Source organism: Phycicoccus sp. Soil802, assembly GCF_001429605.1.
In the GTDB taxonomy this organism is placed as follows: domain Bacteria; phylum Actinomycetota; class Actinomycetes; order Actinomycetales; family Dermatophilaceae; genus Pedococcus.
Genome location: NZ_LMSS01000003.1, coordinates 223,477 through 333,730 on the forward strand (window position 1 = coordinate 223,477; position 110,254 = coordinate 333,730).

Below are 110,254 nucleotides of genomic sequence, written 5' to 3' on the forward strand. Positions count from 1 at the left end.
ACGCCGACCTCAAGGGACGCCTCGCCGCGCACGGACGACGGCCCGAGGACCTGCTGATCCTCCCCGGGATCAGCCCGGTGATCGGCCGCACCGAGGACGAGGCGAAGGCCAAGGAGGCCGAGCTCAACGCCCTGATCAACCCGGCCTACGGGCTGGCGCAGCTGTCGGCCATGCTCGACCACGAGCTGACCGACGCAGATCTCGACGGGCCGTTGCCCCCGGTCGCCGCCGGCACCGAGGGCAACCAGAGCCGCAAGCAGCTGGTCCTCGACCTCTCCGCCCGCGAGGGCCTCACGGTGCGCCAGCTGATCGAGCGGCTGGCGGGTGGACGCGGGCACCGGGTGTTCGCGGGCACCGCCACCCAGGTGGCCGACCAGATCCAGGAGTGGTTCGAGCAGGGCGCCGCCGACGGCTTCAACGTGATGCCCCCGACCCTGCCCGGCGGGCTCGACGACTTCGTCGACCTCGTGGTGCCCGAGCTGCAGCGGCGCGGGTTGTTCCGCACCGAGTACACGGGCCAGACCCTGCGCGACCACTACGGGCTGGCCCGCCCGGCCAACCCCAACACCCAGCACCACCCCTCGCACGCCGACACGAAGGAGAACGCCGCATGACCGCCATCGCCACCGACCGGGACGTCCGCAAGCTCACGGGGCGCATCGGCGCCGAGATCATCGGGGTCGACCCCGCTGCCGAGCTGGATGCCGAGACGGTCGAGTTCCTCAACCAGGCCCTGCTCGAGCACAAGGCGCTCGTCTTCCGGGGTGTGCCGCTCACGGACGAGCAGCAGGAGCGGTTCGCCGCGCGGTTCGGTGAGCTCACCACTGCCCATCCCACGGTCGCGTCCGCTCCCGGCGCCCCGCGCGTGCTGCCGGTCGACAGCGAGAAGGGCGTCGCCAACCACTGGCACACCGACGTCACCTTCGTGCAGGCCCCACCGAAGGCCACGACCCTGTCGAGCAAGGTCGTGCCGCCGCACGGAGGCGAGACGCTCATCGCCAACACCGGTGCCGCCTACCGCGACCTGCCGGAGCCGCTCCGGCTGCTGGCGGACTCGCTCTGGGCGATCCACACCAACGACTACGACTACGCCCAGCCCGAGGAGTCCCTCGACGAGCAGACCAGGCAGAACCGGGAGGAGTTCACCTCGCTCGCCTTCCGCACCGCCCACCCCGTGGTGCGCGTCCACCCGGAGTCGGGGGAGAAGGGTCTCTACCTGGGCGGCTTCGCCCAGCGGCTGGTCGGGTTGTCGGTGTCCGAGAGCCGGGACCTGATCCGGTTGTTCCAGTCCTACGTGAGCCGACCTGAGAACGTCGTCCGAGTGGCGTGGGAGCCCGACCAGCTGGTCATCTTCGACAACCGGATCACCCAGCACTACGCGATCGACAACTACGACCGCCTGCCGCGGCAGCTCCACCGGGTGACCGTGGCCGGTGACGTGCCGGTCGGCCTGACCGGGGAGCGCAGCCGCGTGATCGAGGGCGATGCCTCGCACTACACCGGCTGACTTCCGGGGACGCGGGGCTGAGCCCGGACCCGCACCGAACCAGTGAGATGCCGAAGGGCCCGCACTCTCGTGCGGGCCCTTCGTGTGGGGCGACCCCGACCGGGCTCGAACCGGCGACCTCCGCCGTGACAGGGCGGCGCGCTAACCAACTGCGCTACGGGGCCTTGGTGGTGCTGGTGATGCGTATCCCCAACGGGATTCGAACCCGTGCTACCGCCGTGAAAGGGCGGGGTCCTAGGCCGCTAGACGATGGGGACCAGTTCAACGGCCCCCCGCCGTTTAGCGCCAGGCGCGGATCCGTCGAGGACTCGCGAAAGCATAAGGGCAGACCGCCCGGATAACCAAAACGGGTCCGTGGGCGCCGCGGGCCGTGCGGCCGCGCCCCGCCTGCCCCGCGACCCGAGGGTATGCCGCGTGGCCGGTCAGGCGCGCGCCTCGCGCAGGGCGGCGCGGACCAGGTCGACGGCCGCTGACTCGCTGAGCCCGGCTCGCTTGGCCCGGATGGCGTACTCGGCGGCGCTGCGGTTGAGGGCGACGTCGAGCGGCTGGGAGCCCGCCGCCACGACCGTCCCGGCCCGTCGCCGCGTGGTCACCAGCCCTTCCGCCTCCAGCTCCTTGTAGGCGCGGGCCACGGTGTTGACCGCCAGCCCGAGGTCTGCGGCCAGGGCTCGCACGGTGGGCAGCCGATCGCCCTCGGCCAGGCTCCCGCGGCCGATCAGGCCGGCGAGCTGGGCCCGCACCTGCTCATAGGGGGGCTCGGCGGCCTGGAGGTCGATGGTGACCAGCAGCTCGCTCACGCGCGCGCCCCGGCCCAGTCCAGCAAACGGTCCGCGTCCCACGTGGTGACGATCCGGTCGGGGTCGATGCCCAGGGCCTCGGCGCGCTCGCAGCCGTAGGCCTTCATCTCCAGCTGTCCGGGCGCGTGCGCGTCGGAGTCGATCGCGAACAGGCACCCGAGGTCCATCGCGAGCCGGATGAGGTCGTCCGGAGGGTCACGCCGCTCCGGACGGCTGTTGATCTCCACCGCGGTGCCGTGCTCGGCGCAGGCCTCGAAGACCGCTCGCGCATCGAAGTCGGACTGGGGCCGCGTGCCACGAGACCCCTCGACGAGCCGGCCGGTGCAGTGGCCCAGGACGTTGACGCGGGGATTGGACACCGCCGTGACCATCCGCTTGGTCATCGGGGCCCGGTTCATCTTCAGCTTGGAGTGCACGCTGGCGGTGACCAGGTCGAGCTTGCCCAGCATGGTGTCGGTCTGGTCGAGCGCGCCGTCGTCGAGGATGTCGACCTCGATCCCCTTGAGCAGCCGGAACTGGCCGCCGAGCGAGGCGTTGATCGCCTCGACGATGCCGAGCTGCTTGGTGAGCCGCTCGGCGGTGAGGCCGTTCGCGACGCGGAGCTGGGGCGAGTGGTCGGTGAGCACCAGCCACTCGTGGCCCAGCTCCACCGCCGTCAGCACCATCTCGTCGATCGGGCTCCCGCCGTCCGACCAGTTGGAGTGCGAGTGGCAGTCGCCCTTGATGCTGGCGAGCAGCTCGACGCCGCCCTTGGCGAGCGGCTTCGCCTTGCCCTGCAACGTCTCCAGGTATGCCGGGAGCTCACCGTCCAGGGCTTCGCTCACCACTGCGGCGGTCGACTTGCCGATGCCGGCCAGGTCCTGCAGGGTCCCCGCCTCGTGCCGGCTGCGGAGCTCCTCCTCGGGTGTCTCGCGGACCGTGACGACGGCCTTGCGGAAGGCCTCCACGCGGTAGGTGCCGGCTCGCTCGCGTTCGAGCAGGAAGGCGATGCGCCTCAGGGCCTCGTCGGGCTCGACGGGGGCGGTGAGGGGTTCGACGGCGGCGACCACGCGGTCGAGTCTAGGTAGTTCCCCGACAGGGCGGCGGTGGGCCGCCGGCAGGGCTCACGACTGGTCGCGCGGACCGTTGGACCGGTCGTTGCGCCGGTCGTACAACCGCTCCACCCCTGCGTAGGCGAGCCAGCCGACGGCTAGGGCGATGATGAAGGCGATCCACGAGCTGAGGTCGGGCAGCACCGCCTCGACCACCTCGCGCACGATCACGATCGCGCAGACGGCGACGATGATCGGGGCGAAGGCGGCGATGCCGGTGGGGCGGTTGCCCGGGGTGGGACTCATGTGGCCAGTCTGCCCCACGCGGCGGTAGTCGTGGGGCACGCGACTCGTCAGAGCAGGTAGCGGATGACCTCGTCGCCGTCGCGCACCACGACGGACGACCCGTCGAGGTGGAGCAGGGCGAGGGAGTGGTCGGACACCACTTGGGCGCGGACGTTGCCGGACCGGTCGTCGACCAGCTGCAGCATCGTGACCTGCCGGCCCCACCGAAACGGGTTGGTGTGCAACGACTTCCGGGAGGTCGTCGCGGTCAGGCCATCCCCTCGGGCGACGACCGTGCCGCTGCTGCGTGGCGTGGGGCTCGCAGGCCTCCCTGTCGCGAGGTCGAGGCGGGCGGTCGTGGACGGCCAGGTGACGGTCACGACGGCCGGGTCGGTGGGGTCGGCGGAGAGTCGCGGAGTCTCGGCCGCCGGGCAGCTCGGCAGCACGCGGGTCCACGCTGGGTCCGCGCTGGCGTAGGCGGCGACGACGCACTTCCCGTCCTGGACCACCTCGGTCACAACCGGTCCGTCGGGGAGGGCCACGAACGACCGCCCGGGCTGCAGGGCGGCCCGACCGCTCGCCGGGTCGGTCACCAGCACGCCACCGCCTGCGCTGGTCGCGTCCACCCGGGGGAGGGGGCCGGCCGGCAGCGGGTCGCGTCGCTCCACCCCTTTGGAAGACCAGCTCTCGTTGCCCCTTGGGTCGAGCCCGACGAGTCGGCAGGGGCCTTTCCTGGGGCAGGCGAGGACGACCGTGCTGCCGCCGCCGGCTGCGACGGGGGAAGCCGTCTCACCGGCAGCCGCCCGCCACGTCCACCGAGTCGTGGCATCGAGGCCGGCCGAGTCGACCTGTCCTGGGCTCGCGATGACGAGTCGGTCGTCCGCCACGTAGGCCACGCCGCCGCGGACCGAGCCCAGCGTGACCGTCTTGCCGCTGCGCAGGTCGAGCGCGGTGTGGTCGTCACTGACCACCGCACGCCCGGCGACCACCGGACCGTCGACGGCCTTGGCCGACCAGTCGCCCGCCACCCCGGTGGTCCTCGGTGAGAGGAGCTGGAGCAGCAACCCGAGCAGGAGGAGGGCGCCGAGCGCACCGCCCATCGCGACGAGCCGCCATCGCTCGCGCAACAGCTGCTTCACGAGTCCCGGGAGGTGCGGGCAGCGTTGCCCCGAGGGCGGATCCGCACGGCTGGGATCGGGGGAGCCGGCAGGTGCTGGACGTCACCGGCATACCCCTCCACCTCGCCGAACCGCGCGGAGTGGGCCATCCACTCGTCGCGCGCAGCGACGATGTCCTCGTGGCTGCGGCCCACGAAGTTCCACCATATGACGATCTCCTCGTCGAACGGCGGACCGCCGAGGAGCAGCACACGCGCCGGTGCCCCGGTGGTGTTGGTGAGCTGGAGCACTGGGGTGTCGGTGGGCAGGTAGGCCATGGAGCTGCGCGGGGTGGCCGTGCCGTTGACGGTGAGCCCTTCGTTGTCGGCCAGCACCCCGTGCTCGTATGCCGCGTCGAGACCGAGCTCGACGGTCGCGCCGGCGTCGACGGTCACCTCCGCACCGAGCAGTGGGGTGAACGTCTCGACCGGGGAGGTCTGTCCGGCGAGGCTGCCGAGGAAGACGCTGAGGATGGCGCCGTCGACGCGGGTCGGGGTCGGCTCGTGGTGCTGGAAGTCCTTGGGGGCATTGCGATGTGCCTCGGGCAGGGCGACCCAGAGCTGCGCGCCGTGCAGGATGGTCGTGCCCGGCGTCGACACCTCGGAGTGCGCGATGCCGTAGCCACCGGTCATGAGGTTCACGGCGCCGGGCCGCACCAGGGCGTGCGAGCCGAGGCTGTCGCGGTGCTCGATCTCGCCCGTGAAGAGCCAGCTCACGGTCTGGAGCCCGGTGTGCGGGTGGGGTGGCACGTCCATGCCACCGGTCGCCCCCACGTCGTCGGGGCCGTAGTGGTCGGCGAAGCACCAGGCGCCGATGAGGGAGCGCTGCCGCTGGGGGATGGTGCGCCGGACCGTCATCGCGCGGGGCCCGCCGAGGGGCACGTCGCGGGGCTCGAGGATCTCCACTCCGTCAGCGGGTGGCGTGGTGGGGCAGACGGTCTCCTGCGGTTGCGTCTCGACGTTGCTCACGAAGCCAGTGTCGCACCGCGGGTGTGGTTGTCTGGGGGAGCATCGAGCCAGCCCCACGAGCCGCGGAGCACACCCCCATGAGCAGTGACGACGCGGAGTCCGGCGTCCTGGAGTCGACGCAGTGGGAGCGAGTCGAGGGCACGTGGCTGCGGATCCGCAGGTTCGCGCCTCAGGCCGTGACAGTGCCGAGGCCTTCGCAGCGGACGCCCGGTGACTCGAGGCCGATCCGACCCGGTCTGGCTGTGCTGGTCCCCGGGCTGGGGCTGCCGCGCTACCTGCTGCCCCTGGCCCGCCACCTGGCCACCCAGGGTCTGGAGACCGCGCTGCTCGACACCCTGGCCTGGCGCGGTCACGGTGGTCGGCGCGCCCGAAGAGCGGTCCCGACCATCGCCGGGCTTTCCGAGCTCACCGCTGTCTGGCTCTCGCGTCAGGAGGACCGGCCGATCGTCGTGGTCGGCCACTCCACCGGTTCGCAGGTGGCGCTGGAGGCCGTGCTGAGGGTCCAGCGGACCCGTCCCGACCTTGCGCTCGTGATGGGCGGCCCGACCTTCACCCCCGACCAGCGCAGGCTGCGCTGGCTCGTCCCCGCCGCCCTCACGGCATACCTCAAGGACCCGCCCAAGGAGCTCGTGGTGCTGAAGGACGTCGCCCGGGTCCGCACCGACCTCGCGCGCATCGTGCAGTCGGGACGACGCCACCCGACCGACCGGCGGGTGGGCCTGCTCACCGTGCCCCTCATCGTGACGGCCGGTGAGGCCGACAGCTTCGCGCCACGCGACTGGCTCGACCTGCTCGCAGGCCTGGCCGGTGGCTGGAGCCGGGCGGTCGTGCTGCCGGGATCGCACAACAACCCCTTCACCTACCCAGCGGAGTTCGGGGCCCTCGTGGTCGAGTCCCTGGCCCGAGCCGGCCGACTTGGTTAGGTAAGCCAACCCTAATATAGTCACCCGCGTGTCCCTCGCGTTCGCCTCCCACCACGCCACTCGCGGCGTCGACTCGGTGCGAGCCCGCGTCGGCTTCGTCGAGCGGCTCGAGGAGTGGGGCGACCGGGCTGCGGTGTACGCCCCGACGGGCGACCTCACCTACGTCGGTCTGGCAGCCGCCGTGCGGGACGCGGCCGAGCAGCTCCCCGCCACCCGCCAGCTGGTCCTCATGGCGGCCGAGAACAGTGTCGACTGGCTGGTCACCTACCTGGCCGCCCTGAGCCGTGGGCACGTGGTGCTGCTCGTCCCCGGCGACCGGCCTGACCACGTGGCCGGGCTGGTCCAGCGCTACCGCCCGGGGAGCGTGGTGCAGCGGACCGGTTCGGCCTGGACGGTCACGGCCCAGGACGACGCGCCCGAGCACGACCTGCACCCCGACCTGGCGCTGCTGCTCACGACCTCCGGGTCGACGGGGTCGCCCAAGCTGGTGCGGCTGTCGCACGACAACCTCGACAGCAACGCGACCTCGATCGTCCAGGCGCTCTCGCTCACCGACCGCGACCGCGCGATGGCCAGTCTGCCGGTCCACTACAGCTACGGGCTCTCGGTGGTCCACAGCCACCTCGCGTGCGGGGCCAGCCTCGTCGTCAGCGACTTCTCCGTGGTCGACCCCTGCTACTGGGACCTGGTCCGACGGTCGGGGGCCACGGGGTTGTCGGGCGTCCCGCACACCTACGAGCTCCTCGAGCGCGTCGGGCTGGCCGAGCTGGACCTGCCCGGGCTGCGCACCCTGACCCAGGCGGGGGGCGCGCTCCCCGTCGCGACGGCGGCTCGGTTCCGGGCGCTGGCGGCCGAGCGGGGCTGGCGGTTCTCGACGATGTACGGGCAGACCGAGGCCACGGCGCGGATGGCCGTGCTGTCTCCCGCGCTCGCGACGACCCATCCCGACGCGGTCGGGGTCGCCGTGCCCGGCGGGGCCTTCCGGGTCGAGCCCCTCGCCCAGGCCGCCACCCAGGCGGCTGCGCCGGGCGTGGGCGAGCTGGTCTACACCGGCCCCAACGTCATGCTCGGCTACGCGACCTCGCCGGCCGACCTGGCCCGTGGTCGTGAGGTGCACGAGCTGCGCACCGGAGACCTCGGGACGGTGGACGACGCCGGCGTGGTTCGGGTCGTCGGTCGCCGCAGCCGCGTCGCGAAGGTGCTCGGGCTGCGGCTGGACCTCGACCACCTCGAGCGCGACCTCGGTGACGACAGCGCCCCGGTGCGCTGCGTCGACCTCGACGGTCGGCTGGGCCTGGTGACGCCACGTCCCGGCCACGCGGAGTCGCTGCTCGCCGTGACGGCGCAGCGGCACGGACTCCCGCGGACCGCAGTGGTGGTCCTCGACGGGTGCGAGATCCCGGTCCTCTCCACCGGCAAGCCCGACTACCCCGCGATGCGCAGCCGGCTCGCCGACGTCGCCGACGTGGTCGACACCGGTGGCACGGACCGGTGCGCCCTGGTCGTCGCCCTCTACCGTCACCTCCTGGGTCGGCCGGACGCGAGCGCCCGGACCAGCTTCGTCGACCTCGGGGGTGACTCACTCTCCTACGTGGAGGTGTCCGTGCGACTGGAGGAAGTCCTCGGGACGCTCCCTGCGCACTGGCAGCGGCTCACCCCGGCCGAGCTGGTGGACCCGATGACGACCCAGCCGACCTTCGACCGGCGACCCCGCTGGCGACGGCTGGAGACCAACGTCGTCATCCGGGCTCTCGCGGTCATCCTCATCCTCGCCAACCACACGAAGCTCGCCGAGCTGCCCGGAGGAGCGCACACGCTGCTCGTCATCGCGGGCTACAACCTCGCCCGCTTCCAGCTGACCGGCCGACCGCGCCGGGAGCGGGCGACGAGGATCGTCCAGGGCGTCGTGCGCATCTGGGCTCCCAGCGCTCTCTGGATCGGGCTCGTGGCGCTCTTCGTCGGCACCTACGACTGGCGCAACGTCCTCATGCTCAACCAGGTGCTGGGGGACTGGGCCCGATGGGGGCCGCACTGGCACTTCTGGTTCATCGAGGCCCTCGTGGCGCTGCTCCTCGGGTCTGCCCTGCTCTGTCTCGTGCCCGGCTTCGATCGTCTGGAGCGCCGCCACCCCTTCGCGGTGCCGATGGCCCTGGTGGGGCTCGGCCTGCTGACGAGGTATGCCGTGGTGATCCCTGACGCGGGCCCCTACCGGGGTGCCAACGCGCTGGTGCTCCTGTGGCTGTTCGCCACCGGCTGGGCGGTCAGCCGGGCCACGACGACGTGGCAGCGCCTCCTCGTCTCGGCCGTCCCGGTGCTGACGCTGCCGGGATTCTGGCCGACCATGCCCGGCCGGGCGGCGACGATCATCGCCGGCGTGCTCGTGCTGATCTGGGTGCCGACGCTCCCGGTGCCGGCCCGAGCCGTCGGTGCGGTGTCGGCCGTGGCGTCGGCGTCGCTGTTCGTCTACCTGACGCACTTCGTCGTCTACCCGCACGTGATGCCCGTGAACTCCGGCCTCGCCGTCGTGGCCTCGCTCGTCGTGGGGCTGGCCTACTGGAAGGCCTGGGGCTGGACCTCGACCGTGGCGAGCCGCGTGGCTGCTTCGGCCTGGGCCCGCCTGCGCGCAGGCCGCTGGTCGCGCCGACCAGCGGCGGTCGGGTCCGAGGTTCAGCCCGGGCTCGGCACCGTCCCGGCCTGACCGTCGACGAAGGCGCGCACGGGTCCGACCACGTCCACGGACACCGGCGTGCCGGCAGCCCAGGCCTCCAACCCGTTGACCCGGGCCGTGAGCCGCAGTCCCGGATGGCCGTCGGAGTCGACGAGGTCGAGGGTGACCAGCGCGTCGTGGCCGAAGTAGGTCGTCGACACGACCTCCGCCCGACGGCCGCCCGGCGCCTTGACCAGTCGGAGCTGCTCGGGCCGGACGAGGACGTCGACCGACCCCTCTGGCGCGCGGCCGTCGAGCGCGAGCTCCCCGAGCGCGCACTCCACCCGGTCGCCGCGCACGATCCCGCTCACGAACTGCGCCTCGCCGAGGAACTCCGCCGAACGGCGGTCGGCCGGCGCGCCATACACCTGCACGGGACTCCCGACCTGCGAGAGGCGACCTTCGTGCATGATCGCCACCTGGTCGGCGAAGGACAGCGCCTCGGCCTGGTCGTGCGTGACCAGGACGACGGTGACCCCTTCGTGGTGCAGGGCCTCGGCCACTGCCTCGCGGGTGGCGGCGCGCAGGCCGGTGTCGAGGGAGGAGAACGGCTCGTCGAGGACGACCAGCCGCGGTCGCGGGGCGAGGGCGCGGGCGATGGCCACCCGCTGCTGCTGGCCACCGGAGAGCTGGTCGGGACGCCGTCCCATCAGACCGGGGTCGAGCCCGAGGAGGCCGAGCAGCTCGGCGACCCGATCGGTGTCCTTCCGCTCGGCCCGGGGAAGCCCGAACGCCACGTTCGCCGCGATCGAGAGGTGCGGGAAGAGGTTGCCCTCCTGGGCCACGTAGCCGATCCGCCTGCGCTCGGGCGGCGTCCACGCCCCGTCGCCGGCCACGGTCTCGTCGTCGAGGACGACGGACCCGGCGGTGGGCGGCTGGAACCCGGTGACCACGCGCAGCAGGGTGGTCTTGCCGCAGCCGGACGGCCCGAGGATCGCGGTCGTCGACCCCGAGGGGACGACCAGGTCGATGCCGTGCAGGACCTCCGTGCGCCCATAGGTGGCACGCACGCCGCGCACGAGAAGCGTGGTCACAGGTCAGGCTCCTCATCGGAACGGTGGAGCAGCAGGTAGGTCACGGGTGTCGACACGAGGATCAGTGCCGCGGCATACGGCGCGGCGCCTGCGTAGTCGATGCTCTCACTGGCGCTCCAGAACGCCGTCGCGAGGGTGCGCACACCGGTCGGCGCGAGGATCAGCGTCGCCGTCAGCTCGGTCGAGACCGCGATGAACACCATCGCGAAGCCGGCCAGCGCGCCCGGCAGCGTGAGGGGGAGCAGGACCCGGGCGAAGGTGCGGACCGGGCCGGCGCCCAGGGCGCGCGCCGCCTGGGTGAGCTCCTCCGGGGCGTGCGCCATGGAGGCGCGGATGCTCACCATCGCGCGCGGGATGAAGAGGATCGCGTATGCCGCGACGAGCACGATGCTGGTCTGGTAGACCGGTCGCGCGTACCGGATCGTCAAGGTGACCAGCGCGAGGGCGACCACGACCCCGGGGAGTGACGACGCGACATACGTGGCCCGCTCGGTGAGGATGCTCAGCCAGGACCTGCGCCGGCTGATCAGCCAGGCGACGGGGAACGCCGCCACGACCGTGAGCAGGCCCGCCACGAGCGCCAACCCGATAGTGCTGCCGACCGTCACGAGCCAGGTCCGCCCATCGAAGGTGGGGTCCCCGGCTGCGAGCCACCGGGCCAGGCTCGCGACGGGGACGCCGAGGGCCGCCGCCGTGAGGCCGCCCATCAGGGCCAGCGCCGGGGCCTTCCAGCGCCCCAGGGCCGCACGCACCGGGCGCCGGGCGGCGCCGCGGCCGACCCGGGCCTGGCGGCTCGTGCCGCGCAGGAGCTGGTCGGCCGTGAGCAGCCCGAGGCAGAGGCCCATCAGGACCAGGGCGAGCAGGCTCCCGGCGCTGTCGCTGAAGGCGACCTGGAACTGCTCGAGGATGGCCGTGGTGAAGGTCGGGAAGCGCAGCATCGCCAGCACCCCGAACTCGGCGAGCAGGTGCAGCGACACCAGGAGCATCCCGCCGAGCGTGGCGTGGCGCAGCTGGGGCAGGACAGCGCGCAGGAAGGCACGCCAGGGCCCGAGCCCCAGCGACCGGGCGGTCTCCTCCACGGTCGGGTCGAGGCTGCGCAGCGCTGCCGACACCGGCAGGAAGACGAAGGGGAAGTAGGACAACGTCGTCACCAGGACGGCGCCGCGCAGGCCCTCGAGGTCGGGTCGGACGGTGACCCAGGCGTAGCTGTTGACGAAGGCCGGGACGGCGAGCGGGCACACCATGAGCACCCGCCAGACCCGGGCGCCCGGCAGCGCGGTCCGCTCGACGAGCCACGCGGTGCTGAGGCCGAGGAGGGTCGTGGCCGTCACGGTCAGCACGACCAGGGCGGTCGTGTTGCGCAGGAGCTCGGCCACCCGCGGACGCCACAGCAGGGTGCGCGCGGCGTCCCACCCGACGTCGATGCTCGCGGCCACGACCACCCCGAGCGGCAGCAGGCACAGCACTGCGACCGCGAGGCTCGTGACCACGACCGGGACGGGGGAGCGTGTCCCCCCGACGGAGCGGGCCACCTAGAGGATGCCCGCCTTCGTCATGAGCTCGATGACCTTGGGTCCGTTGAGCGTGGACGGGTCGAGGTCGGGCGCCTGCAAGGAGGGCAGCGGCTCGAGGGCCGGGTCGGACGCGACGCCGTTGCCGACGGCATACTCCTTGGCGTCACTGGTGGCCAGCATCTTCTGGCCCTCGGCGCTGGTCACGAAGGCCAGGAACTTCTGGGCGTTGGCGGCGTGCTTGCTCGCCTTGAGGACCGCGCCGCCCGACAGGCTCACGAAGGCGCCCGGGTCCTGGTGGCGGAAGTAGAGCAGCTTGGTGTTCTTGCTGCCGGCCTTGGTGAGGGCCTGGTCGCGGTACCAGTAGTAGTGGTACATGATCCCGACGGGGACCTGGCCGGCGTTCACGGCCTTCATCACGGCGATGTTGTTCTGGTAGATCTTGCCGCCGTCCTTGAGGCCCTTGAGCCAGGCCGCTGCCTTGGCCTCGCCCTCGGTCGCGACGATCGCGGAGACGATGGCCTGGAAGTCGGCGCCACCGGCCGCGGCGCCCCACTTGCCGCTCCACTTGGGGTCCTGCAGGTCCATGATCGACTTCGGCAGCTCGGCCTCGGTGATCTTGCTGGGGTTGTAGACCAGCACCGTGGAGCGGGCCGCGATGCCGATCCACTGCTTGCTGCTCGGGGCGTAGGCCTTGCCGACCTGAGCCTCGGTCGCGGGGTCGACGGTCGCCAGCAGCCCGGCGTCCTGCACGGTCGTCATCGCCGGGGAGTTCTCGGTGAGGAAGACGTCGGCGGGCGACTTGGCGCCCTCCTGGACGATCTGGTTGCCCATCGAGGAGTCGTTGCCGTAGCGGATCTGGACGTCGATCCCGGTGTCCGCCTTGAACTTCTCGGCCCAGGCCTGGGTGAGGTTCTCGTGCTGCGCGCTGTAGATGGTCAGCTTGTCGGGGTCGAGGTTCTTGCCGGCTTCGAGGGTGCCGTCGCCGCAGGCCGTGAGGGCCACCAGGCTCACCACGCCGAGTGCAGCGAGGATGGATCGTCGAAGGGCCACGCGAGTTCTCCTGGGGTCGTCCGGCGACGCGTCCAGCGTCGCCAAGGGAAGCCTTACCTAACCAAAGGCTACAGCCTCCCGGCTGCTCGCCGAGACCCCCCGCTTTCACGAGGTATGCCGCGTGGCTCGCTTCCGTGTTTGTCCGTGGGGAGCGGGTGCGACCGGGCACACTGGTGCCCGTGGGGTCGTGTTGGGAGTCCGGGCGGCCGGAGTGGCTGTTCGTCAGCACGCTGATGGGGTTCGGCCTCGGGGTGGCTCTTGGAATGCTGGCCTGGATCGCATGGGCGCCGCCACAACGCCGCCCCACTCCGAGTCGACGCGAGAGGACCATCAGGAGGGTGTGGAGCGGTGCCCTGCTGGGCTGGGGCGTCTTCGCCTTCTTCGCCGGTACCCAACGGACCTTGACCGACGTCCTCGCCGCGGGCGCGGGCGGGCTGGTCATCGTGGCGATCGCACTGGTCGTCCACCGCGCGCAACGGGCTGCGCTCGATGGAGTGCCGATGCCTGCCGGCCTGGCCACGGCCTACCTGTTCGTGCGGTGGTCGACCACGTCCTTCGCGGTCCTGGCCCTCGGTATCGGCACTTGGTCGATCGTGGCTTCCATCGCGCTGGGTCACTCCTGCGCCGGCACCTGATCGGGCAAGAATCGGGAGGCGCCCGGGCTTCCTGACTGGGCAGGATGGCGGTCATGTTCGCCGACCTCTGGCCGACCTTCGGCCTGACCCTGTCCACCGCGCGGCTGGTGCTCAGGCTCCCCACTGACTCCGAGCTGGAAGCCCTGGCCCGGGTGGCTGCCGATGGCGTCCATGGCGAGGACGAGCGGCCGTTCCTGACCCCGTGGGCGGAGGGCAGCCCCGAGGAGCGGGCCCGCTCCGTGCTCGGCTCGCACTGGTCGGCGCTCGCGTCGTGGACGCCCGACTCCTGGCGTCTCGGTCTGGGCGTGTTCCTCCACACTGGGGAAGCGATCGGTGTCGCTTCCCTGCGCGCCGCAGACTTCCGCGTCAACCGCGAGGTCACCACGTCGAGCTGGCTGGGTCTCGGCTGGCAGGGCCAGGGCTATGGCACCGAGGCTCGCACTGCCCTCCTGACGTTGGCCTTCGACCACCTCGGCGCCACGGATGCCACGACCGAGGTGTTCCAGGACAACCACAAGTCACAGGGTGTGTCCCGCAAGCTGGGTTATCTACCTGACGGCATCTCGCGCGATCGTCGCGGTGAGGATGTGGTCGTCTCCGATCGCCTGCGCCTGACGTCCGAGCTGTGGGGGGCGAACGCCGACAAGGGCGAGGTCGAGGTCTCCGGTGTGGATGAGGCCCTGCCGATGTTCCTCGGAGACCCGCGGAGCGGCGATCCTGCGGTCCCGACGTGAGCGGACGGTGGAGCGTCGCGTCGGCGGCTCGAGGGCGAGGTGGCCCGGTCAGTCGCGTCGGGTCGAAGCCAGCGTGAGTTGTCGCCTGTGGTGGTCGTAGTGCTGGGTGGGGTAGTGGTAGACGTCGCGAAGGGTCATGACTTCCTTGAAGTACGGGTCCCAGCCGAGCGGGAAGTGCATGCCCTGGTCGAGCGAGGCTGGCGACTGTCGGCGGAGCGATTTCTGCAGACCAGTGATGACGCTGTCCATGAGTCGCTCCATGCCGCTGTAGCCCAGGACGCGTGCGCCGCCGAGGGAGCCGAGGTAGTTGACGACGTGGAAGGGCCGCGTGCCGGCGTTCAGCAGCGTCGCGAACCGTCTTGAGGCGCCATCAGGCAGGCGCGCGAAGGCGAGGACGAGGAGGCGCAGGTTTCGCACGAGCAGGTAGCCGAAGAGCATGTGGAAGAGCAGCTGCTCGTTGGTCCACTTGGTGCCATCACTCGGCTGTCGAAGCTCGGCGATCGTGGCTGTGTCGACAAGGTCTCGAAAGTCGGCGCGTACCCGGTCCAGCTCCGAGCAGATCTCCTCGGGGTCCACGGCAGCCTCCAGGTCGTCGAGTCGTCCTGAAGCAACGGTAGGCCGCGGGCGGCCCCGCGCTCTGAGCGAGCAATGAGTATCTGACGAGTGTGCCGCGATCCATGGGGTGTGTCCGCTGGGGCGGGAGTCAGATGCTTTCAGGAGGGCTGGCGACCTGCCGTGGCGAACAGGGTGTTCATCGCCGACAGCGCCTCGGGCTTCGCCTTGTAGTAGACCCAGGTGCCGCGCTTCTCCCGGTCGAGCAGGCCGGCTTGGTGCAGCACCTTGAGGTGGTGGCTGATCGTCGGCTGCGAGAGGTCGAACGCGTCGTTGAGGTCGCAGACGCACGCCTCACCGCCCTGGTGGGACAGGATCATCGACATCAGCCGCAGGCGCACCGGGTCGGCGATGGCCTTGAGCAGCCCGGAGACCTGTTCGGCCTGGTCGGCCGTCATGGGCTCGCGCGCCAGCGGCGCGCAGCAGGCCAGCGCGCGGTCGGACTGGATCACTGGCAGCTCGATCACGGAAATAGACACGCGTCTATATTGACACAGGCCGATATACGGTGGCAAGGTGACGACACATAGACACTCATCTATTCATTGGAGCACCCCATGTCTCGCGTTCAACTGGCCCTCCGCGTTGCCGACCTCGACGCCTCGATCGAGTTCTACTCACGTCTGTTCGACGCCACCCCGGCCAAGCGCCGCCCCGGCTACGCGAACTTCGCGATCGCCGAGCCGCCGCTCAAGTTGGTCCTGCTGGAGGGCCAGCCCGGTGAGGACACCCGGATGGACCACCTCGGCGTCGAGGTCGAGTCCACCGACCTGGTTGCCTCCGCGACCAACCGTCTCGCCGACGCCGGGCTCGCCACCCGGATCGAGGACAACACCACCTGTTGCTACGCCGTCCAGGACAAGGTCTGGGTGACCGGACCGGGCAGCGAACCGTGGGAGGTCTACACCGTCAAGGACGACGCACGTCCCGACCTGGAGGGCAAGACCAGCCTCGCCCTGTCGGAGGTGTCCGGCGACGGGACCTGCTGCGCGACCGACGCGGCCGACGACATGTCCACCACCCAGTCCAAGGAGAAGCAGCCCGCTGCGGCGTGCTGCTGAAAGGAGAACCGTCATGCACCCCTACCTGTCCGGCCTGATGGCCGAAGCGCACCGCGAAGACCTGCTCCGCGAGGCGGACCAGCACCGGCTCGTCACGCAGGCCAGCGCGGCCCGTCCCCGCCGTGGACTGGCTCAGTGGCAGGCTGCCCTGGCTCAGGCGGGCGAGAAGGTCCGTCTGCCGGCCACCCCCCGGCCATCAGACGCGGCAGGTTGCGTGCCGCAGCCCGTCTGCTGCCCTGCCTGACCCGCCCAAACGGAAGAGGCCCGAACCATGCAGGGTGGTTCGGGCCTCCGTCCCGACTGGGGTCGTCGGTGACCTCACGGCCGTCACCGCTGGTGGGCCCCGTGGGACTCGAACCCACAACCTACGGAGTGCCCGTCAGTCGTGCGGCCGTGAGGACTTTGTGCCGGTTCTCGTGCTTGATGGCTACCGCGTGGTTGTGGTTGTTCCGAGCGCGAAGACAGTCCTCGTGTCCTGCTCGTAGGTGGGCGGAGAGTGGAGCGCAGGGTCGGGGGCACGGCGAGAGGTGGTATTCGGGGAACCGGCGTTGTTCGGAGTTGGGTCGATCTATCCGATCTGCCCCGTCTCGGTCGGCTGCGACAGCTACCGTTCCTGTCGATGGTTCGATCGGAAGGTGGGGGATGGGTTCTTACAGCACGCTTGTCATGGCGTTCAGGTTTCGCGCTGATACACCGCCGGCTGTGTTGGGGGCATTTTCTGCGCTAGAGCGCCCGATCGGAGCGGGCGCCCCCTGGTATCCCGCGCCGAATCTGCCCAGTCCAAACGTTGAGCCGGTTGAGGAGTGGGAGCCGGACTATGAAGAGGCAGGATGGGAAGAGCCGGATCCGCTGGCGGACGAGCCTTGGCGGCACGAGTGGGCGCCGCACTTCGGTGGATTGCTGGACCCCGACTGGTCACCAAGCGCCTCCCTTGAATGGCGCGGCGCGTGGCACTTCGAGTGTCGTTCGATGTTCAAAGCGTCACCTGATGTTGTGGATAGGTCCTTGGCTTGGCTTGGTCCCTACATCGATCCGGGCCACCAGGTGAATCGGCCGATTCTCCTGGGCTACGTTGAGTACGAATACGCGGCGCGCCCGTGGCTGCTCTGGTGGAGTGACGGCGAGGTGTCGTTGGAGAACCTCAACGCGGACGGCGAATGGTAGGTCTCAGTCGCCCAGCAAGGGGAGCGCCCGGGGTAGACCCTGGGCGCTCGTGCTTTGGTCACAGGGGCGGGGTCCCCATCGCGGGGCCCCGCGCCTCGCGGCGGAGCCGCGCTTGAGCCAGTAAGGAAAGTCCTCACGACCCAGCTGCCGCGTCCTGTCCTGTCTCGGGTGATGCTTGACAGTCGAGTGTCAGCTGATGCTTGACGTCGGCCGGAGGCGGCGCGTGCGTCAGGCGTCGAAGCGGCGGCGGGCGGCCTCGATGTGACCGAAGTACTGGTGGGTCCAGCCGCACATTCCGTCGACCGTTGCGCGCAGGGCTTGACCCGGCTCTGTGAGGGTGTACTCGACCCGCGGTGGGACGGTGGGGTACACGGTGCGCTCGACCAAGCCGTTGCGCTCCAACATGCGCAGGTTCTGGGTGAGCATCTTGTGGCTGATGCCCTCGATCTCCTTCCGCAGCTCGCTGAAGCGCAGGGTGCGATGACCCAGAGTCTCGACGATGAGGAACGCCCACTTGTTGGCGACGTCGGAGAAGATCTCCCGCGCCAATGAACCCGCGCGTGCCAGGTCTGCATCCTCGGGCGCGCCTGTGAACTGCTTGGTCTCCATCAGGTTCTCCAGTCACTGAAAAGTGCGTTCTTCCACGTCAGCGTTCACTCTCTTACAGTTCCTGAGTAACTACAAGAGAGCGAGCGTCTGGGTCGACGCGGACACGAGTTCAACCAGCGCTCAGGAAGAGGAGACAGGAAGCATGGCCATCACCTTTGCAAACCCCAGCGGATTGCCCGAGATCGACGTCTACCGGCAGGTGGCGATCGCATCCGGCTCGAAGTTGGTCTTCATCGCCGGGCAGGTCGCGTGGGACACCGAGGGAGTCACGATCGGCGAAGGCGACCTCGCCGCTCAGGTCGAGCAGAGCTATCTCAACATCGGCACTGCCCTGGCCGAGGCCGGCGGCTCCTTCGACGACGTGGCGAAACTGACCTTCTACGTCGTCGACTGGACCCCCGACAAGATGCCCCCGCTCCTGGAAGGGATCTCCCGGGCAGCAGCGAAGCTGGGGGTCACCCCGACCCCACCAACCACGCTGATCGGTGTTGCGGCACTCGACGCCCCTGACCATCTGGTCGAGGTCGAAGCGACCGCAGTCCTCGACTGAACAGGTGCGCTCTTCGCCCCTGAGCGCCGCAATGGCCAACTACGGCACTCAGTCATAGTCACTGACCCACGCTCCTAGCCGGGTCAAAAGTCAGGTGACACACGACTGTCAAGCATCAGCTAAGTCCAGGCGGACCATCCACCTGGGCGACGGCGACAGCCGCGTCGTGCCGCGCATCACTGACTGGCGGTCCGCGAAGTCCCCACCTCGACGCTGACGGACTTCCATGGAACCGGTGCGGCGACTAACCAGACGGTGTGGACCATCGATCTGGACGGCGCAGGGAAGGCGGCAGAACCGTGGCTTCGTCTCCCCAAGCTTGATCCAGCTGAGATTGGTCTAGGTTGCGGCCCATTTGGAACTCTGTTGAAAGCCGCTCTAGACAAGTAGAGGTGTTGTGATGGCGATTCAGCAGAGGATGCGGGTCCGGTTCGAGGACGTCTTCCCGGAGGGTGTCGGGATGCGCGGGTCGGTCACGGCTGTGGAGGACTTCGACCTGATCCAAGCTGCGAAGGCCGAGGGTCGGGAACCCGGTGACGTGCGGGTCCGGGACAAGGAGTCCGGTCTGCGGGTGTGGGAAGTCCGGGTCGTCGACTACGACGAGGAAGCCCCGAAGAACCAGGGCGAGGTGACGGTGAAGATCGCCGCCGACGTCCAGCCGGTGCCCCCGTCGAAGGTGGAGGGCCAGAAGCTGCGGCCGGGTGGAGTTCGAGAACCTGACGGTCACGGCGTGGATCGACGACCGGGGAAGGCGGCCCAAGATCGGCTGGTCGCTGCGGGCGGACGGGATGCACGCACCTGGTGCCAATCCGAACGGGTCGACGGCTGCCAAGGTGCAAGGGTCGGCTGAGCAGGGCGCGGCGTGATGCGCCCCGTGGAGGCAGTGGCCTGGGCGGACGCGTTCGACGCCGACGTGAAGGACCTCCCCGCTGTCCTGACCCACGAGGTCGCCCGCGTCGACGGGGTCCGCACCGAACTGGTCAAGCTGGTCCGGGAGTTCGTCAACGCCCCGGACGACGAGGTCAGGCGCGGCGTCTACCGGGCGTACTCAGCGCTGGGTGCGGCTTAGTCCCGGGTGATGGCTGTGGCCTCGGACGCTCGCCGGTCGGCCTAGGCGGGGGTTTGTGATGAGCGCGCCGAGAGGTCCGATGTTCGGCAGCGACGAACCGATACCGACGGTCATCGAGGCGGTCGTCCGGCTCGTGTTGCTGGTGGTGCGGTCGGTGTTCCGGCTGGGCCGCTTTGCGATCCGTCGCCCCCGGGTCGCCTCCGCGGCGGTCTCGCTGGTGGCGCTGGACCGGTGGTCGGCAGGGCCGTCCGAGACGTCCGGGCCGGGACGGATTTCGACTGGGTGAAGCCGCACTCCTATTGCTAGACCGTGGCGACTCTGCTCGACGGAAGTGGAGCCACGGCCCGCCTCATCGCGACCAGCTGGGGCACTCCCGGGTGTCGATGACGCAGGACGTCTACCTCGGCAGGCCTGCTGTCGACCCGAGCGTCGCCCTGGCCTTGGAGGGCTTCGATCCGGACGCCGAGCGCGCTCCTGACACGGAAAAGGGCTCGTGAGCGTGTCCTGCTCGGTGTCCTTCTCCGGACCCTCTGAGGGGCCAAGAGCGCCCTTCAAGGCCCTGAACTGGACGTTTGTGGGCCCCGTGGGACTCGAACCCACAACCTACGGATTAAAAGTCCGCAGCTCTAACCATTGAGCTAGAGGCCCCGGCCGGCCACGCGGCATACCTACCGCTGTGCCGAACCGGCCACAGACTAACGGCTGGGCAGGCGGGCCACCCACGGCGATCGGAACCCGCCCGCGACCCGAGCCGTTGGCCCGACATGAGCACCCTCACCTGTCCCAAGTGTGGTTCCGACATGCGCAGCTACGAACGCAACCAGGTCCACGTCGACCAGTGCACGGGTTGTGGCGGCCTGTTCCTCGACCGCGGGGAGCTCGAGGCGCTCGTGGCCGCCGAGAACGCCTGGCACCAACAGCCCGCCGCCGCGGCCCCGCCCGAGCAGCAGCAGCCGCCCGTCCCGCAACCCCCGCAGCAGCAGGGTGCGTGGCAGCAGCCGCCGGCCCAGAGCTACCAGGCGCCGTACCGCGCGACGTCCAAGGCGCCGTACGGCGGGCAGCACGGCTACGGCCAGCGTCGCAAGAAGTCGTTCCTCAGCGAGCTGTTCGACTGAGCCCGTCGACCGCGGCGGTGATCCCAGCCGCCGTCGGCCCCACCTGAGAGACTGGGCGCGATGAAAAACGAGCCCAGCGGTCGTCCCGGTCCGCGCCGCCCCGCGTTCTTCAGCCCCACGGCCATGGAGGCGCAGGGCGGCACGGTCCCCGACCCCGCGCAGGTGACCGAGATCGCCCACGAGACCGCGGCCGTCCTCGTCGGCACCGGCCGCGCCACCGACGACCCCGCCCTGACGGCGCGGTTGGTCGCGCTGGTCGACGAGCTCGGCCTGTCGACCGTGGCGGAGCTGTGGGCCGACCGCCCCGCCCGCAGCCTCCCCGGGGCCCTGTGGCGCCTCTATGCCCTGCGTGAGTGGGTGCAGCGCAGCCCGGAGGAGGCGAGCGCCGACTACGCGGCGGGCATCCGGTTCACCGACGTCAACCACGCCGTGGCGGGGGTGGCCGAGCCGCCCGGGCCGGCCGAGCTGCGCGAGCTGACCGACTCGATCCTGCGGGGGGTGTTCGCCGGCGACTTCGCGGTGGCGCTGCAACGCGCCGCGGCGTTCTGTCGCGTCGTCGCGGCCGGTCGCGCCGACCGGGCGCACACGACTGAGGTCCAGGACCCGGAGGCGGCGAGCGCCCAGACCCGCCGGGCGGCCTCGATGCTCTCCACGGCCGAGGACCTCGAGGTCGGCGCCCGCCTCTGGCACGCCGGAGAACTCATCTGAACGGCCCCTTGCCGGCAAGCAAACCCGCCTCTCGGGGAACAACATCCGGGCCACCCGGGTTACAGTCGGACGTGCGTCGGGCCGCGGTAGCCCCGGGTCCCAAATCAAGCCGCTACGAGCGGCCACGTGCCGTGAGGCGCTCCCGGCCCGACGCGCACACTGTTCACCTCGGTGCCACCTCGGTATGCCGCCCGCTCGCCCTCCGCGGCGACGTTCCGGACGGCTTCGCGAAGGCCTCCCGAGGGGTGGTGACGGGCCTTTGCGTGCCGGCTCCGAGGCATACCCACGACTGCGCGTGGAGGCACGTTGGGGTCGTGGGGTCAGCCGAACCCGCGCCGCAGATTTCGGTGCGCTTGGCAACCATCAATCGGCATAGCCGGTCTGGACTAGTCATGATGAGTGGTCGCATGACCCAGATGGGTGGTTCCCGGGCATGGCGGGTCAAGAGATAGCAAACTGGATGCCACGTTTCGCCGGCACTCCGTTAGCGTTTGACCTATGACCACCGACCCGCGCGCCGGTGCAGACCTCACCGATGATGCGCTGCAGAACGAGATCGAGCTGGTGGGCGATCTCGTCGTAGCCGCGTCCGCCAGCGAGCGACCGCTCACCGAGGACGAGATCGACGAGGCCCTCGGGATCGAACGCGGGCACCAGAAGTCCCCTGAGGACGCGCAGGGTGTCGCGCACCCGCACCGCGCCGGGAAGCGGCTGAACGCCTGAGCCGGTCTCCCTGACCGAGGGGCGGACCGGCCGAGTTGCGCTTTGACGCGTTCTTCCCCGTAGCATCGTCCACGGCCATCCCCCCTTTGCGTGACCGGAGAGAACCGTGGGCTTTCGCCTCACCCCCCAGGAGAACAGTTTTTACGACCTGTTCGCCAAGTCCGCCTCCTACCTCGTGCTCGGCTCCCGTGAGCTGACCACGCTGCTCGGAGTCGACCCGTCGGAGCGTGAAGCCGTCGCCACGCGGATGCGCGAGATCGAGCACGACGCCGACGAGGCGACGCACGAGATCATCCGCAAGGTGAACAGCTCGTTCATCACCCCGTTCGACCGCGAGGACATCCACGGGCTGGCGTCCACGCTCGACGACTGCATGGACATGATGGATGCCGCGGTCGACCTGATCGTGCTCTACCGCATCGGTGACCTCCCGGCCGGCGTGTCCGACCAGGTCGAGGTGCTGTCGCGGATGTCCGAGCTCACCGCCGACGCGATGCCGCGACTGCGGTCGATGAAGGACCTGTCCGGCTACTGGATCGAGATCAACCGCCTCGAGAACCAGGCCGACCAGATCTACCGTCGCCTGCTGGCCGGGCTGTTCAACGGCGACTTCGGTGCAGACACCCTCACGATCATGAAGCTCAAGGAGGTCGTCGAGGAGCTCGAGGCCGCCGCTGACGCGTTCGAGAAGGTGGCCCACAAGGTCGAGAGCATCGCGGTCAAGGAGTCCTGAGCCTCCCCATGGACTGGCTTCCGGTAGGAATCGTCATCGCCCTGGCGATGGGCTTCAACTACACCAACGGTTTTCACGACGCGGCCAACGCGATCGCGACCTCGGTCTCGACCCGCGCCCTGACGCCGCGGGTGGCCCTCCTCATGGCCGCGGTGGCCAACCTGGTCGGTGGCGTCACGGTCTACTTCTTCGGCAAGGTCGCTGCGACGATCGGCAAGGGCATCATCGAGGCGCCTTCGGGCAACGAAGGACTCGTCATCTGCGCCGCCGCCCTGATCGGGGCCACCGGCTGGAACCTGCTGACCTGGTGGTTCGGCCTGCCGTCGTCGTCGTCGCACGCCCTCATCGGCGGTCTCGGTGGCGCGGCCCTGGCTGCCGGCGCGCACGTGAAGTGGGCCGGCATCCTCGAGAAGGTCGTCATCCCGATGATCCTCTCGCCCATCGTCGGGCTGGCCCTCGGCTTCCTCGTGATGACCTCGATCCTGTGGATCTTCCGCCGCTCCCAGCCCGGCAGGGTCACGCGTGGCTTCCGCTACGCCCAGACCGTCTCCGCTGCGGCGATGGCCTTCGGCCACGGTTTCCAGGACGCCGCGAAGACGGCCGGCGTCGTCGTCCTCGCCCTGACCGTCGGCGGCCACTACAACGGCGAACGCGTGCCGTTGTGGGTGCTGGTCATGAGCGCCGTCGTGATCTCCCTCGGCACGTATGCCGGTGGGTGGCGGATCATGCGTACCCTCGGCCGCCGCATCATCCACCTCGACCCGCCGCAGGGTTTCGCGGCGGAGACGAGTGCTGCGGCGATCCTCTACGTCGCGGGCATGGCGTTCGGCGCCCCGATCTCGACCACCCACACGATCACCTCGGCGATCATGGGGGTGGGTGCGACCAAGCGGCTGTCCGCCGTGCGGTGGGGCGTGGCCGGCAACATCGTCGGAGCCTGGGTGCTGACCTTCCCCGGCGCCGGCCTGGTCGCCGCCGCCAGCTGCCTGATCATCAACATCTTCGTCTGACCCCCACTCCCACCCCGCCCCGCACTTCTGGCCACTGGTGTCGGGTGTGGGGCGCGATCTCGGGCCGTGGTGCCGCATGGGTGGCCCGAAGTCGGGGGGCTCCTGCACGTCTGGCCACTGGTGTCGGGTGTGGGGCGCGATCTCGGGCCGTGGTGCCGCATGGGTGGCCCGAAGTCGGGGGGCTCCTGCACGTCTGGCCACTGATGCCGGGTGTGGGGCGCGATCTCGAGCCGTGGTGCCGCATGGGTGGCCCGAAGTCGCTTGGGGGTAGCCACGCCAATGTGGGTGAGGCTGTCCACAGGGGTGGGCTCGCGGCATACACGATCCACAGGCGATGGCGCACGCGTCGCCCGGTGCAGCGTGAGTGGCCACGATCTCGACCATGCGAACCACGGACGCCCGTCGCTGGATCGACCTACCGCAACCATTCCTGTGGCAGGAGGCCAGAGAAGCCGGGCTCAGTCACGCGGCACTGTCAGGTGCGGTGCGACGTCGCGAGGTGATCAAGATCGCCCCTTCGGTGTATGCCGTCCGCGAACCGTGGCTCCTGCTCGATCCGACTGAGCTTCACGTTGCCTTGGCGCGCGCAGCACAGGCCTCGATCCCCGAGTCCGTGGTGAGCCATGTCAGTGCTGCCATCGCCCTGGGTCTCCCCAAGCCGCAAGGCCCCGTGGGCAAGGTGAGTCTCACGGCGCGTGAGTCATCACGGACCAGCTATCCCGATGACTGGCGTCGGGTGCTGCAGGCCAAACTCCCCGCGGACCACGTGTCCACGGCTCACGGAGTACTGCTGACCACTCCCGCCAGGACAGTGGTGGACTCGTTCCGGCAGAGTCGCTTTCGCGATGCCCTTGCCATCGCCGATGCCGCCCTGCGGGACGGGTTGGTCCAGTCGGAGGAGCTGCGGGAGATGCGGGCATTCCAAACGCGGTGGCCTGGCATCCGGCTGGCGGAGGAGGGACTGGGCCTGGTCGATGGTCGGCGGGAGAGCTGGCTCGAGTCGGCTTCGGTGGCCGTGGCACATCGGCGCGGCTACTCGGTACCGGAGAGCCAGATCCGCATCCACGACCTGGAAGGCGCGTTCGTGGGACGCGTCGACCACCTGTGGCGAGGAGCCGGGGTGATCGGGGAGGCCGACGGCCTCGGCAAGTACCGCGGAGACCTGGCCGATGAAGAGGCCACAGCCGAGCAGATTTCAGAGGTCGTCCTGGCCGAGCGTGATCGCGAGCGTGGCCTTGAATCCTTGGGCTTTGCCGTCGCCCGGTGGGGGACCGCTGACTTGCGCGACTACGGCGAGGGGCTCTGCCGGGCGTTGAGCGCTGCGCGCCGTCGTGCTCGTCCGCAGTCGATCAGGTGTCTCTGGCGCAGCAACGACGACGAACCCCTGCAGCCGTGGAGCTGGCCTCCGGCCGAGTCGTCCGCGGCCTTCCCGGCTGCCTGACTGACCCCCCGCACTTCTGGCCGATGGTGTGGCTCCGAGACCCGGAAATCCAGGGCCGGTGTCGCATGGGTGGCCGGAACTCGGGACACCCCCGCACTTCTGGCCGCTGGTGTGGCTCCGCGGCCCGGAAATCCAGGGCCGGTGCCGCATGGGTGGCCAGAAGTCGGGACAGGCGGGGGAGCAGGGGCGGGTCAGCCGAAGCGGCCGCTGATGTAGTCCTCGGTGGCCTTCACGCCCGGGTTGTTGAAGATCTTCTGGGTGTGGTCGACCTCGACCAGCTTGCCCGGCTTGCCGGTGGCCGCGAGGTTGAAGAAGGCCGTCTGGTCGGAGACGCGGGCCGCCTGCTGCATGTTGTGCGTGACGATCACGATCGTGTACTTGCTCTTCAGCTCGGAGATCAGGTCCTCGATGGCGAGCGTCGAGATCGGGTCGAGGGCCGAGCACGGCTCGTCCATCAGCAGCACCTGCGGCTCCACCGCGATGGCCCGCGCGATGCAGAGTCGCTGCTGCTGACCACCCGACAGGCCGGCGCCGGGCTTGCTGAGCCGGTCCTTGACCTCGTTCCAGAGGTTGGCGCCGTTGAGCGACTTCTCCACGACCTCGTCGAGCTTCTTCTTGCCCTTCACGCCGTTGAGCCGCAGGCCCGCCGCCACGTTGTCGTAGATCGACATCGTCGGGAACGGGTTGGGCCGCTGGAACACCATGCCGACGGTCCGCCGCACGGCCACCGGGTCGACGTTCGAGGCGTAGAGGTCCTGGTCGTCGAGCATGACCTTGCCCTCGACGCGGCCGCCGGGGATCACCTCGTGCATCCGGTTGAGGGTGCGCAGGAACGTCGACTTGCCGCAGCCGGACGGACCGATGAACGCGGTCACCGAGCGCGGTTCCACCGTCATCGTCACGCCTTCGACGGCCTTGAACGCGCCGTAGTAGACGTTCAGGTCACTGACGTCGATTCGCTTGGCCATGGTGTGCTTTCGTCCTTCGGGATGGGTATGCCGTGCGGGCCGGCATCGGGTGGAGCGGAGTCTGGGGGCGGAGGCAGGGGGGTGGAGCTACTTCGTCACGGAGCCGAACCGGGCGATGACCCGGCCGGCGAGGTTGAGGATCAGGACCAGGAGGATGAGGGTCAGGGCCGCGGCCCAGACCCGGTCGACGGCCGGCTGCAGGCTCTCGGTGCGGTCCTGGTTGATCATCGTGGGCAGGGTGGCCATGTAGCCACCGAACAGGTCGGTGGCGATCGACTTGGTGTACGGGCCGAGGATCAGCAGCGGCGCGGTCTCGCCCATCACGCGGGCCAGGCCGAGCAGGACCCCGGTGATGATGCCGGAGAAGGCGGTCGGGAGGACGACCCGGACGATGGTCTTCCACTTCGGGACGCCGAGTGCGTAGGAGGCCTCGCGCAGCTCGTTGGGGACGAGCTTGAGCATCTCCTCGGTGGACCGCACGATGACCGGGATCATCAGCAGGACCAACGCCAGGCAGACCGCGAAGCCGACCCGCTGGAACCCGAAGGTCGTGACCCACACCGCGTAGACGAACAGGCCGGCCACGATCGACGGGACACCGGTGAGGATGTCGACCATGAACGAGACCGCCTTCGCGAACTTCCCACGGCCGTACTCGACGAGGTAGATCGCGGTCATCACGCCGATCGGCACGGAGATCACCGAGGTGGTGACGCCCTGGATCAGGGTGCCCTGGATGGCGTGGACGGCGCCGCCTCCCTCGCGTCGGGAGGTGATGCCCTTCTGCGAGTTGGTCCACCACTGCGAGTCGAGCACGAGCCCGACGCCCTTGGACAGCACGGTCCACAGGATCCACACCAGCGGGATCAGGGCGATGAGGAAGGCCACCCACATGACCACGCGGGCCAGCTGGTCCCGGAACGCGCGCCCACGGGCGGGGTGTCCCAGCGCCGGGGGTGCGGCGCGCTCGGGAGCCTTGGCCACGGTGTCGGTGCTCATTCGGTGAAGGCCTTCCTGCGCTCGATGACGATGCGGGCGATCGCGTTGACGATGAAGGTCAGGACGAACAGCACCAGGCCCGCGGCGATGAAGGCCCCGGTCTTGGCGGGGGAGTCGAACTCGCCGGCGTTGTTGGCGATCCGCGAGGCGAAGGTCTCGCCACCGTTGAGCAGCGACCAGGTCCACTTCGAGCCCTGCGGGAGGGTCGAGACGATGATGGTGACGGCGATGGTCTCGCCGAGCGCGCGGCCGAGGGCCAGCATCGCGGCGGAGATCACGCCGGGGCGCCCGAAGGGCAGCACCGCGGTGCGGATCATCTCCCACTTCGTGGCGCCGAGGGCGAGCGCGCCCTCCATGTGGGTCACCGGGGTCTGCGCGAAGACCTCACGCGACAGCGCCGTGACGATCGGCAGGATCATGATGGAGAGCACGACGCCGATGAGCAGGATCGTGCCGCTGGTGCCCGTGCGCGAGAAGAGCGGGATCCACCCGAGGTGGTCGGACAGCCAGATCTGGAACGGGTCGAACCACGGGGTGAAGGTCTTCAGGCCCCAGAGGCCGTAGACGATCGACGGCACGGCCGCGAGCAGGTCGATGATGCTGGCCGCCGGGCGCGAGAGCCACCGCGGCGAGTACTGCGTGATGAACAGCGCGACCGCCACCCCGACCGGGACCGCGATCAGCATCGCGATGGTGGAGGCGGCGACGGTCGTCCAGAGCAGCTCGACGATGCCGAACCGCAGGTTGTCGCTGTCGCTGACCGACCACTCGCGCGAGGTCAGGAAGTTGACCTTGTCGTCGGCGATCGCGGGGATGGCCTGCCACAGCAGGAAGACACCGACCAGCGTGACGAGGCCGATGACCAGCGCGCCGGACCCCTTGGCCGCAGCGGCGAAGGCCTTGTCGCCCAGGCGACCGGTGCCTGCGTTGTCACCACTGAGGGGGCCTCGCCCGTCCGGGCCGGGCAGCTCGTCGGCGACGGAGACTCCGGTCACTGATGCCACGGGATGTGCCTCACGATCGGGGGTGCAGGAGGGTGGGAGCAGGGAGTGGGGGAGCAGGTATGCCGCGGGGCTGGGAGCCAGCCCCGCGGCATACCGGTGAACCTAGGTCAGGACAGGGCCTTGATGGCAGCCTCGACCTTGGTCTGGATCTCGGTCGGGAGCGGCGCGTAGCCGATGTCCTCGAGGCCCTTCTGGGTCTCGGCCGAGGCGAAGTGGGTGAGGAACGCCTTGGTCAGGGCCGCCTTCTTGGCGTCCTTGCCCTTGGAGCAGACGATCTCGTAGGTGACCAGGAGGATCGGGTAGGCACCGGCCTCCTTGGTGGCGTAGTCCAGCTTCAGGCGCAGGTCGTTGCCCTCGCCGTCAGCCTTGGCAGCCAGGACGGCCTTGCCGACCGACTCGGCGGTCAGCTCGACCGCGCCGCCACCGTTGTCGATCTGGGCGATGCCCAGCTGGTTGTCCTTGGCGTAGGACCACTCGGCGTAGGTGATGCCACCCTCGGTGGTCTTCACCGCACCGGCGACACCGTCGGACTTCTGCTTGCCCTCGCCCTTGCCGGTCCAGGCCTTGCCCGGCTCGGCGGTCCACTTGTCGGGAGCAGCAGCCTTGAGGTACTTGGTGAAGTTCTCGGTCGTGCCGGACTCGTCGGAGCGGAAGAAGACCTTGATCGGCTCGGACGGCAGGGTCACACCGGAGTTCAGGGCGGCGATCGCCTTGTCGTTCCAGGTGGTCACCTTGCCGTTGAAGATGTCGGCGGCGACCGCAGGGGTGAGGACGAGCTTGTCCACGCCCTTGACGTTGTAGGCGACGGCGATCGGGCCGGTCACCATCGGGAGGTTCCACGCGGGCGAGCCGCAGTAGGCGGCCGCGTCGTCAGCCTCGATCTTGCCGTCCTTCTCGGTGGTCTTGAGCGCCGAGTCGGAGCCGGCGAAGTCGACCTGGCCGGCGATGAACTGCTTGATGCCGGCGCCCGAACCAGTCGGGTTGTAGTTGATCGTGGTGCCCTCACAGGCGTCCTGGAACGACGCGATGGCCTCTTCGATGGCGTTCTTCTGAGCGGAGGAGCCCTCGGCGTTCAGCGTGCCGCCGCCCTCGGGGCAGTCGGACGCGCCGGCGGAGGCGCTCGAGCTGGACGAGCTGCCGTCGGAGCCGGTGTTGTTGTCGGAGCCGCACGCGGTGAGCGCGAGGGAGCCGACCAGGGCCACGCTGGCCAGGAGGCCGATGCGCTGGATCTTCACGGTGTCAAAACCTCTCCACAGGGGATCAGGGGTGGAAATCAGGGGCGGGCATTCGTACCCGACGCCCCGAAGGTAGGCAGGGAGAGTGACGCAGTGGCCCGTGCAGGGTGAACGCGCGGTGAACACCAGTCAGACATTCGACGTCGCCGCACCGACCCCCCGGGATGCAGGGGGTGAACGACTGGTCAGTGAGCGGTCAGGAGGGGGGCAGGTGGCGCTCGACGGCGACCAGCCTGGCCTGTGCGCCGCTGCCCGCGAGGTGGGCCACGAGGACCTCGCCCTTGCCCATCTTGTCGCGGGCGGCGGCCCGCAGTGCGGCGCCCGCGAGGTCGGCCTCGGGCTCGTCGGGGTCGACCAGCGCGAGCAGCGCCATCAGCAGCTCCGGCAGCACCGGGCCATGGCTGCAGATGGCCGCCGGGGTGCCTCTCTCGACCAACCGCCCGAGGTGGTGTGCGGCGCGAGCCGGCTGCGCGGCATACCCCTCCTCACTCAGGCCGTCCTTGGTCCGCAGGGCCGCGCCGAGGTGCGCCGCGTAGGGGCGCAGGGTGTCGGCGCAGCGCAGCGACGGTGAGCTCACCAGCCGCCGGATGCCGTATGCCGCGAGCAAGGGCGCGATGTCCGCGGCCCGGGCGCGGCCGACGTCGTCGAGGGGGCGCTTCTGGTCGTCAGCGGCCCACGACCCGCGCCCCACGGCATGGGCATGGCGCACCAGGGCGAGTGGCCAGGTGGTCAGCGTGCCGGCGTTGTCGGCGCGCACGATGGCGCGGAGCTGGTCGCGGTCCCGCGCGTAGTCGAGGCGGTCCGAGGCGGCGATGACGTCGAGCCAGCGGACCTCGTCGATCTCGTTCTCCAACGGCCCGGCCGGGCTGGTCGCCTCGGCGGCCCAGTAGCGGACCTCCTTGGTGGCCGGCTGCCCCGCGCCGTCGAGCACGGTGTACTCCGACCCCGGCAGCGGCCGGCCCAGGCCGACGGCGAGCGCCGTCTCCTCGCGGGTCTCCCGGACCGCTGCGACCGGCCAGTCCTCGCCGGGGTCGAGCTTGCCCTTGGCCCACGACCAGTCGTCGTACTTGGGACGGTGGACCAGCGCGACCTCGAGCTGGCCCCGTCGCCGACGCCACGGGACGGTGCCCGCGGCAGGGATGGGCGCGGTCAACGCCGGCGGGCCTTGCGACGGCGCTTGGCGTGCATCTCGATCATCGCGCTCTGCAGGTCGGTGAGCGGCTCGCCGTCCTCGTCCAGGTACACGCGGGTCCAGCGGCCGTCACCGGTCAGTCGCCAGTGGGCGTAGTCGTTGCTCATCCCCCGGGCGAGCAGGGACTGCAGGTCGGCGACGTGCTTCGGGTCGGCGATCCGCACCAGCGCCTCGACGCGGCGGTCGAGGTTGCGGTGCATCATGTCGGCGCTCCCGATGTAGACCTCGGGCTCGCCACCGCCACCGAAGAGGAACACGCGGGAGTGCTCGAGGAACCGCCCCAGCACCGAGTGGACCTCGATGTTGTCGGACAGCCCCTTCACACCCGGGCGCAGGGCGCAGATGCCGCGGACCCAGATGTCCACGTGCACCCCGGCCTGCGAGGCGCGGTAGAGGGCGTCGATGAGCTGCTCGTCGACGATCGAGTTCACCTTGAGCTGGACGAGTCCACCGCGCCCGGCCTCGACGTGCTCGACCTCCCCCTCGATCCGCTCGAGCAGACCGGAGCGCACGGACCGGGGCGCGACGAGCAGACGCTTGAACTTCTGGCGCGGGGCGAAGCCGGAGAGCTGGTTGAACAACCGCGCGAGGTCGTCGCCCACCTGGGGGTCGGAGGTCAGCAGTCCGAAGTCCTCGTAGAGGCGGGCCGTCTTGCCGTTGTAGTTGCCGGTGCCGATGTGGCAGTAGCGCCGCAGGCTGCCGTCCTGCTCCTGGCGGACCACCATGCAGAGCTTGGCGTGGGTCTTGAGGCCGACGATGCCGTAGACGACGTGGACCCCAGCATGCTCCAGCTTGCGGGCCCAGGAGATGTTGTTCTTCTCGTCGAAGCGCGCCTTGATCTCGACGATCGCCAGCACCTGCTTGCCCGACTCGGCGGCGTCGATGAGGGCGTCGATGATGGGGGAGTCGCCGCTCGTGCGGTAGAGGGTCTGCTTGATCGCCAGCACGTTGGGGTCGGCCGCAGCCTGCTCGATGAACGCCTGCACCGACGTCGAGAACGAGTCGTAGGGGTGCTGCAGCAACACGTCCTTGTCGCGGACGATCGGCAGGATCTCGGAGGGCTTGGAGCTCTCCGCGGGTGCGAGGTCGGGGTGCATCTGCCCGCGGAACGGCGCGTACCTCAGGTCTGAGCGCTCGAGGTCGGCGACGAGGTTGAGGCCGCGCAGGTCGAGCGGAGCGGGGAGCCGGTAGACCTCGCTGTCGTTGACACCGAGCTCGCGCACCAGCATGTCGAGCACGTGGTCGTCGATGGTCTCGTCGACCTCGAGGCGCACTGGCGGGCCGAACCGGCGGCGGGTCAGCTCCTTCTCCAGGGCGGTAAGGAGGTTCTCGGCGTCGTCCTCCTCGACCTCGAGGTCCTCGTTGCGGGTGACCCGGAAGGTGAAGTGCTCCTGCACCTCCATGCCGGGGAAGAGCATGTCGAGGTGGGCGGCGATGACGTCCTCGAGCGGCACGAACCGGGTGTTGAACAGGTCGGAGGTCGACGGCTCGCCGCTCTCGGGCTCGATGTGCAGCAGGCGCGGCAGCAGCGGTGGCACCTTGACGCGGGCGAAGTGCTCCTTGCCGGTCTTGGGGTTGACCAGCACCACGGCGAGGTTGAGCGACAGGCCGGAGATGTAGGGGAACGGGTGCGCCGGGTCGACGGCCAACGGGGTCAGCACCGGGAAGACCCGCTCGGCGAAGAGCTCGGAGTGCAGGGCGCGCTCGGCGTCACTCAGCTCGTCCCAGCGGACGATGGAGATCCCCTCGTCCTCCAGCGCGGGCTGCACCCGGTCCTTGTAGACCGCCGTCTGCATGGCCTGCAGCTCGTGGGCGACGAGCGAGATCTGCTCGAGCACCTCGCGCGGCTCCAGCCCGGAGGCCGACCGGACCGCGAGACCGGTCGCGATGCGACGCTTGAGACCTGCGACGCGGACCATGAAGAACTCGTCGAGGTTCGACGTGAAGATCGCGAGGAACCGGGCCCGCTCCAATAGCGGCACCGTGTCATCGGCGGCGAGCTGGAGCACCCGCTCGTTGAACTGCAGCCACGAGATCTCGCGGTCGAGGAACCGGTCGGCCGGGAGGCCGCTGTCGTCCTGGCCACCCGCCGCGTGGACGATCCGCATGAAGCGCCCGTTCGAGGCCCGCGGCTGCGCGCTCGCGATCGAGATCTCGTGGCCGGCGTCGTCGCCGTCGAAGATCTCGCCCTCGTCCGTGGGGTGGGTCGTCACAGTCATGCCGTCATCCTGACAGTGCTGGGTTAACAGATGGTGCTCGGTGAACCTGGGTGGATCAAACAGCCAGCGCGTACATCACGTCCACCATGATGCTGCGGAAACCCAGCCCCGTGTAGGTGCGTATCGCCGCCTGGTTGTCGCCGTCGACGTAGAGCACCACCTCGGCCAGCCCCAGCCCGGCCAGGTGGGCCAGCCCGAGGGCCGTCACCGGCCGCCCCAACCCACGCCCTTGGTATGCCGGGTGCACCCCGACCACGTACACCTCACCGGCCGTCTTGGTCGGGTCCACGGACGAGCGCTGCTCGGGGTCGACCTTGGTCCAGTGGAAGGCCGCGACGTGCGGCGCAGGTATCCCTCCAATGGGAGAGATACCGGCAGCGTCGAGGACCGTCGCGTCCGCCTCCACGAGGATGAAGCCGGCCGCGTCGAACCACGGCTGCGCCATCCGCTCCTCGAGGTCGGCCAGCGTCAGCCGGCCCTGCTCCGGGTGGTGGGCGAAGGCGGCCGCGTTGGTCGCCAGCCAGGCCTGCTCGTCCCGACCGGGCTCGAAGGCGCGCGCGTGAAAGCCCTCGGGCAGTGCGGACGCGGCCGGTGCGAGGTCGGCCGCTCCGAGGGGGCGGGCCATCTTGTGCAGCTCGCGCACCGCCGCCAGCCCGGCGCTCGCCGCCAGGGCCTGCGCAGCGGGCAGGCGGCCATGCGCCCAGAGCCGGGCCCCGGGAGCGGCCTCGAACACGGCGTCGAGGAGGGCGCGTCCGGTGCCCTGCCGCCGGGCGGCCGGGTCGACGACGAGCTCGGCCGAGGCGTCGGGTCCGGTGGGGCCGTCCAGCTGGGCGTACCCGGTGAGCCGCTCCGCGGCATACCCGAGGAGGTGGCGGACCCGACCGCTCGGTGCATCGAGGGAGAGGAGCGGCTGCTCGGACAGCGGGCTGACCCCGTCGGCGGCGGTCGCCGCGGCCTGGATCTCGCGGACGCGGGCGACCTCGGCGGACGTCAGGGTGTCGGCGAGGCGGACGGGAGATAACGGCACGAAAAGCATTGGACCATGCATCTTCCCTCCGGGCCGATCCGCGTTTAGCCTGCACGGGTCCGGCTACCGCCGGTATCTCCTCCCGCACAAGGACGCATCCATGACCTTTTCCCGCACTCGGCGCATCTCCAGCGTCGTGGCGGTGGCCGCCCTGGCAGCCACCGGCGCAGCGTTCACCGGTGGCAGCTCACAGGCCGCCTCCAACGGACCGCTGATCGACATCCAGCTCCTGTCGTTCAACGACTTCCACGGCAACCTCGAGCCCCCGTCCGGCTCGAGTGGTCGCATCATCACCTCGGACACCTACACCGAGACGTCGACGACCAACCCGAACACTGGTGTCGTCACCTACACCGCGACGCCGCAGACGGTCAACGCCGGTGGCGTGGAGTACCTCGCCGGGCACCTGAAGGCCCTGCGTGCGGGTCACCCCTACACCGCGACCGTCGCCGCCGGTGACATCGTCGGTGCGTCCCCGCTGCTGTCGGCCGCCTTCCACGACGAGCCCAGCATCGAGGCGATGAACAGCCTCGGCCTCGACGTCACGGCCGTGGGCAACCACGAGTTCGACGAGGGCTACAAGGAGCTCCAGCGACTGGCCGACGGCGGGTGCCTGCCCGACGGCAACGGTGCCGCGAACCAGGACTCCTGCCCCGGTGGCAAGACCTTCACGGGGGCGAACTTCCCGATCCTGGCCGCCAACGTGAAGTACAAGGCGACCGGCCAGACGATCCTCCCCGCCACCTGGGTCAAGAACTTCAAGGGCGCCAAGATCGGCTTCATCGGCATGACGCTCAAGGACACCCCGAACATCGTGACCGCGTCGGGCATCGAGGGCCTGGAGTTCACCGACGAGGTGCAGACCGCGAACGCGCTCGTGCCCCAGCTCGAGGCCGAGGGCGTGAAGGCCATCGTCGTCCTCATCCACCAGGGCGGGGTGCCGGCTCGCACCGCCAGCACCGCCCACCTCAGCGGGCTCGAGAACAAGTACGACTCCGCCTGCCCGACGGGCACCAGCACCGGCCTGAACGTCCCGGCCAGCCCGATCATCCCGATCGCGCAGCAGCTTTCGCCGCAGATCGACGTGATCGTCAGCGGGCACACGCACACCCCCTACGTGTGCAGCATCCCCGACCCGGCCGGTCAGCCGCGCCTGGTCACCTCGGCCTCGTCCTTCGGGCGGCTGGTCACCGAGACCGACCTGACCTTCGACCGGCGCACCCAGGACATCGTGCGCAGCTCGGTCGCGGGCAGCAACGTCATCGTGACCCGTGACGCGCAGTTCAAGGACGCGGCGCAGACCAAGATCATCACCGACTACAAGCAGCTCATCGCGCCGGTCGCCAGCCGGGTCCTGGGCACCATCAGCGGCGACATCACCACGGCCGCCAACGCCGGTGGCGAGTCCAAGCTCGGCGACCTCATCGCCGACGCCCAGCTCGCCGACCCGTCGGTCGTGACCAACGGCGACGTCCCGACGATCGCGTTCATGAACCCGGGCGGCATCCGCACCAACCTGACCTATGCCAACTCCCCGTGGGGCGAGGCACCCGGTGCGGTCACCTACGAGGAGGCGTTCTCGGTCCAGCCGTTCAACAACTACCTCGTCTCGATGACGCTGACCGGCGCGCAGATCAAGGAGATCCTGCTCGAGCAGTGGAACGGTGGCGCCAAGTCGTCGCCGAACACCATTGCCCGGCCGGTCATCCTCCAGGTGTCCAAGGGCTTCGCCTACAGCTACAGCGACGCCACCGGCAGCCGGGTCCTCGGCCCGGTCACGCTGAACGGCACCGCGATCAGCGACACGGCGACCTACCGGATCGTGACGAACAACTTCGTCGCAGACGGTGGCGACGGCCTCCCCGGCTTCCGGGACGGCACCGGCCGGTTCTTCGGTGGGCTCGACATCGACGCCTTCGCGAACTACCTGCAGGCGAACTCGCCGTACAGCCCGGTGGCCGAGACCCGGATCACCAAGAACTGATCGTTCTGATCCGGTAGCCACACGGCATACACCGCAACAGAAGGCGCCCCTCCCGGAAACGGGAGGGGCGCCTTCTGTTGCTGGACAACGACTTTCGGTGTGACTTCAGGCGTCGGCGCCGACCTCGTCGGCGCGGGCTTCCTCGGCCGGGACGAAGCGGTAGCCGACGTTGCGCACGGTGCCGATCAGCACCTCGTGCTCGGAGCCGAGCTTGGCCCGCAGCCGGCGCACGTGCACGTCGACGGTGCGGGTGCCGCCGTAGTAGTCGTAGCCCCAGACCTCCTGGAGGAGCTGGGCGCGGCTGAACACGCGGCCCGGGTGCTGGGCGAGGTACTTGAGGAGCTCGAACTCCTTGTAGGTCAGGTCGAGCAGCCGGCCCCGGACCCGCGCCGAGTAGGTGGCCTCGTCGATGGTGACCTCGCCCGAGGTGATCTGGACGTCCTCGGGCTCCTGGTTGTCCTGGAGCCGACCGGCGGCCAGCCGCAACCGGGCCTCGACCTCGGCCGGGCCGGCGGACTCGAGCAGCACCTCGTCGACGCCCCACTCGGCGGTGATGCCGGCCAGCCCACCCTCGGTGAGGATGGCGATCAGCGGCACCGACATGCCCGTGGCGCGCAGGACGCGACACAGCGAGCGGGCCACTGCGAGGTCGCGCCGGGCGTCGAGCAGCACCGCGTCACACGGTGGAGCGTCGACCAGCGCGGTCGGCTCGGCGGGGATGATCCGCACCTGGTGGGTCAGCAGGCCCAGTGCTGGCAGCACCTCGGCGCTCGGCGCCAAGGCGTTGGTCAGCAGCAGCAGACGGGCCATGCCTTGAAAGGATACGGCTGTGGGGCCCCTGCGGGGGGTGTGGACACATGGTGAGACCCTTGTCTCAAAGGTGGGGCCCCACCGTCGGAGCCGTCCCGGGAGAGGAGCGTGGGTATGCCGCGTGCGAACGACAGCGCCGTGGTCACGGTCCGTTACTGGGCCGGTGCCCGGGCCGCAGCAGGCGTGGAGTCCGACGTCGTCCGCGGCTGCCGGACCGTCGCGGACGCCATGGCCGTGGTCGACGGCTTGCACCCCGGTCTGTCGGCGGTGACCGCGGTCAGCACCCTGCTCCTCGACGGGCGCGCGACGCACCGCGACCACGACCTCCCGGACGGGTCGGTGCTGGAGGTCCTGCCTCCCTTCGCCGGGGGGTGATGCGAGGATGCCCCTTGTGTCCGACGTCCCCGAGCAGGCTCCCAGCCCTGCCGTCCCGCTGACCCGGAGAGAGCGCCGAGCCCACGCGCAGACCGTGAAGCCGGCCCTCCCGCGCCGCGCCCTGGTGGCGCGTCCGCTGTCGATCGCGGCGACCATCGCCTTCGCGGCACTGGTGGCGCTGACCGGCTACGCCAGCCCCCAGTTCGTCGCCCTGGCCGTCGCCCTCGCCGGGTTCGTGCTGGCCTGGGGATGGCCGCTGCTGCTCAGCCTGCCCAGCCCGCGCGGGACCACCGCCGTGCTCGCGATCGGCACCGTCCTGATGACCGGCACGGCCCTGGCGACCCGGGAGGACCCCTACCTCGAGTGGATGCCTGCTGCGCTCGCGGTGAGCGTGATCGTGGGGTTCCTCCACCAGCTGATGCGCCGTGACGGGCGGCCGCGTCTCACCGAGTCCGTCGCCGCCGTGACCTCCGGACTGGCGATCATCTCGGCCGGCACCGCCCTCGCCCCGATCCCGCACGTCCTGCAGGGTGAGCACGCCCTCGCCGCCACGATGGCCGGGCTGGGCGTCGGCGCCCTGGCCGACCCCTGCGTCTCGATCCCCCGGCTGCGGCAGTGGGCGCTGTTCATCGCCATGCTGGTGGGGGGAGGGGCGGCCGTCGTCGTCGCGGTGCTCGCCGGTGACCTGCTGACCGGTCCGGCGGCCCTGCTCGGCCTGCTCGCGGCGGCGATCTCCCACGCGGCTCGACGGGTGCTGGCCCCCCTGCCCGCGACCGCGATGCCGAGAGCCCAGCTGGCTGCGGCGGCCGCGTCGTCGCTCCTGATCGGCGTGGTGGCCTACGCCGTGGTGTCCTCCCCCTGGTTCACCCCCTGATCCACGCCTGACCCACGCCTGACCCACCCCGTCACCGCCCGACCTCACCGCGCACTTCTGGCCACCGGTGTCGCTGCGGGGGCCCGATGGGGGGCGCCGGTGCCGCATGGGTGGCCCGAAGTCGGGGAGGGGGGTCAGTAGACGAGGGCCTGGGCGCCCTCGGCGGTGACTTCCTCCACGAAGGCCGCGGCCCCGCGGATCACCACCCCGTCCACGAGATCAGCCCCGGTGAGGTCCCGACGGGCGGCGCACTGCCCGCACACCGTCACCGTCCCACCGGCGAGGACCGCGTCGCGCAGGTCGGCCAGATCGGCGGCGTGGGCGAGCTCGACCTCCTCGGCCCGGCCCGGCACCCCCATCCAGGCGGCCTCACCCGTGAGCCACAGGCTGACCCGCACCCCGCTCGCCACGGCGGTCGCCGCAACGGTGAAGGCCTGGTTGAGTCGTTCGAGCGACTCGGTGCCGCAGGTGACCTTGACGACGAGCGCGCGGGAGGCAGTCATGTGGCACAGGCTACGATCTGGCGGGTGCACACGTTCTACATCTCCCTCCTCGCCCTGACCGCCGTGGTGATCACCTGGTTCGCGGGATTCGTCGTCTACCGCCTGGTCAAGACGCCCCGCTGATGCAGTTCACCCTCGACCCCGACCTTCCCCGCGAGCTCGCCCCCCTGGCCTGGCTGATCGGCCGCTGGGAGGGCGCCGGCGTGGTCGGCTACCCCACCATCGAGTCGGCCAACTTCGGCCAGGAGCTGGTGGTGTCCCACGACGGTCGGCCGTTCCTCGAGTGGCACAGCCGCACCTGGCTGCTCGACGACGCCGGCGAGAAGGTGCGCCCCCTGGCGACCGAGCTGGGTTTCTGGCGACCGTTCGAGGACGGCGAGGTCGAGCTGCTGCTGACCCACCCGACCGGGATCGTGGAGCTCTACTACGGCAAGGCCGAGCCGGCCAAGATCGAGCTGCGCACCGATGGCGTCCTGCGCAGCCCGCACGCCAAGGAGTACAACGCCGCGAGCCGTCTCTACGGCCTGGTCAACTCGAACCTCATGTGGGCCATGGACATGGCCGCCGTCGGCCAGCCCCTGCAGAGCCACCTCTCGGCCGAGCTCAAGCGCGTCGGCTAGGTCCGGCCCATGGCGCCGACCCTGGGGCGGGTCCTGACGGTCTGCACCGGCAACATCTGCCGCTCGCCGTTCCTCGAGCGCGCGCTCCAGTCCGAGCTGGACCGCTCGTGGGGTCGTGGCGCGATCGAGGTCGCCAGCGGTGGCACGGGGGCCCTGGCGGGCCATCCCATGGAGCCCCAGGCCCGGGCGCTCCTGGAAGCGCAGGGGTATGCCGCGGACGGCTTCGTCGCGCGCGACCTCACCACCGCGATGGTCGCCGACGCGGACCTCGTGCTCACCGCCACCCGCGCCCACCGCGGCAAGGTGATGACCCTGCACCCCAAGGCGGTCCGCTACACCTTCACCTTCCGGGAGTTCGCCCACCTCGTGGCCGGGCTGACCGACGAGGAGTTGCGGAGCGATGGGGACCGGGGAGCCGAGGGAGGCGACCAGGCCCGGGACCACGTGGCGCGGGTGGTGACGCTGGCCGCCGGGCAGCGTGGGATGGGTGCTCCGCTCGCCGACGCCGATGCCGACGTGGTCGACCCCTACCGCCGACCCATCCAGGTCTTCGAGGAGATGACGGGGCAGATCATGGCCGCGCTGCCCGCCGTCGTGCGGGCGCTCGCCAGGCCCTGAACCGCCAGGCCCTGGACCGCCAGGCCCTGAACCCCAGGCCCGAACCCGAACTACGGCGTGTGCGTCTTGTCCTTGTAGGTGTCCATGGCGTCGTTCTGCAGCGCCTCGCCGAGCGTCTTCATCCCCGCGTCGTCCACGACGTCGATCGACGCGCCCCCCGGCGACGTGCCGAACCCGCTGAACGGGGCGGTCACGAAGGCGATGTCCTTGCCACGCAGGTTGCGCATCGAGATCGCCTCGCTGCGCATGTCGGCCACGCTGAACCCGTTGTCGACGGTGAGGTTGGAGGTGCCGGCGTCGACGAACTGCGCCAGCTTCACGGGGTTGGTCAGCACGTCCTTGCTCAGCGACTTGAGCATCAGCGCCTTGATGAAGGCCTGCTGCCGCCGGCCCCGGGAGATGTCGCCCTCGCTGAGCTGCTTGCGCTCCCGGACGAAGGCCAGGGCGGCCGCACCGTCCATCTGGTTGTACCCCTTGTGGAAGGAGTACCCGCGGCTGTTGCTGGCCTCCTCGGCGTAGACGTTCACGCCGCCGACCGCGTCGGTCATGTTCTTGAAGCCCTCGAAGTCGACGAGCGCGACGTGGTCGATCGGCACCCCGACGAGGTCCTGCAGCGTCCGCACGAGCAGCGGTGAGCCGCCGTACGCGAACGCCGCGTTGATCTTGTCCTTGCCGTGCCCCGGCACCGAGACCCAGAGGTCGCGGGGGAAGTGCACCAGCGTGACGGACTTGCGGTCGTCGGCGACGTGCATGAGCACGATGACGTCGGACCGCGCGCCGGCCAGCCCCGAGCGCGCGTCCGAACCGATGACCAGGATGTTCTGGGCCTCCTTGGCCGCGGGGTTCTTGGTCGGGGCGTCGGAGGCACCGTCCACACCGGGCGTCGGGAGGAGTGCGTCGTGCTTCACGTTCTTGCTGACCGTGTGGTTCAGGAAGAGCACGTATGCCGCGGCCCCGCCGACGACCAGCAGCAGGACCAGAGCCAGGGTGATCGCCAGGGCCCGGCGCAGGCGGTGCCGTTTCTTCGGCTCGTCCTGGGCGACGACTTCGGTGGCTTCGAGTTGGTCTGGCACCCGGACAGTGTAGGTATCGCCGATGTGGGATCGGCGCAGGACCGTACTCTGGGGTGGTGCAGGACGTCGGCGAGCGGTTGCGGGCAGAGGGACGTCGGATGACGCCCCAGCGCCAGCGGGTGCTCGACGCCGTGGCGCGACTTGGTCACGCGACCCCGGAGGACGTCGTCGCGGGCGTGGCCGGCGACGGCGGTCAGGCGCTCGCACCCTCGACCGTCTACCGCGCCCTGGAGGCCCTCGAGTCGCTGGGGATCGTCGGTCACACGCACCTCGACCACCGGGCGCCCAGCTACCACCTGGCCGACCACGCCGACCACATCCACCTCGTGTGCCGGACCTGCGGCACCGTCCAGGAGTGCCCCAAGGAGTACGCCGAGGGCTTCGCGGGGAATGTTCTGGCCGGCTCGGGCTTTGTTGCTGACGTGACACACATGGCGATCCACGGAGAGTGCAGCACATGCGCGACGCGCTAGGCACGACGACCGACCCGGGCGCGCCCGAGGTGGTCCGGTCCGCGCTGCTCGACCGGTCGGGCGCCGTCGAGGGTGACGGCCCGGACGCCGGTGTGGCGGCACACTACGGCGACCCGCTCCGGGAGCAGCGCCTCATCACCGAAGGTTTGGCGGTCGTCGACCTCTCCCACCGAGGAGTCGTCACGGTCACCGGACCCGACCGACTCTCGTGGTTGCACTCGATCACCAGCCAGCAGCTGACCGGACTGCCCGCTCGCGAGTCGCGCGAGGCCCTGGTGCTGACACCCAAGGGTCACGTCGAGCACGACCTCCACCTCGTCGACGACGGTGAGACCACCTGGATCACCACCGAGTCGGGACAGTCCCCGGCGCTCACGACCTGGCTCAACTCGATGCGGTTCATGCTCCGGGTCGAGGTCGCCGACGTGACGTCCGACTGGGCGGTCCTCGGTGAGCCCTCGGCGGCCGAGTCCCAACCGGGGGAGCCTCTCGCCTGGCGCGACCCGTGGCCCGACCTGGTCGGTGACACCGCGGCATACGGACCGGTCGAAGGGCACCCGGCACTCGGGCGAGCCTGGCGCGAGGTGCTGGTGCCGCGCACGGCGCTGGCCGACGCGGTCGGCGACCGCGACCTGGCCGGCACGTGGGCCAGCGAGGCGCTGCGCGTCGCGGCCTGGCGCCCTCGCCTCGGGTTCGAGACCGACCACCGCACCATCGCCCACGAGGTCGACTGGCTCCGCACCGCCGTGCACCTGCACAAGGGCTGCTACCGCGGGCAGGAGACCGTCGCGCGGGTGCACAACCTCGGACGCCCGCCGCGGCGCCTGGTGTTCCTCCACCTCGACGGCTCCGGGCACACGCTCCCCGAGCGTGGGCATGCCGTGCTGGCAGGAGACCGGCAGGTGGGCCAGCTGACCTCCGTGGCGCGGCACTTCGAGGACGGCCCGATCGGTCTCGCACTGGTCAAGCGCAACACCCCCGTCGACGAGGTCCTCGATGTCGCGGGGGTCAGCGCCAGCCAGGTCGTGGTCGTCGCTCCGTAGCTGCGCTGACCCCGGTCCGTGCGGCGGCGGGCGGCTGCCATGATGTCGGCCATGGCTCTTTCGAAAGGCTCCGTCGCCGGCACCCTCATCACCGTTGCGCCCACCGGCGCGGAGCTGGCCAAGGCGGACTTCCCGCAGCTGCCGACCACCCTCGACGAGCTGGTCGAGACCGCGGTCTCCTGCGAGGCCGCCGGCGCCGCGATGATCCACCTGCACATCCGTGACGGCGAGCACCGCCCGACGCTCGACCCCGGCTACCTGAAGGCCGCGGTGGATGCGTTGCGCGAGCAGACCTCGCTGATCATCCAGCTGTCGACCGGAGGCAGCGTGCACGACCCGCTCGACCAGCGGTTGACCGTGCTCGACGCCGAGCCCGACTCGTGCAGCCTGACCTGCGGCACGACCAACTTCGGCGACGACGTCTTCCTCAACCCCTATGGGTTCATGTCCGACCTCTACGTCCAGGCGCAGGAGCGCGAGGTGGTGCCCGAGTTCGAGCTGTTCGACCTGGGGCACGTGGCGTCGCTGGCCCGGCTGGTCGACACGCACGGCCTGCCGTTCGGGGGCAAGGTGCACGTCGACTTCGTGACCGGGGTGCCGGGAGGTATGCCGGGTACGCCCGCCGCGCTGCTCGCCGGCGTCGCGCTGCTGCCGCCGGAGGTCACCTCCTGGTCGGCGACGGGCATCGGCCGCAGCCATCTCCCGGTGGCCGCCGCCTCGCTCGCCGCGGGTGGGCACCTGCGGGTCGGGATGGAGGACAACGTCGTCTACGCCCGCGGGGTGCCGGTCGAGCACAACTCCCAGCTCGTCGAGCGGGCCGCCCACCTGGCCGAGGTGATGCAGCGCCCGGCGATGTCGACCGCCGACGCCCGCACCATGCTCGGGGTCAAGGACCGCGGCTGACCGCCCGCCAACCGTCCCACCTTTATCGGGTCTAGGGACAAAGGTCGCCTTCACCCGACAAAGGTTCCGGGGTGAAGTCGCCCTTTATCGGGTCACCCGATAAAGCTGGGGCGCGCCAATGGACACCTGGGGCGCGCCGCTGGCGGTGGATGTATGCCGTGTGACCACCCTCACGCTACCTTGAGTTTGCATTTTGCTAACTAGAGCAAGCACACTGGGGGCATGAGCCGAATTCCGTTGGGGCCGCTGGGCGGCAACAACCTGGGTGACTACCTGCGTGAGCAGCGTCAGTCCGCCCGGCTCTCGCTGCGCCAGCTCTCCGAGCTCGCCGGTGTGTCCAACCCCTACCTGTCCCAGATCGAGCGCGGCCTGAAGAAGCCCAGCGCCGAGATCCTCCAGCAGCTCGCCAAGGGCCTCGAGGTCTCGGCGGAGTCGCTCTACGTCCGGGCCGGGATCCTCGACGAGCGGCACGGCGATGCTTCGGCGTCGCACGGTGCAGCGCCCGACACCAGGGCCGTCATCGGCGCCGACCCACAGCTCACCGACCGCCAGAAGGCAGCGCTCCTCGACATCTACGACTCGTTCGTGGGCACCGAGGCTGCACCGCCCCGTCGGCGTTCGACCACGCAGTCACGTTCAAAGCAGTCCACCAAGACCCCTCGCACACAAGGAGATTGACATGGCACTCGTTGCCGACATCCGCAAGAACGTCATCGACACCACCCCCGTCTTCGCCGCAGTCGGCCTGACCGACCTCGCCATGGAGAAGGTCCGCGACGCGCGCGTCAAGGCCACCGCAGTGCGCATCGACCTCGACGCCACCAAGCTCCAGGCCAAGGCCCAGGCGCGCGTGACCGAGGCTGCCGAGCAGGCGCAGGAGCTCCCCGCTCTCGCCCTCAACCGCGGCCTCGAGATCGCCGGCAAGGCGCAGGAGACCTACGAGACCGTCGCCGCCCGTGGCGAGAAGCTCGTCAAGCGCGTCCGCACCCAGAAGTCGACCAAGGACCTGCTCGCGCAGGCCGAGGCCACCTTCGCCCTGGGCAAGGGTGCCGTCACGACGGTGCGCAAGTCCGCCACCGACATCCAGCGCTCGGCCAAGGCCACGCTGACCACTGGCCGCAAGCAGGCCGTCGTTGCTGCCGACGCCATCGCCGACTCCGTCGTCGAGGAGGCCACCGAGGCCACCGCGACCGTCACCAAGTCCGCAGCCGCGACCCGCACCGCCGCCAAGCGCACCGCGACCACCACCAAGAAGTCGGCTGCTGCGACCAAGTCGGCCGCCAAGGGCGCGACCACCAGCGCGAAGAAGACCGCCACCGCCACCAAGAAGGCCAGCACCGCTGCCGCCAAGAAGGTCGGCGACTGACGCTTCGCCCCCCAGCCATTCGGCCCTCTCCCGTGCACCGGGAGGGGGCCGTTTGCCTGCCCGGCGCGACCTGCTCCACCCCGGAAGGTTGACCTTCACCCCGGAACGGTTCCGGGGTGAAGGTCAACCTTGTCCCTAGACCCGATAAAGGTGGGGCAGGGGAGGTGGGGTGTGGCGGTGGCTAGGCTCGGACGGTGAGCACGCCGCATACCCTGACCCCGCCCGCCCTCGACCTGGCCCCGGTCCTCGCGCACTACGTGCGGGGTGGCTTCGTGGAGTCGGCCCACCGTGCCTCGGTGGTCGCGACCGCACCGGACGGGAGCCACCTGCTCGCCCTCGGCGCCGTCGACGACCCGATCTTCCCGCGGTCGTCCAACAAGCCGATCCAGACGCTGGCGATGGTGCGCGCTGGGCTGCGTATGCCGCCCGCCCACCTCGCACTCGCGTCGGCCAGCCACTCGGGCGAGGACTTCCACGTGGCCGCGGTGCGCGAGATGCTCGCCTCCGTCGGGCTGACCGAGGGTGCGCTCCAGAACACCCCGGACTACCCCGTGAACGAGGAGGCCCGTGAGGGGTTGCTGCGCGCCGGTGGCGGCAAGCTCCCGATCACCCAGAACTGCTCGGGCAAGCACGCCGCCATGCTGGCGACCTGCGTCGTCAACGGCTGGGACACCGCCACCTACCGCGACCCCGGACACCCGCTCCAGCAGGCCATCTCCCAGACCCTGGCCGAGCTGACCGGCGACGAGATCACGGCGGTCGCGGTCGACGGCTGTGGTGCGCCCGTCATGGCGGTGACCCTGGCCGGTCTCGCCCGCGCCTTCGGCCGGATGGCCGCCGCAGAGCCGGGCACGCCCGAAGCGGAGGTCGCCGACGCGATCCGGGGCAACCCGGCATACCTCGGCGGCACTGGACGCGACGTCACGGCCCTCATCGAGGCGACGCCCGGACTGATCGCCAAGGACGGCGCCGAGTCGGTGTATGCCGTGGGGCTGGCCGACGGGCGCGGCGTCGCCGTCAAGGTCGCCGACGGCTACCCGCGGGCCAAGCCGGTCATCCTCGCGGCCGCCCTGCGGCGCCTCGGCGTCGAGTCGCCGGCGCTCGAGCAGCTCGAGCACTCCCCGGTGCTGGGCCACGGCGAACCTGTCGGTGCGATCGTCGCCGTCAACCTCTGAGCCACGGTGCGCGCCGTCCTGCAGCGGGTGACCAGCGCCTCGGTCACGGTCGAGGGTGAGGTCGTCGGGTCGATCGACCGCCCCGGGCTGCTGGCGCTGGTCGGGGTGACCCACGACGACGGTCCCGACCAGGCGGAGGCGCTCGCCCGCAAGATCGGCGACCTGCGGATCCTGCGCGACGAGCGGTCCGTGGTCGACGAGGGCGCCCCGGTGCTCGTGGTCAGCCAGTTCACGTTGTACGCCGACACGCGCAAGGGACGGCGCCCGTCGTGGGGCGCCGCGGCCCCCGGCCCGGTCGCCGAGCCGCTGGTCGAGGCGGTCGTGGCGGCGCTGCGCGGTCGCGGGATCGAGGTGGCGACCGGTCGCTTCGGGGCCATGATGGAGGTCATGCTCGTCAACGACGGTCCGGTCACGCTGGTCGTCGAGGTCTGATCGTCCGGGTGTCTGCTGACCCTTAGGCTGTCCCCATGTTCAACGGACTGTTCACCGCCCAGGGCATCGTCACCCTGCTGCTGGGGCTCGCCGCCTTCGCCGCCGAGGTGTTCGCCCTCGTCGACTGCGTGCGACACCGTCCGGACGCGTTCGTCGCGGCGGGCAAGCGCACCAAGCAGTTCTGGTCGATCGTCCTCGGGATCGCCGTCCTGCTCGGCTTCGTGTCGGTGGGGAGCCAGCTGACCTTCTCCATCGGCCTGATCGCCGTCGTGGCCGCAGGGATCTACCTCGCTGACGTCCGGCCGGCGCTCCGGCAGGTCAGCGGTGGTCGCGGTGGGGGCCAGCACATGGGACCGTACGGACCGTGGTGACCGAGGGGTGCGGCGCCGGCCGGCCGGCCGGAATGGCAGAGATGACAGAGTGGCGAGCATGACCGAGGGGACCGACGTGACCGAGATGCCCGATCCGCGCGACGGGATCTTCACGCAGCACCGGCCCTGGGGGCAGTTCCAGCAGTTCGTCTCCAACGAGCGGGTCACCGTCAAGATCATCACGGTCGAGCCGGGACACCGGCTGTCGCTGCAGACCCACGACCACCGGGGCGAGTTCTGGCAGGTCCTCGACGTGCCGATCGTCGTGACGGTTGGGGAGCGCACCTGGACCGCACAACCCGGTGAGGCCGTCTGGGTGCCCTGCAATGCCGTGCACCGGATGGCCAACCAGGGTGAGCAGTCCGGTCGACTGCTGGAGATCGCGTACGGCGACTTCGACGAGGCCGACATCGTCCGCCTCGAGGACGACTACGCCCGCGACGCCTGACCCTCAGGGGCGACGGCCGACCAGTCGACCGTGACCTCGCCCAACCGCCAGCGGGCGGGCCCGTCGGCGACCGGCCAGCCCTCGGCACGAACCGTCTCCACGGCGGCCAGGAACCGCTGGCGCACCCCGAAGCTGGCCTGGTGCGCGGCCCGGAGCCAGGCCTCGTCGAGCGCTCGCAGCCAGTCGTGCACGGCCTCGCCCTCGACATTGCGGTGGATCAGCGACTTGGGCAGCCGCTCGGCGATGTCGGAGGGCCGGTCCAGCCCGCGCAGACGCCAGGACAGGCTGAGGGACACCGGACCCGACCGGTCGACGGCGATCCAGGCGCTGCGCCGACCGAGCTCGTCACAGGTGCCGTCGACGAGGAGCCCGTCGGGGGTCAGTCGGTGCTGCACGGTGGCCCAGGCCGCGGCCACTTCTGACTCGTCGTACTGCCGCAGCACGTTGAAGGCTCTGACCACGGTCGCCTGGCGACCGTCCAGCGGCACCTCGAACCCGCCCAGCCGGAACGACAGGCCCTCGCGTTCGAGCGGCTGGCCGAGCGCGACCCGGTCGGGCTCGATCTCGATGCCCACCACCTCGACGTCGCGCCGGACGCGCCTGAGCCGGTCGTGCAGCTCGACCGCCGTCACGGGGGAGGCGCCGTAGCCGAGGTCGACCACGACCGGCGCCGGTCCCGGTCGGCGGAGTCGCCACGCCTGCGGGCCGGCGAGCCAGCGGTCGACTCGTCGCAGCCGGTTGGGGTTGGTGGTGCCGCGGGTGATGGTGCCCACCGGGCGCTGCCGAGCCACCTCCGCAGCCTAGAGCCAGCCCACTTGTTGCCACTGGTGCCTCACCAGGCCCCGCGATCGGGGAGTCCGTGAGGCACAGGTGGCAACAAGTCGGGGGTGTGGTCAGGCGATGCGGCCGCGACGCAGCCACAGGATCCGGCCGGCGAGGACGAGCAGCCAGACCGACCACGCGACGTACCCGATGAAGTTGACGGTGTCGGCGCCCGGGACGTCGAGGGGCACGAGGGCGCCGACCGCGATGGCGGCAGCACAGGCGACCCCGGCCCAGCGGAGGGCAGCGGGCAGGAGGGCGCGCGCGCCGAGGCAGAGCGTGACGGTCCACGCCGCCGTGAGGAGGTAGCCGGTGGTCTCGCCGAGCCCCGTGCCGAGGACGGTCGCCGCGAGGCGGTAGGTCTGCTCGTCGTCAGCGGTCGGGTGGTCGGCCAGGAACGGCACCAGCCACACCCACCGGCTCAGGCCGATCGCCTGCGCGATGGCTGCCGCGACGCCCAGCACGACACTCGCGCGACGCCACCGGAGGTCGACCGCCGGTGCCAGGCCGAGGGCGATCGGGGCGATGAGGAGCGCGCCGGCGGTCAGCAGGGCGAACCACGTGACCACCTGGGTGCGGTGCGCGTCGACGAGGGCCAGCACGTCGGCGGCCGGCTCGGCGAGCACGTCGGGGTAGCCCAGGACGCTGCCCAGCACAGTGAAGGCGGCGTTGAGCATGACCGTCGCGGCCACGACGAGGACCGCGGTGCGCCGACGCGGCACGGCCACCAGGTCGGAGTCGACAGCCGAGGCGACGGGCCGCGGTGAGGAGGGACCTGAGGAGGGGCCCGCGGCGGGGACTGACGGGAGGGAGGGAGCTGACTGGAGGGACACGGTGTCCGCCTTTCTCTGTACGGTGTACAGCAGACTGTACGGTGTACAGTAGCCGCATGTCACCCCCTGCGCCGAAGAAACCTTCGACGCGCCGCGGGTTCAGCACCGAGCAGGTCGCCCTGACGGCCCTGCGGGTGCTGGACGAGCGAGGCGCGGCCGGGCTGTCCGTGCGCTCCGTGGCCACCGAGCTGGGCATCAACCCCAATGCGCTGTACACCTACGTGCGCAGTCGGGAGGACCTCGAGCGCCTGGTCGTCGAGTCGGTGCTGGCCGAGGTCCCGCCCCGCGCGAGCCGTGGCACCTGGCAGTCGCGGATCCGCGGGCTGTGCCTCGACGTGCACGCGGCCCTGGTGCGGCACCCGGGGGCGGCCCAGCTGTTCATGAACGCGCCGATGGACGGACCGCAGGCGATGGAGCTCGGCGAGGGGCTGCTCCGCGAGCTGACCAAGGCCGGCCTGCCGCCCGCGCAGGCCAGCCGCGCCGCATACACCCTGATCGTCCAGGTGATCGGCTTCGCCGCCCTCGCCATGGCCGAGACGGACGGCACGGTGCCGCTCACGCCCGAGTCCGAGCGGATCGCCGGACGGCGCGCGGGACTGGAGTTCGTGCCGGCCGAGACGCACCCGCTGACCGCGGCCACCCGCGACACCGCGGCCGCGTGGGTGGGGGAGGCGCAGCTGCGCTGGTCGTTGGACCGTCTCCTCGAGGGCTTCGCCGCCCTGGCGGACGCGCCATGACGCCGTCGAACCAGCCGTCGAACCAGCCGCCGTCGAACCAGCCGTCGAACCAGCCGTCGAACCACGCGGCGTCGACGAGGTGGTCGACCCCCAGGTGGCCCGAGCTGCACTGGCGAGAGCGCGACATCAGCCGCAGCATGGTCGCGCTCGTGGCCTCGCTGGCCGCGCTCGCCCTGCTGGGCCTGGCCACCAACGTGCCGGGCTGGATCGGCCGCGGGGAGGGCTTCGTCGACGTGCCGCCCGGCCTGCTCACGGTGAACGACGACGCCAAGGGGGTCGCCACCCTGGGTGGTGGGGTCACCGTGTCGCTCTACTCCGACGGCCTGCGGGTCAGCCGCGACAACACGCTCCTGCTGCAGACCGTGATCGGCGGGTCGATGCTGTCCGCCGTCGAGGGCAGCGCCACGACCGGCGGCGACGGGCACACGCAGGAGCGGGTGACGCACCAGTTCGACAACGTCAGCATCACCGAGCTGGACTTCCTGCCCGGGCGGGCCACCTACTTCGGCACGGTCGGTGACGGGACCCGGACCCTCCCGTTGACCTTGCGCATCGAGGCCGGCGGTGGCGTGATCCGGATCGGCGCGTCGGTCAGCGGCGCCGACGGGGTCGTCTGGCACCTCAACCGCGAGCCGCTGACGGTCGGCATCCGGCCGGGCCTGCCAGCGGTGAACCTGCGCAAGACCGCCAACTGGGTGGACCCCGACACGATCGAGGGGCGCGCGGTGTTCTCCACGCTGCTCGGCACGGACGTCGGGGTGGGTCCGCAACGGGTGGCCCGCGGCGTCGACATCCGCGAGGACGGGCGTACCGACATCCACGTCTGGACCGCAGCGTGCTTCCTCACGGTCTCCTCGCAGGCGCGCCCCGCACCGACCTCCACCTCGTAGGCGTCCGGGGACGCGTGGCAGACTCGCGACATGGGCTGCTGCGAACGCATCGACCGCGTCGCGATGCTCAGCGTCCACACCTCCCCGCTGGAGCAGCCCGGCACCGGTGACGCCGGGGGCATGAACGTGTACGTCGTCGAGGTCGCCCACCAGCTGGCCAAGCGCGGCGTCGAGGTCGAGATCTTCACCCGCACCACGACCGCGGACCTCCCGCCGACCGTCGAGATGGAGCCCGGCGTCACGGTGCGCCACGTGACGGCCGGGCCGTACGAAGGCCTCGGCAAGGACGACCTGCCGGGCCAGCTCTGCGCCTTCGCCGCCGGCGTGATGCGCACCGGCGCGCACGAGCCCGAGGGGCACTACAGCCTCGTCCACTCCCACTACTGGCTCTCGGGACAGGTCGGGTGGCTCGCCGCCGACCGCTGGCAGGTCCCCCTCGTCCACACCATGCACACCATGGCGCGGGTGAAGAACCAGCACCTCGCCGAAGGCGACATCCCCGAACCCTCCGGCCGCGAGATCGGTGAGGTCCAGGTCGTGGAGGCGGCGGACCGCCTCATCGCCAACACCCTGGGTGAGCGCAACGAGCTGATCGACCTGTATGCCGCGGAGCCCGACAAGGTGGTCGTGGTGCCTCCCGGGGTGGACCTGTCGCTGTTCTCACCGGGGGACCCGCGCGCGGCCCGTGCCGCGGTCGGGCTGCCGCAGGACGCCAAGGTGCTGCTCTTCGTCGGCCGGATCCAGCCGCTCAAGGCGCCTGAGGTGCTGGTCAAGGCGGCGGCGGAGCTGCTCGGTCGGCACCCCCAGTGGGCAGGCGAGCTCGTCGTCGCGGTGCTCGGCGGGCCGTCGGGGTCGGGCCTGGCCCACCCACGAGGGCTCGAGGAGCTCGCGGAGGGCCTTGGCATCAGCGCGCAGGTCCGGTTCGTGCCGCCGGTGCCGCGGGCCCAGCTGGCCGACTGGTACCGCGCTGCGGACCTCGTCGCGGTGCCCTCGCACTCGGAGTCGTTCGGGCTGGTCGCCGTCGAGGCGCAGGCGTGCGGCACCCCGGTGGTGGCCGCCGACGTGGGCGGCCTCCCCACCGCGGTCGGCGATGCCGGAGTGCTCGTCGACGGGCACGACCCCCACGTCTGGTCGCTGGCCCTCGAGGCGCTGTTGGTCGACCCGGAACGGCGAGAAGCCTTGAGCCGCAAGGCGATCCAGCATGCCGCGCTCTTCGGGTGGGACCGCACGACCGAACGTCTCTACGAGGTCTACGTCGAGGCCTGCCGGTCGCGCGCCTTCTCCAAGGACGCGCCCCCACCCAACGGCTCGCTGGCCGGCATCCCTGCGGCGGTGGTCCCGTGACCGCGTCGAGCGCGGCCCGCGGGTCGAGCGGGTCGAGCGCGTCGAGCGGGCTGGCCGGGGTCGTCGAGGAGTTCCTCGCCGAGGCGCAGATCGAGTGGGAGGCGGGGGCCCGCGAGGGCGAGTTCGTCGTGACCCTGCCGGGGGAGAAGAAGCTCAAGACGGTCGTCTCGCTCGTCGCCGGGCACGACGCCCTGTCGGTGTCGGCCTTCGTCATGCGCAACCCCGACGAGAACCACGAGACCTTCTACCGGTACCTGCTGCGCAAGAACCTGCGGCTGCCCGGACTGGCCTACTCGGTCGACAAGGCAGGCGACGTCTACGTGACCGGACGCGTGCCCGCGCTCGGCGTCGACGCGGCATACCTCGACCGGGTGCTGGGGGTGGTCCTGGAAGCCGCGGACGCGCACTTCAACGAGCTGCTGGCGATCGGCTTCCTGTCCAGCATGAGGAAGGAGTGGGACTGGCGGGTGTCTCGCGGGGAGTCGCTGCGCAACCTCGAGGCGTTCCGCTCGATCCTCCAGCGCGACGGCGACCCGGCTCCGGAACCCACGGGCTGACTCACCCGCTGAACGCCCGCCGACCCGGTCCCGGCGCGCTCGCTAGGCTGACGCCATGGCCTACACGCTGATCCTGCTCCGTCATGGGCACTCCGACTGGAACGCCAAGAACCTCTTCACCGGGTGGGTCGACGTCGACCTCAACGACCAGGGACGTGAAGAAGCCGTCAACGGCGGAAACCTGTTGAAGGACAAGGGAGTCCTGCCGACGGTCGTGCACACGTCGGTGCTGCGGCGCGCGATCACGACCGCGAACCTCGCGCTCGACGCCGCCGACCGGCACTGGATCCCGGTGCGTCGCGACTGGCGGCTGAACGAGCGGCACTACGGTGCGCTGCAGGGGCTGGACAAGGCCGCGACCCGGGACAAGTACGGCGACGAGCAGTTCATGCTGTGGCGCCGGTCGTTCGACACCCCGCCGCCGCCGATCGAGGTCGGGTCCGAGTACGACCAGAGCTCCGACCCGCGCTACGCCGGGATCGAGGTGCCGCGCACCGAGTGCCTCAAGGACGTGATCGAGCGGTTCATGCCCTACTGGGAGGGGCCGATCCAGGACGACCTGCGGGCCGGCGAGACGGTGCTCGTGACCGCCCACGGCAACAGCCTTCGCGGCCTGGTCAAGCACCTTGACGGGATCAGTGACGAGGACATCGCGGCCCTCAACATCCCCACCGGCCAGCCGCTGGTCTACACCCTCGGTGACGACTTCATGCCGACCGAGCCTGCGCAGTACCTCGACCCGGAGGCGGCCGCCGAAGCCGCCGCCGCCGTCGCCAACCAGGGCCGGTAGACCCCGGGGCCGTCAGCCAGGTTCTGGAGTCACCGCAGCTCGCTGGCGCGGTCCTCCTGCTCCTCGTGGTCCTCGGCGACATCCCACTCGCCGGTGACCAGGTAGACGACCCGGTGGGCGACCGACACGGCGTGGTCGGCGAAGCGCTCGTAGTAGCGGCCCACGAGGGTCATGTCGACGGCCGCCTCGGTGCCGTGCTTCCACGTCCCGTCGATGAGGTGGCTGAAGAGCGTGCGGTGCAGCTCGTCCATCGCGTCGTCGTCGCGCTCGAGCGTCTTGGCGGCCTCGACGTCCTTGGCCGCGATGACCTGGCCGCACTTGGCGACGATCCGCTCGGCGACCTGACCCATCTGGAGGATGGTCGCGCGGATGTCGGCGGGCACGGCCGAGTCGGGGTAGCGGAGCCGGGCGACCTTCGCGACGTGGCGAGCGAGGTCGCCCATCCGCTCGAGGTCGGCGCTCATCCGCATCCCCGTGACCACCATGCGCAGGTCGGTCGCGACCGGCTGCTGGCGGGCGAGCAGGTCGATCGACATGGCGTCGAGGTCCTCGCGGAGCCGGTCGAGCTCCTTGTCGGCCTCGATGACCGACTCGGCGAGCTTGATGTCGCCATCGAGGAGGGCCGTGGTGGCACGGGACATGGCGGATCCGGCCAGGCGGGTCATCTCGACCAGCTGCTCCGAGATGGTGTCCAGGTCCTCATGGAATGCGTCGCGCATTGGTTCCCTATGGGTGTTGGCACGGGTGGGTGCGGTGGTGCGTGCGAGCCGAGGCTCCCACGAGGCAGTGAACGGTCGGGTGACCTCAGGTGAACATCTGGAGACGCCGTGCTCGTGGGGCCTCCTGGGTGCGCTGTCTCGTGCTCGGCGCACCGTACATTGATGGTGTGGATGCGACCAGTGCTGCCCTCCTGGCCGGGTTCGCCGGGTTGCTGACCGGCGCCCTGGCGGTGGTCGCCGTGCGCTACTCCGAGCGCCAGCAGACCAGTATGCCGCCGACCACCTCCGTCACGCCCCTTCCGTCCGGGGTGGCCGACGTCCTCGCCGTGCTCCGCTCGAGTGCGATCGTCGTGGACTCCGCCGACGAGGTCATCAACAACTCACCGTCCGCGACGGCCTACGGGCTGGTCAAGGGCCGGGAGCTGGTGCACGGGGAGCTGCGCCACCTCGCCAGGCAGGTGCGTCGCGACGGCGTGATCCGCGAGTCCCAGCTCGAGCTCGCCCGGGGTCCCCTCGGGCAGGGCCGTTCGATCATGCAGGCCCGCGTGGCGCCGCTGGGGAGCAGCCACGTGCTCCTCCTCGTCGAGGACCACACCCAGGCCCGGCGGGTCGAGGAGGTGCGGCGCGACTTCGTCGCCAACGTGAGCCACGAGCTCAAGACACCGGTGGGTGGGCTGGGCCTGCTCGCCGAGGCCATCCAGGACGCCAAGGACGACCCGGAGGCCGTCGAGCGGTTCGCCTCGCGCATGCAGATCGAGAGCCACCGGCTCGCGCAGCTGGTCAAGGAGATCGTCGACCTGTCCCGCCTGCAGGTGGCCGACACGCTCCACGAGCCCCGGCTGGTCGACGTGACAGCTGCCGTCCACGAGGCGATCGACTACTCGCGCGTGGGCGCCGACGCCAAGCAGATCGACATCGCCGAAGCCTGCGCCCCCGACCTCAAGGTCTTCGGTGACGAGGACCTCCTCGTGACCGCCGTGCGCAACCTGATCGGCAATGCCGTCGCCTACTCCGAGCCCGGCACCCGGGTGGCGGTCGGCGGCCGGATCGCCGACGAGATGGTCGAGATCACCGTCACCGACCAGGGCCAGGGCATCCCCGCGGCCGAACAGGGCCGGATCTTCGAGCGGTTCTACCGCGTCGACGACGCCCGGTCCCGCGCCACCGGTGGATCCGGCCTCGGGCTCGCCATCGTCAAGCACATCTGCGCCAACCACGGCGGCGACGTCGACGTGTGGAGCGAGGAGGGGCGGGGCTCGACCTTCACCATCCGGCTCCCCGCCGCCTCCGACCGCTCGCCGCAGCGCGCCTCCCAGACCTCGCCCGCACGACCATTTCCCTCCCAGAAGAGAGAACCCACCGCATGACGCGCATCCTCGTCGTCGAGGACGAGATCTCGTTCTCGGACCCGTTGTCCTACCTGTTGCGCAAGGAGGGGTACGAGGTCGCCGTGGCCGAGACCGGTCCCGAGGCGCTGGAGGACTTCGACCGGTCCGGTGCCGACCTCGTGCTGCTCGACCTCATGCTGCCCGGCCTCTCCGGCACCGAGGTGTGCCGCGCGATCCGGGCCCGCTCCAACGTGCCGGTCATCATGCTGACCGCCAAGGACAGCGAGATCGACAAGGTGGTCGGCCTGGAGATCGGCGCCGACGACTACGTCACGAAGCCCTACTCCTCGCGTGAGCTGCTCGCCCGCATCAAGGCGGTGCTGCGCCGCCTGGCCGAGCCGGAGGACCTGCTGCCGGCGACGATCGAGGCCGGGCCGGTCCGCATGGATGTCGAGCGGCACATCGTCACGGTGTCGGGTCAACCCACGGCCCTGCCGCTGAAGGAGTTCGAGCTGCTCGAGATGCTGCTGCGCAACACCGGGCGGGTGCTCACCCGGATGCAGCTCATCGACCGCGTCTGGGGCAGCGACTACGTCGGTGACACCAAGACGCTCGACGTCCACGTCAAGCGACTGCGGGCCAAGATCGAGCCCGACCCGGCCGACCCGCGCCACATCGTGACCGTGCGCGGACTGGGCTACAAGTTCGAGTCCGACTGACCCGATGGGGCGGGGTCGAGGTCAGCCGGTCAGGGGGTCGCGGCTGCGGTGTCGGTCGGCGTCGGGGCGTTCGTCGGGGCCAGCGAGGCGTAGTAGCCAGCGGCCTTGAGGACGGGGACGACGACCACGACGGCCGGGGCAGTCGGCGTCTGGATGCTCAACGTCACGACGTCGCCCGCGTTGACCGGCACGCCCGGGAGCTGGACCTGGCTCTCGTCCGAGAGGCGACGTTCGGAGTAGGCCGGCGACTCGGCATACACCGGCTGTCCCTGGGGCAGGGAGAAGGAGATGCGCTGCGCGTCACCGCTGGTGTTGCTGACCGACGCGGACAGCACGCCGGGCTTGTCCTTGCCGCCGCTGATGACCACGAGGTCGCGCAGCTGGACCGACCCGAGGTCGACCGGCACGCCGTCGGCCGCAACGTAGGCGACGTCGGTCTGGATCGGTGACTGGGTCTGGCAGGCCGACAGCGCCAGGGCTGCGCCGGCCACGGCCACCGGGAGGAGGCGTCGCAGGGACGGTCGCGGGCTGGTGGATCGGCCTCCGGAGCGCGGGGCCAGCGGGGTTCGGCGGGTCACGGGGGACAGCCTACCGGCCACCTTCACCGGAGCGCGCACCCGCACGCGTTGCACGGAAATGGCCATTCTGTCAAGACCGAAATCGTTGCCCCCCAATGCCTTTCCGGGCCGCTGACCTGCGCAAACGCAATTGGCTCGGCTTTCCTGACGTCGGCGTGTCGTGATATTCTTAGGGTCGCGAAAGGGGAAAACAGCACATGGTTTTCAAGGTCGGCGAGACGGTCGTGTACCCCCACCACGGGGCTGCACTGATCGAAGAAATCAATACCCGCACGATCAAGGGCGAGGAGAAGATCTACCTCAAGCTCAAGGTGGCCCAGGGCGACCTGACGATCGAGGTTCCTGCAGACAACTGCGAGGACATCGGGGTCCGGGACGTCGTCGGACAGGAGGGTCTCGACAAGGTCTTCGCAGTCCTTCGCGCCCCCCACACCGAGGAGCCGACCAACTGGTCGCGCCGCTACAAGGCCAACCTCGAGAAGCTCGCCTCCGGCGATGTCATCAAGGTGGCCGAGGTCGTCCGCGACCTGTGGCGTCGTGACAAGGACCGTGGCCTGTCGGCCGGCGAGAAGCGCATGCTCGCCAAGGCTCGCCAGATCCTCGTCTCCGAGCTCGCGCTCGCAGAGAAGACGAACGAGGACAAGGCCGAGGCCATCCTCGACGAGGTGCTCGCCTCCTGAGCGTTGCCGTCGTCCTCGTCGCTGGAGGGCAAGGCACTCGGCTCGGCGCCACCCAGCCCAAGGCCTTTGTGGTCGTGGCGGGTATGCCGTTGCTCGAGCACGCTGTCCAGCGCGCCCTCACGGCGCCCGAGGTTTCCCACGTAGTCGTGGTCGCGCCCGCTTCCCACCTGAGGGAGGCGGGCGCGATCGCGTCCCGGAGCAGCCGGCCTGGCGACGTGGACGTGGTCGCCGGTGGCGCCGAGCGCACCGACTCAGTCGCCGCCGGCCTCGCGGCGCTGCGCCCCGACGACGGCATCGTGCTGGTCCACGACGCGGCCCGGGCGCTCGCCCCGGCCAGCCTGTTCTCCCGCCTGGTGCACGAGGTGCGGTCGGGTCACCCGGCCGTCGTCCCCGGCATACCCGTCACCGACACCGTCAAGGTGGTCGACGCCGTAGGTCGCGTGACCGGCACCCCCGACCGCTCCACGCTGCGGGCGATCCAGACCCCGCAGGCCTTCCTGCGCGAGGTGCTGGTGCACGCCCACGCGTCCGGCGCGCAGGCCACCGACGACGCCGCGCTGGTCGAGCGGATGGGCGGCCACGTGCGGGTGGTCGACGGAGACCGGCTGGCCTTCAAGATCACGACGCCCGACGACCTGGCCACCGCCGAGCGCCACCTCACCGCCCCCTCCTAGCGGGTCAGGGCGGCCACCACGTCGTCCCAGGGCGCGACCGGTTGCCGGTCGGCGTCCGCGTGGATGCTGCTGATCCAGCCGTCGACGATCCGGCCCCGCTCGAGCAGCAGGTCGGGCACGAAGACCGGCACCGGGAAGCCGGCCCGCCAGACCGCCTTCGCGCTGCCCCAGTTCCCCGCATGGGCCTGCCAGCGGACGGTCTGCCAGCCGAGGGTGTCGAAGACGTGGGCCACCACCAGCCGCACCGCCTCCGACATCACGCCCTGCCCACGGAAGGCCGGGTGCGTCACGTAGCCGAGGTCGCCGGCTCCGGCGTCGACGGGCAGCGAGCGCAGGTCGATCGTGCCGGCATACCGGCCGTCGACCTCGATCGCCCACGAGGCGCGCGCCGCCGACGGCTGGAGCAGCCCGGCGAGGTACTCCTGCGCCATCTCGCGGGTGTACTCCAGCGGGATCGTGGTGAACCGCTTGGTCAGCGGGTCGACGCAGCGCTCGAGGATGGGGTCGAGGTCGGCCTCGGTGTGCGGGCGGAGCGTCACCCGGGTGCCGGTGAGGACGGGCACGGCCAACGGTTCAGGCAGGGGTTCGGCAGGGTCGGTCATACGCGCCAACGCTAGTGGGGCGTCCCGAGGTGCCCACGGGCACACCGCTCGCCCGGCGCTGCGGGCCGAGGTGCCGCACCTCTTCTGTACCCGCGATCCAATGCCGGTTCCGATTCCGTACCGCTGGACCAAGAGCCACGCTGTCTGACCTCAGTAGCGTCGCGGGTCATGCAGCCCACCGATGTCGAGGACGTCACCCTCTTCAGCGCGATCCGCTCCGGCGATGTGTCCGCGATGTCCGTGCTCTACGCCCGCCACCACGCGGCAGCGCTGCGGACCGCCCGGGCCATCGGCGGACCCGGCCTGGCCGACGACCTGGTCAGCGACGCGTTCACCCGGGTCCTCTCGTCCATCCTGAACGGGTCCGGTCCGGAGCACGCGTTCCGGCCCTACCTCGCGACGACCATCCGCAACCTGTACGTGGACGGCCTGCGCAGGCGCGCCCGTGAGCTCCCGGTCGGCGACCCGGAGGTCCTGGACCGGCTCCAGGCCGACGGCAGTGACGCAGTCCTGGGGGTGAACGAGGTCGTCGACGTGCTGTCGGCCCTGCCGCCGCGATGGCGGGAAGTCCTGTGGCGGACCCTGATCCTGGGCGAGCCGCTGTCCGTCGTCGGCGAGCGGCTGGGCCTGAGCGAGAACGCTGCTGCCGCCCTCGGTTTCCGGGCCCGCGGAGGTCTCCGCGCGGCATACCTCGCCCGCGCCCGCGCCGAGGACGGCGGTGCGAGCAGGCCGGCATCGGTGCAGCTCACCTGACCGCGGGCACGCGGGGCCGAGGGCCCGGACGCGGATGGTTGGATGGGGCGCATGGACCTTCCCGGTATGCCGCGCACCGGAGTCGGCGTCGATGTGCACGCGTTCGCGCCCGAGGGATCGGACCGCGAGCTGCGGGTGGCGGGGCTGGCCTGGCCCGGTGAACGCGGGCTCGACGGGCACTCCGACGCCGACGTCGCCTGCCACGCCGCGTGCGACGCGCTGTTCTCCGCTGCGGGCATCGGCGACCTCGGGCTGCACTTCGGCACGGACCGTCCTGAGCTCGCCGGGGCCTCGGGCCTCGCCCTGCTCGCCGAGGCGGCCCGTCTCGTGCGCGAAGCAGGATTCGAGATCGGCAACGTCGCCGTCCAGGTGATCGGCACCCGTCCCAAGATCGGCACTCGTCGTGCGGAGGCGCAGGACGCCATGTCGGCCGCCCTCGGCGCTTCTGTGTCCTTGAGCGGCACGACCACGGACGGGCTCGGCCTGACCGGTCGCAGCGAGGGGATCGCGGCGATCGCGACCGCCCTCGTCGTCCCCACCTCCTGACCAACCGCCCGGCCCAACCCACCCCCAGTCTCTCGAACGAGGAGCTCGCACCATGCCGCAGACCGTCAAGGGAGTCATCGCCCGCAGCAAGGGGGCAGACGTCGAGCTGGTCGACGTCGTCGTGCCCGACCCCGGACCGGGTGAGGCCGTCGTGCAGGTGCAGTCCTGCGGCGTCTGCCACACGGACCTGCACTACCGCGAGGGCGGCATCAACGACGAGTTCCCCTTCCTGCTCGGTCACGAGGCCGCGGGCGTCGTGGAGTCCGTCGGTGCGGGCGTCACCGACGTGGCGCCGGGCGACTTCGTCATCCTCAACTGGCGGGCGGTCTGCGGCCAGTGCCGCGCCTGCGCCAAGGGCAAGCCGTGGTACTGCTTCAACACCCACAACGCGAAGCAGAAGATGACCCTCACCGACGGCACCGAGCTCAGCCCGGCGCTCGGCATCGGGGCGTTCATCGAGAAGACCCTCGTCGCGGCTGGCCAGTGCACGAAGGTCGACGCCGACGCCGACGCGGCCGCCGTGGGCCTGCTCGGCTGCGGGGTGATGGCCGGCTTCGGCGCCGCCGTCAACACCGGGGGCGTCGGCCGGGGCGACTCGATCGCCGTGATCGGGTGCGGCGGGGTCGGCAACGCCGCCATCGCGGGAGCCACCGTGGCCGGCGCGACGACGATCATCGCCGTCGACGTCGACGACCGGAAGCTCGCGGGCGCCAGGTCGTTCGGCGCGACCCACACGATCAACGGCAAGGACGAGGACGTCGTCGAGCGGATCCGCGAGCTCACCGGTGGCTTCGGGGCCGACGTCGTGGTCGAGGCGGTCGGCCGGCCGGAGACCTACGAGCAGGCGTTCTACGCGCGTGACCTCGCGGGCACCGTCGTCCTCGTCGGTGTCCCGACCCCCGACCAGCAGGTCACGCTGCCGATGATCGAGATCTTCGGTCGCGGCGGTGCCCTGAAGTCCAGCTGGTACGGCGACTGCCTGCCCAGCCGCGACTTCCCGATGCTCGTCGACCTCTACCGGCAGGGGCGGTTCGACCTCGACGCCTTCGTGTCCGAGCGGATCGGCCTCGGCGACGTCGAGGCGGCGTTCGACAAGATGGAGCGTGGCGAGGTCCTGCGCTCGGTGGTGGTCCTCTGATGGGCGACAGCGACAAGGACAACGCCGGTATGCCGGTCATCGCGCCCTCCCCGGGTGGCGTGCGGGTGGACCGCGTGGTCACGTCCGGGGCGTTCGAGCTCGACGGCGGGAGCTGGGCGGTCGACAACAACGTCTGGGTCGTCGGCGACGACAAGGAGTGCGTCATCATCGACGCCGCGCACGACGGGCGCACCATCGTGAAGTCGATCGACCTCGAGCGGCGGGTCGTCGCGGTCATCTCGACGCACGCCCACAACGACCACATCAACGCGGTCGGTGAGGTCTGCGACGGCACCCGCGCCCCGGCATACCTGCATCCTGCGGACCGGATGCTCTGGGACGAGCTGTACCCCGTGACCCCGGACCGCGAGCTGGCCGACGGCCAGGTCATCACCGTGGGCGACGTGGACCTGCACGTGATCCACACGCCCGGCCACACGCCGGGCTCGTGCTGCCTCTACGCCCCCGCGCTCGACGTCGTGTTCACCGGCGACACCCTCTTCAACGGTGGTCCCGGCGCGACCGGGCGGTCGTACAGCGACTTCCCGACCATCGTCGAGTCGATCCGCGACCGGCTGCTCACCCTGCCCGACGAGACGGTGGTGCTGACCGGTCACGGCGACGCCACGGTCATCGCGGCGGAGGCCCCGCACCTCCAGGAGTGGCTCGACCGCGGCCACTGACGCAGCCCCCGGGTCGGGGTCACCGGCGACGGTTCGGGCTGGCCGCCGTGCGCAGGTAGCCTTGCGCGCGTGAGTCTTCGCCTGTACGACACCGCCGCGCGCGAGCTGCGCGACTTCACCCCCCTGGTTCCCGGTCGGGTGGGCATCTACATCTGTGGGCTCACGACCCAGGGCGCGCCCCACATCGGGCACGTGCGCTTCGCGGTGGCGTTCGACGTCCTGCGGCGGTGGCTCGAGGGCCGCCACGGCTACGACGTCACCCTGGTGCGCAACGTCACCGACATCGACGACAAGATCCTCGCGAAGTCGGCCGAGGCCGGCGAGGAGTGGTTCGCGCTGTCCTACCGCAACGAGGTCGCCACCGCCGCGGCGCTGGACTCCCTCGCGGTGCTGGCCCCCACCTACGAGCCCCGCGCCACCGGGCACATCCCCGAGATGGTCTCGCTCATGGAGACCCTCGTCGACAAGGGCCACGCCTATGCGGCCACCGACGGCAGCGGTGACGTGTACTTCGACGTGAAGAGCTTCCCCGAGTACGGCTCGCTGACCCACCAGAAGATCGAGGACATGGAGGCGGCGCAGGACGCCGACCCGCGCGGCAAGCGCGACCCCCGTGACTTCGCGCTCTGGAAGGGACGCAAGGAGACGGAGCCGGCCACCGCTTCCTGGGCAACCCCGTTCGGCGTCGGCCGCCCCGGCTGGCACCTCGAGTGCTCGGCGATGGCGCGCAAGTACCTCGGCGACGCCTTCGACATCCACGGCGGCGGCGTGGACCTGCGCTTCCCGCACCACGAGAACGAGCAGGCGCAGTCCCACGCGGCCGGGCTCGGTTTCGCGACCTACTGGCTGCACAACGCCTGGGTGACCGTCGGCGGCGAGAAGATGAGCAAGTCGCTGGGCAACAGCCTGGTCGTCTCCGAGGTCACCAAGGTGGCCCGCCCGCTGGCCGTCCGCTACTACCTCACGGCAGCGCACTACCGCTCGACGATCGAGTACCACGAGGGCTCGCTGCGCGAGGCCGAGGCGACGGTGGAGCGGATCGAGGGCTTCCTCACCCGGGCGCTGCGCGCCCTGCCCGAGGGCACGTCCACCTCCCCGGACCACACCACGATCCCCGATGCGTATGCCGCGGCGATGGACGACGACCTCAACGTGTCAGGTGCGCTCGCGGTCCTCCACGACACCGTCCGGGCCGGCAACACCGCCATCGACGACGGGGACGACGAGGGTCTCGCGACGGCCTTCGCGGCGGTCGTGGCGATGACCGACCTGCTGGGCGTCAACCCGCTCGACCCGCACTGGGGCGACGGCAGCGACAACGGCTCGGGCGACGCGCAGGCGGCGCTCGACGCCTTGGTCCAGGTGCAGCTGGAGGCCCGGGCAGCCGCCCGCGCCGCCCGCGACTTTGCGACCGCCGATGCCATCCGCGACCAGCTGGGTGCGGTCGGCATCGTCATCGAAGACACGGCGTCGGGAGCGAACTGGTCGCTCGCCCGCCGCGAGAGCTGAGAGGAACACCCATGGCTGGCAACTCCCAGCGACGTGGCGCCATCCGCAAGGGCGCGTCGAAGAAGGGCGCCACCGTCGGGTCCGGCGGCCAGCGCCGTCGCGGCCTCGAGGGCAGGGGCCCGACCCCGAAGGCCGAGGACCGACCCAAGCACAAGGCCAACCGCATCGCCAAGGCCGTCGAGAAGCACGGCTCCAAGCCGGGCGCCCGGCCCAGCGCGAGCCGGGGCGGGTCGCGTCGCGGCAAGGCGTCCAGCGAGATCGTGGCGGGTCGCAACTCCGTCGTGGAGGCACTGCGCGCCGACGTGCCGGTGACCACGATGTACGTGGCCGGCCGGATCGACTCGGACGACCGCGTCCGCGAGGCGCTCAAGACCGCGACCGCCAAGGGCATCGCGATCCTCGAGACCCCGAGGGGCGAGCTCGACCGGCTCACCGACGGGGCGGTCCACCAGGGCCTGGCCCTGCAGGTCCCGCCCTACGAGTACGCGCACCCCAGCGACTTCATCGACCCGCAGGCACCCGGCATACCGCTCGTCGTGGCGCTCGACGGGATCACCGACCCGCGCAACCTCGGTGCCATCATCCGGTCCGTCGCGGCGTTCGGCGGGCACGGTGTGGTCGTCCCCGAGCGCCGGTCGGTCGGGATGACCGCGAGCGCGTGGAAGACGTCCGCAGGTGCCGCGGCCCGCGTCCCGGTCGCGCTCGCCGCGAACCTGACGCGCGCGCTGGAGGAGTACCGCAAGGCCGGGTTCTTCGTCCTCGGCCTCGACATGGACGGTGACGTCCAGCTGCCCGACCTGGCCCTGGCCACCGAACCGATCGTCATCGTGACCGGCTCGGAGGGCAAGGGGCTGTCGCGGCTGGTGCGCGAGACCTGCGACCAGATCGTGTCGATCCCGATGTCATCGGCGGTCGAGTCGCTCAACGCCGGCATCGCCACCGGGGTGGCGCTGTACGAGGTGGCGCGACGCCGCGCGATCTGAGGGTCATCTGCGCCCCTTGACCTGCGCCGATCCGCTACCGTTTCGCGGAGTCGCCCCAAGGGGGAGCGACTCCCGCAACCTCGAAGGGACCCACCAGCATGTCTGACTACGGCACTCCGCCGCCGCCCCCGCCCGCCGCGCCCGGCTACAACCAGCCGACCGCGGGTGGCACGCCGCCGCCGAACTACCTCGTCTGGGCCATCCTGTCGACGATCTTCTGCTGCCTCCCGTTCGGCATCGCGTCGATCGTCTTCGCGGCCCAGGTCAACGGCAAGTACGCCTCGGGCGACGTCGCCGGAGCCCAGGCCTCGTCGGAGAAGGCGAAGCGGTTCGCGATCATCGCGGCCATCGTCGGCGTCGTCGTCAACGGCCTCTACTTCGCGTTCGTCCTGCCGAACCTGAACAAGTAGGTCTCGGGCCCCGAGGGATCCATGACCACCGTGGTACCGCAGCGCCCCGCACCACCCGTCGTTGCACGGGGGTACGGGGCGCTGCGCGTGCCCGGGCTGGTCCTGGCCGCAGCGGTGGCCGCGACATCCGTGGTCGCGACGGTCGACCCGAACCAGCCGGGTCACTACCCGACCTGCCCGTTCCTGGCGGTGACCGGCTACTACTGCCCCGGCTGCGGATCGTTGCGCGCCCTGCACGACCTCGCCCACGGCGATGTGGTCGGCGCCCTGGCCCGCAACCCCTTGATGGTGCTCGCCACCAGCGGCCTCCTCGTCGCCTTCGTGCTCTGGACGCGGCGCCGCTGGCGTGGCCTCCCCAGGACCTGGGCGGCACCTGCCTCGGTGCTCTACGGCTTGCTGGCCCTGGTGCTCGCGTTCTGGGTGCTGCGCAACGTGCCCGGGTGGACCTGGCTGTCCCCGGCCTGACCTCGCCGGCCCGAGCGCGCCCACTGAGGCCGCCAACCCGCACTCGAGCTCCGACCCATCCGTTCGGCTGCACCCTGCGCGAGTCCCGGCGCGACGCGGGCCCGGTCCGCTAGCGTTTCGCCCTGCCGCGCCCATTGGGGGGAGCGGCACGCGAACTCCGAAGGGACCCACCGCATGTCTGACTACGGCACCCCGCCGCCGCCGCCACCCCCGCCGTACACGCCCGACTACTACTCCTCCGGTGCGGGCGGCGCCCCGCCGCCGAACTACCTGGTCTGGGCGATCCTCTCGACCGTCCTGTGCTGCCTGCCGCTCGGGGTCGTGTCCATCGTCTTCGCGGCCCAGGTCAACAGCAAGTGGGCTGCCGGTGATGTCGCCGGCGCGCGCGAGGCCTCGAACAAGGCCAAGAACTTCGCGATGTGGTCGGCCATCGCCGGTGTGGTCGCCGGGATCCTCTGGCTGGTCTTCGTCGTCGCGCTCGGCTCGTTCGGCTCCAGCTCGATGAGCAACGGTTACTGACCCGCTGGCCACTTGCGAGAGGCGCGGCTCCCCCCACGGGGTGCCGCGCCGCTTGCGTGTCGGGGCTCGCGGGTGACCCTCAGGCCCTCGGGACCTCGACCACGACCGTGTTGAGGATCTTGTCGGCGAAGGTCTGGCGCTTGTCGTCCCAGAGCGGCCACAGGTAGCCGATGTAGACGGCGCCGTCGAGGGCGTGCGCGAGCTCGCGGACGAACGCCATCCCGGCGCCGATCGGCTGACCGGTGTGCTCGTCGATGAGTCGGATCCCCATCACCTTCTTGCCGATGCTCTGACCGGTCCGTCCCTGCTTGATCGAGCGGTTCCAGATCTGGATGCCGAGCGACATGAGGAAGCCGAGCACGACGAGCACGCCGCCGACCACCATGAGGCCGGTGTTGCCGGTGTCGGTGGGCGCGATCTCGAGCTGCGCCCCGGTGCTGTGGAGGCCGGGCTTGGGCACGCCCACGACGAACAGCAGGAGCCCTACGACGTAGGGGATCCCGCCGATGAGCTGCAGCGCGCCATCGACGAGGCTGGCGAGGACGCGAGTGCCCCACCCGGCCAGCGGCCCCCACGGTTCGCGCGGCCCCCACGGTTCGTGCGGCACCGGCGGCGAGGCGGCATACCCTGCGGGCGCGGGCTGGCCGGGCGCGGGCTGGCCGGGCGCGGGCTGGCCGGGCGCAGCGGCGCCGGGCGCCGGTGGGTGGGCGAACGGGTCGTGCGGTGGCTGCTGTGTCATGGGTCCCCTCGGGTCGCCCGCAAACTAGCAGCCGGCTGTCGTGGTCAGCCCAGGGCGCGCTGGACCCAGGTCGCCTCGTCGGACTGGGCCGGGCGGACCTGGGTCACCATCGTCCCGACGACCTTGTCGGCCAGGGTCTGCTTGCGGACGTCCCACAGCGGCCAGAGGTAGCCGATGCAGAGGACGCCGTCGACGAGGTGGGCGATCTCGCGGGCGAGGGCGGAGGCCGCACCGACCGGCTTCCCGGTGGTGGTCGAGACGAGCACGATCCGCATGGCCGTCTTGCCGATGGTCTGACCCGTGCGCCCCTGGTGGACGACCCGGTTCCAGATCCAGATGACCAGGCTGAGGATGCCGCCCAGGCCCATCAGCCCGAGACCCGCGATGACGGTGACGTGGTCGGTCTGGCGACCGGGGTCGACCGACTGGTAGATGGTCGCACCCGAGCTCTGGAGCCCGAGCAGCATGACGAGGCCGACGACGTAGGGGAGCGTGCCGACCACCTGGACCAGGTCGTCGATCAGCCGGGCCGCGACCCGCGTCAACCAGCCGGCGGGCGGTGACCACGTGCCCCGCCCGAAGTCCTGGTGGTGGGCGGTGGAGGTGGCCTGGGCCTGGCTCATGAAGTTTCCCCTGGAGGCGGTGCTGCGGTGGTCAGCGCCACCGTATTGGCAGACTGGCGTCGCCTAGGTGCCGTTTGGGGCGGATATCATCCGAGTGGCCGATGCAAACGGCCAGATCCGCGCGTCTGAGCCGCGATTCGGTTGGTGGCTGCAGTGGCTCAGTCGTCGTCGAACATGGCGACGACCGGCATCTCGACCGTGTCGACCCCGACGACGGTGGCCTCGTCGGGCTTGCTCGGCAGCACCGTCTTGACGTAGTCGGCGATCGCGTCCTCGATCGGCATGTCGTGGCCGGCCCGCTCGGACAGGTACCACCGGTGCTCGAGCACCTCGTGGAACAGCTCGGCCGGCTCGAGCTTGCCGCCCAGCTCGCGGGGGACGGTGCGGGTGATGGGCTCGTAGATCCGCTGGAGCCAGTCGTGCGCGACGATCTCCTCGTCGTCGTTCTGCCGGTCGGTGCCGGCGCGGTAGGAGTCGAGGTCGTTGAGCAGCCGGCGGGCCTGGTTCTCCTCCACGTCGAGCCCGGTGAGCCGCAGGAGTCGGCGCGAGTGGTGGCCGGCGTCGACGACCTTGGGCTGGATCTGGATGGTGGTGCCGCCGATGTCGGTGGAGATGGCCAGCTCGTCGACGTCGAAGCCGAGCTCGTTGAGGCGCCGGATCCGCTCGTCGACGCGCCACCGGTCGCCGCGCTCGAAGCGCTCGAGCCCGGTCAGCTCCTGCCACAGCTCGGCATAGCGCTCGACGATCCGGTTCGACGTGTCGACCGCGTCGACCCCGGCCTCGAGGAAGCCGCCGGCCTCGAGGTCCATCAGCTCGCCGGCGATGTTGACCCGGGCGATGTCGAGGTCGTGCTCGCGCTGCCCAGCGGTCAGGGTCTGGTGCAGCTCACCGGTCTCCGCGTCGACGAGGTATGCCGCGAACGCGCCGGCGTCGCGCCGGAACAGCGTGTTGGACAGGGACACGTCACCCCACCAGAAGCCGACCAGGTGGACGCGCACGAGCAGCACGGCCAGGGCGTCGATGAGCCGGGTCGTGGTGTCGGGTCGCAGCGACTGGCTGAACAGCGCGCGGTAGGGCAGCGAGAACTGCAGGTGTCGGGTGATCAGGCAGGCGTCGAGCGGAGTCCCGTCGGCCGCAGTGCGACCGCTCACCACCCCGAACGGCTCGACGCACGGCAGGTCCAGCCGGTTGAGCATCCGCAGCAGCTGGTACTCACGGACGGCGATGTCGGCCTTGATCTCCTTGACCGCCAGCACCTTTCCGGAGAGCTTGACGAACCGCACGACGTGGCGCGAGATGCCGCGCGGCAGCGCGGCGAGGTGCTCCTCGGGCCAGGTCTCCAGTGGCAGCTCCCACGGCAGGTCGAGCATGGCCGGGTCGGGTCGTGCCGCAGTGATCTCGAGTGCCACGCTTGATCCTCCCAGCGACGCGAGGACCGGGCATCACCCGGTCCGGGTCGGTTGCCAACATCGTTCCAATTGGAGGGTTGCTGACGGGGTCGGGGGCAAAGCCGGTGTGGCCGGCTCCCGTGAAGGGGAGCCGGCCACACGGCATACGGTGCTGTTCGGGTCAGTCGCCGAGACGCTGGCCGGAGCTGGCGTCGAAGGCGTGCACGTGCCCGGTCTTCGGGGCGAGGAAGACGGTCTCGCCCTTCTTCGGGGGCTTGCGACCGTCGACGCGGGCGATGAACGGGCGCTCGCCCTCAGCGTCCTCGTCGGCCTCGACGTGCTGGTGGGCCTTGGTGGAGCCGTAGATGTAGGCGTCGGCGCCGAGCTCCTCGACGACGTCCACGGTGACCGGGATGCCCTGGCCCTCGGTGGTGAGCTCGAGGTCCTCGGGGCGGACACCCAGCGTGATGTTCTTGCCGGAGGAGGCGTCGAGGATGGCGCGCTCCACGGGGACCGTCGAGCCACCGACCTTCACGCCACCGTCAGCCACGTCGACGTCGAGCAGGTTCATGGCGGGGGAGCCGATGAAGCCGGCGACGAAGACGTTGTCCGGGTGGTCGTACATGCGGCGCGGGCTGTCGCACTGCATGAGGATGCCGTCCTTGAGGACCGCCACGCGGTCACCCATCGTCATGGCCTCGACCTGGTCGTGGGTCACGTAGACGGTGGTGACGCCGAGGCGACGCTGGAGCGACGCGATCTGCGTGCGGGTCTGGACGCGGAGCTTGGCGTCGAGGTTCGACAGCGGCTCGTCCATGAGGAACACCTGGGGCGAACGGACGATCGCGCGACCCATGGCCACGCGCTGGCGCTGACCACCGGACAGGGCCTTCGGCTTGCGCTCGAGGTACTGCTCGAGGTCGAGGATCTTGGCGGCCTCCTCGACGCGCTTGCGGATCTCGCCCTTGTCGACGCCGGCGATCTTGAGCGCGAAGCCCATGTTGTCGGCGACCGTCATGTGGGGGTAGAGCGCGTAGTTCTGGAAGACCATCGCGACGTCGCGGTCCTTGGGGGACAGGTTGGTGACGTCGCGGTCACCGATCCAGATCTTGCCGGCGTTGACCTCTTCGAGGCCCGCGAGCATGCGGAGGGAGGTGGACTTGCCACATCCGGAGGGGCCGACCAGGACGAGGAACTCGCCGTCCTCGATGTCGATGTTGAGCTTGTCAACCGAGGGCTTGTCGTTGCCCGGGTAGAGCCGGGTTGCCTCGTCGAACTTGACTGTTGCCATGGCTTCGTTGCCTTTCCTTCACCGGCAGGAACGTGCCGGACGATCCGTTGTAAAGGGTGGTGCTGCCGCCGACATCGGTGTCCGCGGTGGGCTCAGTCTGGCCCAGGGTGCGGCGTTGCGCCAGTGCTGGTCCACGTCTGGTGAGACGGTGTGAAAACGTTTGCGCCGGTCGCGCGCCGGTGGCGACGCAGCGGCATACCTGAAAAATCTTGCAGCGTGTGGTCGGTGAGGCCTGCAAGTTCTTGCTACCGTCACCGCCATGAAGGCGAGACTGGCTGACATCGCGGCGCACGCCGACGTCAGCGAGGCCACCGTCAGCCGGGTCCTCAACGACAAGCCCGGCGTGGCCGAGGCGACGCGCGAGGCGGTCCTCACCTCGCTCGACATCCTCGGCTACGACCGGCCGTCCCGGCTGCGGCGCAAGACCGCGGACCTCGTCGGGCTGATCGTGCCGGAGCTGACCAACCCGATCTTCCCCGCGTTCGCGCAGATCATCGAGACGGCCCTGGCGCGGCACCAGTTCACGCCGGTGCTGTGCACCCAGACGCCCGGGGGAGTGCACGAGGACGAGTACGTCCAGATGCTGCTCGACCGAGGGGTCGCCGGCATCATCTACGTCTCCGGCCAGCACGCCGACGTCACGACCGATCCGGAGCGCTACACGAGCCTGCGGGAGCGGGAGCTGCCGATCGTGCTCGTCAACGGCTACCAGGAGGGCATCGACGCGCCGTTCATCTCCAACGACGACGTCGCCTCGATGGAGCTCGCGTTGACCCACCTGGTGCAGCTGGGGCACACCCAGATCGGGCTGGCGGTCGGGCCGGAGCGGTTCGTGCCGGTCATCCGCAAGATCGACGGCTTCCGCACCTCGATGCGCACGCTGCTCGGCCGGGAGCACGTCGACGAGCTGATCGAGCGGACCATGTTCTCGGTCGAGGGTGGCGACACGGCGGCCGCGCGACTGATCGAGAAGGGCTGCACCGCGGTCGTCTGCGGCTCCGACCTGATGGCCCTCGGCGCGATCCGGGCGGCCCGGCGGGTGGGCAAGCAGGTGCCGGCCGACTTCTCGGTGGTCGGCTACGACGACTCACCACTGATCGCCTTCACCGACCCGCCGTTGACCACCGTGCGACAGAGCGTGCAGGCGATGGCCGAGGCCGCCGTGCGCGCGCTGCTGGACGAGATCGCCGGTGAGCCCGCGCCCCGCGCCGAGTACGTCTTCCGCCCCGAGCTCGTGGTGCGGGCCTCGACCGGAGCCGCTCCCGGCCGCTAGCCGGACGAGCGGGAGGTGCGCCGCTCCAGCAGGTGGGTCAGGGCCTCGGCGGCGTCCTCGGGGTGCTCGACCCGGAACCGGGCCGCCGTCTCCCCGTCGCCCACCTTGACGGTCACGTCGTCGGGTCCGAGCGCCCGGAACGCGTCCTCGTCGGTCACGTCGTCGCCGAAGTAGGCGACGGCCTCGGCGCCCACCTCGTCGCGCAGGGCCACCAGGGCGGTGCCCTTGTCGGCCCGGACCACCCCGACCTCGACCACCTGCTTGCCGTGCAGGACGTGCAGGCCGGTATGCCGCGTGGTCACCTCGAGCGCCGCGGCCTCCACGGCGTCGGCGGCCTCGCGGTCGGGCATCCGGCGGGTGTGCAGGACGACCGCGCTGGGCTTGGTCTCCAGGTAGACGCCCTCCGGCCGTCCCTCGGCCACGGTCTCCAGCTCGCGTGTCACCCGCTCCAACGTCTCCTGCTGCTCGGGGGTGAGGTCCACTGCGGTGGCCCGGCTGGTCTGCGCCCCATGGGTGCCGATGCGGGTGACGGCGCTGTCGGCCAGGCCGGTGAGCGAGGTGAGGGTGTCGAGGTCGCGGCCGGAGACGACCGCGGCGTGCGTGCCGGGGAGGGCGGCGAGGCCCTCCAGCGCCTCGATGGTGCCGGGGAGGGCACGCGACTGCGAGGGGTCGAGGACGAGCGGGGCGAGCACACCGTCGAAGTCCGAGGCCACCAGCACACGCTGTCTCGCGGCCAGCTGGTCGAGGGCGGCCACCAGGTCGGGAGGCAGGGTCATCGGGGCGTTGCCTTGGCCGCCGCTGCCTTGGCGGCCCTGGCATGGTGCAGCTCGCGCGCCGTGCGGTCGGCCCGGGCGTGCTCGTCGTCGGCCTTCTGCTCACGCGTCGAGCGCTGGGGCCGCTCGGGCGCGACCTCGAGGGCCTCGAGGAACCGGGAGGCCCAGCGCTGCACGTCGTGGTCGGCAACCCGGCGACGCATCGCCCGCATGAGCCGCCGCTTCTCCTTGTCGGGGGTCTCGATGGCTCGCATGATGGTCTGCTTCAGGCCCTCGATGTCGTGCGGGTTGCAGACGAACGCCTGGTGCAGCTCGTGGAAGGCCCCCGTGAACTCGGACAGCACCAGTGCACCGCCCTCGTCGTAGCGGCAGGTGACGTACTCCTTCGCCACGAGGTTCATGCCGTCGCGCAGCGGGGTCACCAGGACCACGTCGGCCGCGAGGTAGAGCGCGGCCATCTCCTGCCGCGGGTAGGAGTGGTGGAGGTACTGCACGGCGGGGGCGCCGATCCGGCTGTGCTCGCCGTTGAGCCGCCCCACCTCACCCTCGATCTCGTGCCGCAGCTCGCGATAGGCGGCGACCCGCTCCCGGCTGGGGGTGGCCACCTGGACGAAGACCTCGTTCGGTGGGGACACCCTGCCCTCCTCGAGCAGCTCGCCGTACGCCTTGATCCGGTGGCCGATCCCCTTGGTGTAGTCGAGCCGGTCGACCCCGAGCAGCAGCGTGCGGGGGTTGCCGAGCGACTCCCGGATCTCCTGGGCGCGCTGCAGCGTCTCGGGCTGCTTGGCGACCGCCTCGAGGCCCACGTAGTCGATCGAGATCGGGACGGCGCTGGCCCGCACCCGTCGGCTGTCCTCGGCCCGCGACACCGAGACGGTGTCGCCCTTGGTCGGCAGCCCCAGCAGCTGGCGGCAGGCCCGCACGAAGTTCTGCCCGTCGGCGACCCGCTGGAAGCCGAGGTAGTCGGCACCGAGCAGCCCTTCCAGGACGGCGCGTCGCCAGGGCAGCTGGGCGAACAGCTCCACCGGCGGGAACGGGATGTGGTCGAACCAGCCGATCCGCACGTCGGGACGCAGCTCGCGCACCATCGCCGGCACCAGCTGCAGCTGGTAGTCGTGCACCCAGACCGTCGCACCCTTGGCGGCGACCTCGCAGACCGCCTCGGCGAACCGGCGGTTGACCGCCTCGTAGGCGGTGAACCAGTAGCGGTGGAACGTCGCAGGGACGATCACGTCGTGGTAGATCGGCCACAGGGTGTCGTTGCTGAAGCCCTCGTAGTAGTGCGCGACCTCGTCCTCCGACAGGGCCACCGGGCGCAGGTACATGTCGTCCTCGACGAACGGTGCCGGTGCGTCCCCGGCCTCGCCGGCCCAGCCCACCCAGGCCCCCTCGCGACCCCGCATGACCGACTCCATGGCCGTCACCAGACCCCCCGGGCTGGTCCGCCAGGACTCCTCCCCATCGGGTCCGACGACCCGGTCGACGGGCAGTCGGTTGGCGGCGATGACGAGGTCGAACTGCTTCTGGCTGCGAGGCACAGGGAATCAACTCCACGGTTTCGTTGCGAAGGCAACCCTATGTCGGGGGCCTGCCCCGCGGCATACCCGCATCCGTCCCGGCCCACTCGCAACCTGAGCACCCTGGGGGCGCCCAGGTTGCGGGGAGGTCGCTGTCCACCGCAGGTCGCTCCCCTAGCGGTGACCCTTCCAGCGGTCTACCGTCTGAACATGAGGATCTCGGATGTCGTGCGACGCAAGGGTGGCCAAGTGGTCACCATCCGCTCCGAAGAGACCGTGGAACGGCTGCTCGACCTGCTCGCGGAGCACCGCATCGGTGCCCTCGTGGTGAGCGATGACGGTGAGAGCGTCACCGGCATCGTCAGCGAGCGCGACGTCGTGCGCCACCTCCAGAAGGACGGGGCCGCCGTGCTGCTGGCACCCGTGGGCTCGATCATGACGGCCGACGTGAAGACCTCGGGGCTCGACGTCCCGATCGAGGAGCTGGCCCGCACGATGACCGAGATGCGGATCCGCCACGTGCCCGTCGTGGTCGACGGCAAGCTGCACGCGATCGTCAGCATCGGCGACATCGTCAAGCACCGGATCGACGAGCTGCAGTCCGAGCGTGACCAACTCGTTGGGTACATCCAGCAGTAGCCTCACCCGTTTCACCGGGCCCCCCACGTACCGTGTAGGGGTGACCACGGAGGCGATCGAGGGGAGCGACGGGCGTTCCGCCGTGCCCGACGGCCCCCGGATCGGACCGTACCGGCTCATCCAGCAGCTCGGCGAAGGTGGCATGGGTGTGGTCCACCTGGCGCTCGACCCCAGCGGCCGGGCGGTGGCCCTCAAGCTGCTGCGCCCCCACGTCGCCCACGACCGCGACGCCCGCACCCGGCTGGCCCGCGAGGTGCAGGTGCTCAGCCGGATCCGCGACGACCGGGTCGCTGCGGTGATCGACGCTGACCTCGACGGCGACCGCCCGTACCTCGTCACGCGCTACGTCCCCGGCCCGGCGCTCGACGACGTGGTGAAGGAGTCGGGGCCCATCCGCGGCGAGGAGCTGCTCCGGCTGGGTCGCGGGCTCGCCGAGGCGCTCGACGCCATCCACGGGGCCGACGTGATCCACCGCGACCTCAAGCCCGGCAACGTCCTGCTGCTCGACGGCGACCCGGTGCTCATCGACTTCGGGATCGCCCACGTGGCCGACGACGTGCGGATCACCATGACCGGGCTGGTGATGGGCACGCCCGGCTACCTCTCGCCCGAGGTGGTCGAGGGAGCGCCCGTCACCGAGGCGACCGACTGGTGGGGCTGGGCGGCGACGCTGGCCTTCGCCGCGAGCGGCGCCCCGCCGTTCGGCCGTGGCCCGATGGACGTCGTCCTCTCGCGGGTCAGCCGCGGCGAGGCCGACCTCGCCGGCGTCGACCCGCGCCTCGCGCCGCTCCTGTATGCCGCGCTGTCGCCCGTGCCGCGCGAGCGCCCCGACGCCGACGAGGTCGTCGACGCGCTGGAGCGTTACGCCACCGGCCAGCCGGTGACGGAGGCACTCACGGCGCCGTCGCGGCATACCCAGGCCTTCGAGCACCGGCCCACCGCCCGCTGGGAGCGGCCCGCGGTCGCGCCTGCCCCGGTGGCCCGGCCGGTCGAGCCTGCCCCGGTCGCCGAGCCCGTCTGGTCGCCCGACCCCGAGGGCGAGCTCGTCCCGTGGGACGAGCCCGAGGGCGAGGTGTCGGAGTGGCAGGCCGCCTGGGAGGGTGGCGCCGGCCAGCCGGACCCGCGCATCGGACGGCCGACCCGCACCGGCACCCTGCTGGCGCTGCTGGCCGCAGTCGTCGCGGGGGTCGCGGGCTTCCCGGTGGTCGCGGCGATCTTCGTCGTGCTCTGGTCGTGGGCTGCCCGCACCGCCGACCGCTCCGTCACCTCCCTCGTCCTGCGGCGGCACACCCGCGGACCGCGTCGGTCGGACGTGCCGGTGGCCGTCGTGGCGAGCCCCTGGCACCTGGTCGTGGGCGCGCTCGCCACCGTCGTCAGCGCGATCCTCCCGCTGGTCGTGGGCATCTGTGCCGTCTTCAGCACGGCGCTGGGCACCGTCGCCGTCTACGGCGGCCAGCCCCAGCCCAACTCCTCCGGGCCGCTCGCGGTCGGGGCGGCGGTCGCGGTCCTCATGGCGTGGTGGGGTCCTGGCGGCTCGGGCCTGCGCAGGGGCACCCGCAGCATCGTCCGCGGCCTCAGCCCGGGGCCGCGTGGCACGAAGGTCGTCGTGGCGCTCGCCCTGGTGGTGGCCGTCGGGCTGGTCGTGGTGATCGTGCAGAACGGCGGCATCCCGCAGTGGTGGCCCAACGACCCACCCACGGCCGTGCTCCCCGGTGTGGGCCTGACCGGATGACCGAGGGCGTCCCGGACAGACCCGTTCGGCCTCCCGCCAGGCGTCGCCCGGTGCTGCGGCACAGCCGGATCTGGCGCGGCGAGGAGCTGACCGAGACCCTGCCGATGGTCGAGTCCCTGCGGCACACGCCCTACCGCAACCCGCGCGTGCGACAGGCGGCCGCCGAGGAGCGCGAGGCGCGGGCCTCGCTCGACCTCGCCCTGCGGGTCGGCGAGCTCATGCTGCGCTGCGGGGCCGGCGCTCCCCAGGTCGAGTCGTCGGTCGTGGCGGTGGCCGCGGCAGCCGGACTCGACAACCTCGAGGTCGACATCACGCTGCAGTCGCTGCTGGTGCAGTGCACCACCGGTTCCGGGGTGCCGATCACGATGCTGCGGGTGGTGCGGTCGTCGACGCGTGACTTCGCCCGGCTCACGGCCGTGCACGAGTTCGTCGAGAACCTCGTCGCCGGGTCCTACGACCGCGAGGCCGCCGCCGCCCAGCTGCGCGAGATCCGCCGGGCTCCGCGGTTCTGGCCGAAGTGGATGGTGCGAGGTGCGCTCGGCCTGCTGGCCGCCGCGATCGCGGTGATGCTCGGGGCCGGTGCGGTCGCCGCGCTCGTCGCCGGGTTGTCCGCCCTGCTGGTCGGGTATGCCGCGCGGACGCTCGGCAAGGGCGGCCTCCCGGACTTCTACCAGTGCGCCATCGGAGGGTTCCTCGCGACCGTGCTCGCGTGGGGCGCGTTCAGCCTCGGGGCGGCCGGCTGGCTGCCGGTCTCGTCGTCGGACTTCGCGTTCATCGTCGCGGGCGGGATCACGGTGCTCCTGCCCGGTCGGACGGTCGCCTCGGCGTTCGAGGACGCGATCTCCGGCTACTCCGTGACCGGTGCCGGGCGGATGTTCGCGGTGTTCCTCACGACCGCCGGGATCATCCTCGGGGTGGCGACCGGGCTGCAGCTGACCCTCGCCCTGACCAGTGCCTTCGACCTCGACGTCGCCTCGCCCTCCATCGTGTCCACCCAGGCGCTGAACGCCCCGGTGCTGCTGGCGGTGGTCGGCGCCTTCGTCGTCGGGCTGGCGGGCGCGGTGTCGTTGCGCACCGGCCGGCTGCTGGTGGTGCCGAGCGGCGTGCTGTGTGCGGTGGGCGTGGCGGTCTCGCTGGCCGTCTCGAAGGTCGACGGGCTGGGCCAGCTGTCCGCCGCCGGACTGGCCGCGATCGTGCTGGGGTGTGCCGGACGCCTCCTGGCCCTGCGGATGGGCGCGCCGGCGATGGTGCTGGTGGTCCCGGCGTCCTACGGCCTGCTCCCGGGTCTGGCGATCTTCCGGGGCCTCTACGAGATGGTGAACGGGTCGTCCGCCGACTCCGGGACCCTGTCGCTGCAGGGCGGGCTGACCACGCTGCTGGGGGCGATGGCAGTGCTCCTGGCGATCGCGGCGGGCAGCGTGCTGGGGGAGTTCATGGCGGCGCCGTTCGACCACCGGATGGTGCAGAAGCGCCGCGCTCGCCGCCGCTGAGCCCTCTGTCGGCGAACGAAATGTGGCGAATTCTCGCCAATCGGTTGTCGCCCTGCCGACAGCCCCCTACCGTGTCTTACCTGCGCCAACGCGCGGTCACAACTGCACACGGCATACCCAGACAACCATGCACACCCACCGCGCCGAGCCTCGTCAGGTGGGTGTCCCGCCGGAAGATCTCCGGGCAGACGAGGACGGGGGAACCCAACGCGGCCACCACGGTGGCCTTGGGGTGAAGCCGGCTCACGCCGGCCGGGCACCTGACAGCCCGAACCCGACAGCTAACCCCGCAGGCGCCGGTCAGGAGAGGAACCCCCCCACCCATGTTCTATGCCCCGAAGCACTCTGCTCGGAAGGCCAACCCTGTTCGACGGCGCGTGACCGGTGTTGCCGTGGCCGGTGTCGCCACGGTCGCGGGTGGCATGGCCACGGCCAGCAGCGCGCAGGCCTCGACGGTCTGGGACCGCGTTGCTGCCTGCGAGAGCGGTGGCAACTGGTCGATCAACACGGGCAACGGCTACTACGGCGGCCTGCAGTTCTCCGACCGCACGTGGGACGGCTTCGGTGGCGAGCGCTACGCCCCGACCGCGAACCGCGCCACGAAGGCCCAGCAGATCACCATCGCCCAGAAGGTGCTCGCCTCCCAGGGCCCGGGCGCGTGGCCGACCTGTGGCGCCCGCGCCGGGCTGACCCGCGCCAACGGTGGCGCGGTCGACGCCGGCTCGACGACCAGCCGGGCCTCGCGCTCCACCACCCGCACGGCTCCCGCGGCCCACTCGACCACCGGCAAGCTCGTCGTCGACGGCATCCGTGGCCCGAAGACCAACGCCGCCATCGAGCGCTGGGTCGGTGGGTCGGTCAACGGCACGCTGTCCCGCACCGACGTGAAGGCGTTGCAGCGCAAGGTGGGCTCGGCCCCCGACGGCATCATCGGGCCGAAGACGATGCGCGCCCTGCAGACCAGGATCGGCGCCCGCAAGAACGGCGCGCGCTACCTGGACCGCGCCACGGTCCGCACGCTGCAGACCTACCTGAACGCCCGCTGACCCCGCTCTCCGCACCGACGGCGGCCCGACACCTGCATGGTGCCGGGCCGCCGTCGTGTCCCCGTGGTTTCTGCTCCCGCGACTTGTTGCCGCCTGTGGGGCACCGGGGGCCGGATCGGGGGGTCTGGTGAGGGATCCGTGGCAACAAGTGCGCGGGCTGCCTGACTTGTTGCCACCTGTGCGGCACGGGAGGCCGGATCCGGGGGACCGGTGAGGGATCAGTGGCAACAAGTGCGCGAGTCGGTATGCCGCGTGGGCGCCCGGGATGCCCGTGGCTCGCCACGCCGCCGGTACGATCGTCGCCGTCTGCTACGGCAGACCGGCCGGCGTGGCGCAATTGGCAGCGCACTTGTCTTGTAAACAAGGGGTTAGGGGTTCAAGTCCCCTCGTCGGCTCTCTGACCAGCATGTTTTCCTCAGGTCCCCTCGCCCTGGGCTACCGACCCACCGCTTTGCCCACCGCTTTCAAGGGTGAAGCGGCGTGGATCGACGGCTTCCAGTGCGGCAAGGACTCGCGGGTCGACCGATCTGCGCCCGAGATAGAAGTCGAGAGACATCGACACCCGGGAGTGTCCGAGCTGGTCGGCGATCATTCGCGGAGAGGCACCTCCGCCGTCGAGGATGGTGGCCATGGTCTTACGCCACGTGTGCGAGGTGACCCACCCGAAGCCGAGTCGATCTCGGGCGTCAGCCAACTGCCGCGACACGTTCCGGGGATCGCGGAAGCGGCCATCAACGGTGGCGAAGATCGGTTCGTCCGGAGCGACGCCAACCTCGGACCTGCGCCGCAACATCGCCACGCACCAGGTCGGCAGCAATAGGGCGCGCTGACCCGCCTTTGACTTCGTCGTCTTGCGCAGCAGACCCTGTCCAGTAACCCGAATCAAGGTCGACGTCACCGTCAGGGCGCCGGTGTCCAGGTCGACTTCGGTCCAAAGTACCGCCAAGGCTTCACCGATCCTGAGGCCGGTGGCCAGAAGGAATGCCGAAAAGTCCACCAGGTCCTGACGGACGGCAACCTGGTCCCCTGTCATGCCCATAAACCACTTTGCCTGCTCTTCGCTGGTGAGCGCTCGGGGCTCCTTGGCCCGGGTCCCCTCGAGCCGTTCCAGCTCGCGCGCTGGGTTTGCTGCGATCGCGCCCTGGCGGACCGCGAGGCTCAGGGCGCCTGACACGATCGATCGGCAGGTGCGTGCGGTAGCGGCGCCGACGTCCTGGTAGACGTCGAGCACGAAACGATCCACGACGGGCGTTGTGAGTTCCCGAAGCCTCAGGCCACCGATCCGGGGGAGCACATGACCTTCGAGCTGACGTCCGTATGTCTCCACGGTGCCAGGCGATCGTTGCCCTAGGTCGGCCAACCGCTGGATGCGGCTGAGCCAGACCTCGGCTGCCTCAGAGAGGGTCGAGGCGCCAGTCAGCTGACCGCCAGATCCACGACGCTTCCGTTCCTCGAGCTCGGCCAACAAAGCCTGACGGGCGCCACGAGGACTCGGCCCCCACCGCTCCACCTTTCGGACCTTGCCATCGAACCCGCGAAACCGGGCCCGCGCAACTACGGGGCTAGGCCCACCTTTCACGCGCTGGACCGACACGTCGCCCCACGCTCCCACCTCGAGTTCACGCCGGGCCACGTCACGCCACCGCGGTGTGACGCTCGAGCCACTCCATGACGGCGCTCTCGCGGTAGCGAAGGTGACGGCCGACCTTGAACACCGGCGGGCCAGTCCCCTTGAGCCGCCAGTCGTACAGCGTTTGCACTGGAACGCCGAGATACCGCGATACATCGTCGACGGTCCACAGCGGGTCATGTCGCATGCACATTGCTCCTCCTTGGTCGTGTACTCCGCCGTTGCTGGGACTTCCATTGCGCGTACTCGCGTGCTCGGGCGGCCGCTGCCTTGGCCAGGGCGGCGTCACCCGCTGTTTCCCACCCCACGCCGGCGAAGCGCCAATCTCCGATGACAAGCGTGGTTTCGTCCTCGTCGTCGGCCATGAGCTCGGCTTCGAGCCCAGCCAGATCGACTCGCCTGCCTTCGCGGCGAGCAAGCGCGATGAGGGTCTGCGCGCGACGCCGCGCTCTGCGAAGTGCTCCGAGAGTGATGGAGTAGCGGCGGGACTTGGTCGCGAAGTGTCCACGGAAACCCAACATGTGGACCCAGTTGGCCATCCGTTCGTAGGCAACGTCGTGCTCGTCAAGGTCCGAGAGGTTGGCGGTGCTCTGCGCGCAGTCAGCGATGGCGGCCGCAACGGCTTGGATTCGCTGGAGGTGGGGGTTGCTACCGCCATCGGCGCTCTCCGTGGCCGACTTGGTGGCGTACTTGGCCAGGTAGCCGGCCACCTGCTCGGGTTGCAGAGCCCTTTCCGGGTCGTCCGTACGTCTGCTAGTTCGGACGCCTCGTGCGTCGACCTGTGATCCGAAACGCAGATCTCGCTCGAGGTTGTCGTCCAACGCTGATGGAGCGGTGAAGCTCACGGCTCGGGCCGCTTCCTCGATGAGCAGGGCCAACAGTGTCGGGTCGATGGAGGGCGGGCTCGGAGCAAAGCCGGCGTCGCGCTTGGGCCCATCGAGGCGTACGAGGGCGTGGAAGTGGACGATCCCACGCAGCTGGAACTCGGCGACTTTGGCGTACTGGAGCGTTGCGTGCTTGTTCAGGTCACGCGGCTTGACCCCCAACGTCTTGGCGATGAGCCGTCGCAGGGTGATCGTGAACCGTCGCCACAGCTCTGGAGCCCACCACTGCCAGACCACGTGGGAGGCGTAGTCGTAGCACTCCCAGCACAAGGGCTGGCCGAGACCTTGGTCAGTCGGCCGGTGCCGCAGCATGCAGGACATTGAGCGACCGTGCGGGCACTTCGACTTGGTCCCTGAGCGAGGGTGACATCGCCGTGAGCCGTCCCTCACGCCGTGAACGCTGCCGAATGATGGTGCGGTCAGCGTGGCGAAGACGAGAGGGTTCTCGGCGACCGTGTCCGGAACTCCTTTGCCGCCCGTGAGTCCGCAGCGGATGAGGTGAAAGGTGTCGGCTGCGTAGACGCGCGAGCAGGAGGGGCATACGTCGGCACGGCGGTTGCCGCAGCGGAGGTGGAGCACCCCGAACGCTTCATCCAGGGTGCTGAAGGTCTGAAGGGGTTGACCGGTGTCTCGATCGAACGAAGTGCTGCTCCCGCGAACCCGGATCGGGTTGGTGCAGTAGCCGACCCGAGCTGCCGTGCTCGCCCAGGCGTCGAAGGACCGGTTCGTCAGCCGACGGACGATGTGCTGCTCCTCGGCGACCGACAAGCCGTTGAGGTCGAGCGCGGCACCATCGCCGTGGCCGGGAAACCGTTCCCTGCCACGTCGTGAGGCCGGGTAGCGATCCATCAGGCAACCCTGGGGTCCCGGTGCTCGAGCACGTCGTCAAGGACCGCCCCGAGGCGTTCTCCAGAGGCAAGCCTCAGGAGCAAGGGCCGGCGCTTGCATGCGGGGACCCCTCCCCACACTCCGAACTCCTCGGCATACACCAGGGACGCGGCGAGACAGGTGCGCCGGACCGGACACGTCTCGCAGATCGTTTCGGCGCGACGAGTCTTGGGGCTGTTGGCGTCCTCGAACCACAGCCACGAGGAACTGCCGGCGCAAGAACCCTGCGGCTGCCAGCGACTCGCGTCGAGCTCACGGACTGAGAACTCCGGGCCCAGGTCGATCCACGGCATTGGGCGTCCGTAACCAACATCTGGGTTTGATCTCGGCGTTCGACTCATGCGACTTCTCCTCCCTCGACGGCCGCGACGGCAGCCAAACGGACCGGTGTGGGTCTAGGCCAACTGGTGGCGAGTTCGGCGATGTCCGCGTCGGTCAGGTACGACGCGCGCACCCGCCGTTGAGCACGGGTTCCCTCCACCCGCACGTACGCGACTCCCGGAGTCAGCTCGCTGATGTGATCGGCGGTTGCACCGAGGTCTCGAGCGCCGTCTCCCAGGACCATGTCGACCTGAATCGGGTTGTCCAAGCGCATGGCAATCCGGGTGGGGAACAGGTCCCGCCAGACGACGACGTCCTTGCCGGGATCTTGAACGGCTGCCAGCACCGTGATGCCGCAGGCTCGGCCTTGCGTGAGGAGAAGTCCGAGCGCCTGCTCGATGCGTCGAACGATGGCGCGCTCAGCGAAGGCCGTCAATGTGGCCAGCTCGTCGACGAGGAGGAGAATGTGGGGCGATGCCGGAGTTGCAGCGTGGGTGCGCACCCCCAGCTCCGCCAACTCCCTCGCCCGGACGTCCTTGAGGGTCACGAGGTGTTCCAGTGCCAGGCACATCTGCTCGGCGCTGCCGTCTTCGAAACGCGCGAACAGAGGGAGTCCAGGACGCAGTTCCATGCCGCCCTTGGGGTCGATGGCCCAGACCTGCAATGACCCGGCCGCGATCGCAGGGGCTGTGCCGTTGAGGAGGGACCAAAGTACGGATCCCTTACCGGCGCCCGTTGCCCCCGCGACTAGTACATGGGTGCCGAGCAAGCGCAGGTACCAAACCTCCCCGTCCTCGTGTCGACCTACTGCGACGGCCGCCAGGTCGACCTGCCCCTCGGGTGCCGAAGGACGGATCACCGGTGCAAGCACATCCCGGCGGTGCAACTCGAGGAAGACTCGGCCCGGGCGGTCCTCAACGACTCTTGCTTCTCGACACCTAAGGGCATGCGCGAGGCCATCGCACTGTGCAGCCACGTGCGAGGGGGTGAGCCCAGCGGGGAGGCTGAGCTGCAGGGTGTGCACTCCCGCCCTCGTGACGCGGACCCGCCGGATCCTCGGCAGCCGAGACTGGGCTGCGCGGTGGCGGTTGAACTGGTGGTCATAGGCAACCAGTCCGTTGCGTGACGCGGCCTTGGCCCATCTTGAGCGGTACCAAGGTGCGGCGGCGACCGAGGCGAGTCGCGGGTGCGCGATGTTGGCGAATGACCTCGGCGCCGCGAGTCGCCACGTGATCAGCGCCAGCAGGACTCCGATTGCCGTCCAGATGAGGAACCGCGATCCCAGAACGTATCCCTCGGTTGCGAGCCCCACGGCGATGATCGCCGGCACTGGGTTTCGGGTTGCAGCGAGGAGGATGGCGCCGATGGCGCGAACGAGCGCCCAGCCGAGTCGGACGATCGCCTCGAGAACGATCGACAGAGGATCGTCACTGTCGAACATGGGACGAGAGGGGGAGTGATCCATGTCAGGACCCCGCGCCCGCGACACTCGCCACCGCGTTGCCGATGAGCATGGCGGCCTCGCCCATGTGACGCTCGACCTGAAGGAGGTGTTCGTCGAGGTCTCGATCGGGGCAGCTGTGGAGCTGATCCCTCAGCCTGGACTGCCGACCGTAGAGATCTTCCTGCTCGCGCCACAGCGACTGAAGCCGCCGATGTACCTCGTCGGGCGCGACTCCGACCGCATTGGACCACTGCCTCGCCTGCCCGCCGCGCACCTCACCTCTCCCTTCTCATGTCGGAGAGCGCCTCGGTCAGCCGGTCCCCCGCTGCACCGAGGGCACGACTGGCGGAGCTGATCGAGGCGAGCATTCCTTCGTCTGGAGCATCGGAGAGGCTCACGCGCAGCTTCGTCAGTTCCGCGTGAAGCTCCTCCACAAGACGGACCCGTGACGAGAGTGCCCATGGCAGCTCAAGTTCCCCAACGCCGAGGGCTTCCGCCCACGCAACCATGTCGATGGGGCGCACGTCAGGCAGCCTTAGTCGGGCTCTGCTGGGCTGTGGAGCCGGACTTCACCGGTCCCATTGCGTCTGCGCGGTAGGACCAAGCGATTCGCGAGAAGTCCTCGTTGACCTTCTCGACGTAGGGGAGGGCGGACAGGCCGTGGAACATCACGGGAGTGATGGGTCCGCCGCTCTCGTTGGCCGGCGGCACTGGCTGGACTTTGGCCAGGAACTTCACCGTGACGGTCCGTGCATTCTTTGACGCGTCCGGATCCAGGTCGAGCACGTCGACCTGCCAGATCGGGAGGCCCGAGTCGACGTCAACCTGCTGCACCTTGTTCTCCCGTGTCGACCGCTCGAAGTCCGAAACCGGGGTCACGGGCGAGACGATGAAGGCCCCGTGGGGGAACACCTCGTCGTGGGAGATCTTGAAGCGCTTCGCGATGGCCATGATCGTTCCTTCCGTATTCGCAAACAGCGCCTTATGCACTGCTGCATGACTTTACTATGCATTAGTGCATAGGACATGTCCACCCTTTGTGCCTTGCACTGCAGCCGATGGCCAGATCAGCCACAGCGGCGGCGGTGGTCCCAGGCGAACTCACCAGCTGCCGAGCTGGAGGGCGACTTGCTGCCGTGGGCTGACCGCAAACAGCTGAAGGCGATCCAGAAACGCGTACGCCACTACCACCAACTGTTCGCCGGTTGGTGGGAGAAGAACCACGGACAGTCGTCACCTTGCTCGCGTGAGACGGCGTCTGGGCGAGACGGACGCGGCGCGCTGTGACGCACCTTCCGAGGAGTTCTGACGGCGCCGCGGCCGCGACGTGCTGTAAGAGGGATCCTCAAGGCGGGAATGCTCCGGTACGCGTCTTGAACTCGAGGAGTCCACGCCCGCCCTTCCCTTGACTCATCCGTGGACAGCATTCACACTAGCAATGTGAACGTCATTCACAGATCAGGAGGGGCAGTGGAAACCGAGCTTGTCGGGCTCTACGAGGTGGCGGAGATGGCCCGGGTGAGCCGGACCGTCGTGTCGAACTGGCGGGCCCGCGACCCCGTGTTCCCCGCGCCGGTGGCCGACCTGAAGTCGGGTCCAGTTTTCAACGCCGAGCAGGTGCAGCGGTACCTCAAGAGACGAAGGAAAGGTTCTATGGCGCACGTTATCTCGACAATCAACCTCAAGGGGGGAGTCGGCAAGACCACCATCACGATGGCCTTGGCGGAGATCCTGTCCGGCGAGTTCCGCAAGTCAGTCCTTGTGGTGGATCTGGACCCCCAGACCAACTTGACCACCGCAATGATCGGTGAGAAAGCCTGGCTCAAGCTGAATGCCAATGGTCACACCCTCGCGACACTGTTTGAGGACGCACTGCGACCTGCCCACGAACCGGCAGAATTCGACCTCGACCTCACTCGGCAAAAGAACGCGTCTTCGGTGAGCGACGTGCGCCGGCTCGACCTGCTGCCGGGCTCGCTGGACCTCATCGCGGTCCAGGACCGGCTGGGCACCATGTCCTCCGGCCGCTTCCACTCAGCGACCCCCACCGCTCTGCTCCGGCGAGCGGTCAGCCCGATCATTGACGAGTACGACTACGTCCTAATCGACTGCCCGCCCAACCTCGGTCTGGTCACCCTTAACGGCCTGCGGATGTCCGATGGCTACATCATTCCGACGATCCCGGACGTGATGTCGACCTACGGCATTGACCAGATCCAGCGACATATCGCGGAGTTTGCCGACGACATCGACCAGACGATAGCCGAGCTCGGGATCATCGTCTCGAAATTCCAGGCCAACTCCACCGTGCACGTCAACACGGTGAACCGTCTGCGCCGGAAGAAGGCGTATCCGCCGGTCTTTTCGACGGTTATCCCGCAGTCGAACGCTATCGCCGAGGCCGCCGACTCCGTCAAACGAGGAACTCTCCGCCAGAAGTGGGGCTACCAGGGCCAGTTCAACGCATTGCTCGACCTCACCAAGGAGTTCAAGGCAGCAGTGGAGGCAGCATGAGCCCCGCTCGGAAACGCAACGTGCATCCGACGGCGAAGGACGTGACCTCGCATGTTGCCGCAGCCGGACAGTCACTGCTCCACCTCGCCGCCCGAGACCAGGTCCTCGCCGGCCAGTTCTCGCGTCTGGTTCAGGCCGTGGCGGACGAGGCTGCCCGCTCCCCCCGCTTCGCGCGCGCTCTCGCAGCCGCCGTGGCCCCGGACGCTCAGACCGGCAACGGCAGCGATGGGGGGACTGACCCGCTTGAAGTGCGCGGCGACGAGAACCCACCGAAGCAGCGCAGCGTGCGCAGCCCTACCCGGGCGGCACGATCGGGGCGTCGAAGCCCCGGGCCACTCGACCCGTTCGCCGTCTACGCGGACACGGGCGAGAGTGGGCTGAGACAGGCGCTGGCCACGCTCGACCTAGAGCAGCTGCGCGACGTAGTCGCCGAGCACGGCATGGACCATGACCGCCTCGCCATGAAGTGGAAGAGCCCCGGCAGAGTGATCGGACGCATCGTTGAGCGGGTGGAGGCCGTGTCAAGCAAGGGCTTTGCTTTCCGAAGTGGCGCCGAGGACTCGCCAGAAGGGAGCGGATAAGCCAGGTCCCGCTTCGCGGCGGCGCGCGCCGGCGGGGAATCCGCCAAGCGGAAGACGGCCGTCGGTCGCCAGCCATAACATCGACGCATGGGAGCACCGATGCCAGCCAGCGCGTTTCCGACGATCGTTCAGCCGAACTTGATTCTGCCATTGGACATCCAGGCACGCATCGACGCTGGTGAGCTGTACCGAATTGGAGGCGTCGTCCGCGACATCGCGACCAAGCAGATCGCGGCTCTTCTGGACGAGGCGCCCGATCTCGAGTTGGTTGCCGAGGATGTAGGCAAGAAACTCTTGAAGGTGAGCCTCCCTAAGTTCGAGGTGTCGAAGCTAAACCTCTCGCAGGTTGACCTGAAGAAGGCTGGCGGTGTTGTTGCGGGCGCGGCGCTCCTCGGCATCGGCATCTCCTGGGGCTACGCCAAGTGGAGGCGGGCTGCCAAGTGGGCAGTCCCGGGTGACGTCAAAGCCGAAGAACTGGTCGTGGCGTCCGTTGAGGTGCCGGAGTCCATGACCAACTTCGGGAGGTCGCTTGAGGCGTACCTGACCGCCGCTCGCGAAGCTCGTTTGAGTCCGGAGATCATCGAGCAACTTGCTTCCGATCTGACTGCGGTTCAGGCGTATTCGGAGGAGGGTAACGCCGTCTCGTTCACGCTCGACGAGCTGCTGCCGTTCTTCGAGGTCGTGACGGCCCACACGCTGAACCTGGCCACGGCCTACTCGGTCGAGCTAGATGACCTGGACGATCAGGATTCCGACGAGGGAGTCGTCCTTAACCTGCGCCGGCACCTCGAAACCCAAAGGCAGATCCTCGCTAACGTCGCGTGAGACTGCTCCCCACGTGGACGGTCGACACTTTGCACAGCGTATCGACCCCCCGGCTCGGCGCGGTGCGTCCTGCTGGCTGGCGGAAAAACTCATCATGACTGCACGCACCTGAAGGCTGGCCATCTCAGGACGTTGGCGGCTAACCTTCTCATGTCAGACGGAGACATACATGCTCCGAATCGGGCCGAGCGCCTTCAGTCGCGAACCCACAGTGCCGGGCTGGATGTGAGCCAGCTGAGCACGCGCCTTGAGGAACGGTCGCGGTGCTCAATTGCTCGAAGAAGTCCTATCCAAGCCAGTGGACCGCGGAACGTGCCTTACACGCGATCCAAGAGTCCTGCCGGTCACGTGATCGGCGGGCTCCGACGGGGTCCTACTGGTGCAGCTCCTGCAGAGCTTGGCACTTGACCTCAAAGTCGAAGAGCCGCACTCCGCCCTGGCGCAAGGCAAGACGAGCTCCGGGCCTCCTGGGTTGAGCAGTCGCGCCGGCCGGCGGATCAGCCCCTCGGTGGTTTGCCATCGGCAGGAAAGGCAAATGCCGAGTCGGCTAGCTAGGCCGAACCTGCGGCCTAGATCGTCCGCTGTGTCGAATGCCGAAGAAGAACGCAGATGACACGAGGGCGCTGACCAGAGCAATGACGAGAGGTGCACCGAGTCCGGCCATGCTGCCGGCCAGTCCGCCTAGGAGTGCACCGGCCCCAGCGGAGCCAAGCCCAAGGGTTCTTGTGCCAGCGCTGACACGGCCCAAGAGATCGTCCGGAGTGAGGACCTGCCGCGCTGACGCACCGATGACGGTGACCGCCATGCTAGCCAGCCCAATTAGCACGAGAGCGGCGCCGGCGAGCCAACGGCTTGGCCATAGCCACATGGCGCCCCACGCGATTCCCTGCGCAAGTAGGCCGAAGGCGTAGGCGTGAGTGCTCGTCACGCGTCGCTGGATACGCGGAGACAGCCAAGCCCCGAGCAGACCGCCAATTGCGATCATGGCGAGGAGCAGGCCAAAGCCGCGGTCGCCCAGATGGAGGCGTTCCTGAGCGAAGAGAACCAAAGGCGCGAAGGCGATGTTGTACGTCAGGTTGAAACTGGCCATCCCGAGGGTCAGTGCCCGGAGCTCGCGATGCCTCCACAGGAACCGCACACCCTCCCTCATGGAGGCGCCCACTCCCGCAGGGACAGCTGATCGGCCCTCGGCACGGTCGATGCCACCCAACCCCGCCAGCAGGAGAGCAGACACCACGAAGGTGAGGGCATTGCCGGCGAATGGCAACACCATGGCCAGCGCGAAGAGGGCAGCCCCGAGGGGCGGTCCTATCAGGGACCGACCGACGAGGTCGAGTGACCACAGGCGGCTATTTGCTCGCGCGAGAACACCCGGTTCGCGACCGACCACCTGGGGGATAGCTGCCTGCGCCGCGGGATCAAAGAAGCAACTGGCTACTCCGATCGCGAAGACAACTAGGACGAGCATCAACAGCGATGCGACATCAAGAGCCACAGCGATCGCGAGCCCAGCCAACAACATCGCTCTTGCGACATCGGCCAGCACCATGGTTCTTCGCCGCGGCCACCGGTCCACGAGTGCTCCTGCGGGCAGACCCACGGCTAGCCACGCGGCATACCCGGCTGCGACGGTCAGGGAGACCCCCACGGGGTTCCGGGTGAGTGATGCGGCTAGCAGGGGCACGGCAGCCAGCACCATCCCTTGGCCTGCGATGGATACCCCCGTGGACGCGAGCAGCCTGCCGAGACCGCCGACTCCGGGGGTCTCGACAGGCTGACGCATCTCCACAGGATTGCTCATCGGCTCGTGCGCAGCCTGTCGTACTCGAATTCGCCAAGTGCGACGCCGCCGGTGAACGCACGCCACTCCTTCTCGTTGAACTCCAGGATCGGGCCGTTGCCCTCCGCCTTGGTGTCACGCACACCAACGGCGCCGTCGGCGAAAGCGACTTCCACGCATCCGCCGCTGTCGCTCAGGACACTCTTGCGCCACCGGGCTGACTTCCACTTCTCATCCATCGGATATCCCCTCAGATGGGTTCACGACGCCAGTTGACGCCGAGTCCTTTCGATTAGGAGCCGTGAGGCGTCCTTGTCGAGCGCGTCTCGTTGAAGGTCGCGGAACAGTCGTCGATAGGCGGCCACATCCGTCTCAGACGACAGGTAGAGGTCGGCAGTCTGCGCTTCTACGAGGACGACGGGAGTGCCTTCTGCGAAGTCGTAGAGGACGAAGGAACCTGCTGCGTATGCCGCTCGGTCACCCTGGGCGGGTCGGACGCGAAGGTCCACGATCCCCTCGTCGACGACGTCGAGGATGGCGCTCAGCTGCTCGTGCATCGTGGCCCGGCTGCCAGGGCTCCGCTCGAGGACACCCTGCTCGACGACGACCTGGTACACCACTCTGCGCCGGTTCCGGAGAGCGTCCTGTCGCGCCTGTCGTCGTGCAGCGATGCCCTCGGGAGATGGGAAGCGTCCGGACTTGGCAATCGCGTTCGCATACGAGGGCGACTGAAGCAGGCCCGGGAACCACAGAGCTTGGTACTGCAGGAGCCGCTTCACGCGTGCCTCGACCGCACCGACCTCAGCCTGGCGACGCCGTGGACCACCAGCCCTAACGACCCATGCTCCCTGCGCACCATCGTCTCGAGCTACCCAACTGAGGATCTCGGCACGGATCTCTTCTGCAACGCCGTAGTAGTCCAACAGGGTCGCGACTTCGCCGATCGAGGCGCCGAACCGGCCGGTCTCGACGCGAGAGACCTTGGACTGGGACCACCCGAGTTCGCGGGCTATTGCCGACCCCGAAAGCCCCGCCTGCTCGCGGATGCCGCGCAGCTCGTTTCCAACTCTTGCGTTGGAAACCTGGTCACCCATGGAGTCGTCCGATGCATATATGCATAGGACCACCATACAGACGGCGAGCACGGGATCACTCCACCCAGACGTTGGAGGCGTGCTCCCAACGCAGGCTTGGGTGAGGTTCGGCCGGGTAGTCGCGCGCCCATCGGTACCAGTCGCCCTCGGCCATGACGGTGATGGCGAGGTCGCCGTCGTTGGTCATGCGGACGGGGCTGACCGCTCGTAGATCGGTTTCGACGCTGTCCCCTGCAACGACGACGCGGGCGCCCACGGGGTCGGGGTGTCCTTGCACTGAGTGAAGGGTTCGGAGCTCCGGCGTATTGGGGTCCCTGTTGAGGTTGTCCAGCCAGACGACCGACCCCGGGTCTTCGGCCGGAGTGGTGGAGGAGACGTATTGTTCGACCCAAACGCGTGAACGCCCGACGGCGAAGCGATTGGTGCTCTCGCAATCGCCGTAGTAGTCCCGTTCCTCTTGGACCCAGACGGCGGGCTCGTCAACGCCTCTGACCTTGGGGATTACTTCCGAGACGATCCGCAGACTGTCTTTCCAGCCGTGCGCGAGCCAGCTGCCGTCATGGGTATAGCTGGTCATCAGGAACCGAGCCCGCCGCCCTGTGAGGGGCTCGTTGAGGCCGAGTGCGCGGCGAATCAGAAGTGCTGGGAAGTGGTCGTTGAGGCGCCCCACCGTGCCATCACGATTGGTCAATTCGGCCTCAGCGAGATCGTCGAACTCTGCGCCGGTCATGGCTGGGATCCTGATTCAACCTCGTCTGTCGTGCTGTCCGGGCGGGCGACGAGGGCGAGTTGGGAGGAGTAGTAGGGATCCTTGAGTACGTCGTGGACGATCTCGACCGTCTTGCCGGTGCGCGGTGCGTGGACCATCCCGCCTTGCCCGTCGTAGAGGCCGACGTGGTGGTAGCTGCCGGGCGGGTCGCCGGGGGAGTGGAAGAACAGCAGGTCGCCAGCTCGAAGGTGCGATCCAGGAGGAACGTGGGGAAGGGCGGCGGCTTGGGCGTCGGTGACCCGGGGGAGTGTCCGTCCGGTGGCCTGGTGGTAGGCGTATTGGACCAGGGAGGAGCAGTCGAAGCCGACCGTTGCGCTGCCAGGGCCGAATCCGTTGCCTGGGCCGCCGATACCTCCACCGCCCCAGCTGTAGGGAGTGCCGAGAAACTGCAGGGCTGAGGCGACTGCGTTGGAGCCTTGGGTGCCGTCGCCGGTGTAGTCGGCAGTGGTGTAGCAGGTGGCGGACAGCACGGCCGGGTTGGCGACGATCTCTTGCGCGAGGGGTTCCCATCGGGCGTAGGCGTCGGGGAACGCACTGGCCTGTACCGCCTGGGCCGCCCTCGTGAGTGGCATGGCCTCGAACCCGTGGATCTGGACCAGCCCCTTCTGGCCTCCCTTGCCGCCTTCATAGAACATCCGGGCGGCGGTCTCGGGGTTGAGCCGGTCGGCGTCTGAGCCCCAGGCGGCGCGTTGCTGGAAGAGGCCGAGGCTGTCGAGGTGACCGTGGTCGAGGTTGGTGAGGCTGGACTCCTGCAGGGCGGTTGCGACGGCGATAACCCAGCCGTAGGCCGGCACGTTGAGCTGGCGGCCAACCGCGACGATGGTCTGGGCGTTGGCGAGCTGCTCCCCGCTGAGGTCCTGGGCGTTGGCGCCTGAGTTCGCAGCGAAGGCTGTGGTAGCGGTAGAGCAGTGCCCGGTGACCTGGGCCGTGCCTGAGTCCCTATCTCCGGTGGTGAACAGCAGCAGGACGATCAGGCCCATCGCGAGGGCGCCGACCATGACCACGGGGAGGACAATGAGCCCTAGGCGGATGAGGCGACGCAAGACGACCTTGCGGGCCATCTGCGCGGCGGCTGCGACCAGCGGGGCCGGCATGTCAGTTCCCTGAACTCGCTGTGGCTGGTGACAGCGACGGGGTCGGGGCACCGGGTGGGGCGTCGTCCGGGGCGAGCGTGTCGGCCTTCCACGTGCCGCTCTGGTTGACCAGATCAACGGCGATGCGGCCCCCGTCGGTGGGCACGCTGACCGTGGCGGTGGGGCCCTTGACCGACTTCAGGGCAGCGTCACCGGTGACTCGGGTGGCTGGGACTTGGGCTGGGTCAGTTCCTGTGAGGGAGGAAATGAGGGATGGGGTTCCCCAGGGTTTCATGCCGGTCAGCCACGGCGTCTCCCCCTGGGTGGTGGTCGACCAGGCAGTGACGAAGGCGGTGGCCACCGCGACCGGGGAGCCAGTCGAGACCTTGGTTGGCGTGGTTGAACCCGGGCTTGCTGTAACCGATTCGGCTGTCGTCGGGTTGCTGGGCGTGGCCGTCGCGGCGGGCACGGTGGGCGCGGACGCGGTCAGAGGTGGCCGCGGGGCGGACGCGGCCGAGGCTCCCACTTCGTTGGTCAGGCGACCGAGGGCCGCGAGCAGGACGAGAGCCAGAACGGCCGTCACAGTCAGGTTGCGCCATGACCAAAGCGGCCATCGCACGGCGCGGCCGACTCCTCCGGCATTCATTCCTCGGCTCGTTTCTGCAGGCTCAGAACCGTCTGCTTGGTGTCGGGGTCATAGAGGCGTGGTCCGATACCGTCACGCCGGAACTGCGTGTGCGAGTCGTGGGCGAGGTTCGGGATCTCCCGGGCGTCCGCTGGGATCTGAGGAACGATCCGTCCGCTGATCGGGGTCTCTCCGCTTGTGGCTCGGACGTTCACAGGATCGGGTCTCGGCTGCGTCTGCTGGACTTCACCAGCGAGGGCGTATGCCGGGCCCTCTCGATCGGCGTCCGCCTCGGCAGAATCGGGGGCCAAGACGGGGTCTTGGTTCGCGGTGACGGAGTGCGCGGGCCTGGGTGCCTCAACCGAGCTGAGTTGAAGGTGTTGAGGCGCCGGCAGGGCTCTCTCGGAATCGGCGACGGTGGGGAAGTAGGCGGGTCGTCCGAAGGCTTCGGCGGGAAGCCCGGTGTGTCGGTAACGACGATGGACACCGTTGTCCTGCGCGGCTGCCTTCTCGTCGCCATCGGCCTTCTTGTTCTGGTCGGCATCCTCGTTGGCTGCGTCGACGCCGTGTTGGGTGGCCAGTCGCCTGGAGGTGTAGTTCCAGATCTCACGCCCGCCGCGCTTGGCCCAGCGTGGCCCTCCGGAGTGACCGAGGATGTTGGTGAACGACAGCAGTGGGAACAGCACGATGAACGCGGCCACCGTCGCCACCATGCACAACACGATGCCCAGGACGCCCATGCCGGTCGTGGTGGCGCGGGACAGGACTGCGGAGATGATCGTGGCGTGGACCGCCGACCCGGCCGAGAACGCGACCACGTTGACCACGGCGGCACCGCCCATGCTGAACACGCGCCGCACGATCGATGCCATCGGGGCCATGACCCCAACCACGGCGATGGCCGGGAACAGCATGACCAGGAACCGCAGCATGACCAAGCCGGCAAAGAGGAAGATGTCGGCGGCTAGCCGGAAAAGCAGGCTGAAAGTTGACCCGAGTGCGACCATCACACCGGTTCCTGCGCGACCACCGGCCTTGCCCTGCAGGTAGCCGTACGCGACCGGGTCCTGCTTCTCGATCTCGGCTGCGGTCTTCTTCCAGTTCTCGGCCTTCTTCTCGGCGATCCGCTTGCCCGCATCAGGGTCCTGCTCTGCCTGGCGGGCTTCGGCCCAGGTGAAGGCGCTGGCCTTGAAGAGGTCTGGGCCCCACTTCTTGGCCGCGGGGGAGTCGGTGGAGCCGAGCTCGCCGCGCAGCCAGTTGTCGTAGAGGACGCGGTCGACCACCAGGGCGCCCTGGGCGCGTGCGGGGTCGGACGAGGCGGGCAGGTTGGTCAGGCCGCTGACGCCGCTGCTGATCGCCGAGACGCTCGAGGTGACTGTGCTGTCGAAGAATGTGGCGACCCGGGTCGGGTACTGGCCAATGCCGGCGACGATCGCTGTCACCAGCAGTGCCCAGGCGGCGGCCGAGGTCACTGACGACAGTCGTCCGCTCATCGAGTAGAAGAGCAGCAAGGCACCGACTCCGACCAGTGCTGTGGCGCCCCAAGGGGACCAGATCGAGTCGTGCAGTCGCTGCGTCACGCCGGCAACGACGTCGTCGAGCGGGGCCATGTACTCCTCGGGATGGGCAACCTTGTTGTGCAGCCCGTTGGTGGCTGCGGCGCCCCACGTCGCGGTCGATATCAGGAAGTTGCCGGTCGCGGTGTCGATACTGGCGTCGACGTCGCGCAGGCCACCACCGCAGCCGAGGTCGTAGGTGTGCCACCCGAGTCCGGCGTACCCGTATTGCTCGTACACGCTGGTCGAGGGGTGGTCGGCGAACGGGTCGCGCGGTTCCGGTGGCGTCTTGGGTCCTTCGTCGAGGAACCCGGTTATCCCGGACCCGGGCAGCTGCGCGGTGGGTGCGTCCTTGCAGTCCGGCACGCCTGGGATGGTCGGTGTCGCGGAGGCTGCCCCGGCAACCCCCACACAGACCCCGGCGAGGATCGCGCCGATGGCCAGCATGCGGCATACGACCCCCCGCAGCGCAGCCATCTCAGGCACTCTCCCTCTCGGGCTCGTTCGCGGATGTCGTTGGGGTGGCGGTGAGCTCAGGGCGGGCCACCCGGTTCCGGGCCTGATCGGGCTGGGCGGTGGTGTTGAGGGCGGCCAGCAGGTGCGGGTGGGCGGACAGGTCCATGCGGATTCGTTCGATGCCGCCGGTGCCGTCGCTGAAGATGAACTCGCGCGACCCTCGTCGGCCCTCACGGGTCGGGCGGGACAGGGTGCCGAAGATCGACTCGTACCCCATCCCGTCGCGGATGCCGGGCAGGAACCGCAGGGCGTCGGTCTGGGCGTCCTCACCGGTGAGGCGGCCGATGAACGCGGCCGAGATCAGGTTGGCAAGGTCCAGCTTGAGCAGGTCGGCGGGGTTCTGCGAGGCCATCAGCACGCGAGTGTTGTGCTTGCGGGAGTCGCGGGCGGCCCGGTCGATGAACCGGCGGCCGGTGCTGAAGGTGGACAGTGCCCACGCCTCGTCGATGAAGATTCCCTTGCGGGCGTTGACATCCCCGAGGTACATGCCGCGTTGGGTGAGCCACGCGGCGAGGTAGAGCACGCACATCGACAGTCGCTCGTCGAGGTCCTCACTGTTGGCGGTGGACTCGTCCGGCAGGGCAAGCCCGCGCAGGCTGTAGACGGTCAACAGCGGGTCTTCCCGCCCGTAGTCCTGTTGGTACCCGGACGGGAAAATCAACCGGCCGTGGCTGGTTTTGGCAGCCTCGGTGAGGAAGTCCGCCATGTACCCGGCGTGGCGGCGCAGGTCTGGATCTCCGTCCAGGCGCGTCAGTGCGTCGACGACCTCGTGGGTGGATGCGGTGTGCCTGGCCGACACCGCACCGACGGCACGCATCAAGGCCACCTCGGTCAGCATGTGGTCCTGCAGCTGACGCGGAAGCATTGCCCGCAGCACCGACGAGGTGAGCAGACGGCGGGTGTCCTCGGCCTGGTTCTGTGCGGTGCGCCAGTCCAGCTCGGAGTCGTAGTGCTCACGGCGTGGTTCTGCGATGACGCGGTAGGTGCACAGCGCGCCAGGTGGTGCGTCGAGCAGGTCGATCGCCTGGGACACCTCCGCGAGCTCGGGCAGACGGCACAACGCAGTCAGTCGACCGGAAGGGTCGAGCACGGTCCACGGGACGCCCTGCATGACGGTGCGGTAGATGATGTTCCCGCCGGCGGTGGACTTGCCGCCGCCCAGACCCGCGCACAGGACCGCGAGACCGGACTCCTCTCGGGTCTCGGTGCTCTCCCACGGCTCCCACGTGACCACGCGTGCGCTGGTGCCGGACGTCTCGCCGAGGTGGATCCCGACCCGGTCGCCCACCTTTGCGGTGGCGGCGGGGACGGCTGCGGCGAGGGTGGTCACCGGCATACGCCGCTTGTATGCCGTGGATGCCAGCTTCTCGCCGGGGATGAACTCGCGGGCGATGGCGTACTGGTCCGCAGGGCGGGCAATGGTGATCTGGGGCGTGTAGAGCTTGCGCAACAGGCTGGCCCGCTCGAGTGCCTCCTCCTCCGATGCTCCGGAGACCGCGATGCGGTACCACCCGGTGGTACGGGTCGACAGCCCGGACAGGCCCATCGAGATCTCGTCCTCAACGCCCAGGGCCTTGTCAGCCTGACGGTCCAGTGCGCCGGGGGCGGGCTCACGGTGCTCGACCTCGTAGTGGTCCTTCTGGGCGCGGATCTTCTGGATGTTGCGACGCATCGCCATCCCCACCTTGGCGGAGTCCTCGATCGTGACCCGGGCGGACCACTCGACCGGGAAGCCGAGCTGGTCGGTGCGCTGCATCCACGGAATGCCGGCCGGGATCTCCAGATCGGTCATCCGGCCCACGGACAGGACGCACACATGCCGTTCGACGCGCTGGTCCTCATTCTCACCGATAACGCGCAGAGTGCGGGCGTACGGTTCGGCGAACCATTTCACGTGGTCAGTGAACTCGTGCAGGTCCTCCTCCTCCCAGCGCCCGTCGTCGACAGCCCCGAGTGTCAGAGGTGCGGGCAGGCCCAGTGAGCAGGACCGGTGCAGGAGCCATTCCAGCTCCCGCGCGCTGACCGGTGCACCGTCCATTCCCGGGGCGGCCATGATCTCGTCGGTGACGCGGATCTCCTTGGACAGGGCCGAGACCTCTCGGTCGGAGAACGTGCCAGCCAGCCCGCCGAGCGCCTTGTAGAGACCCTTGCGTGCGGGTATCTCGACGCCGACGTAGACCTCCTTGTCGGCCATGCTGCGACCCGACAGGTGCTGCTGGTCCGTCAGGAGGTGGTTGCGCCACCCGGGCAGAGGGGCCGGGGCGTTCTCGTCGTGCGCGGCGGCCCACCGGCTGACCGGGTAGGGCCTGGTCGTGACCCGGATGTGCAGCTGACGCTTGACCAGTTGGGCGTACGCATCCGCACCGTCGATGATCAGTTGCTCCCGCACGCTGTCCGGCCGGAACGACCATCCCTGCGGATCGAGGAGGTACCAGGCCACGATCCGGTCGGCGGTCACGGTGCAATGGCCGCTGATCCGGCGCAGCGCAATACCGGGCTTGCTCATGACGGGGCCTCTCTTGATGCCATCTTGGCTTGCAGACGGGCTGCCTTACGTTGGGCCCGGCTCAGGCGTGTGGGGACGGCACGTACCCGAGCCGGGTGCATGAGGCCCACCGTGGGTCGGGTGCGCTCCCGCGGCGCGCCGACCTCGTGGGCAAATCCAGCAATGACCGAGCCGAGTGGCCGGTCTGCGTCTACGACGTTCAGGATCAGCCGGGTAAGGCCGACGGTGACCAACAGGGTGTAGGCCAGGCTGAAGAACCCCAAACCGATGCCCAGTCGTCTCTCGATGACCTGCAGGAGGACGAAGACCAGGGCGCCCACGGCATATGCCACGTAGCGGGCCCGGAAGGGCAGGGTCTTGTTGGGCGGACCCAGCCAGACGGCGTTGACGTTGTAGATCTCGTCATCCACGGGAAGTCGCATCGGATCAACCCGTGATGAGCCCGGCCATCCAGGCCCCGAGATTGTCAGCTTGGCCGCTGCTGGCAATGCCGAGCACGGCCAGAGCCACGACCACGCCGGCCACAACCTTCATCGCCTTGGCGTTGTCGCCTCGCTGGGCGAGCACGAAGAGCATCACCGCAATCAGTAGAAGCAGCAGCGGTATGACGTTGTCCTTGATCCAGGACTGCAGGCCTCCGGTGTTGGCGGCCGACACGAGAGTGGTGTTAAGGGTGTTCATGATCGTCCCCAATCGGTTGGTGCGAGTGGCCACTCGCGCAACCATTAACCCGGCCGATACACCCTCAGTCCACCAATTGTCCGCGTTTGAGACGAGTTCTTACCGTTTGTTGACCTTCCGTTCATGGTCGACCCAGTCAGAGGAGCGGTCGTCGATGCAAGGGCGAGTGCGAGTGCGAGGATGCGGACATGGATCTGCTAGCCGGCATCATGCTCGGCCTCGGGCTTAGCCTGATCGCGTCGTGGGCATGGTCGCGTGCCCATGACTAGGCACCCGGCTGCGCCTACCTCGAGCGGGACAGCAAGGGCTCTGGGTCTGGGCGAGGCCTGGGAAACGACCCTCCGCAATCAAGGGGCCGAAATCGGCGATTCGCACGCATGGAGACGACGCCTCATCGCCGCCACCGAGCCGCTGACTGTCGCAGACCTGCGCGTCGTTGCACTGAGACTGCAAGGCCTTCCGCCCTCTGCCATTGCCATGCGCAGGAGTCGCAAACGACTAGTCCGTGCCGACGTAGAACGCTTGTGCTTGGCCGTGGCCGTTCGTCTCACCAGCGACGACGCTGGCCCAAGTTGGCGACTCTTGGGCGTCGGTCGCAGTGGGCGGGAGCTCGTGCGCAATGCGATGCCACCGGAGCGTGCTGTTCCTAACGTGCCCCAGACTGAGTTCGACCGTCTGTGGCTGAAGGGCCACTCCAAGCATGAACTCAGAGACCTGCTGGCCATTGGCCCAGCTGCGGTCGAGCGCTTCGCGACTCAGGCACCGCCTCGTTGGTTCGGGCGGGAGATTGCCGCACACCTGGGGTGGTCACGTGAGAACCACCGCCTTCGGCTAGCCCGGGGACACTTCCCTGAGCCTGACGGTCGCGACGGTTTGCGGAATTGGTGGTGGCCAGACACGGTCATTGTGTGGGCACGGGGCCAGCGACTTGTGCCTTGCCCGGCGTGTGGAGCGCAGGTCGAGCGGCTCAAGCAGCATTGGAGGATGCATTCCCTAAGACAACATTCGCCCGCCTGACTGTGCCGCTTTAGGAGTCGCATCGGCGCCTGTGAGGTCTGGGGATGCGCCCCGAGTCTGTGCGTGGATGCTTGTCATTCACTGATCGGCGTAGCATCTCCACCACCGATCGGGGGCGCCCCCAGCGCCCTAGTGGTCACCGGTGCGACGATGGGTCTTGTGTCCCTGTCGACTCACCCTTTGCCAGTCGTGGCCTACTTCGACATGAACGTTTGGGTCGAGATGGCCCGCGGTCAACGGATGCAGGATGTCGAGTGGAACCGGGCGATCACTGCGCTGCATGTGGCAGTCACGGAAGCCCGGCTCGCCGTTGCTTTGAGCGCCGCCCACTATCTCGAGCTCTGGCATCGACGAGACATGACTTCTCGAGAGGCGGTCGGTGCCGTGATGCGGGATGTCACTGGTTACGCAGCGCTCTCGCCGATCCAGCGGGTTCGACGCTTGGAGATCGAAGCACTCGTCGACCGACACATGGGCGGTAGCCGCCGCGTCAGTACCCAGGATCTGCTCGGACAGGGAGTCGTCCATGCCTTCGACTCGCCCGACGGCCGATTTCGTTTCGTTGCTTCGATCGAGACATCTGAACGACGTGAGGGTGAGCCCGCTGCCGCGCCTGACGTCATGACTGACTTACGTGCGCGACCGGCGCTTTGGGAGTGGGTGAATCTCGTCGGGACGCAAGACTTCATCGACGGCGATTGGGTCGATCGAACCCCAGAGCACCGGCTTGGGGACCGTTACGCGCAACAGCAGCTTCGGCTCAGGCAGCGGGTGCGGGACGAGCCGCTCGTCCGGGCGCGGCTTCGCGACCACATCCTCGTCGAGGAAGTCGTAGATGTGACTGACGAGATCAATCGAGTCTGCGTGGAGCGCGATGTCGACCCCCACGGGCTGTTTTTCAAGGCACACGCTGACTCGTCCCCTGAAGCCGTTCGGCGTTTCGTCGAGGAGCTTCCTAGCGTGGATGCGAGTGTCTCGCTTCGTTGGTGGAAGCACAAAGACTTGGGGATGAACTGGGAGCAGCACGACAAGGTCGACCTCATGTCGCTGGCCGTTGCCGCACCATATGCCGACGTGGTCGTAACGGAACGTCGCTGGGAACACCTGCTGCGGGCATCAGGCCTCGCTAAGCGTCATAAGACAATCGTCGGTCGGGGAGTCGACGGCGTGTGGGCCGCCTTGGAGCTTGCCGGCACTGCCCGCTCGGAATAGGCGTCTCACAACCCAATGTGATCGCGGATCCGCTGCGCGAGCAGTTGCGCGACTGGGACCGCGACGGCGTTCCCGATAGCCCCCATGCTGCGCGAGCGGGCGACTGGGAACTCGTACCAATCCGGGAAGCCTTGAATGCGAGCGGACTCGCGCACGGTGAGGTACCGCAAGGAGTTGTCATCGAAGCGGATCATCGCCTCGCCGCCGCTGACTCCATGGACACCGGCCTTGATCGTCTTCGCGGGCCAGTCGAACGGACTTCCGGAGTGTTTCGGATACGCGCGTGCGCCAGGGATTCCTCGGTGGCTTGTGAAGCGTTCTGAGTCCACCCCATCAACCGGTTCGGGAAGCCCGACAATCGCGTCGCGGATCGTCTGCCACCGCTTCTGCTCGGGTCGACCTCGCTCCTTGAGTTCTCGCTTGCGCTCCTCCAAGCCGTCAGGGGCGATGGGCATCGCCATGCCGTGACTCGTCCAGTAGTCGCCGGTGACCCATTGGTCGTAAAGGAGAGCGTCACGGCTGAACTCGCCGTCGATCTTGCCTGGCCAGGTATCGGCGTTCGGAAGGTCCGATCGGATCCCGATCAGAAAAACTCGGCGCCGGTTCTGCGGCAGGCCGAAGTCAGCGGCGTCGATCAGATGCTGGGTGACGCGGTAGCACAAGGAACGTGGCCGAGCCTTCTTGATCCGAGAATCGTGCTCTGCCCAGAATTCATCCTCGTTGGGGGTAACCGTCGGCTTCTCGAGCTGATGCCGGATGTAGGAGAAGTACGGCGAGAACGACGGCCTCGTGAGCCCCGGGACATTCTCAAAGATCACGAACTTCGGACGCAGCTTCCGCACAACGTCCAATGCCGCCGGAAACATGTTCCGATCGTCCTCATCGCCTGCGTGCACACCTGCCAGCGAGAACGGCTGGCACGGGGGCCCGCCCGCTACTAGGTCGACCTGCCCTTCCATGAGGTGGGTTTGATTGAGCCAGATGCGGACGTCCTTCTCGTGCACATCGTCCTTGTTCCAGAGGTTCGGGTGGAGCTCCGCGTTGTGTCGAAGGATCTTCGCCGCGGGCTTGTACCACTCGACCAGCGCAAGATGTTCGAACTCGGCATTGCGAGTCCCGAGGGCCATGCCGCCGCCGCCCGCAAACAGCTCCACGGAAGTCATCAAGTTGCTCATCGGCCGATGTCCTCCCGCCGACCGCGAACGGCAAGTTCGACCCGGTCCGCGGCTGAGACGACATCACGCTCGACGTCGGACGCCCATACGCGTATCACCTTCCAGCCTTCGCTAGTCAGCGCCTGGGTTACCTGCGCGTCTCGCCGCATGTTGCGGCTGATCTTCTTCATCCAAAAGTCTGAGTTTGCGTGGCGAAACTCCTCCTCGAAGGACTTGTAGCCACGTGTCCGCCATCCGTTGCCGTGCCAACGGTCGCCATCCACGAAGCAAGCGACCCGGGCTGGCCCGAACACGATGTCGGGCTTGCCGAACAGATTCGTTGACACTCGGAAGCGAAGTCCTCTCTTGTGCAGTTCACGGCGCAGGGCCATTTCGGGTCGAGTCCCGGTATGCCTTACAGCCGACATGATTTTGGATGTCACCTGTGGGTCACGCTTCACGTCTGGTCGCCGCCCTTCGCCTGACGAGGGGCCACGCGGTAGTACTTGATGGTGATAGAGCAGCGGTCAGCGATCCGCTTGTGGTGGGCCTTCTCTCCGCGCGTGACCGGGTGATCCAACGTCTCCAAGACCACGATGCATCCCTCGTGGCTCGGGTTGCTCGCGAGGTGGTTGATCGTCGCCCAAACGAGGTGGCGGATGTTCTTCGCCGCATCCCACACGACGTAGGTCGTCGCGGCGCCAATCTTGGCGAGACAGTGAAAGGGTTTGACCCCTTTGCTGTCGTCGACCACCGCGGCGTCGGACCCGAGGGCGTGCTGGACGAGTTGCTCAGCGGTTGGCCCGACGGAGGTGCCGAACCTGGCGTACCTCCCGGCTCCGAGCTGAGCCCGTCCATACTCCTTCATCGGGCCGTCCTTGATCCATGAGCGGGAGTTCTCAATGCTCATGTACCTGGTGAGGACGCCGCCGATCTCGGGATCGGTCACCCAATCGTCGTACTGCGCGGTCCGGTTGTTGGCCGGCAGGTGCTCCCAGTCGAGCCGATCCGCGGCCGCATATAGAACCTTGACCACACCGTCGATCTGATCCTTCGGCACGCGGCGGGACTCTGCGGCGCTCATGATGCCGGGAGATCTGGGTCGAGGAACTGGAGACGTGCGTCATCGTTCGCCGTCTCAAGATCAGCGGCGTCAAGAATCCACTGATCGAGGAGCGACTCGGCCCGAGCGTCGCTGAAGCTTATCTCCGGCTGAGGCACCTCGGGAACTACCTCGACCTCGTCCGCATTGGTCTGCCTGCGCAGGTTGAGCAGGGCCGCGACACGCCGTAGGTCGCTGACGAAGTCGAGCGCAATCACCTTGTGCTTGCCCTCGCGGAGCCTCAGGCCACGCCCCAACTGCTGGACAAATATCCTGCGACTGTGGGTGACACGGGCGAAGCAGATGATGTTCACATCGGGCACGTCGACGCCCTCATTCAGGATGTCGACAGCAGTCAAGATCGGGACGCGACCGGATCGGAAGTCGAGAAGGCGAAGCTGTCGATCGCGAACCTTCAAGCCCTCGTGGATTGCCTGAGTGTTGGACCACTCTGGCGTTCGGCGCATCAACTCCGCCATGCGTTCAGCGTGCTCCTTCGTCTGGCAAAACACGATGGCGCGCGGGTCAAGCGTCGACCGCCAGGCTGCGCTCAGCTCGTCAAGGATCGCCTCGTCTCGCTGCGGCAGGAACAACTTGGAATTGAGCTCCTTCATTGAGTAGGAGCGCCGTGACACGTCCTTGACGACATCCCAGTCGATGTTGTCAAGGAACAGCCGGTAGTCGACCTGGGCAAGGTAGCCGAGGCGCATTCCCTCGCCGATGCCCAACTTGTAGGAGGCAGGCCCGAAATGGCTCTCGATGTCATACTTGTCGCCGCGCCACGGCGTCGCGGTGACTCCGAACTGGCTTGAGTCGCTCAACTCGGCCAGCAGCTGTCCGTACTGACCGTCCTCTCCCACATGGTGGGTCTCATCCACCATGACCACGGAGGGCCGGTAACCCGCTAACGCCACGTTGAGGGCACTGGCAACGGTCGCGAAGGTAACTCCACGCAGGTCCTTGGGCTTCTCGTCGCCGGTAAGGACCTGGGTCCTTACGGTCTTCGGCAGGTGCCTCCAGAGCGCGCGCTCGAGTTGCGCGACGAGGTCCTTGGTGTGAGCAGCCACCAGGATGTCGGCTTTCGGGTCCAACGCGAGGTGGTGTGCGATCACCTCTCCGCCGACGACTGTCTTTCCCAAGCCGGTGGCGAGCACCAGAAGCGCGCGACCCTCGGTGTCGAGGTCCTCAATCAACGAGGCAACGGCTTGGCTCTGGTAGTCCCGCAGCCGGATTCGCACTGGCTGGTCGGCAGCTTGCTCCCACAGCTGCAGCAGGTCGGCGCCGGTCCAGAAGTCGATGCGCTGGCCGGTGCGAGCTAGGACCTGAGCGCGCGCCGCAGCGTCTCGGCTGGGACGAACGTTGGTAACGACAACGCCGCGGTCCGCGCGGTAGTGATCCATCGCGTTGGAGACCTCGTCAACCGCACTCTTCGGAACGCTGCCCTGCTTCTGCCACTTGGCCTGGAACACCCACTTCTGCCCTGCGATCGTGGCGAGCAGATCGCCACCTTCGTCGCCAGAGCCGTCGATGTTCGAGATGTCGCTGTACCGCAGAAGGCCAAGGAGCCGCTCGACTTGCGTGGTGAACCGACGCTCACCCCCAAGTATGAGGTGCCGCGGATCAACGAAGGACTCGTTCACGACGAGTCCTCGGGTGCGTCGGCCAACTCTGCTTCCAGCAGGCGGCAGCTCAACCGACCGCGGTTGAGTTCATCGGGTCGCCGCCTTGTCTGGTGCTCCGCCAGCTGGCCGGCATCGTTCAGGTATCCGATCAAACGGTTGACCGTGAGCGCGCGGGCGTGGCTGTCCGTGAACGTCTGGTAGGGCGCTCGGAACACTCGGCCGTCGAGGAACTCGCCAGGACGCTGCTGGATGAGACGGGAGAGGGCAGCAGAAGACGCGTACAGAATCCAGGCTCCGCTTTCTCGAGCCTCCTGCCAATCGGCCTCCATGCCCTCCTGAGCAAACCGTTGCTCGGCGGCTGCCTGCTCTGGCTCCATCACGTAGCCCCAGAACCCCTCCGAGTTGCCCGCGATCACTGGCCGCATTGTGCGCCGGACGCGGTCAAGCAAAGCGTGAGCCGCACCGCCGAGCGCCGTCGGGGTCACTTTCTGGTCGGGAAGGCAACGATCCATCAGGTCAGCGATGATCGAGCTGAGGGCCTGAGTACTGCCCCGACGATCTCGGATGTGCTCGGCCACCCCGAGGACGGCGTACTCCCGCGGGTCCGCGCCAAAGTCAGTGAAGAGACTGTGGCCGAAGTCCACGAACACGTGAACGTCGGTTCCGCGCTGTTGTTGCACGTACACGGGCACCCGCTGACCGTTTGTGTCCGCGACCTCGGTGCCGTTCAGGCCGTAGACGGTCACCTTCAGGGCATTTCCGAAGCCGGGCAGCGCGTACTCGCCGGAGATGTCGTGGAGGACCTCTCCCTGCTGGCGGTATCGGTCCTGCTTCTGGTCCTCGGTCTCACGTGGCGGCGTCGGGTCCCCTGGATGTAGCTGCGCGTCAGTGGGCTCGGGAATGTCCAGCCGGAATCGAGCGTCGTCGCCGCCGTCTCCTGGGTCGCTCGACTCTGGAGGCACGATGACCTTCGGCTCGTCGTGCTGCTTCGCCTGCTCGTACCAGATGTGGTCATCCTGATACTCAGCGTCACCTTTGCGGAACAACTTCGCCCACTCACGGGCCTTCTCGTGGATCGCATGGTCGCCATCTCCGGGGACCAGATACTTGAGACCTGGGTCCAACCGTCGGTAGCCGGTGAAGAGACGACCGATCGGGGATTCGTTGGGCGGATAGCCGGCGTCGCGCGCGATATTCGGACGGACAGGACCGTCCCCGCGCAGCGTGCGAACAACCTGCTTCCACTCGATCGTGTTGTACTCAAATGCGTTCTTTTGATAGTTGACCCGTACGTGATCGATATGGATCTCGCCAACGATCCGGCCCTCGTTGGGCACCTCGATCGGGTACTCGCTTTCCGGGCGAGCGCCGAGTTCGTTGGGGTCCTCCCAAGCGAAGATCCGCACGTCACGAACGAGGATCTTGCGACCGTTGCGCAGGAAGTCGATGCCGAAGTCGGACTTGTGGGAGTAGCGCTGGATGCCGAGCCAACCCGTGATGCGGCGCTCGCGCTCCTCCAACTCGGTGCTGCCGCACTCCTCGCACTCGCGGACAGTGAGATCCTGCCACCGGCCGCAGTCGTGGCAGGCATTCAGCGACGGCAACTCCTTATCGATCTCGATATATGCCGGGTACTTGACGCCCCGCTGCACCACCGAGCGGTCCTTATTCCAGATGCACGGCAGCAGCGGCTGGACGGCTTTGCCGTCGACCCGGAGGGAGAAGTCACGCTCCCGTAGGAGATACGAGTACACGTCCCCGAGCAGGTCCCGGATCCTGGTCTGTTGGCGCGACAGCAGATCGTGCTGCTCCTGCTTCAGATCGCTGACGATGACCTGGGTCCCGTGCTCAGCCGTGTCATCCTTCGGCTCCCGGATAACCGGCACGACGAAGTTGTCCTGCGTGGCCATCTTCCGCAGGTCCAGGGTGACACTCACCCACTCGGAGTCGCCGGCCCGGGTCGTGCGAACCTGGGTCGAGTTGCCGAGTCGAGCCGTCGCGATGTTGAAGCCCATGCCGAACAGTCCGAGCTTGCCGTAGCGGGCGTTGCTCGACCACCCGGCGGACAGTGCCATGTTGAGGTGTTCGAGGCTCATACCCCGGCCGTTGTCGCTGATCCACACCTGGGCGTCCCGGTGGTCGGAATTCCGGCTGGGAAGGCTGATCGTGACCGTCGGCGTGTCGTCCTCCGCGGGATCCGAGAGGAAGTCATCGAAGGCGTTGTCGATCAACTCGGCGAGACACTGCCACGGCGCGAACTCGATGTCACCGAGCACCGCCAACAGCCGCGGATGCGGCGTGACGTCGATGCTCTCCCCGCCGATGGAGACTTCCTCATCGACCACAATTGACCCTTCCCTCGACCCTCGACCCTCGTCCGCTCCGTCTCGATGCGACTGTCCGACCCTAACGGCCGCGTCCGACGGAACTCGCTGACTTGGCTGAAGTGAAGGCGTTGTGGTGGGCCGCAACTGGCGCCTAGCGAGCTGGCGGTGGGGCCCTAAGCAACGTCTACGACGGGTCTGAGGCGACGCGCTTGGACTCGGCCATTACACCGGACGTCCTGATTCAGCAGATCAGTTGCCCTTCAGTGGTCGCCATCCGGTTCCACTGTGAACCCGGCCGAATGGCGGTCGGGGCCTTTCAGAAGGGCCGGCAGACTCGATGACGGACTAATAAAACCCACCCAAATCGGCTGACTGTCTGATCTAGTTCTCGTCTTCGAGGTCGTCGCTCCCTGGGCTCTCGTTTTCCCCGACAGCATCTAGGGCAGCGAGCTCGTCCTGATTCTGATACCCCTTGAGGTATGCCGTTAGGATCTCTGCTCGGCGGCTAAGCGCTCCTCCGTCGTTGGAGGACTGCACGAAGAGGTTGTACTCACGAAGTCGGTTGTTTCCGGGCCGGGTGAACGCAGGATCATCCTCGTCCATCCGCGAGGCGAGTCGACGCAGCTCTTCAAAACGTTGCAGGCGCTCCCGCGAAGCGCTCGCGATGAGCTGCGAGTCCCGGAAGGCGATGTAGTAGACGACGAGCGTCCCGACCGAGCGGAGAAGGGGGTCGTCATCTATGAAGAGCCCGGCCATACGATCCAGTACGCCAGCGGCGGTCGCTTGGTATCTGGCCATCTCAGCTGCACTAATCTGTGGCGGGTTCCCGCGGCTTGCTAGGAACAAGTCCATCAGCGTGGCGGCCTTGATGTCAGAGATGCGGCCGTTTCTCGTATCGATCTGATGCTCGATCGCCAAGAATTTCGCGGCCAGCTCCCGGTGCTTGTATCGAGAGGCCTTGATCGGCGACCGAGCAGAGAGCAGGCTGTGCGTAGCCAGAGCGTTGGCGGCATCCCTGGTCGCGCCCGACACGGAATTTCGCCGTTCGGCGTGATTCAGGGCGGTGGCGGCGTTGAGCCGTTGGAACAGTTCTTCGATTAAGTCAATGCTGTCCGAGCTAACGCCGACGATGGGTAGCTCGAAGTCGAGGATCCGCTGAGCCAACCCCGGGTAGGCGGACTGCAGTTCCGCAAAGGTGAGATTGGCGGCCGAAACGCTCCCGTCCTCGAAGTACTCGAAGTCGCTCGGGAGTTGCAACTCATTATCGAGGAACTCTCCGACAGCTTCGAGGCGTTGCTTGCCGTCTAGTACCGCGTACTGGATTGTGCGTCCTTGTTCAGTGGTCCGGCGACTTGTTGCCCGCTCGAAGTACAGTTTGGGGAGGTCGAATCCGTTGACGATCGAGTCGATCAACCGGCTCCGGGTTTCGCGCGTCCACACGCCACCTTCCCGCTGGTAGGCCGGTTCAAAGTCGATGGCCGGTCGCATGTGGGCATAACGTGCGATCGTAATCTCGCCCAGCGGCTCCGTGCGGATCTTCACAGCGAACCCTTGTGAGTGGCCTTGATTCGTCCGGCGATTCGATCGAGGTCGCGGTAGATGGTCACTTCTGTGAGACCTAAGGTTTCAAGTTGCTCCCGAAGAGCCTGCTTCTTTCCCGACGGGATCACAAAGCGCCGAAGGGACCTCGCACTCGCCAGCTGCGGAAGCGGATCCCCGTCTGCCGGCCGTTGGCTCACGGTGAAGGTTCCCGTCTGAAAACGGATTCGATCAAATGACATCGGCGCGATAACTGCCCGCGGTCTCATCCGCTGGGAGGCATCATGGCCTGGCCGGTAGTGGTCGAGGGCCGAGTGCCCGTCCCTCAGCAGCACGGGATGGCCTCCCCCTGCGTCTCCTGCTTCCTCGTTGAGATCGCGGGGATCGATCATGAGCAGCTCACCCTCCGCCTCTGCCTCGTCGGGCTTGGCCTCCCCACCGCGCTCGCAGGCGAAGTACAGTCCGACCAGAGGGCTCTGGGACCAATCGAGTAGGCGAGTCGGAAGCTGGTGGTGCTGCGCGAACGTGATCCAGCCCCATTCGTCGAACGAGTACGGCTGGCCGGCAGTCGCTGCCTCTTGGCGAAAGCGATCAAGCATAGATTGCTCGCTGTCCCGGTGACCCGGGCTTCGAAACACGGAAGGTTGGAGCAAGTACCCGCTGTCACGGTGGCCGCGATACCAGTACTCGCGGCCATCGGCGGTGATGGCTTGCAGAGCCACTAATAGATCTTGCACACTCCCAATCTCGGGAGGTGCAGGCTGCGCATCGCCAGTCCCTTCAGTCACGGAGGCAAACTAGCAGCCGGCCAGTTGCGCCGCAGGCGTCAGGCTCCGGCGTCGTAAACGCTGAGGCGATCGTGCCATCGAACGAGACCATCGCAACATCCCGGAATCGACCGCGCCATCGCATTTCTCAGCTATCAACGCAACGAGTCCGCGGCTCAACTCAGGCGGGGGACAGCGTCGGTCGTAATCATCCGCGAACATCACCTGAGTAAGCGGGGGCGCGCAAACTACGCGCGGCAGGCAGGGGGTCTTGCGATGACCTCTGCCGAATCTGTGTTCCATCACGCGATGATGCGCTATGCGTACCGCCAGTTCGATGTGCAGATCCGCGCTCAGACCGCGATCCGGCGTGCTCATTTGATTGCCGCTGAGCCTCGGGGGTCATGCCTGGGGCGACTTGGTGACAGTGCTCGGCCCCTCAGTTTCAAACGACGGCATTGGTCCGTCCGTCGACGCGCGTCGGCCCCTTCGGGACTCGTGCGCCCGGCGGCGTCACGGGGGTTGGTGATCGCAGTGATCCCAATGGCATGAGACGCCCTTGCCGCTCGGCCGCGGTCCAGAGCGCGAGGGCGACAAAGAGGCGCAGCCGTCCGAGGCTGTCGTCGATGCCGAACCCCAGTTCCGCGCCGTATTTCCTGACCCGCTCGGCTAGCGAGGTGTGGTGCAGGTGCACGGCAGCCGCGGCCTGACGCATGGATCCCATGGTGAGCACGGCGTCGAGGTCAGTGAACGACGAAGGCCCGAACCTGACCCGCAGCCTCCCGAGCGCGAGGACGTCGGGATGGTGGGCCGCGACTTCGGCGTCAACGTCGGCGAGAAGGGTCAGGCAGCCGAGGTCCTCGGGCCGGAGCCAGCGCGACCAGCTGGTGCTGAGCCCGGCCAGCCGGAGCGATGCACTGAGGGAGCGCCAGGCCGGGGCAAGGTCGTCGACCTTTAGCCCGGACCGTACGACTCCGTCGGCGTGGGGTAGCAGGTCGTCTAGCTGGTCAGGCGGCATCGTCGTGGGAGCGAGTACCGCGACGACACCCGGCTCTACCCGGGCGCCCCAGACGGGGACGGACCACCGTTCACGGAGGGCGGCCACGATGTCCCGTTCGGACCCGAGGGCACGGATAGCGAGAAGGCTGAAGATGCCGTCTACAGGTATCCCAGCGAGCCGGGCCGCCCGAGCCCGCTCGACGCTGGAGACCTGTGCCGATAGGAGCAGCTCGAGGAGGGCCGGGTCGGCCAGACCGCCGGCTGCGGGAGGCACCGGGGACCCGTTGCGCCGACCCAAGATCGCAGTTGCGGCCATCGCCATCCGCTCCAGGATCAGGTTGTCCAGCTCGGGTGCGTCCCCGACGCGTTCGAGCCACACGCCGACACCTCCGTCGGTCACACTGTCGTCGGCGTAGATCCTTTCGGTGCCAGCTGCGGATTCGGGAGCCAGATCGCGGCCGTCGGCGCCAAAGCGTGCGCGCAGACCGTTCGGGACCGCAATGCCCGCCGGGCACTCGGCGAGAGCGGCGCCCGCTCGGACCACCGTGGCGACATCCGCGTGGTGGCGCACGAGCTGGTCGAAGTAGGCGATGACGCGCAGCGCTCGTTCACTCTCGCCGTCGACGTCATAGAGGCGCATTAACAGTCCTTGCACGAGCACCGTCCTTTCAACCCACCATCTGGCGGGCTCCATCGACCAACAATGCGCCAGATGGTGGCTGTTTCGGCGTGGCGCAAACCTTACCTTTCGAAGTGCCCAATGACGAGCCCCCGGAAGAGGACCCGATGACCCGCAGTCTCTTCGCAAACCCCCGCCTCGATCCTGAGCTAGCGGCTGCGTCTGTGCTCCTCCCTGAGATCGACCTGCGAGCGTCCACAGAGGCGCGACGACTGGAGCGGACCCTCAGTGCCGAGATAGGGGGACTGTCGGACCTTGGGGTGACGACGCGAGATCTAGTGGTGCCCACTCCCGAGGGTGGCGTCCCAATCCGGTGGTACGAATCCCAGTCGAGCCGCCACACGGACGAGACGGGCCAGCCGCGCCCGACGCCCGTGATTCTCTACCTCCACGGCGGGGCCTTCGTCCTCGGTGGCCTCCACTCGGAACACGGGCGCTGTGCAGAGTACTGCGCCGAGACCGGCGCTGTCGTCGTCTCGGTCGACTACCGGCTCGCCCCGGAGAACCCCT

At 69.2% G+C, this 110,254-nt stretch carries 118 protein-coding genes, 4 tRNA genes and 1 riboswitch (2 of these 123 running past the window's edge); of the genes, 62 read left to right on the forward strand and 60 right to left on the reverse strand.

Features of this window, described 5'->3' with window-relative positions; translation table 11 throughout:
* A protein-coding gene (locus ASG91_RS07600) for an LLM class flavin-dependent oxidoreductase (protein ID WP_056922035.1) crosses the window boundary here: on the forward strand, positions 1 to 614 show its 3' portion. It extends 760 nt beyond the left edge of the window; 614 of the gene's 1,374 nt are visible here — the last part of the coding sequence; its start codon lies beyond the left edge, outside the window; it ends in the stop codon at positions 612 to 614.
* Positions 611 to 1,507 (forward strand): TauD/TfdA family dioxygenase, encoded by an 897-nt coding sequence (locus ASG91_RS07605; RefSeq protein WP_056922036.1) that lies wholly within the window; start codon positions 611 to 613, stop codon positions 1,505 to 1,507. Before ASG91_RS07600 ends, ASG91_RS07605 begins: the two co-directional genes overlap by 4 nt.
* A 90-nt stretch (positions 1,508 to 1,597) precedes the next feature.
* Here ASG91_RS07605 and ASG91_RS07610 read toward each other — a convergent pair.
* The 7 genes from ASG91_RS07610 to ASG91_RS07640 form a co-directional block, all read right to left on the reverse strand.
* A tRNA-Asp gene (locus ASG91_RS07610) sits at positions 1,598 to 1,671 on the reverse strand.
* A gap of 20 nt (positions 1,672 to 1,691) precedes the next feature.
* Positions 1,692 to 1,764, reverse strand: a tRNA-Glu gene (locus ASG91_RS07615).
* Positions 1,765 to 1,929: 165 nt separating this feature from the next.
* Positions 1,930 to 2,304, reverse strand: a complete 375-nt coding sequence (locus tag ASG91_RS07620) for a GntR family transcriptional regulator (RefSeq protein WP_056922037.1) — start codon at positions 2,302 to 2,304, stop codon at positions 1,930 to 1,932.
* Positions 2,301 to 3,353 (reverse strand): PHP domain-containing protein, encoded by a 1,053-nt coding sequence (locus tag ASG91_RS07625; protein WP_056922038.1) that lies wholly within the window; start codon positions 3,351 to 3,353, stop codon positions 2,301 to 2,303. The genes ASG91_RS07620 and ASG91_RS07625 overlap by 4 nt, the downstream gene beginning before the upstream one ends.
* A gap of 54 nt (positions 3,354 to 3,407) precedes the next feature.
* A complete protein-coding gene (locus ASG91_RS07630) occupies positions 3,408 to 3,641 on the reverse strand; it encodes a hypothetical protein (protein ID WP_056922039.1) in 234 nt (77 codons plus the stop codon).
* A gap of 47 nt (positions 3,642 to 3,688) precedes the next feature.
* Positions 3,689 to 4,759: a hypothetical protein gene (locus tag ASG91_RS07635; RefSeq protein WP_056922040.1), complete on the reverse strand. Its 1,071-nt coding sequence runs from the start codon at positions 4,757 to 4,759 to the stop codon at positions 3,689 to 3,691.
* Positions 4,756 to 5,745: a pirin family protein gene (locus ASG91_RS07640; protein WP_056922041.1), complete on the reverse strand. Its 990-nt coding sequence runs from the start codon at positions 5,743 to 5,745 to the stop codon at positions 4,756 to 4,758. Before ASG91_RS07640 ends, ASG91_RS07635 begins: the two co-directional genes overlap by 4 nt.
* Before the next feature lie 77 nt (positions 5,746 to 5,822).
* On the opposite strand from ASG91_RS07640, the gene ASG91_RS07645 reads away from it, so the two are divergent.
* Positions 5,823 to 6,668: an alpha/beta fold hydrolase gene (locus tag ASG91_RS07645; protein WP_056922042.1), complete on the forward strand. Its 846-nt coding sequence runs from the start codon at positions 5,823 to 5,825 to the stop codon at positions 6,666 to 6,668.
* Between the two features lie 28 nt (positions 6,669 to 6,696).
* On the forward strand, positions 6,697 to 9,366 hold the full coding sequence (locus ASG91_RS07650) for an AMP-binding protein (protein WP_056922043.1): 2,670 nt from the start codon (positions 6,697 to 6,699) through the stop codon (positions 9,364 to 9,366).
* Here ASG91_RS07650 and ASG91_RS07655 read toward each other — a convergent pair.
* The 3 genes from ASG91_RS07655 to ASG91_RS07665 are packed head-to-tail and all read right to left on the reverse strand — an operon-like array spanning position 9,336 to position 12,973.
* Positions 9,336 to 10,409 carry an ABC transporter ATP-binding protein gene (locus ASG91_RS07655; protein WP_056922044.1) on the reverse strand — a complete coding sequence of 358 codons (1,074 nt, stop codon included), beginning with the start codon at positions 10,407 to 10,409 and terminating at the stop codon, positions 9,336 to 9,338. The genes ASG91_RS07650 and ASG91_RS07655 overlap by 31 nt on opposite strands.
* Positions 10,406 to 11,899: an iron ABC transporter permease gene (locus ASG91_RS07660; protein ID WP_235545471.1), complete on the reverse strand. Its 1,494-nt coding sequence runs from the start codon at positions 11,897 to 11,899 to the stop codon at positions 10,406 to 10,408. Before ASG91_RS07660 ends, ASG91_RS07655 begins: the two co-directional genes overlap by 4 nt.
* Before the next feature lie 42 nt (positions 11,900 to 11,941).
* Positions 11,942 to 12,973, reverse strand: a complete 1,032-nt coding sequence (locus ASG91_RS07665) for an iron ABC transporter substrate-binding protein (protein ID WP_056922046.1) — start codon at positions 12,971 to 12,973, stop codon at positions 11,942 to 11,944.
* Between the two features lie 338 nt (positions 12,974 to 13,311).
* Here ASG91_RS07665 and ASG91_RS07670 point away from each other — a divergent pair, with 338 nt between their 5' ends.
* Entirely contained in the window at positions 13,312 to 13,608 is a 297-nt protein-coding gene (locus ASG91_RS07670) for a hypothetical protein (protein WP_056922047.1), read from the forward strand.
* 53 nt (positions 13,609 to 13,661) lie between these two features.
* Positions 13,662 to 14,342, forward strand: coding sequence for a GNAT family N-acetyltransferase (locus ASG91_RS07675; protein WP_056922048.1), 681 nt, complete (start codon positions 13,662 to 13,664; stop codon positions 14,340 to 14,342).
* A gap of 48 nt (positions 14,343 to 14,390) precedes the next feature.
* Here ASG91_RS07675 and ASG91_RS07680 read toward each other — a convergent pair whose 3' ends face one another.
* Both ASG91_RS07680 and ASG91_RS07685 read right to left on the reverse strand, forming a co-directional pair.
* Positions 14,391 to 14,918 (reverse strand): DinB family protein, encoded by a 528-nt coding sequence (locus ASG91_RS07680; protein ID WP_056922049.1) that lies wholly within the window; start codon positions 14,916 to 14,918, stop codon positions 14,391 to 14,393.
* 137 nt (positions 14,919 to 15,055) lie between these two features.
* On the reverse strand, positions 15,056 to 15,352 hold the full coding sequence (locus ASG91_RS07685) for a metalloregulator ArsR/SmtB family transcription factor (protein ID WP_082594042.1): 297 nt from the start codon (positions 15,350 to 15,352) through the stop codon (positions 15,056 to 15,058).
* Between the two features lie 159 nt (positions 15,353 to 15,511).
* On the opposite strand from ASG91_RS07685, the gene ASG91_RS07690 reads away from it, so the two are divergent.
* The 3 genes from ASG91_RS07690 (at position 15,512) to ASG91_RS20585 (ending at position 17,179) form a co-directional block, all read left to right on the forward strand.
* Positions 15,512 to 16,015, forward strand: coding sequence for an ArsI/CadI family heavy metal resistance metalloenzyme (locus ASG91_RS07690; RefSeq protein WP_056922050.1), 504 nt, complete (start codon positions 15,512 to 15,514; stop codon positions 16,013 to 16,015).
* A 13-nt stretch (positions 16,016 to 16,028) separates the two neighbouring features.
* On the forward strand, positions 16,029 to 16,259 hold the full coding sequence (locus ASG91_RS07695) for a hypothetical protein (protein WP_056922051.1): 231 nt from the start codon (positions 16,029 to 16,031) through the stop codon (positions 16,257 to 16,259).
* Between the two features lie 398 nt (positions 16,260 to 16,657).
* Positions 16,658 to 17,179 (forward strand): hypothetical protein, encoded by a 522-nt coding sequence (locus ASG91_RS20585; RefSeq protein ID WP_157606196.1) that lies wholly within the window; start codon positions 16,658 to 16,660, stop codon positions 17,177 to 17,179.
* A 228-nt stretch (positions 17,180 to 17,407) separates the two neighbouring features.
* On the opposite strand, the gene ASG91_RS07700 is transcribed toward ASG91_RS20585, so the two are convergent.
* Positions 17,408 to 17,788, reverse strand: coding sequence for a helix-turn-helix domain-containing protein (locus ASG91_RS07700; protein WP_056922052.1), 381 nt, complete (start codon positions 17,786 to 17,788; stop codon positions 17,408 to 17,410).
* 22 nt (positions 17,789 to 17,810) lie between these two features.
* Between ASG91_RS07700 and ASG91_RS07705 the strand changes: the two genes are divergently transcribed.
* The 4 genes from ASG91_RS07705 (at position 17,811) to ASG91_RS07720 (ending at position 19,693) form a co-directional block, all read left to right on the forward strand.
* Entirely contained in the window at positions 17,811 to 18,338 is a 528-nt protein-coding gene (locus ASG91_RS07705; RefSeq protein ID WP_235545472.1) for a RidA family protein, read from the forward strand.
* A 400-nt stretch (positions 18,339 to 18,738) separates the two neighbouring features.
* Positions 18,739 to 19,188, forward strand: a complete 450-nt coding sequence (locus ASG91_RS07710) for a hypothetical protein (RefSeq protein WP_056922054.1) — start codon at positions 18,739 to 18,741, stop codon at positions 19,186 to 19,188.
* A 12-nt stretch (positions 19,189 to 19,200) separates the two neighbouring features.
* A complete protein-coding gene (locus ASG91_RS07715; RefSeq protein ID WP_157606199.1) occupies positions 19,201 to 19,407 on the forward strand; it encodes a hypothetical protein in 207 nt (68 codons plus the stop codon).
* Positions 19,408 to 19,486: 79 nt separating this feature from the next.
* Positions 19,487 to 19,693, forward strand: coding sequence for a hypothetical protein (locus ASG91_RS07720; RefSeq protein ID WP_056922056.1), 207 nt, complete (start codon positions 19,487 to 19,489; stop codon positions 19,691 to 19,693).
* Between the two features lie 289 nt (positions 19,694 to 19,982).
* Here the strand turns inward: ASG91_RS07720 and ASG91_RS07725 are convergent.
* Positions 19,983 to 20,055, reverse strand: a tRNA-Lys gene (locus tag ASG91_RS07725).
* Between the two features lie 116 nt (positions 20,056 to 20,171).
* On the opposite strand from ASG91_RS07725, the gene ASG91_RS07730 reads away from it, so the two are divergent.
* The 6 genes from ASG91_RS07730 to ASG91_RS07755 all read left to right on the forward strand — a co-directional run bounded on the left by ASG91_RS07730 (position 20,172) and on the right by ASG91_RS07755 (position 25,137).
* Positions 20,172 to 20,522 (forward strand): zf-TFIIB domain-containing protein, encoded by a 351-nt coding sequence (locus ASG91_RS07730; RefSeq protein ID WP_082593991.1) that lies wholly within the window; start codon positions 20,172 to 20,174, stop codon positions 20,520 to 20,522.
* 60 nt (positions 20,523 to 20,582) lie between these two features.
* Positions 20,583 to 21,230, forward strand: coding sequence for a hypothetical protein (locus tag ASG91_RS07735; protein ID WP_056922058.1), 648 nt, complete (start codon positions 20,583 to 20,585; stop codon positions 21,228 to 21,230).
* 498 nt (positions 21,231 to 21,728) lie between these two features.
* Entirely contained in the window at positions 21,729 to 21,953 is a 225-nt protein-coding gene (locus tag ASG91_RS07740; RefSeq protein ID WP_056922059.1) for a hypothetical protein, read from the forward strand.
* A gap of 106 nt (positions 21,954 to 22,059) precedes the next feature.
* Positions 22,060 to 22,686 (forward strand): DUF47 domain-containing protein, encoded by a 627-nt coding sequence (locus ASG91_RS07745; RefSeq protein WP_056922060.1) that lies wholly within the window; start codon positions 22,060 to 22,062, stop codon positions 22,684 to 22,686.
* A gap of 8 nt (positions 22,687 to 22,694) precedes the next feature.
* Entirely contained in the window at positions 22,695 to 23,696 is a 1,002-nt protein-coding gene (locus tag ASG91_RS07750) for an inorganic phosphate transporter (RefSeq protein ID WP_056922061.1), read from the forward strand.
* A 382-nt stretch (positions 23,697 to 24,078) separates the two neighbouring features.
* Complete coding sequence (locus ASG91_RS07755) at positions 24,079 to 25,137, forward strand: hypothetical protein (RefSeq protein ID WP_162257520.1); 1,059 nt, start codon at positions 24,079 to 24,081, stop codon at positions 25,135 to 25,137.
* A 191-nt stretch (positions 25,138 to 25,328) separates the two neighbouring features.
* Here the strand turns inward: ASG91_RS07755 and pstB are convergent, their stop codons facing one another.
* The 7 genes from pstB to mshD all read right to left on the reverse strand — a co-directional run bounded on the left by pstB (position 25,329) and on the right by mshD (position 33,781).
* On the reverse strand, positions 25,329 to 26,105 hold the full coding sequence (pstB, locus tag ASG91_RS07760) for a phosphate ABC transporter ATP-binding protein PstB (protein WP_056922063.1): 777 nt from the start codon (positions 26,103 to 26,105) through the stop codon (positions 25,329 to 25,331).
* A gap of 87 nt (positions 26,106 to 26,192) precedes the next feature.
* On the reverse strand, positions 26,193 to 27,104 hold the full coding sequence (gene pstA / locus ASG91_RS07765; protein ID WP_056922064.1) for a phosphate ABC transporter permease PstA: 912 nt from the start codon (positions 27,102 to 27,104) through the stop codon (positions 26,193 to 26,195).
* Entirely contained in the window at positions 27,101 to 28,108 is a 1,008-nt protein-coding gene (gene pstC, locus ASG91_RS07770) for a phosphate ABC transporter permease subunit PstC (protein ID WP_056922065.1), read from the reverse strand. The genes pstA and pstC overlap by 4 nt, the downstream gene beginning before the upstream one ends.
* A gap of 107 nt (positions 28,109 to 28,215) precedes the next feature.
* Positions 28,216 to 29,343 carry a phosphate ABC transporter substrate-binding protein PstS gene (gene pstS / locus ASG91_RS07775; RefSeq protein WP_056922066.1) on the reverse strand — a complete coding sequence of 376 codons (1,128 nt, stop codon included), beginning with the start codon at positions 29,341 to 29,343 and terminating at the stop codon, positions 28,216 to 28,218.
* Positions 29,344 to 29,539: 196 nt separating this feature from the next.
* Complete coding sequence (locus ASG91_RS07780; protein WP_056922067.1) at positions 29,540 to 30,496, reverse strand: NUDIX hydrolase; 957 nt, start codon at positions 30,494 to 30,496, stop codon at positions 29,540 to 29,542.
* Positions 30,493 to 32,754: an RNA degradosome polyphosphate kinase gene (locus ASG91_RS07785; RefSeq protein WP_082593992.1), complete on the reverse strand. Its 2,262-nt coding sequence runs from the start codon at positions 32,752 to 32,754 to the stop codon at positions 30,493 to 30,495. Before ASG91_RS07785 ends, ASG91_RS07780 begins: the two co-directional genes overlap by 4 nt.
* A gap of 55 nt (positions 32,755 to 32,809) precedes the next feature.
* On the reverse strand, positions 32,810 to 33,781 hold the full coding sequence (gene mshD / locus ASG91_RS07790) for a mycothiol synthase (RefSeq protein ID WP_235545474.1): 972 nt from the start codon (positions 33,779 to 33,781) through the stop codon (positions 32,810 to 32,812).
* A 100-nt stretch (positions 33,782 to 33,881) separates the two neighbouring features.
* Here mshD and ASG91_RS07795 point away from each other — a divergent pair, with 100 nt between their 5' ends.
* Entirely contained in the window at positions 33,882 to 35,765 is a 1,884-nt protein-coding gene (locus ASG91_RS07795; protein WP_082593994.1) for a bifunctional UDP-sugar hydrolase/5'-nucleotidase, read from the forward strand.
* Between the two features lie 105 nt (positions 35,766 to 35,870).
* Here ASG91_RS07795 and ASG91_RS07800 read toward each other — a convergent pair whose 3' ends face one another.
* Positions 35,871 to 36,575, reverse strand: coding sequence for a response regulator transcription factor (locus ASG91_RS07800; RefSeq protein ID WP_056922068.1), 705 nt, complete (start codon positions 36,573 to 36,575; stop codon positions 35,871 to 35,873).
* A gap of 114 nt (positions 36,576 to 36,689) precedes the next feature.
* On the opposite strand from ASG91_RS07800, the gene ASG91_RS07805 reads away from it, so the two are divergent.
* On the forward strand, positions 36,690 to 36,950 hold the full coding sequence (locus ASG91_RS07805; RefSeq protein ID WP_056922069.1) for a MoaD/ThiS family protein: 261 nt from the start codon (positions 36,690 to 36,692) through the stop codon (positions 36,948 to 36,950).
* Positions 36,951 to 36,966: 16 nt separating this feature from the next.
* Positions 36,967 to 37,824, forward strand: coding sequence for a hypothetical protein (locus tag ASG91_RS07810; RefSeq protein WP_056922070.1), 858 nt, complete (start codon positions 36,967 to 36,969; stop codon positions 37,822 to 37,824).
* A gap of 134 nt (positions 37,825 to 37,958) precedes the next feature.
* Here ASG91_RS07810 and ASG91_RS07815 read toward each other — a convergent pair whose 3' ends face one another.
* Positions 37,959 to 38,327 carry a DsrE family protein gene (locus ASG91_RS07815; protein ID WP_056922071.1) on the reverse strand — a complete coding sequence of 123 codons (369 nt, stop codon included), beginning with the start codon at positions 38,325 to 38,327 and terminating at the stop codon, positions 37,959 to 37,961.
* 122 nt (positions 38,328 to 38,449) lie between these two features.
* On the opposite strand from ASG91_RS07815, the gene ASG91_RS07820 reads away from it, so the two are divergent.
* Both ASG91_RS07820 and ASG91_RS07825 read left to right on the forward strand, forming a co-directional pair.
* On the forward strand, positions 38,450 to 38,947 hold the full coding sequence (locus ASG91_RS07820; protein WP_056922072.1) for an FABP family protein: 498 nt from the start codon (positions 38,450 to 38,452) through the stop codon (positions 38,945 to 38,947).
* Between the two features lie 9 nt (positions 38,948 to 38,956).
* Positions 38,957 to 39,565 (forward strand): low molecular weight phosphatase family protein, encoded by a 609-nt coding sequence (locus tag ASG91_RS07825; RefSeq protein WP_056922073.1) that lies wholly within the window; start codon positions 38,957 to 38,959, stop codon positions 39,563 to 39,565.
* A 50-nt stretch (positions 39,566 to 39,615) separates the two neighbouring features.
* Here ASG91_RS07825 and ASG91_RS07830 read toward each other — a convergent pair whose 3' ends face one another.
* Complete coding sequence (locus ASG91_RS07830) at positions 39,616 to 40,638, reverse strand: LCP family protein (protein WP_056922074.1); 1,023 nt, start codon at positions 40,636 to 40,638, stop codon at positions 39,616 to 39,618.
* A 98-nt stretch (positions 40,639 to 40,736) separates the two neighbouring features.
* On the opposite strand from ASG91_RS07830, the gene ASG91_RS07835 reads away from it, so the two are divergent.
* The 9 genes from ASG91_RS07835 to ASG91_RS07875 all read left to right on the forward strand — a co-directional run bounded on the left by ASG91_RS07835 (position 40,737) and on the right by ASG91_RS07875 (position 46,849).
* Entirely contained in the window at positions 40,737 to 41,111 is a 375-nt protein-coding gene (locus ASG91_RS07835; RefSeq protein ID WP_056922317.1) for a Fur family transcriptional regulator, read from the forward strand.
* Complete coding sequence (locus tag ASG91_RS07840) at positions 41,096 to 42,154, forward strand: folate-binding protein YgfZ (protein WP_056922075.1); 1,059 nt, start codon at positions 41,096 to 41,098, stop codon at positions 42,152 to 42,154. Before ASG91_RS07835 ends, ASG91_RS07840 begins: the two co-directional genes overlap by 16 nt.
* 51 nt (positions 42,155 to 42,205) lie before the next feature.
* Entirely contained in the window at positions 42,206 to 43,057 is an 852-nt protein-coding gene (locus ASG91_RS07845; RefSeq protein ID WP_056922076.1) for a 3-keto-5-aminohexanoate cleavage protein, read from the forward strand.
* A 222-nt stretch (positions 43,058 to 43,279) separates the two neighbouring features.
* Complete coding sequence (locus ASG91_RS07850) at positions 43,280 to 43,735, forward strand: helix-turn-helix transcriptional regulator (protein ID WP_056922077.1); 456 nt, start codon at positions 43,280 to 43,282, stop codon at positions 43,733 to 43,735.
* Position 43,736: 1 nt separating this feature from the next.
* Positions 43,737 to 44,423 carry a hypothetical protein gene (locus ASG91_RS07855; protein ID WP_056922078.1) on the forward strand — a complete coding sequence of 229 codons (687 nt, stop codon included), beginning with the start codon at positions 43,737 to 43,739 and terminating at the stop codon, positions 44,421 to 44,423.
* 194 nt (positions 44,424 to 44,617) lie between these two features.
* On the forward strand, positions 44,618 to 45,598 hold the full coding sequence (locus tag ASG91_RS07860; protein WP_056922079.1) for an asparaginase: 981 nt from the start codon (positions 44,618 to 44,620) through the stop codon (positions 45,596 to 45,598).
* A gap of 6 nt (positions 45,599 to 45,604) precedes the next feature.
* Positions 45,605 to 46,030, forward strand: a complete 426-nt coding sequence (gene dtd, locus ASG91_RS07865; RefSeq protein ID WP_056922080.1) for a D-aminoacyl-tRNA deacylase — start codon at positions 45,605 to 45,607, stop codon at positions 46,028 to 46,030.
* A 35-nt stretch (positions 46,031 to 46,065) separates the two neighbouring features.
* The gene (locus ASG91_RS07870) at positions 46,066 to 46,401 is read left to right on the forward strand and encodes a DUF2516 family protein (RefSeq protein ID WP_056922081.1); all 336 of its coding nucleotides are present in this window, start codon (positions 46,066 to 46,068) and stop codon (positions 46,399 to 46,401) included.
* A 58-nt stretch (positions 46,402 to 46,459) separates the two neighbouring features.
* Positions 46,460 to 46,849: a phosphomannose isomerase type II C-terminal cupin domain gene (locus tag ASG91_RS07875; RefSeq protein ID WP_082593995.1), complete on the forward strand. Its 390-nt coding sequence runs from the start codon at positions 46,460 to 46,462 to the stop codon at positions 46,847 to 46,849.
* Here ASG91_RS07875 and ASG91_RS07880 read toward each other — a convergent pair.
* Both ASG91_RS07880 and ASG91_RS07885 read right to left on the reverse strand, forming a co-directional pair.
* Complete coding sequence (locus ASG91_RS07880; RefSeq protein ID WP_056922082.1) at positions 46,831 to 47,640, reverse strand: hypothetical protein; 810 nt, start codon at positions 47,638 to 47,640, stop codon at positions 46,831 to 46,833. The genes ASG91_RS07875 and ASG91_RS07880 overlap by 19 nt on opposite strands.
* Before the next feature lie 102 nt (positions 47,641 to 47,742).
* Entirely contained in the window at positions 47,743 to 48,504 is a 762-nt protein-coding gene (locus tag ASG91_RS07885) for a DUF4386 family protein (RefSeq protein WP_200961259.1), read from the reverse strand.
* A gap of 56 nt (positions 48,505 to 48,560) precedes the next feature.
* Between ASG91_RS07885 and ASG91_RS07890 the strand changes: the two genes are divergently transcribed.
* The 5 genes from ASG91_RS07890 to ASG91_RS07910 are packed head-to-tail and all read left to right on the forward strand — an operon-like array spanning position 48,561 to position 52,822.
* Positions 48,561 to 49,241: a TetR/AcrR family transcriptional regulator C-terminal domain-containing protein gene (locus ASG91_RS07890; RefSeq protein WP_056922083.1), complete on the forward strand. Its 681-nt coding sequence runs from the start codon at positions 48,561 to 48,563 to the stop codon at positions 49,239 to 49,241.
* Entirely contained in the window at positions 49,238 to 50,131 is an 894-nt protein-coding gene (locus tag ASG91_RS07895; protein ID WP_056922084.1) for a hypothetical protein, read from the forward strand. The genes ASG91_RS07890 and ASG91_RS07895 overlap by 4 nt, the downstream gene beginning before the upstream one ends.
* Before the next feature lie 30 nt (positions 50,132 to 50,161).
* Positions 50,162 to 51,475, forward strand: a complete 1,314-nt coding sequence (mshA, locus tag ASG91_RS07900; protein ID WP_056922085.1) for a D-inositol-3-phosphate glycosyltransferase — start codon at positions 50,162 to 50,164, stop codon at positions 51,473 to 51,475.
* Between the two features lie 50 nt (positions 51,476 to 51,525).
* Positions 51,526 to 52,032 (forward strand): YbjN domain-containing protein, encoded by a 507-nt coding sequence (locus ASG91_RS07905; protein ID WP_056922320.1) that lies wholly within the window; start codon positions 51,526 to 51,528, stop codon positions 52,030 to 52,032.
* Between the two features lie 55 nt (positions 52,033 to 52,087).
* Positions 52,088 to 52,822 (forward strand): phosphoglyceromutase, encoded by a 735-nt coding sequence (locus tag ASG91_RS07910; protein WP_056922086.1) that lies wholly within the window; start codon positions 52,088 to 52,090, stop codon positions 52,820 to 52,822.
* 29 nt (positions 52,823 to 52,851) lie between these two features.
* Here ASG91_RS07910 and phoU read toward each other — a convergent pair whose 3' ends face one another.
* A complete protein-coding gene (gene phoU / locus ASG91_RS07915; protein ID WP_056922087.1) occupies positions 52,852 to 53,541 on the reverse strand; it encodes a phosphate signaling complex protein PhoU in 690 nt (229 codons plus the stop codon).
* A 167-nt stretch (positions 53,542 to 53,708) separates the two neighbouring features.
* On the opposite strand from phoU, the gene ASG91_RS07920 reads away from it, so the two are divergent.
* Together ASG91_RS07920 and ASG91_RS07925 are read left to right on the forward strand one after the other, a co-directional pair.
* Positions 53,709 to 54,908, forward strand: coding sequence for a cell wall metabolism sensor histidine kinase WalK (locus tag ASG91_RS07920; RefSeq protein WP_056922088.1), 1,200 nt, complete (start codon positions 53,709 to 53,711; stop codon positions 54,906 to 54,908).
* Positions 54,905 to 55,588 carry a response regulator transcription factor gene (locus tag ASG91_RS07925; protein ID WP_056922089.1) on the forward strand — a complete coding sequence of 228 codons (684 nt, stop codon included), beginning with the start codon at positions 54,905 to 54,907 and terminating at the stop codon, positions 55,586 to 55,588. Before ASG91_RS07920 ends, ASG91_RS07925 begins: the two co-directional genes overlap by 4 nt.
* 29 nt (positions 55,589 to 55,617) lie before the next feature.
* On the opposite strand, the gene ASG91_RS07930 is transcribed toward ASG91_RS07925, so the two are convergent.
* A complete protein-coding gene (locus ASG91_RS07930; protein ID WP_056922090.1) occupies positions 55,618 to 56,166 on the reverse strand; it encodes a hypothetical protein in 549 nt (182 codons plus the stop codon).
* 197 nt (positions 56,167 to 56,363) lie between these two features.
* Between ASG91_RS07930 and ASG91_RS07935 the strand changes: the two genes are divergently transcribed.
* The gene (locus tag ASG91_RS07935; RefSeq protein ID WP_056922091.1) at positions 56,364 to 56,846 is read left to right on the forward strand and encodes a CarD family transcriptional regulator; all 483 of its coding nucleotides are present in this window, start codon (positions 56,364 to 56,366) and stop codon (positions 56,844 to 56,846) included.
* Positions 56,843 to 57,520: a 2-C-methyl-D-erythritol 4-phosphate cytidylyltransferase gene (gene ispD, locus ASG91_RS07940; protein WP_056922092.1), complete on the forward strand. Its 678-nt coding sequence runs from the start codon at positions 56,843 to 56,845 to the stop codon at positions 57,518 to 57,520. The genes ASG91_RS07935 and ispD overlap by 4 nt, the downstream gene beginning before the upstream one ends.
* Here the strand turns inward: ispD and ASG91_RS07945 are convergent.
* Complete coding sequence (locus ASG91_RS07945; protein WP_056922093.1) at positions 57,517 to 58,122, reverse strand: GNAT family N-acetyltransferase; 606 nt, start codon at positions 58,120 to 58,122, stop codon at positions 57,517 to 57,519. The two genes, ispD and ASG91_RS07945, sit on opposite strands and share 4 nt — an antisense overlap.
* Before the next feature lie 168 nt (positions 58,123 to 58,290).
* Between ASG91_RS07945 and ASG91_RS07950 the strand changes: the two genes are divergently transcribed.
* The 9 genes from ASG91_RS07950 (at position 58,291) to ASG91_RS07990 (ending at position 65,128) form a co-directional block, all read left to right on the forward strand.
* On the forward strand, positions 58,291 to 58,875 hold the full coding sequence (locus tag ASG91_RS07950) for an RNA polymerase sigma factor (RefSeq protein ID WP_056922094.1): 585 nt from the start codon (positions 58,291 to 58,293) through the stop codon (positions 58,873 to 58,875).
* A gap of 51 nt (positions 58,876 to 58,926) precedes the next feature.
* Positions 58,927 to 59,421, forward strand: coding sequence for a 2-C-methyl-D-erythritol 2,4-cyclodiphosphate synthase (gene ispF, locus ASG91_RS07955; protein ID WP_056922095.1), 495 nt, complete (start codon positions 58,927 to 58,929; stop codon positions 59,419 to 59,421).
* A 52-nt stretch (positions 59,422 to 59,473) separates the two neighbouring features.
* Entirely contained in the window at positions 59,474 to 60,559 is a 1,086-nt protein-coding gene (locus ASG91_RS07960; protein WP_056922096.1) for an S-(hydroxymethyl)mycothiol dehydrogenase, read from the forward strand.
* Positions 60,559 to 61,242, forward strand: a complete 684-nt coding sequence (locus ASG91_RS07965) for an MBL fold metallo-hydrolase (protein ID WP_235545476.1) — start codon at positions 60,559 to 60,561, stop codon at positions 61,240 to 61,242. The genes ASG91_RS07960 and ASG91_RS07965 overlap by 1 nt, the downstream gene beginning before the upstream one ends.
* 69 nt (positions 61,243 to 61,311) lie before the next feature.
* Positions 61,312 to 62,751 (forward strand): cysteine--tRNA ligase, encoded by a 1,440-nt coding sequence (gene cysS, locus ASG91_RS07970; protein ID WP_056922097.1) that lies wholly within the window; start codon positions 61,312 to 61,314, stop codon positions 62,749 to 62,751.
* 11 nt (positions 62,752 to 62,762) lie between these two features.
* Complete coding sequence (gene rlmB, locus ASG91_RS07975; RefSeq protein ID WP_056922098.1) at positions 62,763 to 63,734, forward strand: 23S rRNA (guanosine(2251)-2'-O)-methyltransferase RlmB; 972 nt, start codon at positions 62,763 to 62,765, stop codon at positions 63,732 to 63,734.
* 98 nt (positions 63,735 to 63,832) lie between these two features.
* Entirely contained in the window at positions 63,833 to 64,144 is a 312-nt protein-coding gene (locus ASG91_RS07980; RefSeq protein WP_056922099.1) for a CD225/dispanin family protein, read from the forward strand.
* A gap of 21 nt (positions 64,145 to 64,165) precedes the next feature.
* A complete protein-coding gene (locus ASG91_RS07985) occupies positions 64,166 to 64,609 on the forward strand; it encodes a DUF2752 domain-containing protein (protein WP_056922100.1) in 444 nt (147 codons plus the stop codon).
* 174 nt (positions 64,610 to 64,783) lie between these two features.
* A complete protein-coding gene (locus ASG91_RS07990) occupies positions 64,784 to 65,128 on the forward strand; it encodes a CD225/dispanin family protein (protein WP_082593997.1) in 345 nt (114 codons plus the stop codon).
* A 79-nt stretch (positions 65,129 to 65,207) separates the two neighbouring features.
* Here the strand turns inward: ASG91_RS07990 and ASG91_RS07995 are convergent, their stop codons facing one another.
* The 4 genes from ASG91_RS07995 to ASG91_RS08010 form a co-directional block, all read right to left on the reverse strand.
* Positions 65,208 to 65,867 carry an RDD family protein gene (locus ASG91_RS07995; protein WP_082593998.1) on the reverse strand — a complete coding sequence of 220 codons (660 nt, stop codon included), beginning with the start codon at positions 65,865 to 65,867 and terminating at the stop codon, positions 65,208 to 65,210.
* 44 nt (positions 65,868 to 65,911) lie between these two features.
* On the reverse strand, positions 65,912 to 66,490 hold the full coding sequence (locus ASG91_RS08000) for an RDD family protein (protein WP_056922102.1): 579 nt from the start codon (positions 66,488 to 66,490) through the stop codon (positions 65,912 to 65,914).
* A 158-nt stretch (positions 66,491 to 66,648) separates the two neighbouring features.
* Positions 66,649 to 67,899 carry a DUF4032 domain-containing protein gene (locus ASG91_RS08005; RefSeq protein ID WP_056922103.1) on the reverse strand — a complete coding sequence of 417 codons (1,251 nt, stop codon included), beginning with the start codon at positions 67,897 to 67,899 and terminating at the stop codon, positions 66,649 to 66,651.
* A 160-nt stretch (positions 67,900 to 68,059) separates the two neighbouring features.
* Complete coding sequence (locus ASG91_RS08010) at positions 68,060 to 69,169, reverse strand: ABC transporter ATP-binding protein (RefSeq protein ID WP_056922104.1); 1,110 nt, start codon at positions 69,167 to 69,169, stop codon at positions 68,060 to 68,062.
* A 259-nt stretch (positions 69,170 to 69,428) separates the two neighbouring features.
* Here ASG91_RS08010 and ASG91_RS08015 point away from each other — a divergent pair, with 259 nt between their 5' ends.
* Entirely contained in the window at positions 69,429 to 70,442 is a 1,014-nt protein-coding gene (locus tag ASG91_RS08015; protein ID WP_056922105.1) for a LacI family DNA-binding transcriptional regulator, read from the forward strand.
* On the opposite strand, the gene otsB is transcribed toward ASG91_RS08015, so the two are convergent.
* Positions 70,439 to 71,218, reverse strand: a complete 780-nt coding sequence (otsB, locus tag ASG91_RS08020) for a trehalose-phosphatase (protein ID WP_056922106.1) — start codon at positions 71,216 to 71,218, stop codon at positions 70,439 to 70,441. The genes ASG91_RS08015 and otsB overlap by 4 nt on opposite strands.
* Entirely contained in the window at positions 71,215 to 72,753 is a 1,539-nt protein-coding gene (locus tag ASG91_RS08025; protein ID WP_082593999.1) for a trehalose-6-phosphate synthase, read from the reverse strand. Before ASG91_RS08025 ends, otsB begins: the two co-directional genes overlap by 4 nt.
* A gap of 189 nt (positions 72,754 to 72,942) precedes the next feature.
* On the opposite strand from ASG91_RS08025, the gene ASG91_RS08030 reads away from it, so the two are divergent.
* The 5 genes from ASG91_RS08030 (at position 72,943) to ASG91_RS08050 (ending at position 78,034) form a co-directional block, all read left to right on the forward strand.
* Positions 72,943 to 73,371, forward strand: a complete 429-nt coding sequence (locus ASG91_RS08030) for a CBS domain-containing protein (protein WP_056922323.1) — start codon at positions 72,943 to 72,945, stop codon at positions 73,369 to 73,371.
* Positions 73,372 to 73,411: 40 nt separating this feature from the next.
* A complete protein-coding gene (locus ASG91_RS08035) occupies positions 73,412 to 75,103 on the forward strand; it encodes a serine/threonine-protein kinase (RefSeq protein WP_056922107.1) in 1,692 nt (563 codons plus the stop codon).
* 50 nt (positions 75,104 to 75,153) lie between these two features.
* The gene (locus ASG91_RS08040; RefSeq protein WP_056922108.1) at positions 75,154 to 76,593 is read left to right on the forward strand and encodes a threonine/serine exporter ThrE family protein; all 1,440 of its coding nucleotides are present in this window, start codon (positions 75,154 to 75,156) and stop codon (positions 76,591 to 76,593) included.
* A gap of 131 nt (positions 76,594 to 76,724) precedes the next feature.
* Positions 76,725 to 76,904: riboswitch (cyclic di-AMP (ydaO/yuaA leader) on the forward strand.
* A gap of 66 nt (positions 76,905 to 76,970) precedes the next feature.
* Positions 76,971 to 77,639, forward strand: coding sequence for a transglycosylase family protein (locus tag ASG91_RS08045; protein WP_371262035.1), 669 nt, complete (start codon positions 76,971 to 76,973; stop codon positions 77,637 to 77,639).
* Positions 77,640 to 77,961: 322 nt separating this feature from the next.
* Positions 77,962 to 78,034 (forward strand) — tRNA-Thr (locus ASG91_RS08050).
* A 20-nt stretch (positions 78,035 to 78,054) separates the two neighbouring features.
* Here ASG91_RS08050 and ASG91_RS08055 read toward each other — a convergent pair.
* From ASG91_RS08055 to ASG91_RS08090, 8 genes are read right to left on the reverse strand one after another with little or no spacing between them, the layout of a single operon-like run.
* Positions 78,055 to 79,272, reverse strand: coding sequence for a tyrosine-type recombinase/integrase (locus tag ASG91_RS08055; RefSeq protein ID WP_371262036.1), 1,218 nt, complete (start codon positions 79,270 to 79,272; stop codon positions 78,055 to 78,057).
* A gap of 1 nt (position 79,273) precedes the next feature.
* Positions 79,274 to 79,456, reverse strand: coding sequence for a helix-turn-helix domain-containing protein (locus tag ASG91_RS08060; RefSeq protein WP_056922324.1), 183 nt, complete (start codon positions 79,454 to 79,456; stop codon positions 79,274 to 79,276).
* Entirely contained in the window at positions 79,446 to 81,002 is a 1,557-nt protein-coding gene (locus tag ASG91_RS08065) for a replication initiator (RefSeq protein WP_157606210.1), read from the reverse strand. The genes ASG91_RS08060 and ASG91_RS08065 overlap by 11 nt, the downstream gene beginning before the upstream one ends.
* Positions 81,002 to 81,382: a WhiB family transcriptional regulator gene (locus ASG91_RS21435; RefSeq protein ID WP_082594001.1), complete on the reverse strand. Its 381-nt coding sequence runs from the start codon at positions 81,380 to 81,382 to the stop codon at positions 81,002 to 81,004. Before ASG91_RS21435 ends, ASG91_RS08065 begins: the two co-directional genes overlap by 1 nt.
* A complete protein-coding gene (locus ASG91_RS08075) occupies positions 81,379 to 82,803 on the reverse strand; it encodes an FtsK/SpoIIIE domain-containing protein (protein WP_056922113.1) in 1,425 nt (474 codons plus the stop codon). The genes ASG91_RS21435 and ASG91_RS08075 overlap by 4 nt, the downstream gene beginning before the upstream one ends.
* A 25-nt stretch (positions 82,804 to 82,828) precedes the next feature.
* Positions 82,829 to 83,080, reverse strand: coding sequence for a hypothetical protein (locus ASG91_RS21160; RefSeq protein ID WP_056922114.1), 252 nt, complete (start codon positions 83,078 to 83,080; stop codon positions 82,829 to 82,831).
* Position 83,081: 1 nt separating this feature from the next.
* A complete protein-coding gene (locus ASG91_RS08085) occupies positions 83,082 to 83,330 on the reverse strand; it encodes a hypothetical protein (RefSeq protein ID WP_056922115.1) in 249 nt (82 codons plus the stop codon).
* 1 nt (position 83,331) lies between these two features.
* Entirely contained in the window at positions 83,332 to 83,757 is a 426-nt protein-coding gene (locus ASG91_RS08090) for a hypothetical protein (RefSeq protein ID WP_056922116.1), read from the reverse strand.
* A gap of 519 nt (positions 83,758 to 84,276) precedes the next feature.
* Here ASG91_RS08090 and ASG91_RS08095 point away from each other — a divergent pair.
* The 3 genes from ASG91_RS08095 to ASG91_RS08105 all read left to right on the forward strand — a co-directional run bounded on the left by ASG91_RS08095 (position 84,277) and on the right by ASG91_RS08105 (position 86,726).
* Positions 84,277 to 85,320 carry a ParA family protein gene (locus ASG91_RS08095; RefSeq protein WP_200961260.1) on the forward strand — a complete coding sequence of 348 codons (1,044 nt, stop codon included), beginning with the start codon at positions 84,277 to 84,279 and terminating at the stop codon, positions 85,318 to 85,320.
* Positions 85,317 to 85,901 (forward strand): hypothetical protein, encoded by a 585-nt coding sequence (locus tag ASG91_RS21000; RefSeq protein WP_200961261.1) that lies wholly within the window; start codon positions 85,317 to 85,319, stop codon positions 85,899 to 85,901. Before ASG91_RS08095 ends, ASG91_RS21000 begins: the two co-directional genes overlap by 4 nt.
* Before the next feature lie 87 nt (positions 85,902 to 85,988).
* Positions 85,989 to 86,726: a hypothetical protein gene (locus ASG91_RS08105; RefSeq protein WP_157606212.1), complete on the forward strand. Its 738-nt coding sequence runs from the start codon at positions 85,989 to 85,991 to the stop codon at positions 86,724 to 86,726.
* A gap of 547 nt (positions 86,727 to 87,273) precedes the next feature.
* Here ASG91_RS08105 and ASG91_RS08110 read toward each other — a convergent pair.
* From ASG91_RS08110 to ASG91_RS08155, 9 genes are all read right to left on the reverse strand, one after another.
* Entirely contained in the window at positions 87,274 to 88,527 is a 1,254-nt protein-coding gene (locus ASG91_RS08110) for an MFS transporter (RefSeq protein ID WP_082594003.1), read from the reverse strand.
* Positions 88,524 to 88,745: a DUF397 domain-containing protein gene (locus tag ASG91_RS08115; RefSeq protein WP_056922119.1), complete on the reverse strand. Its 222-nt coding sequence runs from the start codon at positions 88,743 to 88,745 to the stop codon at positions 88,524 to 88,526. The genes ASG91_RS08110 and ASG91_RS08115 overlap by 4 nt, the downstream gene beginning before the upstream one ends.
* Before the next feature lie 21 nt (positions 88,746 to 88,766).
* On the reverse strand, positions 88,767 to 89,651 hold the full coding sequence (locus tag ASG91_RS20140; protein WP_082594004.1) for a helix-turn-helix transcriptional regulator: 885 nt from the start codon (positions 89,649 to 89,651) through the stop codon (positions 88,767 to 88,769).
* A gap of 4 nt (positions 89,652 to 89,655) precedes the next feature.
* Positions 89,656 to 90,330, reverse strand: coding sequence for a hypothetical protein (locus tag ASG91_RS08125; RefSeq protein WP_056922121.1), 675 nt, complete (start codon positions 90,328 to 90,330; stop codon positions 89,656 to 89,658).
* Positions 90,327 to 91,463 (reverse strand): C40 family peptidase, encoded by a 1,137-nt coding sequence (locus ASG91_RS08130; RefSeq protein ID WP_056922122.1) that lies wholly within the window; start codon positions 91,461 to 91,463, stop codon positions 90,327 to 90,329. Before ASG91_RS08130 ends, ASG91_RS08125 begins: the two co-directional genes overlap by 4 nt.
* A gap of 621 nt (positions 91,464 to 92,084) precedes the next feature.
* The gene (locus ASG91_RS08140; RefSeq protein WP_056922124.1) at positions 92,085 to 94,100 is read right to left on the reverse strand and encodes an MFS transporter; all 2,016 of its coding nucleotides are present in this window, start codon (positions 94,098 to 94,100) and stop codon (positions 92,085 to 92,087) included.
* 1 nt (position 94,101) lies between these two features.
* The gene (locus tag ASG91_RS08145) at positions 94,102 to 96,645 is read right to left on the reverse strand and encodes an ATP-binding protein (RefSeq protein ID WP_082594005.1); all 2,544 of its coding nucleotides are present in this window, start codon (positions 96,643 to 96,645) and stop codon (positions 94,102 to 94,104) included.
* Positions 96,642 to 97,055, reverse strand: coding sequence for a hypothetical protein (locus tag ASG91_RS08150; RefSeq protein WP_157606214.1), 414 nt, complete (start codon positions 97,053 to 97,055; stop codon positions 96,642 to 96,644). Before ASG91_RS08150 ends, ASG91_RS08145 begins: the two co-directional genes overlap by 4 nt.
* Positions 97,056 to 97,071: 16 nt before the next feature.
* On the reverse strand, positions 97,072 to 97,326 hold the full coding sequence (locus ASG91_RS08155; RefSeq protein ID WP_056922327.1) for a hypothetical protein: 255 nt from the start codon (positions 97,324 to 97,326) through the stop codon (positions 97,072 to 97,074).
* Between the two features lie 1,206 nt (positions 97,327 to 98,532).
* Between ASG91_RS08155 and ASG91_RS08160 the strand changes: the two genes are divergently transcribed.
* Complete coding sequence (locus tag ASG91_RS08160; protein WP_056922127.1) at positions 98,533 to 99,555, forward strand: hypothetical protein; 1,023 nt, start codon at positions 98,533 to 98,535, stop codon at positions 99,553 to 99,555.
* Positions 99,556 to 99,560: 5 nt separating this feature from the next.
* On the opposite strand, the gene ASG91_RS08165 is transcribed toward ASG91_RS08160, so the two are convergent.
* From ASG91_RS08165 to ASG91_RS08200, 8 genes are all read right to left on the reverse strand, one after another.
* The gene (locus ASG91_RS08165) at positions 99,561 to 100,730 is read right to left on the reverse strand and encodes a DNA cytosine methyltransferase (protein ID WP_082594006.1); all 1,170 of its coding nucleotides are present in this window, start codon (positions 100,728 to 100,730) and stop codon (positions 99,561 to 99,563) included.
* On the reverse strand, positions 100,727 to 101,170 hold the full coding sequence (locus ASG91_RS08170; protein ID WP_056922128.1) for a very short patch repair endonuclease: 444 nt from the start codon (positions 101,168 to 101,170) through the stop codon (positions 100,727 to 100,729). The genes ASG91_RS08165 and ASG91_RS08170 overlap by 4 nt, the downstream gene beginning before the upstream one ends.
* Positions 101,167 to 101,793, reverse strand: coding sequence for a hypothetical protein (locus tag ASG91_RS08175; protein ID WP_157606218.1), 627 nt, complete (start codon positions 101,791 to 101,793; stop codon positions 101,167 to 101,169). The genes ASG91_RS08170 and ASG91_RS08175 overlap by 4 nt, the downstream gene beginning before the upstream one ends.
* Positions 101,790 to 103,451 (reverse strand): DEAD/DEAH box helicase family protein, encoded by a 1,662-nt coding sequence (locus ASG91_RS08180; RefSeq protein WP_056922130.1) that lies wholly within the window; start codon positions 103,449 to 103,451, stop codon positions 101,790 to 101,792. The genes ASG91_RS08175 and ASG91_RS08180 overlap by 4 nt, the downstream gene beginning before the upstream one ends.
* Positions 103,448 to 105,778, reverse strand: a complete 2,331-nt coding sequence (locus ASG91_RS08185) for an ATP-binding protein (RefSeq protein WP_056922131.1) — start codon at positions 105,776 to 105,778, stop codon at positions 103,448 to 103,450. The genes ASG91_RS08180 and ASG91_RS08185 overlap by 4 nt, the downstream gene beginning before the upstream one ends.
* A gap of 363 nt (positions 105,779 to 106,141) precedes the next feature.
* Entirely contained in the window at positions 106,142 to 107,302 is a 1,161-nt protein-coding gene (locus tag ASG91_RS08190; RefSeq protein ID WP_056922132.1) for a DUF262 domain-containing protein, read from the reverse strand.
* Complete coding sequence (locus ASG91_RS20145) at positions 107,299 to 108,087, reverse strand: FRG domain-containing protein (protein ID WP_082594008.1); 789 nt, start codon at positions 108,085 to 108,087, stop codon at positions 107,299 to 107,301. The genes ASG91_RS08190 and ASG91_RS20145 overlap by 4 nt, the downstream gene beginning before the upstream one ends.
* A 424-nt stretch (positions 108,088 to 108,511) precedes the next feature.
* Complete coding sequence (locus tag ASG91_RS08200) at positions 108,512 to 109,705, reverse strand: helix-turn-helix domain-containing protein (protein ID WP_056922134.1); 1,194 nt, start codon at positions 109,703 to 109,705, stop codon at positions 108,512 to 108,514.
* Positions 109,706 to 109,851: 146 nt separating this feature from the next.
* Between ASG91_RS08200 and ASG91_RS08205 the strand changes: the two genes are divergently transcribed.
* Positions 109,852 to 110,254, forward strand: partial view of an alpha/beta hydrolase gene (locus tag ASG91_RS08205; RefSeq protein ID WP_082594009.1) — the start only. 575 nt of this gene lie beyond the right edge of the window; the window shows 403 of its 978 coding nt (coding positions 1–403); the start codon lies at positions 109,852 to 109,854; its stop codon lies off the right edge, out of view.

Excerpts from the sequence above, each read along its gene's own strand:
- ASG91_RS07605 (WP_056922036.1), top strand. The coding sequence starts at position 611 with ATGACCGCCATCGCCACCGACCGGGACGTCCGCAAGCTCACGGGGCGC.
- ASG91_RS07630 (WP_056922039.1), bottom strand. The coding sequence starts at position 3,641 with ATGAGTCCCACCCCGGGCAACCGCCCCACCGGCATCGCCGCCTTCGCC.
- ASG91_RS07645 (WP_056922042.1), top strand. The coding sequence starts at position 5,823 with ATGAGCAGTGACGACGCGGAGTCCGGCGTCCTGGAGTCGACGCAGTGG.
- ASG91_RS07675 (WP_056922048.1), top strand. The coding sequence starts at position 13,662 with ATGTTCGCCGACCTCTGGCCGACCTTCGGCCTGACCCTGTCCACCGCG.
- ASG91_RS07685 (WP_082594042.1), bottom strand. The coding sequence starts at position 15,352 with ATGACGGCCGACCAGGCCGAACAGGTCTCCGGGCTGCTCAAGGCCATC.
- ASG91_RS07690 (WP_056922050.1), top strand. The coding sequence starts at position 15,512 with ATGTCTCGCGTTCAACTGGCCCTCCGCGTTGCCGACCTCGACGCCTCG.
- ASG91_RS07695 (WP_056922051.1), top strand. The coding sequence starts at position 16,029 with ATGCACCCCTACCTGTCCGGCCTGATGGCCGAAGCGCACCGCGAAGAC.
- ASG91_RS20585 (WP_157606196.1), top strand. The coding sequence starts at position 16,658 with ATGGGTTCTTACAGCACGCTTGTCATGGCGTTCAGGTTTCGCGCTGAT.
- ASG91_RS07700 (WP_056922052.1), bottom strand. The coding sequence starts at position 17,788 with ATGGAGACCAAGCAGTTCACAGGCGCGCCCGAGGATGCAGACCTGGCA.
- ASG91_RS07710 (WP_056922054.1), top strand. The coding sequence starts at position 18,739 with ATGGCGATTCAGCAGAGGATGCGGGTCCGGTTCGAGGACGTCTTCCCG.
- ASG91_RS07720 (WP_056922056.1), top strand. The coding sequence starts at position 19,487 with ATGTTCGGCAGCGACGAACCGATACCGACGGTCATCGAGGCGGTCGTC.
- ASG91_RS07730 (WP_082593991.1), top strand. The coding sequence starts at position 20,172 with ATGAGCACCCTCACCTGTCCCAAGTGTGGTTCCGACATGCGCAGCTAC.
- ASG91_RS07735 (WP_056922058.1), top strand. The coding sequence starts at position 20,583 with ATGAAAAACGAGCCCAGCGGTCGTCCCGGTCCGCGCCGCCCCGCGTTC.
- ASG91_RS07740 (WP_056922059.1), top strand. The coding sequence starts at position 21,729 with ATGACCACCGACCCGCGCGCCGGTGCAGACCTCACCGATGATGCGCTG.
- ASG91_RS07750 (WP_056922061.1), top strand. The coding sequence starts at position 22,695 with ATGGACTGGCTTCCGGTAGGAATCGTCATCGCCCTGGCGATGGGCTTC.
- ASG91_RS07755 (WP_162257520.1), top strand. The coding sequence starts at position 24,079 with ATGCGAACCACGGACGCCCGTCGCTGGATCGACCTACCGCAACCATTC.
- pstB (WP_056922063.1), bottom strand. The coding sequence starts at position 26,105 with ATGGCCAAGCGAATCGACGTCAGTGACCTGAACGTCTACTACGGCGCG.
- pstA (WP_056922064.1), bottom strand. The coding sequence starts at position 27,104 with ATGAGCACCGACACCGTGGCCAAGGCTCCCGAGCGCGCCGCACCCCCG.
- ASG91_RS07785 (WP_082593992.1), bottom strand. The coding sequence starts at position 32,754 with ATGACTGTGACGACCCACCCCACGGACGAGGGCGAGATCTTCGACGGC.
- ASG91_RS07795 (WP_082593994.1), top strand. The coding sequence starts at position 33,882 with ATGACCTTTTCCCGCACTCGGCGCATCTCCAGCGTCGTGGCGGTGGCC.
- ASG91_RS07800 (WP_056922068.1), bottom strand. The coding sequence starts at position 36,575 with ATGGCCCGTCTGCTGCTGCTGACCAACGCCTTGGCGCCGAGCGCCGAG.
- ASG91_RS07805 (WP_056922069.1), top strand. The coding sequence starts at position 36,690 with ATGCCGCGTGCGAACGACAGCGCCGTGGTCACGGTCCGTTACTGGGCC.
- ASG91_RS07815 (WP_056922071.1), bottom strand. The coding sequence starts at position 38,327 with ATGACTGCCTCCCGCGCGCTCGTCGTCAAGGTCACCTGCGGCACCGAG.
- ASG91_RS07820 (WP_056922072.1), top strand. The coding sequence starts at position 38,450 with ATGCAGTTCACCCTCGACCCCGACCTTCCCCGCGAGCTCGCCCCCCTG.
- ASG91_RS07825 (WP_056922073.1), top strand. The coding sequence starts at position 38,957 with ATGGCGCCGACCCTGGGGCGGGTCCTGACGGTCTGCACCGGCAACATC.
- ASG91_RS07835 (WP_056922317.1), top strand. The coding sequence starts at position 40,737 with ATGACGCCCCAGCGCCAGCGGGTGCTCGACGCCGTGGCGCGACTTGGT.
- ASG91_RS07840 (WP_056922075.1), top strand. The coding sequence starts at position 41,096 with ATGCGCGACGCGCTAGGCACGACGACCGACCCGGGCGCGCCCGAGGTG.
- ASG91_RS07845 (WP_056922076.1), top strand. The coding sequence starts at position 42,206 with ATGGCTCTTTCGAAAGGCTCCGTCGCCGGCACCCTCATCACCGTTGCG.
- ASG91_RS07850 (WP_056922077.1), top strand. The coding sequence starts at position 43,280 with ATGAGCCGAATTCCGTTGGGGCCGCTGGGCGGCAACAACCTGGGTGAC.
- ASG91_RS07855 (WP_056922078.1), top strand. The coding sequence starts at position 43,737 with ATGGCACTCGTTGCCGACATCCGCAAGAACGTCATCGACACCACCCCC.
- ASG91_RS07870 (WP_056922081.1), top strand. The coding sequence starts at position 46,066 with ATGTTCAACGGACTGTTCACCGCCCAGGGCATCGTCACCCTGCTGCTG.
- ASG91_RS07875 (WP_082593995.1), top strand. The coding sequence starts at position 46,460 with ATGACCGAGGGGACCGACGTGACCGAGATGCCCGATCCGCGCGACGGG.
- ASG91_RS07890 (WP_056922083.1), top strand. The coding sequence starts at position 48,561 with ATGTCACCCCCTGCGCCGAAGAAACCTTCGACGCGCCGCGGGTTCAGC.
- ASG91_RS07895 (WP_056922084.1), top strand. The coding sequence starts at position 49,238 with ATGACGCCGTCGAACCAGCCGTCGAACCAGCCGCCGTCGAACCAGCCG.
- mshA (WP_056922085.1), top strand. The coding sequence starts at position 50,162 with ATGGGCTGCTGCGAACGCATCGACCGCGTCGCGATGCTCAGCGTCCAC.
- ASG91_RS07910 (WP_056922086.1), top strand. The coding sequence starts at position 52,088 with ATGGCCTACACGCTGATCCTGCTCCGTCATGGGCACTCCGACTGGAAC.
- phoU (WP_056922087.1), bottom strand. The coding sequence starts at position 53,541 with ATGCGCGACGCATTCCATGAGGACCTGGACACCATCTCGGAGCAGCTG.
- ASG91_RS07925 (WP_056922089.1), top strand. The coding sequence starts at position 54,905 with ATGACGCGCATCCTCGTCGTCGAGGACGAGATCTCGTTCTCGGACCCG.
- ASG91_RS07935 (WP_056922091.1), top strand. The coding sequence starts at position 56,364 with ATGGTTTTCAAGGTCGGCGAGACGGTCGTGTACCCCCACCACGGGGCT.
- ASG91_RS07945 (WP_056922093.1), bottom strand. The coding sequence starts at position 58,122 with ATGACCGACCCTGCCGAACCCCTGCCTGAACCGTTGGCCGTGCCCGTC.
- ASG91_RS07950 (WP_056922094.1), top strand. The coding sequence starts at position 58,291 with ATGCAGCCCACCGATGTCGAGGACGTCACCCTCTTCAGCGCGATCCGC.
- ispF (WP_056922095.1), top strand. The coding sequence starts at position 58,927 with ATGGACCTTCCCGGTATGCCGCGCACCGGAGTCGGCGTCGATGTGCAC.
- ASG91_RS07960 (WP_056922096.1), top strand. The coding sequence starts at position 59,474 with ATGCCGCAGACCGTCAAGGGAGTCATCGCCCGCAGCAAGGGGGCAGAC.
- ASG91_RS07965 (WP_235545476.1), top strand. The coding sequence starts at position 60,559 with ATGGGCGACAGCGACAAGGACAACGCCGGTATGCCGGTCATCGCGCCC.
- rlmB (WP_056922098.1), top strand. The coding sequence starts at position 62,763 with ATGGCTGGCAACTCCCAGCGACGTGGCGCCATCCGCAAGGGCGCGTCG.
- ASG91_RS07980 (WP_056922099.1), top strand. The coding sequence starts at position 63,833 with ATGTCTGACTACGGCACTCCGCCGCCGCCCCCGCCCGCCGCGCCCGGC.
- ASG91_RS07985 (WP_056922100.1), top strand. The coding sequence starts at position 64,166 with ATGACCACCGTGGTACCGCAGCGCCCCGCACCACCCGTCGTTGCACGG.
- ASG91_RS07990 (WP_082593997.1), top strand. The coding sequence starts at position 64,784 with ATGTCTGACTACGGCACCCCGCCGCCGCCGCCACCCCCGCCGTACACG.
- ASG91_RS07995 (WP_082593998.1), bottom strand. The coding sequence starts at position 65,867 with ATGACACAGCAGCCACCGCACGACCCGTTCGCCCACCCACCGGCGCCC.
- ASG91_RS08000 (WP_056922102.1), bottom strand. The coding sequence starts at position 66,490 with ATGAGCCAGGCCCAGGCCACCTCCACCGCCCACCACCAGGACTTCGGG.
- ASG91_RS08010 (WP_056922104.1), bottom strand. The coding sequence starts at position 69,169 with ATGGCAACAGTCAAGTTCGACGAGGCAACCCGGCTCTACCCGGGCAAC.
- ASG91_RS08015 (WP_056922105.1), top strand. The coding sequence starts at position 69,429 with ATGAAGGCGAGACTGGCTGACATCGCGGCGCACGCCGACGTCAGCGAG.
- otsB (WP_056922106.1), bottom strand. The coding sequence starts at position 71,218 with ATGACCCTGCCTCCCGACCTGGTGGCCGCCCTCGACCAGCTGGCCGCG.
- ASG91_RS08030 (WP_056922323.1), top strand. The coding sequence starts at position 72,943 with ATGAGGATCTCGGATGTCGTGCGACGCAAGGGTGGCCAAGTGGTCACC.
- ASG91_RS08060 (WP_056922324.1), bottom strand. The coding sequence starts at position 79,456 with ATGCGACATGACCCGCTGTGGACCGTCGACGATGTATCGCGGTATCTC.
- ASG91_RS08065 (WP_157606210.1), bottom strand. The coding sequence starts at position 81,002 with ATGGATCGCTACCCGGCCTCACGACGTGGCAGGGAACGGTTTCCCGGC.
- ASG91_RS21435 (WP_082594001.1), bottom strand. The coding sequence starts at position 81,382 with ATGAGTCGAACGCCGAGATCAAACCCAGATGTTGGTTACGGACGCCCA.
- ASG91_RS08075 (WP_056922113.1), bottom strand. The coding sequence starts at position 82,803 with ATGTTCGACAGTGACGATCCTCTGTCGATCGTTCTCGAGGCGATCGTC.
- ASG91_RS08090 (WP_056922116.1), bottom strand. The coding sequence starts at position 83,757 with ATGGCCATCGCGAAGCGCTTCAAGATCTCCCACGACGAGGTGTTCCCC.
- ASG91_RS21000 (WP_200961261.1), top strand. The coding sequence starts at position 85,317 with ATGAGCCCCGCTCGGAAACGCAACGTGCATCCGACGGCGAAGGACGTG.
- ASG91_RS08105 (WP_157606212.1), top strand. The coding sequence starts at position 85,989 with ATGGGAGCACCGATGCCAGCCAGCGCGTTTCCGACGATCGTTCAGCCG.
- ASG91_RS08110 (WP_082594003.1), bottom strand. The coding sequence starts at position 88,527 with ATGAGCAATCCTGTGGAGATGCGTCAGCCTGTCGAGACCCCCGGAGTC.
- ASG91_RS08115 (WP_056922119.1), bottom strand. The coding sequence starts at position 88,745 with ATGGATGAGAAGTGGAAGTCAGCCCGGTGGCGCAAGAGTGTCCTGAGC.
- ASG91_RS08125 (WP_056922121.1), bottom strand. The coding sequence starts at position 90,330 with ATGACCGGCGCAGAGTTCGACGATCTCGCTGAGGCCGAATTGACCAAT.
- ASG91_RS08130 (WP_056922122.1), bottom strand. The coding sequence starts at position 91,463 with ATGCCGGCCCCGCTGGTCGCAGCCGCCGCGCAGATGGCCCGCAAGGTC.
- ASG91_RS08140 (WP_056922124.1), bottom strand. The coding sequence starts at position 94,100 with ATGGCTGCGCTGCGGGGGGTCGTATGCCGCATGCTGGCCATCGGCGCG.
- ASG91_RS08145 (WP_082594005.1), bottom strand. The coding sequence starts at position 96,645 with ATGAGCAAGCCCGGTATTGCGCTGCGCCGGATCAGCGGCCATTGCACC.
- ASG91_RS08155 (WP_056922327.1), bottom strand. The coding sequence starts at position 97,326 with ATGAACACCCTTAACACCACTCTCGTGTCGGCCGCCAACACCGGAGGC.
- ASG91_RS08165 (WP_082594006.1), bottom strand. The coding sequence starts at position 100,730 with ATGAGCAACTTGATGACTTCCGTGGAGCTGTTTGCGGGCGGCGGCGGC.
- ASG91_RS08175 (WP_157606218.1), bottom strand. The coding sequence starts at position 101,793 with ATGAGCGCCGCAGAGTCCCGCCGCGTGCCGAAGGATCAGATCGACGGT.
- ASG91_RS08200 (WP_056922134.1), bottom strand. The coding sequence starts at position 109,705 with ATGCGCCTCTATGACGTCGACGGCGAGAGTGAACGAGCGCTGCGCGTC.